Annotated in this window: 113 protein-coding genes, 4 tRNA genes, 2 pseudogenes and 1 riboswitch (1 of these 120 only partly in view); of the genes and pseudogenes, 95 read left to right on the top strand and 24 right to left on the bottom strand. The window is 69.7% G+C overall.

Annotated features, from left to right (window positions below; all coding sequences use genetic code 11):
- The 8 genes in view from ACIRFL_RS18035 to nuoN are tightly spaced (at most 15 nt apart) and all read left to right on the top strand, a layout consistent with a single transcriptional unit that may run on beyond the window.
- On the top strand, window positions 1–1,828 hold the 3' portion of the coding sequence (locus ACIRFL_RS18035; RefSeq protein WP_404029404.1) for an NADH-quinone oxidoreductase subunit G. It extends 677 nt beyond the left edge of the window; the window shows 1,828 of its 2,505 coding nt (coding positions 678–2,505); its start codon lies beyond the left edge, outside the window; it ends in the stop codon at window positions 1,826–1,828.
- Window positions 1,825–3,186: an NADH-quinone oxidoreductase subunit NuoH gene (nuoH, locus tag ACIRFL_RS18030; RefSeq protein ID WP_404029402.1), complete on the top strand. Its 1,362-nt coding sequence runs from the start codon at window positions 1,825–1,827 to the stop codon at window positions 3,184–3,186. The genes ACIRFL_RS18035 and nuoH overlap by 4 nt, the downstream gene beginning before the upstream one ends.
- Window positions 3,179–3,790: an NADH-quinone oxidoreductase subunit NuoI gene (gene nuoI / locus ACIRFL_RS18025; protein WP_404029400.1), complete on the top strand. Its 612-nt coding sequence runs from the start codon at window positions 3,179–3,181 to the stop codon at window positions 3,788–3,790. Before nuoH ends, nuoI begins: the two co-directional genes overlap by 8 nt.
- Entirely contained in the window at window positions 3,787–4,629 is an 843-nt protein-coding gene (locus ACIRFL_RS18020; protein WP_404029398.1) for an NADH-quinone oxidoreductase subunit J, read from the top strand. The genes nuoI and ACIRFL_RS18020 overlap by 4 nt, the downstream gene beginning before the upstream one ends.
- Window positions 4,626–4,925, top strand: coding sequence for an NADH-quinone oxidoreductase subunit NuoK (gene nuoK, locus ACIRFL_RS18015; RefSeq protein WP_351737198.1), 300 nt, complete (start codon window positions 4,626–4,628; stop codon window positions 4,923–4,925). The genes ACIRFL_RS18020 and nuoK (ACIRFL_RS18015) overlap by 4 nt, the downstream gene beginning before the upstream one ends.
- A 15-nt stretch (window positions 4,926–4,940) precedes the next feature.
- Window positions 4,941–6,911, top strand: coding sequence for an NADH-quinone oxidoreductase subunit L (gene nuoL, locus ACIRFL_RS18010; protein WP_404029395.1), 1,971 nt, complete (start codon window positions 4,941–4,943; stop codon window positions 6,909–6,911).
- A 5-nt stretch (window positions 6,912–6,916) separates the two neighbouring features.
- Window positions 6,917–8,488 carry an NADH-quinone oxidoreductase subunit M gene (locus tag ACIRFL_RS18005; protein ID WP_404029393.1) on the top strand — a complete coding sequence of 524 codons (1,572 nt, stop codon included), beginning with the start codon at window positions 6,917–6,919 and terminating at the stop codon, window positions 8,486–8,488.
- On the top strand, window positions 8,485–10,134 hold the full coding sequence (nuoN, locus tag ACIRFL_RS18000; RefSeq protein ID WP_404029391.1) for an NADH-quinone oxidoreductase subunit NuoN: 1,650 nt from the start codon (window positions 8,485–8,487) through the stop codon (window positions 10,132–10,134). Before ACIRFL_RS18005 ends, nuoN begins: the two co-directional genes overlap by 4 nt.
- A gap of 69 nt (window positions 10,135–10,203) precedes the next feature.
- Here nuoN and ACIRFL_RS17995 read toward each other — a convergent pair whose 3' ends face one another.
- Window positions 10,204–10,803, bottom strand: a complete 600-nt coding sequence (locus ACIRFL_RS17995; RefSeq protein ID WP_404029389.1) for a Uma2 family endonuclease — start codon at window positions 10,801–10,803, stop codon at window positions 10,204–10,206.
- A 187-nt stretch (window positions 10,804–10,990) separates the two neighbouring features.
- Here ACIRFL_RS17995 and recQ point away from each other — a divergent pair, with 187 nt between their 5' ends.
- On the top strand, window positions 10,991–12,976 hold the full coding sequence (gene recQ, locus ACIRFL_RS17990; protein ID WP_404029387.1) for a DNA helicase RecQ: 1,986 nt from the start codon (window positions 10,991–10,993) through the stop codon (window positions 12,974–12,976).
- Window positions 12,977–13,040: 64 nt separating this feature from the next.
- On the opposite strand, the gene ACIRFL_RS17985 is transcribed toward recQ, so the two are convergent.
- Complete coding sequence (locus tag ACIRFL_RS17985; protein ID WP_404029385.1) at window positions 13,041–13,979, bottom strand: M56 family metallopeptidase; 939 nt, start codon at window positions 13,977–13,979, stop codon at window positions 13,041–13,043.
- Between the two features lie 322 nt (window positions 13,980–14,301).
- Window positions 14,302–15,534 (bottom strand): fumarylacetoacetase, encoded by a 1,233-nt coding sequence (gene fahA, locus ACIRFL_RS17980; protein WP_404029383.1) that lies wholly within the window; start codon window positions 15,532–15,534, stop codon window positions 14,302–14,304.
- A 347-nt stretch (window positions 15,535–15,881) separates the two neighbouring features.
- Between fahA and ACIRFL_RS17975 the strand changes: the two genes are divergently transcribed.
- Entirely contained in the window at window positions 15,882–17,078 is a 1,197-nt protein-coding gene (locus tag ACIRFL_RS17975; RefSeq protein ID WP_404029381.1) for an FAD-dependent oxidoreductase, read from the top strand.
- 114 nt (window positions 17,079–17,192) lie between these two features.
- Window positions 17,193–17,999, top strand: coding sequence for an HAD family hydrolase (locus ACIRFL_RS17970; RefSeq protein ID WP_404029379.1), 807 nt, complete (start codon window positions 17,193–17,195; stop codon window positions 17,997–17,999).
- Between the two features lie 9 nt (window positions 18,000–18,008).
- Here ACIRFL_RS17970 and ACIRFL_RS17965 read toward each other — a convergent pair whose 3' ends face one another.
- Together ACIRFL_RS17965 and ACIRFL_RS17960 are read right to left on the bottom strand one after the other, a co-directional pair.
- Window positions 18,009–18,500: a transglycosylase SLT domain-containing protein gene (locus tag ACIRFL_RS17965; protein WP_404029377.1), complete on the bottom strand. Its 492-nt coding sequence runs from the start codon at window positions 18,498–18,500 to the stop codon at window positions 18,009–18,011.
- Between the two features lie 5 nt (window positions 18,501–18,505).
- Window positions 18,506–18,687, bottom strand: a riboswitch (cyclic di-AMP (ydaO/yuaA leader).
- Between the two features lie 1,255 nt (window positions 18,688–19,942).
- Complete coding sequence (locus ACIRFL_RS17960) at window positions 19,943–20,605, bottom strand: CocE/NonD family hydrolase (RefSeq protein WP_404029375.1); 663 nt, start codon at window positions 20,603–20,605, stop codon at window positions 19,943–19,945.
- Window positions 20,606–20,928: 323 nt separating this feature from the next.
- Between ACIRFL_RS17960 and ACIRFL_RS17955 the strand changes: the two genes are divergently transcribed.
- From ACIRFL_RS17955 to ACIRFL_RS17940, 4 genes are all read left to right on the top strand, one after another.
- A complete protein-coding gene (locus ACIRFL_RS17955; RefSeq protein ID WP_404029373.1) occupies window positions 20,929–21,939 on the top strand; it encodes a polyprenyl synthetase family protein in 1,011 nt (336 codons plus the stop codon).
- 699 nt (window positions 21,940–22,638) lie between these two features.
- Complete coding sequence (locus tag ACIRFL_RS17950) at window positions 22,639–23,835, top strand: outer membrane lipoprotein carrier protein LolA (RefSeq protein WP_404029371.1); 1,197 nt, start codon at window positions 22,639–22,641, stop codon at window positions 23,833–23,835.
- A gap of 33 nt (window positions 23,836–23,868) precedes the next feature.
- Complete coding sequence (locus ACIRFL_RS17945; RefSeq protein ID WP_404029369.1) at window positions 23,869–24,855, top strand: ABC transporter ATP-binding protein; 987 nt, start codon at window positions 23,869–23,871, stop codon at window positions 24,853–24,855.
- Window positions 24,842–25,759, top strand: coding sequence for an ABC transporter permease (locus tag ACIRFL_RS17940; protein ID WP_404029367.1), 918 nt, complete (start codon window positions 24,842–24,844; stop codon window positions 25,757–25,759). Before ACIRFL_RS17945 ends, ACIRFL_RS17940 begins: the two co-directional genes overlap by 14 nt.
- Here ACIRFL_RS17940 and ACIRFL_RS17935 read toward each other — a convergent pair.
- The gene (locus ACIRFL_RS17935; protein ID WP_404029365.1) at window positions 25,749–26,384 is read right to left on the bottom strand and encodes a flavodoxin family protein; all 636 of its coding nucleotides are present in this window, start codon (window positions 26,382–26,384) and stop codon (window positions 25,749–25,751) included. The two genes, ACIRFL_RS17940 and ACIRFL_RS17935, sit on opposite strands and share 11 nt — an antisense overlap.
- 287 nt (window positions 26,385–26,671) lie before the next feature.
- Here ACIRFL_RS17935 and ACIRFL_RS17930 point away from each other — a divergent pair, with 287 nt between their 5' ends.
- Window positions 26,672–28,249: a tetratricopeptide repeat protein gene (locus ACIRFL_RS17930; protein WP_404029363.1), complete on the top strand. Its 1,578-nt coding sequence runs from the start codon at window positions 26,672–26,674 to the stop codon at window positions 28,247–28,249.
- Between the two features lie 22 nt (window positions 28,250–28,271).
- Here ACIRFL_RS17930 and ACIRFL_RS17925 read toward each other — a convergent pair whose 3' ends face one another.
- Window positions 28,272–28,748 (bottom strand): VOC family protein, encoded by a 477-nt coding sequence (locus ACIRFL_RS17925; RefSeq protein WP_404029361.1) that lies wholly within the window; start codon window positions 28,746–28,748, stop codon window positions 28,272–28,274.
- Between the two features lie 58 nt (window positions 28,749–28,806).
- Window positions 28,807–29,433: a TetR/AcrR family transcriptional regulator gene (locus ACIRFL_RS17920; protein ID WP_404029359.1), complete on the bottom strand. Its 627-nt coding sequence runs from the start codon at window positions 29,431–29,433 to the stop codon at window positions 28,807–28,809.
- A 95-nt stretch (window positions 29,434–29,528) separates the two neighbouring features.
- Between ACIRFL_RS17920 and ACIRFL_RS17915 the strand changes: the two genes are divergently transcribed.
- Window positions 29,529–30,464: an SDR family oxidoreductase gene (locus ACIRFL_RS17915; RefSeq protein WP_404029357.1), complete on the top strand. Its 936-nt coding sequence runs from the start codon at window positions 29,529–29,531 to the stop codon at window positions 30,462–30,464.
- A gap of 100 nt (window positions 30,465–30,564) precedes the next feature.
- Here the strand turns inward: ACIRFL_RS17915 and ACIRFL_RS17910 are convergent, their stop codons facing one another.
- Entirely contained in the window at window positions 30,565–31,005 is a 441-nt protein-coding gene (locus tag ACIRFL_RS17910; protein ID WP_404029355.1) for a winged helix-turn-helix transcriptional regulator, read from the bottom strand.
- A gap of 8 nt (window positions 31,006–31,013) precedes the next feature.
- Between ACIRFL_RS17910 and ACIRFL_RS17905 the strand changes: the two are divergent.
- Window positions 31,014–32,279, top strand: a pseudogene (locus ACIRFL_RS17905) (MFS transporter); the annotation flags it as partial.
- Between the two features lie 80 nt (window positions 32,280–32,359).
- Here ACIRFL_RS17905 and rarD read toward each other — a convergent pair.
- Both rarD and ACIRFL_RS17895 read right to left on the bottom strand, forming a co-directional pair.
- Entirely contained in the window at window positions 32,360–33,376 is a 1,017-nt protein-coding gene (gene rarD / locus ACIRFL_RS17900) for an EamA family transporter RarD (protein ID WP_404029353.1), read from the bottom strand.
- Between the two features lie 152 nt (window positions 33,377–33,528).
- Entirely contained in the window at window positions 33,529–34,383 is an 855-nt protein-coding gene (locus tag ACIRFL_RS17895) for an SDR family oxidoreductase (protein WP_404029351.1), read from the bottom strand.
- 92 nt (window positions 34,384–34,475) lie between these two features.
- Here ACIRFL_RS17895 and ACIRFL_RS17890 point away from each other — a divergent pair, with 92 nt between their 5' ends.
- Window positions 34,476–34,898, top strand: coding sequence for a winged helix-turn-helix transcriptional regulator (locus tag ACIRFL_RS17890; protein WP_404029349.1), 423 nt, complete (start codon window positions 34,476–34,478; stop codon window positions 34,896–34,898).
- 186 nt (window positions 34,899–35,084) lie between these two features.
- On the opposite strand, the gene ACIRFL_RS17885 is transcribed toward ACIRFL_RS17890, so the two are convergent.
- From ACIRFL_RS17885 to ACIRFL_RS17865, 5 genes are all read right to left on the bottom strand, one after another.
- A complete protein-coding gene (locus ACIRFL_RS17885; RefSeq protein ID WP_404029347.1) occupies window positions 35,085–36,164 on the bottom strand; it encodes a 2-oxoacid:ferredoxin oxidoreductase subunit beta in 1,080 nt (359 codons plus the stop codon).
- Entirely contained in the window at window positions 36,157–38,085 is a 1,929-nt protein-coding gene (locus ACIRFL_RS17880) for a 2-oxoacid:acceptor oxidoreductase subunit alpha (protein WP_404029345.1), read from the bottom strand. Before ACIRFL_RS17880 ends, ACIRFL_RS17885 begins: the two co-directional genes overlap by 8 nt.
- 303 nt (window positions 38,086–38,388) lie before the next feature.
- Window positions 38,389–39,048, bottom strand: a complete 660-nt coding sequence (locus ACIRFL_RS17875; RefSeq protein WP_404029473.1) for a LuxR C-terminal-related transcriptional regulator — start codon at window positions 39,046–39,048, stop codon at window positions 38,389–38,391.
- Window positions 39,049–39,516: 468 nt separating this feature from the next.
- Window positions 39,517–40,854 (bottom strand): sensor histidine kinase, encoded by a 1,338-nt coding sequence (locus ACIRFL_RS17870; RefSeq protein ID WP_404029471.1) that lies wholly within the window; start codon window positions 40,852–40,854, stop codon window positions 39,517–39,519.
- Window positions 40,855–41,086: 232 nt separating this feature from the next.
- The gene (locus tag ACIRFL_RS17865; protein ID WP_404029343.1) at window positions 41,087–42,280 is read right to left on the bottom strand and encodes a sensor histidine kinase; all 1,194 of its coding nucleotides are present in this window, start codon (window positions 42,278–42,280) and stop codon (window positions 41,087–41,089) included.
- A gap of 240 nt (window positions 42,281–42,520) precedes the next feature.
- Here ACIRFL_RS17865 and ACIRFL_RS17860 point away from each other — a divergent pair, with 240 nt between their 5' ends.
- The 12 genes from ACIRFL_RS17860 to ACIRFL_RS17805 all read left to right on the top strand — a co-directional run bounded on the left by ACIRFL_RS17860 (window position 42,521) and on the right by ACIRFL_RS17805 (window position 54,906).
- Entirely contained in the window at window positions 42,521–42,928 is a 408-nt protein-coding gene (locus ACIRFL_RS17860) for an NADH-quinone oxidoreductase subunit A (RefSeq protein ID WP_404029342.1), read from the top strand.
- Entirely contained in the window at window positions 42,919–43,542 is a 624-nt protein-coding gene (locus ACIRFL_RS17855; RefSeq protein WP_404029340.1) for an NADH-quinone oxidoreductase subunit B, read from the top strand. Before ACIRFL_RS17860 ends, ACIRFL_RS17855 begins: the two co-directional genes overlap by 10 nt.
- A complete protein-coding gene (locus ACIRFL_RS17850; RefSeq protein ID WP_404029338.1) occupies window positions 43,539–45,515 on the top strand; it encodes an NADH-quinone oxidoreductase subunit C in 1,977 nt (658 codons plus the stop codon). The genes ACIRFL_RS17855 and ACIRFL_RS17850 overlap by 4 nt, the downstream gene beginning before the upstream one ends.
- A complete protein-coding gene (locus ACIRFL_RS17845) occupies window positions 45,512–46,480 on the top strand; it encodes an NADH-quinone oxidoreductase subunit H (protein WP_404029336.1) in 969 nt (322 codons plus the stop codon). Before ACIRFL_RS17850 ends, ACIRFL_RS17845 begins: the two co-directional genes overlap by 4 nt.
- 2 nt (window positions 46,481–46,482) lie before the next feature.
- Window positions 46,483–47,034, top strand: coding sequence for an NADH-quinone oxidoreductase subunit I (locus ACIRFL_RS17840; protein ID WP_351735809.1), 552 nt, complete (start codon window positions 46,483–46,485; stop codon window positions 47,032–47,034).
- Window positions 47,031–47,642 (top strand): NADH-quinone oxidoreductase subunit J, encoded by a 612-nt coding sequence (locus ACIRFL_RS17835; RefSeq protein ID WP_404029334.1) that lies wholly within the window; start codon window positions 47,031–47,033, stop codon window positions 47,640–47,642. Before ACIRFL_RS17840 ends, ACIRFL_RS17835 begins: the two co-directional genes overlap by 4 nt.
- Window positions 47,642–48,022, top strand: coding sequence for an NADH-quinone oxidoreductase subunit NuoK (gene nuoK, locus ACIRFL_RS17830; RefSeq protein ID WP_404029332.1), 381 nt, complete (start codon window positions 47,642–47,644; stop codon window positions 48,020–48,022). Before ACIRFL_RS17835 ends, nuoK (ACIRFL_RS17830) begins: the two co-directional genes overlap by 1 nt.
- Window positions 48,019–50,013 (top strand): NADH-quinone oxidoreductase subunit L, encoded by a 1,995-nt coding sequence (locus ACIRFL_RS17825; protein ID WP_404029330.1) that lies wholly within the window; start codon window positions 48,019–48,021, stop codon window positions 50,011–50,013. The genes nuoK (ACIRFL_RS17830) and ACIRFL_RS17825 overlap by 4 nt, the downstream gene beginning before the upstream one ends.
- A 6-nt stretch (window positions 50,014–50,019) precedes the next feature.
- Window positions 50,020–51,645 (top strand): NuoM family protein, encoded by a 1,626-nt coding sequence (locus tag ACIRFL_RS17820; protein WP_404029328.1) that lies wholly within the window; start codon window positions 50,020–50,022, stop codon window positions 51,643–51,645.
- Window positions 51,642–53,165 carry an NADH-quinone oxidoreductase subunit N gene (locus ACIRFL_RS17815; protein WP_404029326.1) on the top strand — a complete coding sequence of 508 codons (1,524 nt, stop codon included), beginning with the start codon at window positions 51,642–51,644 and terminating at the stop codon, window positions 53,163–53,165. Before ACIRFL_RS17820 ends, ACIRFL_RS17815 begins: the two co-directional genes overlap by 4 nt.
- Window positions 53,166–53,406: 241 nt before the next feature.
- Window positions 53,407–54,270, top strand: a complete 864-nt coding sequence (gene htpX / locus ACIRFL_RS17810; protein ID WP_404029324.1) for a zinc metalloprotease HtpX — start codon at window positions 53,407–53,409, stop codon at window positions 54,268–54,270.
- A 123-nt stretch (window positions 54,271–54,393) separates the two neighbouring features.
- On the top strand, window positions 54,394–54,906 hold the full coding sequence (locus tag ACIRFL_RS17805) for a DUF2231 domain-containing protein (protein WP_404029322.1): 513 nt from the start codon (window positions 54,394–54,396) through the stop codon (window positions 54,904–54,906).
- A gap of 63 nt (window positions 54,907–54,969) precedes the next feature.
- Here the strand turns inward: ACIRFL_RS17805 and ACIRFL_RS17800 are convergent, their stop codons facing one another.
- Window positions 54,970–55,371: a YccF domain-containing protein gene (locus tag ACIRFL_RS17800; protein ID WP_388716420.1), complete on the bottom strand. Its 402-nt coding sequence runs from the start codon at window positions 55,369–55,371 to the stop codon at window positions 54,970–54,972.
- A gap of 381 nt (window positions 55,372–55,752) precedes the next feature.
- Between ACIRFL_RS17800 and ACIRFL_RS17795 the strand changes: the two genes are divergently transcribed.
- Entirely contained in the window at window positions 55,753–56,319 is a 567-nt protein-coding gene (locus ACIRFL_RS17795; RefSeq protein ID WP_404029320.1) for an SMI1/KNR4 family protein, read from the top strand.
- A gap of 173 nt (window positions 56,320–56,492) precedes the next feature.
- Here ACIRFL_RS17795 and ACIRFL_RS17790 read toward each other — a convergent pair whose 3' ends face one another.
- Entirely contained in the window at window positions 56,493–57,377 is an 885-nt protein-coding gene (locus ACIRFL_RS17790; RefSeq protein ID WP_404029318.1) for a sigma-70 family RNA polymerase sigma factor, read from the bottom strand.
- Between the two features lie 71 nt (window positions 57,378–57,448).
- Between ACIRFL_RS17790 and ACIRFL_RS17785 the strand changes: the two genes are divergently transcribed.
- Window positions 57,449–57,925, top strand: coding sequence for a carboxymuconolactone decarboxylase family protein (locus tag ACIRFL_RS17785; RefSeq protein ID WP_404029316.1), 477 nt, complete (start codon window positions 57,449–57,451; stop codon window positions 57,923–57,925).
- A 199-nt stretch (window positions 57,926–58,124) separates the two neighbouring features.
- Window positions 58,125–58,391 carry a GlsB/YeaQ/YmgE family stress response membrane protein gene (locus ACIRFL_RS17780; protein WP_404029314.1) on the top strand — a complete coding sequence of 89 codons (267 nt, stop codon included), beginning with the start codon at window positions 58,125–58,127 and terminating at the stop codon, window positions 58,389–58,391.
- A gap of 110 nt (window positions 58,392–58,501) precedes the next feature.
- Here the strand turns inward: ACIRFL_RS17780 and ACIRFL_RS17775 are convergent, their stop codons facing one another.
- Window positions 58,502–58,990 (bottom strand): YajQ family cyclic di-GMP-binding protein, encoded by a 489-nt coding sequence (locus ACIRFL_RS17775; RefSeq protein ID WP_404029312.1) that lies wholly within the window; start codon window positions 58,988–58,990, stop codon window positions 58,502–58,504.
- 227 nt (window positions 58,991–59,217) lie between these two features.
- Between ACIRFL_RS17775 and ACIRFL_RS17770 the strand changes: the two genes are divergently transcribed.
- From ACIRFL_RS17770 to ACIRFL_RS17760, 3 genes are all read left to right on the top strand, one after another.
- Window positions 59,218–59,299 (top strand) — tRNA-Tyr (locus ACIRFL_RS17770).
- Between the two features lie 352 nt (window positions 59,300–59,651).
- Window positions 59,652–60,152 carry a Dps family protein gene (locus ACIRFL_RS17765; protein WP_404029310.1) on the top strand — a complete coding sequence of 167 codons (501 nt, stop codon included), beginning with the start codon at window positions 59,652–59,654 and terminating at the stop codon, window positions 60,150–60,152.
- Between the two features lie 86 nt (window positions 60,153–60,238).
- Window positions 60,239–60,451, top strand: a complete 213-nt coding sequence (locus ACIRFL_RS17760) for a hypothetical protein (RefSeq protein WP_404029308.1) — start codon at window positions 60,239–60,241, stop codon at window positions 60,449–60,451.
- Window positions 60,452–60,535: 84 nt separating this feature from the next.
- Here the strand turns inward: ACIRFL_RS17760 and ACIRFL_RS17755 are convergent, their stop codons facing one another.
- Together ACIRFL_RS17755 and ACIRFL_RS17750 are read right to left on the bottom strand one after the other, a co-directional pair.
- Window positions 60,536–61,192 carry an SDR family oxidoreductase gene (locus tag ACIRFL_RS17755; protein WP_404029307.1) on the bottom strand — a complete coding sequence of 219 codons (657 nt, stop codon included), beginning with the start codon at window positions 61,190–61,192 and terminating at the stop codon, window positions 60,536–60,538.
- Window positions 61,193–61,545: 353 nt separating this feature from the next.
- Entirely contained in the window at window positions 61,546–62,808 is a 1,263-nt protein-coding gene (locus ACIRFL_RS17750; protein ID WP_404029305.1) for an amidohydrolase family protein, read from the bottom strand.
- Window positions 62,809–62,960: 152 nt separating this feature from the next.
- On the opposite strand from ACIRFL_RS17750, the gene ACIRFL_RS17745 reads away from it, so the two are divergent.
- The 9 genes from ACIRFL_RS17745 to ACIRFL_RS17705 all read left to right on the top strand — a co-directional run bounded on the left by ACIRFL_RS17745 (window position 62,961) and on the right by ACIRFL_RS17705 (window position 68,354).
- Window positions 62,961–63,449 (top strand): hypothetical protein, encoded by a 489-nt coding sequence (locus ACIRFL_RS17745; RefSeq protein ID WP_404029304.1) that lies wholly within the window; start codon window positions 62,961–62,963, stop codon window positions 63,447–63,449.
- A 14-nt stretch (window positions 63,450–63,463) separates the two neighbouring features.
- Window positions 63,464–63,536: transfer RNA gene (locus ACIRFL_RS17740), tRNA-Thr, on the top strand.
- 46 nt (window positions 63,537–63,582) lie between these two features.
- Window positions 63,583–63,655: transfer RNA gene (locus ACIRFL_RS17735), tRNA-Met, on the top strand.
- A 90-nt stretch (window positions 63,656–63,745) separates the two neighbouring features.
- Window positions 63,746–63,910 carry a 50S ribosomal protein L33 gene (rpmG, locus tag ACIRFL_RS17730; protein ID WP_003948671.1) on the top strand — a complete coding sequence of 55 codons (165 nt, stop codon included), beginning with the start codon at window positions 63,746–63,748 and terminating at the stop codon, window positions 63,908–63,910.
- 121 nt (window positions 63,911–64,031) lie between these two features.
- Window positions 64,032–64,484, top strand: coding sequence for a MaoC family dehydratase N-terminal domain-containing protein (locus ACIRFL_RS17725; RefSeq protein WP_404029302.1), 453 nt, complete (start codon window positions 64,032–64,034; stop codon window positions 64,482–64,484).
- A 3-nt stretch (window positions 64,485–64,487) separates the two neighbouring features.
- Window positions 64,488–64,916, top strand: a complete 429-nt coding sequence (locus ACIRFL_RS17720; protein ID WP_404029300.1) for a MaoC family dehydratase — start codon at window positions 64,488–64,490, stop codon at window positions 64,914–64,916.
- A gap of 163 nt (window positions 64,917–65,079) precedes the next feature.
- On the top strand, window positions 65,080–65,658 hold the full coding sequence (locus tag ACIRFL_RS17715) for a TetR/AcrR family transcriptional regulator (RefSeq protein ID WP_404029299.1): 579 nt from the start codon (window positions 65,080–65,082) through the stop codon (window positions 65,656–65,658).
- An 81-nt stretch (window positions 65,659–65,739) separates the two neighbouring features.
- On the top strand, window positions 65,740–67,188 hold the full coding sequence (locus tag ACIRFL_RS17710; protein WP_404029297.1) for a DHA2 family efflux MFS transporter permease subunit: 1,449 nt from the start codon (window positions 65,740–65,742) through the stop codon (window positions 67,186–67,188).
- A 110-nt stretch (window positions 67,189–67,298) separates the two neighbouring features.
- On the top strand, window positions 67,299–68,354 hold the full coding sequence (locus ACIRFL_RS17705; protein WP_404029295.1) for a UDP-N-acetylmuramate dehydrogenase: 1,056 nt from the start codon (window positions 67,299–67,301) through the stop codon (window positions 68,352–68,354).
- A gap of 340 nt (window positions 68,355–68,694) precedes the next feature.
- Here ACIRFL_RS17705 and ACIRFL_RS17700 read toward each other — a convergent pair whose 3' ends face one another.
- Together ACIRFL_RS17700 and ACIRFL_RS17695 are read right to left on the bottom strand one after the other, a co-directional pair.
- Window positions 68,695–69,735, bottom strand: a complete 1,041-nt coding sequence (locus tag ACIRFL_RS17700; protein WP_404029293.1) for an adenosine deaminase — start codon at window positions 69,733–69,735, stop codon at window positions 68,695–68,697.
- Window positions 69,736–69,861: 126 nt separating this feature from the next.
- Window positions 69,862–71,088, bottom strand: coding sequence for a pyridoxal phosphate-dependent aminotransferase (locus ACIRFL_RS17695; protein WP_404029291.1), 1,227 nt, complete (start codon window positions 71,086–71,088; stop codon window positions 69,862–69,864).
- A 259-nt stretch (window positions 71,089–71,347) separates the two neighbouring features.
- On the opposite strand from ACIRFL_RS17695, the gene ACIRFL_RS17690 reads away from it, so the two are divergent.
- From ACIRFL_RS17690 to tuf, 15 genes are all read left to right on the top strand, one after another.
- Window positions 71,348–71,420 (top strand) — tRNA-Trp (locus ACIRFL_RS17690).
- Between the two features lie 106 nt (window positions 71,421–71,526).
- Window positions 71,527–71,814, top strand: coding sequence for a preprotein translocase subunit SecE (secE, locus tag ACIRFL_RS17685; RefSeq protein WP_351735887.1), 288 nt, complete (start codon window positions 71,527–71,529; stop codon window positions 71,812–71,814).
- Window positions 71,815–71,894: 80 nt separating this feature from the next.
- Window positions 71,895–72,749, top strand: a complete 855-nt coding sequence (gene nusG / locus ACIRFL_RS17680) for a transcription termination/antitermination protein NusG (protein WP_404029289.1) — start codon at window positions 71,895–71,897, stop codon at window positions 72,747–72,749.
- Between the two features lie 173 nt (window positions 72,750–72,922).
- Window positions 72,923–73,357: a 50S ribosomal protein L11 gene (gene rplK, locus ACIRFL_RS17675; RefSeq protein WP_030747472.1), complete on the top strand. Its 435-nt coding sequence runs from the start codon at window positions 72,923–72,925 to the stop codon at window positions 73,355–73,357.
- 100 nt (window positions 73,358–73,457) lie between these two features.
- Window positions 73,458–74,183, top strand: a complete 726-nt coding sequence (gene rplA, locus ACIRFL_RS17670; protein WP_404029287.1) for a 50S ribosomal protein L1 — start codon at window positions 73,458–73,460, stop codon at window positions 74,181–74,183.
- 165 nt (window positions 74,184–74,348) lie between these two features.
- On the top strand, window positions 74,349–75,275 hold the full coding sequence (locus ACIRFL_RS17665; protein ID WP_404029285.1) for a hypothetical protein: 927 nt from the start codon (window positions 74,349–74,351) through the stop codon (window positions 75,273–75,275).
- A 154-nt stretch (window positions 75,276–75,429) separates the two neighbouring features.
- Window positions 75,430–76,284, top strand: coding sequence for a DUF1396 domain-containing protein (locus ACIRFL_RS17660; RefSeq protein ID WP_404029283.1), 855 nt, complete (start codon window positions 75,430–75,432; stop codon window positions 76,282–76,284).
- 303 nt (window positions 76,285–76,587) lie between these two features.
- Window positions 76,588–77,118 carry a 50S ribosomal protein L10 gene (gene rplJ, locus ACIRFL_RS17655; protein WP_388702719.1) on the top strand — a complete coding sequence of 177 codons (531 nt, stop codon included), beginning with the start codon at window positions 76,588–76,590 and terminating at the stop codon, window positions 77,116–77,118.
- A gap of 113 nt (window positions 77,119–77,231) precedes the next feature.
- The gene (gene rplL, locus ACIRFL_RS17650) at window positions 77,232–77,612 is read left to right on the top strand and encodes a 50S ribosomal protein L7/L12 (protein WP_404029281.1); all 381 of its coding nucleotides are present in this window, start codon (window positions 77,232–77,234) and stop codon (window positions 77,610–77,612) included.
- Window positions 77,613–78,172: 560 nt separating this feature from the next.
- A complete protein-coding gene (rpoB, locus tag ACIRFL_RS17645) occupies window positions 78,173–81,658 on the top strand; it encodes a DNA-directed RNA polymerase subunit beta (protein WP_404029279.1) in 3,486 nt (1,161 codons plus the stop codon).
- 96 nt (window positions 81,659–81,754) lie between these two features.
- Window positions 81,755–85,669, top strand: coding sequence for a DNA-directed RNA polymerase subunit beta' (locus ACIRFL_RS17640; protein WP_404029278.1), 3,915 nt, complete (start codon window positions 81,755–81,757; stop codon window positions 85,667–85,669).
- Between the two features lie 703 nt (window positions 85,670–86,372).
- Window positions 86,373–86,744: a 30S ribosomal protein S12 gene (gene rpsL, locus ACIRFL_RS17635; protein ID WP_003948652.1), complete on the top strand. Its 372-nt coding sequence runs from the start codon at window positions 86,373–86,375 to the stop codon at window positions 86,742–86,744.
- 2 nt (window positions 86,745–86,746) lie between these two features.
- On the top strand, window positions 86,747–87,217 hold the full coding sequence (gene rpsG, locus ACIRFL_RS17630; RefSeq protein WP_003992340.1) for a 30S ribosomal protein S7: 471 nt from the start codon (window positions 86,747–86,749) through the stop codon (window positions 87,215–87,217).
- A 39-nt stretch (window positions 87,218–87,256) separates the two neighbouring features.
- Entirely contained in the window at window positions 87,257–89,383 is a 2,127-nt protein-coding gene (fusA, locus tag ACIRFL_RS17625) for an elongation factor G (protein ID WP_404029276.1), read from the top strand.
- Window positions 89,384–89,541: 158 nt separating this feature from the next.
- Window positions 89,542–90,735 carry an elongation factor Tu gene (tuf, locus tag ACIRFL_RS17620; RefSeq protein WP_351735953.1) on the top strand — a complete coding sequence of 398 codons (1,194 nt, stop codon included), beginning with the start codon at window positions 89,542–89,544 and terminating at the stop codon, window positions 90,733–90,735.
- Window positions 90,736–90,850: 115 nt separating this feature from the next.
- Here tuf and ACIRFL_RS17615 read toward each other — a convergent pair whose 3' ends face one another.
- Complete coding sequence (locus ACIRFL_RS17615; RefSeq protein ID WP_404029274.1) at window positions 90,851–91,192, bottom strand: hypothetical protein; 342 nt, start codon at window positions 91,190–91,192, stop codon at window positions 90,851–90,853.
- A gap of 90 nt (window positions 91,193–91,282) precedes the next feature.
- On the opposite strand from ACIRFL_RS17615, the gene ACIRFL_RS17610 reads away from it, so the two are divergent.
- From ACIRFL_RS17610 to ACIRFL_RS17445, 34 genes and pseudogenes are all read left to right on the top strand, one after another.
- A complete protein-coding gene (locus ACIRFL_RS17610) occupies window positions 91,283–91,930 on the top strand; it encodes a hypothetical protein (RefSeq protein WP_404029272.1) in 648 nt (215 codons plus the stop codon).
- Between the two features lie 245 nt (window positions 91,931–92,175).
- The gene (gene gdhA, locus ACIRFL_RS17605; RefSeq protein ID WP_404029469.1) at window positions 92,176–93,522 is read left to right on the top strand and encodes an NADP-specific glutamate dehydrogenase; all 1,347 of its coding nucleotides are present in this window, start codon (window positions 92,176–92,178) and stop codon (window positions 93,520–93,522) included.
- A gap of 197 nt (window positions 93,523–93,719) precedes the next feature.
- Window positions 93,720–94,817 (top strand): RHS repeat-associated core domain-containing protein, encoded by a 1,098-nt coding sequence (locus ACIRFL_RS17600; protein WP_404029270.1) that lies wholly within the window; start codon window positions 93,720–93,722, stop codon window positions 94,815–94,817.
- A 16-nt stretch (window positions 94,818–94,833) separates the two neighbouring features.
- Window positions 94,834–95,301 carry a hypothetical protein gene (locus ACIRFL_RS17595; RefSeq protein WP_404029268.1) on the top strand — a complete coding sequence of 156 codons (468 nt, stop codon included), beginning with the start codon at window positions 94,834–94,836 and terminating at the stop codon, window positions 95,299–95,301.
- Between the two features lie 7 nt (window positions 95,302–95,308).
- Complete coding sequence (locus ACIRFL_RS17590) at window positions 95,309–95,623, top strand: SUKH-3 domain-containing protein (protein ID WP_404029266.1); 315 nt, start codon at window positions 95,309–95,311, stop codon at window positions 95,621–95,623.
- A 415-nt stretch (window positions 95,624–96,038) separates the two neighbouring features.
- Window positions 96,039–96,347 carry a 30S ribosomal protein S10 gene (gene rpsJ / locus ACIRFL_RS17585; RefSeq protein ID WP_003948644.1) on the top strand — a complete coding sequence of 103 codons (309 nt, stop codon included), beginning with the start codon at window positions 96,039–96,041 and terminating at the stop codon, window positions 96,345–96,347.
- Between the two features lie 18 nt (window positions 96,348–96,365).
- On the top strand, window positions 96,366–97,010 hold the full coding sequence (gene rplC, locus ACIRFL_RS17580) for a 50S ribosomal protein L3 (protein ID WP_351735965.1): 645 nt from the start codon (window positions 96,366–96,368) through the stop codon (window positions 97,008–97,010).
- Between the two features lie 8 nt (window positions 97,011–97,018).
- Window positions 97,019–97,678 (top strand): 50S ribosomal protein L4, encoded by a 660-nt coding sequence (gene rplD, locus ACIRFL_RS17575; protein ID WP_404029264.1) that lies wholly within the window; start codon window positions 97,019–97,021, stop codon window positions 97,676–97,678.
- A complete protein-coding gene (gene rplW / locus ACIRFL_RS17570; protein WP_351735969.1) occupies window positions 97,678–98,097 on the top strand; it encodes a 50S ribosomal protein L23 in 420 nt (139 codons plus the stop codon). The genes rplD and rplW overlap by 1 nt, the downstream gene beginning before the upstream one ends.
- 52 nt (window positions 98,098–98,149) lie before the next feature.
- On the top strand, window positions 98,150–98,986 hold the full coding sequence (rplB, locus tag ACIRFL_RS17565; protein WP_404029262.1) for a 50S ribosomal protein L2: 837 nt from the start codon (window positions 98,150–98,152) through the stop codon (window positions 98,984–98,986).
- Between the two features lie 12 nt (window positions 98,987–98,998).
- Window positions 98,999–99,280: a 30S ribosomal protein S19 gene (gene rpsS / locus ACIRFL_RS17560; protein WP_392053705.1), complete on the top strand. Its 282-nt coding sequence runs from the start codon at window positions 98,999–99,001 to the stop codon at window positions 99,278–99,280.
- 44 nt (window positions 99,281–99,324) lie between these two features.
- The gene (gene rplV, locus ACIRFL_RS17555; RefSeq protein WP_037680403.1) at window positions 99,325–99,672 is read left to right on the top strand and encodes a 50S ribosomal protein L22; all 348 of its coding nucleotides are present in this window, start codon (window positions 99,325–99,327) and stop codon (window positions 99,670–99,672) included.
- Window positions 99,672–100,502 carry a 30S ribosomal protein S3 gene (gene rpsC, locus ACIRFL_RS17550; protein ID WP_351735974.1) on the top strand — a complete coding sequence of 277 codons (831 nt, stop codon included), beginning with the start codon at window positions 99,672–99,674 and terminating at the stop codon, window positions 100,500–100,502. The genes rplV and rpsC overlap by 1 nt, the downstream gene beginning before the upstream one ends.
- Before the next feature lie 5 nt (window positions 100,503–100,507).
- Window positions 100,508–100,927 (top strand): 50S ribosomal protein L16, encoded by a 420-nt coding sequence (rplP, locus tag ACIRFL_RS17545; RefSeq protein WP_404029259.1) that lies wholly within the window; start codon window positions 100,508–100,510, stop codon window positions 100,925–100,927.
- Window positions 100,927–101,151: a 50S ribosomal protein L29 gene (gene rpmC, locus ACIRFL_RS17540; RefSeq protein WP_030174543.1), complete on the top strand. Its 225-nt coding sequence runs from the start codon at window positions 100,927–100,929 to the stop codon at window positions 101,149–101,151. Before rplP ends, rpmC begins: the two co-directional genes overlap by 1 nt.
- Entirely contained in the window at window positions 101,151–101,432 is a 282-nt protein-coding gene (rpsQ, locus tag ACIRFL_RS17535) for a 30S ribosomal protein S17 (RefSeq protein ID WP_404029257.1), read from the top strand. The genes rpmC and rpsQ overlap by 1 nt, the downstream gene beginning before the upstream one ends.
- Before the next feature lie 108 nt (window positions 101,433–101,540).
- Window positions 101,541–101,909, top strand: a complete 369-nt coding sequence (gene rplN / locus ACIRFL_RS17530; protein ID WP_003998823.1) for a 50S ribosomal protein L14 — start codon at window positions 101,541–101,543, stop codon at window positions 101,907–101,909.
- A gap of 2 nt (window positions 101,910–101,911) precedes the next feature.
- Window positions 101,912–102,235 carry a 50S ribosomal protein L24 gene (gene rplX / locus ACIRFL_RS17525; protein ID WP_073940530.1) on the top strand — a complete coding sequence of 108 codons (324 nt, stop codon included), beginning with the start codon at window positions 101,912–101,914 and terminating at the stop codon, window positions 102,233–102,235.
- Window positions 102,235–102,792 carry a 50S ribosomal protein L5 gene (rplE, locus tag ACIRFL_RS17520; RefSeq protein ID WP_388702751.1) on the top strand — a complete coding sequence of 186 codons (558 nt, stop codon included), beginning with the start codon at window positions 102,235–102,237 and terminating at the stop codon, window positions 102,790–102,792. Before rplX ends, rplE begins: the two co-directional genes overlap by 1 nt.
- 5 nt (window positions 102,793–102,797) lie before the next feature.
- Window positions 102,798–102,983, top strand: a complete 186-nt coding sequence (locus tag ACIRFL_RS17515) for a type Z 30S ribosomal protein S14 (RefSeq protein WP_003956452.1) — start codon at window positions 102,798–102,800, stop codon at window positions 102,981–102,983.
- A gap of 213 nt (window positions 102,984–103,196) precedes the next feature.
- Window positions 103,197–103,595 carry a 30S ribosomal protein S8 gene (gene rpsH, locus ACIRFL_RS17510; RefSeq protein ID WP_351354146.1) on the top strand — a complete coding sequence of 133 codons (399 nt, stop codon included), beginning with the start codon at window positions 103,197–103,199 and terminating at the stop codon, window positions 103,593–103,595.
- A 24-nt stretch (window positions 103,596–103,619) separates the two neighbouring features.
- Window positions 103,620–104,159, top strand: a complete 540-nt coding sequence (gene rplF / locus ACIRFL_RS17505; protein ID WP_388702755.1) for a 50S ribosomal protein L6 — start codon at window positions 103,620–103,622, stop codon at window positions 104,157–104,159.
- A 3-nt stretch (window positions 104,160–104,162) separates the two neighbouring features.
- Window positions 104,163–104,546, top strand: a complete 384-nt coding sequence (gene rplR, locus ACIRFL_RS17500; RefSeq protein WP_189994126.1) for a 50S ribosomal protein L18 — start codon at window positions 104,163–104,165, stop codon at window positions 104,544–104,546.
- A gap of 36 nt (window positions 104,547–104,582) precedes the next feature.
- A complete protein-coding gene (gene rpsE / locus ACIRFL_RS17495) occupies window positions 104,583–105,188 on the top strand; it encodes a 30S ribosomal protein S5 (protein ID WP_324936594.1) in 606 nt (201 codons plus the stop codon).
- Window positions 105,188–105,370 (top strand): 50S ribosomal protein L30, encoded by a 183-nt coding sequence (rpmD, locus tag ACIRFL_RS17490; RefSeq protein WP_003998814.1) that lies wholly within the window; start codon window positions 105,188–105,190, stop codon window positions 105,368–105,370. Before rpsE ends, rpmD begins: the two co-directional genes overlap by 1 nt.
- Before the next feature lie 2 nt (window positions 105,371–105,372).
- Window positions 105,373–105,828 (top strand): 50S ribosomal protein L15, encoded by a 456-nt coding sequence (gene rplO / locus ACIRFL_RS17485; RefSeq protein WP_030745257.1) that lies wholly within the window; start codon window positions 105,373–105,375, stop codon window positions 105,826–105,828.
- Window positions 105,829–106,061: 233 nt separating this feature from the next.
- Entirely contained in the window at window positions 106,062–107,375 is a 1,314-nt protein-coding gene (gene secY / locus ACIRFL_RS17480) for a preprotein translocase subunit SecY (RefSeq protein WP_404029253.1), read from the top strand.
- Complete coding sequence (locus tag ACIRFL_RS17475) at window positions 107,375–108,037, top strand: adenylate kinase (protein ID WP_404029251.1); 663 nt, start codon at window positions 107,375–107,377, stop codon at window positions 108,035–108,037. Before secY ends, ACIRFL_RS17475 begins: the two co-directional genes overlap by 1 nt.
- Before the next feature lie 126 nt (window positions 108,038–108,163).
- Window positions 108,164–109,000 (top strand): type I methionyl aminopeptidase, encoded by an 837-nt coding sequence (map, locus tag ACIRFL_RS17470; protein ID WP_404029249.1) that lies wholly within the window; start codon window positions 108,164–108,166, stop codon window positions 108,998–109,000.
- Between the two features lie 151 nt (window positions 109,001–109,151).
- Window positions 109,152–109,373 carry a translation initiation factor IF-1 gene (gene infA / locus ACIRFL_RS17465; RefSeq protein WP_003948620.1) on the top strand — a complete coding sequence of 74 codons (222 nt, stop codon included), beginning with the start codon at window positions 109,152–109,154 and terminating at the stop codon, window positions 109,371–109,373.
- Between the two features lie 60 nt (window positions 109,374–109,433).
- Complete coding sequence (rpmJ, locus tag ACIRFL_RS17460) at window positions 109,434–109,547, top strand: 50S ribosomal protein L36 (protein ID WP_003998809.1); 114 nt, start codon at window positions 109,434–109,436, stop codon at window positions 109,545–109,547.
- Between the two features lie 186 nt (window positions 109,548–109,733).
- Window positions 109,734–110,114 (top strand): 30S ribosomal protein S13, encoded by a 381-nt coding sequence (gene rpsM, locus ACIRFL_RS17455; RefSeq protein WP_116148529.1) that lies wholly within the window; start codon window positions 109,734–109,736, stop codon window positions 110,112–110,114.
- Between the two features lie 65 nt (window positions 110,115–110,179).
- Window positions 110,180–110,584 (top strand): 30S ribosomal protein S11, encoded by a 405-nt coding sequence (rpsK, locus tag ACIRFL_RS17450; RefSeq protein ID WP_003956432.1) that lies wholly within the window; start codon window positions 110,180–110,182, stop codon window positions 110,582–110,584.
- A 143-nt stretch (window positions 110,585–110,727) separates the two neighbouring features.
- Window positions 110,728–110,847 (top strand): annotated as a pseudogene (locus tag ACIRFL_RS17445) (DNA-directed RNA polymerase subunit alpha); the annotation flags it as partial.

The following is a 110,847-nucleotide window of genomic DNA, read 5'->3' as shown; positions in this document are numbered from 1 at the left end:
GGCGGCCTACCGGTTCCGCTCCCGCCCGTTCGACCTGGTGTCCTCACCGTCCGTGTGCGAGCACTGCTCCGGCGGCTGCGCGACGCGCACGGACCACCGGCGCGGCAAGGTCATGCGGCGGCTCGCCGGACTCGACCCCGAGGTCAACGAGGAGTGGATCTGCGACAAGGGGCGGTTCGCCTTCCGGTACGCCCAGTTGAAGGACCGGCTCGACACCCCGCTGGTGCGCAACGCGGAGGGCGAGCTGGAGCCGGCGTCGTGGCCGGACGCCCTGCAGATCGCCGCCCAGGGGTTGCTGGCGTCGCGCGGCAGGACCGGCGTCCTCACCGGCGGCCGGCTGACCGTCGAGGACGCGTACGCCTACAGCAAGTTCGCGCGCGTGGCGCTCGACACCAACGACATCGACTTCCGCGCGCGCGTGCACAGCAGCGAGGAGGCCGACTTCCTGGCCTCCCGGGTCGCCGGCCGCGGCCGTGACCTGGACGGTACGGGTGTCACGTACACCTCCTTGGAGAAGGCGCCCGCCGTCCTGCTGGTCGGGTTCGAGTCGGAGGAGGAGGCGCCCGGCGTCTTCCTGCGGCTGCGCAAGGCGTGGCGCAAGCACAAGCAGCAGGTGTTCTCGGTGGCCACACACGCCACCCGGGGCCTGGAGAAGGCCGGCGGCACGCTGCTGGCCGCGGCTCCGGGCACCGAGACCGAATGGCTGGACGCGCTCGCCAGTGGCTTCGGCCTGGAAGGGGCCGGGACCAGTGCGGCCGAGGCGCTGCGTGCCGAGGGCGCGGTGATCGTCGTCGGAGAGCGGCTTGCCGGGGTGGCCGGCGGCCTCACCGCCGCCGTGCGGGCCGCGTCCGCGACCGGCGCCCGGCTGGTGTGGATTCCGCGCCGGGCCGGGGAGCGCGGGGCGATCGAGGCGGGCGCGCTGCCGTCGCTGCTGCCCGGCGGTCGTCCGGCGACCGACCCGCGCGCGCGTGAGGAAGTCGCGGCCGTCTGGGGCCTGTCCGAACTCCCGCACCGCTACGGCCGCGACACCGGCGAGATCGTGGCCGCCGCCGCGAACGGCGAACTGCAGGCGCTGCTCGTCGCGGGCGTGGAGATCGCCGACCTGCCCGATCCGGCACGCGCGCGTGCGGCGCTGTCCGAGGCCGGTTTCGTGGTGTCGCTGGAGCAACGGCCCAGCGAGGTCAGCGAGCACGCCGACGTCGTGCTCCCGGTCGCCGCGGTCGCCGAGAAGGCGGGCACCTTCCTCAACTGGGAGGGCCGGGTCCGCTTCTTCGAGGCGGCGCTCAAGCCCGACCAGATGACCCGGCGGCTGCCGCCGACCGATGCGCGCGTCCTGCAGATGCTGGCCGACGCCATGGACGTCCACCTGGGCCTGCCGGACCTGCGCACCACGCGCGCGGAACTGGACCGGCTCGGCGGCTGGGACGGACCGCGGGCCTCCGAGCCGCTGGAGACGGCCTTCGCGCCGCCGCGTCCGGCCGCGGGCGAGGCACTGCTCGCCGGGCACCGGCTGCTGCTCGACCAGGGTGTCCTGCAGCAGGGAGACGAGGCGCTGGCCGGAACCCGGCACGCGGCACGCGCGCGCGTGTCGGCCGCGACAGCTGCCGAGGCGGGCGTCGCGGACGGCGACATCCTCACCGTCACCGGCCCCGCCGGGTCGGTCGAACTCCCCCTGAAGATCACCGAGATGCCCGACCGGGTGGTGTGGCTCCCGCTGAACTCCGTGGGCGGCGGCGTCGCCTCCGACACCGGGTCCCGGCCCGGCTCCCTCGTCCGCATCGGCCCGGCGACGCCCGCCGACCAGGCCCCCAAGGAGGTGGAGGCATGAGCCCGTACGTCGCCGCTGAAGACCTCTCGATGTTCGGCACCGACCCCTGGTGGCTGGTCGTCGTCAAGGCGGTGTTCTGCTTCGCCTTCCTGATGGTGACCGTGCTGTTCTCCATCGTGTGGGAACGCAAGGTCGTCGCCTGGATGCAGCTGCGCATCGGCCCCAACCGGCACGGCCCCTGGGGCATGCTCCAGTCGCTCGCCGACGGCATCAAGCTGATGCTCAAGGAGGACGTCGTCGTCAAACGCGCGGACAAGGTGGTGTACGTCCTCGCGCCGATCGTCGCCGCCATCCCGGCGTTCATGGCGATCGCGGTGATCCCGTTCGGCCCGGCGGGCAACGAGGTCTCGATCTTCGGCCACCGCACCACGATGCAGCTCACTGACCTGCCGATCGCGATGCTGTACATCCTCGCGGTCGCCTCGGTCGGCATCTACGGCATCGTCCTCGCCGGCTGGAGCTCGGGATCGACCTACCCGCTCCTCGGCGGCCTGCGCTCCTGCGCGCAGATGATCTCCTACGAGATCGCCATGGGCGCCGCGTTCGCCTCGGTGTTCCTCTACTCGGGGTCGATGTCCACGTCGACGATCGTCGAACGGCAGCACGACCAGTGGTACATCCTGCTGCTGCCGGTCTCCTTCATCCTGTACATCGTCACGATGGTCGGCGAGACCAACCGCGCCCCGTTCGACATGCCGGAGTCCGAGGGCGACCTGGTGGGCGGCTTCAACACCGAGTACTCGTCGATCAAGTTCGCGATGTTCATGCTCGCCGAGTACGTGAACATGGTGACGGTCTCGGCCGTGGCGACCACGCTCTTCCTCGGCGGCTGGCGGGCTCCCTGGCCGATCAGCACGTTCTGGGAGGGCGCGAACCACGGCTGGTGGCCGCTGCTCTGGTTCGTCATCAAGGTCCAGTTGCTGCTGTTCTTCTTCATCTGGCTGCGCGGCACGCTCCCGCGCGTCCGCTACGACCAGCTGATGAAGCTCGGCTGGAAGGTCCTCATCCCGGTCTCCGTGGTGTGGCTGATGCTCGTCGCCTCCGTGCGGGCCCTGCGGAACGAGAACTACGACTTCGGCGACATCGTGCTCTACGTGGGCGGTGGCGTCCTCGCCCTGCTGCTTCTGTCCTTCGTCGTCGACATGTTCATGGAGAAGGCGAAGGCGGCCGAGCGGCCGGCCGGGGAGGCGGGATTCGACCCGATGGCGGGCGGATTCCCGGTGCCGCCGCTGCCCGGACAGGATCTGCCGCCGGTGCCGCGGCGCCGCCCGCGCCGCGACCGGGAGCTGATTGTCAGTGGTGGGTCGGACACTGTCAGTGACGGATCTTCGGATGGAAAGGAGGCGTCCGATGGCTGAGGAGCCCAAGGAGGCCGGGCACACGTCGCCTGGTTTCCAGAACCCCGTGGCCGGCTTCGGCGTGACCTTCAAGGCCATGTTCAAGAAGCGGCTGACCGAGCAGTACCCGGAACAGAAGAAGACCACGGCCCCGCGGTTCCACGGACGGCACCAGCTCAACCGCCATCCGGACGGCCTGGAGAAGTGCGTCGGCTGCGAGCTGTGCGCCTGGGCCTGCCCCGCCGACGCCATCTACGTGGAGGGCGCCGACAACACCGACGAGGAACGCTACTCGCCGGGCGAGCGGTACGGCCGCGTCTACCAGATCAACTACGCCCGCTGCATCCTGTGCGGCCTGTGCATCGAGGCGTGCCCCACACGCGCGCTCACGATGACCAACGAGTTCGAACTGGCCGACTCCAGCCGGGCCAACCTCATCTACACCAAGGAGCAACTGCTCGCCGGACTCGAAGAGGGCATGGTGGACACCCCGCACGCGATCTTCCCGGGCATGGACGAGCAGGACTACTACCGCGGGCTCGTCACGGAGGCCGCGCCGGGCACCGTACGCCAGGTCGCCGACTCCAAGGGTGAGAAGCCCGAGGAGGAGGGGGTGGAGGCATGACCGCGCCACTCGCCGCGTACACCACCTCCACCGGGGAGGCCTTCCAGTTCTGGGTGCTCGGCACCATCGCCGTGCTCGGCGCCCTGGGCACCGTCTTCATGAAGAAGGCCGTGCACAGCGCGCTCTGCCTCGCCGGAACCATGATCGTCCTGGCGGTGTTCTACCTCGCCAACGGCGCCTACTTCCTGGGCATCGTGCAGATCGTCGTCTACACCGGCGCGATCATGATGCTGTTCCTGTTCGTGGTGATGCTCGTCGGCGTGACCGCGGCGGACTCCCTGAAGGAGACCATCAAGGGGCAGCGCTGGCTGGCCCTCCTGTGCGGGCTCGGCTTCGGCGTCCTGTTGTTCGCGGGCATCGCGAACGCTTCCCTGAAGGAGTTCAACGGCACCGGCCGGGCGAACGCGAACGGCAATGTGGAGGGCCTCGCCTCCCTCATCTTCACCAAGTACGTCTTCGCCTTCGAGATCACTGGCGCCCTGCTCATCACAGCCGCCGTCGGCGCTATGGTGCTCACCCACCGGGAGCGCACCGAGCGTGCCAAGACCCAGCGGGAGCTGGCCGAGCAGCGGGTGCGTGAGGGAGCGCACCTGCCGCCGCTGCCGGCCCCCGGCGTGTACGCCCGGCACAACGCGGTGGACATCGCGGGTCTGCTGCCCGACGGCACCCCGTCCGAGCTGACGGTCAACAAGACGCTGCGTGAGCGCGGTCAGATCCGTGACGTGTCGGCGGAGGCGCTGAACGACCTGCGTGCCCTCGAACAGCGCGCGGAGGAGCGGCTGGAGCGCACCGAGATCGAGCCGTCGATCGCCAAGCGGCCCGAGGAGGCGTCGAAGTGAATCCCGTCAACTACCTCTATCTCGCCGCCCTCTTGTTCACGATCGGCGCCACGGGCGTGCTCATCAGGCGCAACGCGATCGTCGTGTTCATGTGTATCGAGCTGATGCTCAACGCGTGCAACCTGACGCTCGTCACCTTCTCCCGGATGCACGGCAATCTCGACGGCCAGATCATCGCCTTCTTCACGATGGTCGTCGCCGCCGCGGAGGTCGTGGTCGGGCTCGCGATCATCGTGTCGCTGTTCCGTACCCGCCATTCGGCCTCGGTCGACGACGCCAGCCTGATGAAGCTGTAAGGGGCGCTGGACCGTATGAACGCAGAGAACCTGATCGCGCTGCTGATCGCGGCGCCCCTGCTCGGAGCGGCCGTCCTGCTGGTCGGCGGCCGGCGTCTGGACGCCGTCGGCCACTGGGTCGGCACGGTCCTGTCGGCGGCCTCCTTCGTGATCGGCGTGATCCTCTTCACCGACCTGCTCGGCAAGGACGCCGAACACCGCACCCTCACCCAGCACCTGTTCAGCTGGATCCCGGTCGAGGGCTTCCAGGCCGACGTGGCCTTCCGCCTCGACCAGTTGTCGATGACGTTCGTCCTGCTGATCACCGGCGTCGGCTCGCTGATCCATCTGTACTCGGTCGGGTACATGGAGCACGACGAGCGGCGCCGCCGGTTCTTCGGCTATCTGAACCTGTTCCTCGCGGCGATGCTGCTGCTCGTCCTCGCCGACAACTACCTGCTGCTGTACGTCGGCTGGGAGGGCGTCGGTCTCGCCTCCTACCTGCTGATCGGCTTCTGGCAGCACAAGCCCAGCGCGGCGACCGCGGCGAAGAAGGCATTCCTGGTCAACCGCGTCGGCGACATGGGCCTGTCGATCGCGATCATGCTGATGTTCACCACCTTCGGCACCTTCGCCTTCGGCCCGCTGCTCGGCACCCACACCGAACCCGGTCTCGCGGGCGGCGCCACCGAGGGCAAGCTCACCGCGATCGCCCTGATGCTGCTGCTCGCCGCGTGCGGCAAGTCCGCGCAGGTGCCGCTGCAGTCCTGGCTCGGGGACGCGATGGAGGGCCCGACCCCGGTCTCGGCCCTCATCCACGCGGCGACCATGGTGACCGCCGGTGTGTACCTGATCGTCCGCTCGGCGGCGATCTTCAACGCCGCGCCGGACGCGCAGCTCGTGGTGACCATCGTGGGCGCGGTCACGCTGCTGTTCGGTGCGATCGTCGGTTGTGCGAAGGACGACATCAAGAAGGCCCTGGCCGGTTCGACGATGTCGCAGATCGGCTACATGGTGCTGGCGGCGGGCCTCGGCCCGATCGGCTACGTCTTCGCGATCATGCACCTGGTGACGCACGGCTTCTTCAAGGCCGGGCTGTTCCTCGGCGCCGGTTCGGTCATGCACGGCATGAACGACGAGGTCGACATGAGGAAGTACGGCGGCCTGCGGAAGTACATGCCGGTCACCTTCGTCACCTTCGGCCTCGGCTACCTCGCCATCATCGGCTTCCCGGGTCTGTCCGGCTTCTTCTCCAAGGACAAGATCATCGAGGCGGCCTTCGCCAAGGGCGGCACCGAGGGCTGGATCCTCGGCGGCGCGGCCCTGCTCGGCGCGGCCATCACCGCGTACTACATGACCCGCGTGATGCTGATGACGTTCTTCGGAGAAGAGCGCTGGCGGCACGCCAGGACCGCCTCCCCGGCGGAGCCCAGCGTGGAGCCGGCCGCCGAGCATCGCGGCGAACACGCCGAACCGCACCCGCACGAATCACCCAGGGTCATGACGATCCCGATGATCGTGCTGGCCGTCGGCTCGGTCTTCGGCGGTGCGCTCTTCAGCGTCGGCGACCGTTTCCTGCACTGGCTGGAGCCGGTCACCGGCCACTCGCACGGCGATTCACCGGTCAGCGCCCTCACCGTCACCCTCGCCACGATGGTGGTGCTGGTGATCGGTGTCGCGATCGCCTACGCGCAGTACGGCCGCCGCCCGGTCCCGGCCCTCGCCCCGCGCGGCTCGCTGCTCACCCGGGCCGCCCGGCGCGACCTGCTCCAGGACGACTTCAACCACGTCGTCCTGGTCCGCGGCGGAGAGCACCTGACGCGCTCCCTGGTGTACGTCGACCACACCCTGGTCGACGGGGTCGTCAACGGCACGGCGGCCGGATTCGGCGGTCTTTCCGGACGGCTGCGCCGCCTGCAGAACGGCTTCGCGCGCAGTTACGCGGTCTCGATGTTCGGCGGTGCGGCACTCCTGGTCGCCGCGACCCTGCTGATGAGGGCGGTCTGATACCGATGTCCTTTCCCCTGCTGACAGCGACGGCGGTGCTCCCGGCCGTCGGGGCGGTCGCCACGGCGGCCGTGCCGGCCGCGCGACGCACCGCCGCCAAGTGGCTGGCCCTGCTGGTCTCGCTCGCCACGCTCGCCCTGGCGATCGTCATCCTGGTCCGCTTCGACCCGGGCGGCGACCGCTACCAGCTCACCGAGTCCCGCACCTGGATCAAGGCCTTCGGGGTCAGATACGAGCTGGGCGTGGACGGCATCGCGGTCGCCCTCATCGCGCTGACCGCCCTGCTGATCCCGTTCATCATCCTCGCGGGCTGGCACGACGCCGACCCGCTGGAGACCGGCAGCCGCCGCTGGCGGCCGACCCAGGGCTTCTTCGCCCTGATCCTGGCCGTCGAGGCGATGGTGATCATCTCCTTCGAGGCGACCGACGTCTTCCTCTTCTACATCTTCTTCGAAGCCATGCTGATCCCGATGTACTTCCTCATCGGCGGCTTCGGGGACCGTGCTCACGAACACGGGGAGAAGGCGGCGGCGACACAGCGGTCGTACGCCGCGGTGAAGTTCCTGCTCTACAACCTGGTCGGCGGTCTGATCATGCTGGCCGCGGTGATCGGGCTCTACGTGGTCGCCGGGAACTTCAGCCTCCAGGAGATCGCGCAGGCGCGGGCCAACGGCTCACTGCACATGGCGACCAGCACCGAGCGCTGGCTGTTCCTGGGCTTCTTCTTCGCGTTCGCGGTGAAGGCGCCCCTGTGGCCGCTGCACACCTGGCTGCCCAACGCCATGGGTGAGGCAACCGCCCCGGTCGCCGTCCTCATCACCGCGGTCGTCGACAAGGTGGGCACCTTCGCGATGCTCCGCTTCTGCCTCCAACTGTTCCCGGAGGCGAGCAAGTGGGCGACACCGGTCATCCTCGTCCTGGCCCTGATCAGCATCATCTACGGGGCACTGCTCGCCGTGGGCCAGCGTGACATCAAGCGGCTGGTGGCCTACGCGTCGATCTCGCACTTCGGCTTCATCATCATGGGCATCTTCGCGATGACCAGCCAGGGCCAGTCCGGCGCCACGCTCTACATGGTCAACCACGGCATCTCCACGGCCGCGCTGATGCTGGTCGCGGGCTTCCTGATCTCCCGGCGCGGCTCGCGGCTCATCGCGGACTACGGTGGCGTGCAGAAGGTCGCCCCGGTGCTCGCGGGCACATTCCTGATCGGCGGCCTGGCGACCCTGTCCCTGCCGGGCCTCGCGCCCTTCGTGAGCGAGTTCCTGGTCCTGGTCGGCACGTTCACGCGCTACCCGGTGATCGGGATCATCGCCACCTTCGGCATCGTCCTCGCCGCGCTCTACACCCTCGTGCTGTACCAGCGGACGATGACGGGCCCGGTGAAGGCGGAGGTCGCCAAGATGCCCGACCTGCGGGTGCGTGAGCTGCTGGTGGTGGCCCCGCTGGTGGTGCTGCTGATCTTCCTGGGCGTCTACCCGAAGCCCGTCACGGACATCGTCAACCCGGCGGTCAAGCAGACCATGTCCGATGTACAGAAGACCGACCCCAAGCCCGAGGTGGAGGCGGCCAAGTGAGCGCAGCAGCCGTCCACAGCCTGTGGACAACCGCGGCCGACCCGATCTCGAAGATCGACGCGCCGAAGATCGAGTACGCACAGCTGTCGCCGACCCTGATCATCGTCGGCGCGGCGATCGTCGGGGTGCTGATCGAGGCGTTCGTGCCGCGCAGATCCCGTTACTACGCCCAGGTGTTCGTGTCCGTCGTGGCACTGTGCGCCGCCTTCGCCGCGGTGGTCGCGCTCGCGGCGGACGGGTACGGCACGACGAAGGCGCACATCGCGGCGATGGGCGCGATCGCCGTCGACGGGCCGTCGCTGTTCCTGCAGGGCACCATCCTGCTGGCCGGTCTGGTCGGCCTGTTCACCTTCGCCGAGCGTCGCCTGGACCCGGCGGCGCACGGCAACCGGGTCGACTCCTTCGCCGCGCAGGCCTCGTCCGTACCGGGCAGCGACAGCGAGCAGGCCGCCGTGAAGGCCGGGTTCACCACCACCGAGGTGTTCCCGCTGCTGATGTTCGCGGTCGCCGGCATGCTGGTCTTCCCCTCGGCGAACGACCTGCTGACCCTGTTCATCGCCCTGGAGGTCTTCTCCCTCCCGCTCTACCTGCTGTGCGCCCTGGCCCGCCGCAAGCGTCTGATGTCGCAGGAGGCCGCGGTCAAGTACTTCCTGCTCGGCGCGTTCGCCTCCGCCTTCACCCTGTTCGGCATCGCGCTGCTGTACGGCTACGCGGGCTCGGTGTCGTACGCGACGATCGCGCAGGTCGTCGACGGCACCGTCACCAGCGTCGACCCGGCCCTGGCCAACACGATGGGCAACGACGCGCTGCTGCTGATCGGCGGCGCGATGGTCGTCATGGGCCTGCTGTTCAAGGTGGGCGCGGTGCCCTTCCACATGTGGACGCCGGACGTCTACCAGGGCGCGCCGACCCCGGTGACCGGCTTCATGGCGGCGGCGACCAAGGTGGCGGCGTTCGGCGCGCTGCTGCGGCTGCTGTACGTCGTCCTGCCCGGTCTGCGCTGGGACTGGCGGCCGGTCATGTGGGCGGTCGCGATCGTCACCATGCTGGGCGGCGCGATCGTGGCGATCACCCAGACCGACATCAAGCGGCTGCTGGCGTACTCGTCGATCGCGCACGCGGGCTTCATCCTCGCCGGTGTCATCGCGACCTCGAAGGACGGCGTCTCCTCCGTCCTCTTCTACCTGGCGGCGTACTCCTTCGTGACGATCGGCGCGTTCGCCGTGGTCACCCTGGTGCGCGACGCGGGCGGCGAGGCGACGCACCTGTCCAGGTGGGCCGGGCTCGGCCGGCGTTCGCCGCTGGTCGCGGCCGTGTTCGCGGTGTTCCTGCTGGCCTTCGCCGGCATTCCGCTGACGTCCGGGTTCGCCGGGAAGTTCGCCGTGTTCAAGGCGGCGGCCGAGGGCGGCGCGGTCCCGCTGGTGGTCATCGGTGTGATCTCGTCGGCGATCGCGGCGTTCTTCTACATCCGGGTGATCGTGCTGATGTTCTTCAGCGAGCCCCGGCCGGAGGGACCGACCGTCGCCGTGCCCTCGCCGCTGACGATGGCGGCGATCGGCATCGGCGTCGCCGTCACGGTGGTGCTCGGTGTGGCGCCGCAGTACTTCCTGGACCTGGCGAACCAGGCGGGCGTCTTCGTGCGCTGACGCGTGCTGCGGACACACCGCGGCCCGGCACCGCTCGGGGGTGCCGGGCCTCCGCCGTCTCCTGCCGGACTACTGCGGCGCGCTACGACGCGTCCTGATCTGGGTGAGGTCCAGGTCCACGGAGAAGGGGACGTCCGCCTTCATCCGCTCGCGGAAGATCCCCACGCTGGTGTACGTGCCGGTCGTCGGCTCCAGCTCGAAGGCGTGCACGGCGGCGCGGCCCTTCGCGTTCTCGACCCGCCAGTAGTGGGGGATCTTCGCCCGGGCGTACTTCAGGGGCTTGGTCTCGCGGTCGCGGGAGACGGAGTCCTCCGAGACGACCTCGATGGCCAGGATGACGGCCTGCGCCGGGAAGCGGGTCTGTTCGGCGCCCTCCACGGCGTCCCCGCGCACGACGACCACGTCCGGTTCGGGCCGGTTCTGGCGGTCGATGTCGATGGTGAAGTCCCGCACCACCTCAAGATCCTCAGGCGCCACGGAATGAAGCCGCTCGTTGAAGAAGTCGACCGTGCGTGAGTGAAAGACGGTCTGCGGACTGACGACGACCAGGCTCCCGTCGATCAGCTCCGTGTGCGGAGGAAGATCCGGAATCCGGTCCAGGTCGTCGGCGGTCCAGCCGCCCTCAGGTGGGATCGGCCAGCTGGAGGCGGCCACCTGTGATGCTCCCATGGGACGGAGTCTCGCCGGTCCGATCAGACTATCGGCCGGAATCGGGGCAGGTCTCCCGCGAACGTGTGAACGATGGTCGTGTCCTTGACGCGGTGGGAAGCCGGAGCCTGTGGATAACTCCGGGGCTGTCGGTCCGGGCCCCTATCGTGGAGGCAGTGGTCGAGGGACGACGTACGGGGGCACGGTGATGGGCGGGACGGGCGGGATGTCAGGGGTGACCGAGAGCGAGGCGCTGGCCACGCTGCACCGGGTCTTCGGATACGAGGAATTCCGGGGCGAGCAGGAAGCGATCATCGAGCATGTGGTGGCGGGCGGCGACGCGGTCGTCCTCATGCCGACCGGCGGCGGAAAGTCGCTGTGCTACCAGATCCCGGCCCTGGTCAGACCCGGTACGGGCGTCGTGGTCTCGCCGCTCATCGCGCTGATGCAGGACCAGGTGGACGCGCTGCGTGCGCTCGGCGTACGCGCCGGGTTCGTCAACTCCACCCAGGACTTCGACGAGCGCCGCGTGGTCGAGGCGGAGTTTCTGGCGGGCGAGCTGGACCTGCTCTACCTCGCCCCGGAGCGGCTGCGCCTGGACTCCACCCTCGATCTGCTCTCCCGCGGCAAGGTCTCCGTCTTCGCGATCGACGAGGCGCACTGCGTGTCCCAGTGGGGCCACGACTTCCGGCCCGACTACCTCGCCCTGTCCCTGCTCGGCGAGCGCTGGCCGGAGGTCCCGCGGATCGCGCTGACCGCCACGGCCACCCGCGCCACCCACGAGGAGATCACCGGCCGGCTGAACATGCCGTCGGCCCGGCACTTCGTGGCCAGCTTCGACCGGCCCAACATCCAGTACCGGATCGTCCCGAAGGCGGACCCCAAGAAGCAGCTGCTCGCCTTCCTGCGCGAGGAGCACGCGGGGGACGCGGGCATCGTGTACTGCCTGTCGCGCAACTCGGTCGACAAGACGGCGGAGTTCCTGAGCCGCAACGGCATCGAGGCGGTGCCCTATCACGCGGGCCTGGACGCGGGCACGCGCGCGGCGCACCAGGCCCGGTTCCTGCGGGAGGACGGCCTGGTCGTGGTGGCGACCATCGCCTTCGGCATGGGCATCGACAAACCGGACGTGCGCTTCGTCGCCCATCTCGACCTGCCCAAGTCCATCGAGGGCTACTACCAGGAGACGGGCCGGGCGGGCCGCGACGGACTCCCCTCCACGGCCTGGATGGCCTACGGGCTCAACGACGTCATACAGCAGCGCAAGCTGATCCAGTCCGGCGAGGGCGACGAGGCGTTCCGCCGCCGGGCCGCCGCCCACCTGGACTCGATGCTCGCGCTGTGCGAGACGGCCACCTGCCGCCGCGGTCAACTGCTCGCCTACTTCGGGCAGGATCCCGATTTGGCGGGCTGCGGCAACTGCGACACCTGCCTCACCCCGCCCGAGACCTGGGACGGCACGATCGCCGCCCAGAAGGTGCTGTCGACGATCGTGCGGCTGCAGCGGGAGCGCGGGCAGAAGTTCGGCGCGGTGCAGATCGTGGACATCCTGCTCGGCAAGCGCACGGCGAAGGTGATCCAGTTCGACCATGACCAGCTGTCCGTCTTCGGCATCGGAGAGGAGCTGACCGAGGGCGAGTGGCGGGGCGTGGTACGGCAGTTGCTGGCCCAGGGGCTGCTCGCGGTCGAGGGGGAGTACGGCACGCTGGTGCTGTCCGAGGCGAGCGGCTCGGTGCTGCGCGGGGGCCGGGAGGTGCCGCTGCGCAAGGAGCCGAAGAAGCAGGCCGCCGCGCGCACGACGTCCTCCGCGTCCGGCCGGGGGGAGCGCAAGCCCAGGGCGGCCGCGGCCGAGCTGCCCGACGAACTGCTCCCCGCCTTCGAGGCGTTGCGTGCCTGGCGCGCCGAACAGGCCCGTGAGCAGGGCGTTCCGGCCTATGTCATCTTCCATGACGCGACCCTGCGGGAGATCGTCAGCAGATGGCCCGGCTCGGTGCGGGACCTCGGCACGGTGAGCGGTGTCGGCGAGAAGAAGCTGGCGACATACGGGGAGGGCGTGATCGAGGTGTTGTCCTCGCTCGGCGCTCCCCCCGCGGCCGACCCGACCGTCACCGCGCCCGCCGCGGGCGGTGCGGCTGCGGACGACGGCGGCGGGCCCGACCCGGACGCCGAGCCCGAGCCGGAGGACTGGTTCTAGGCGGGCACCGCAGGCACCGGGGACGCTTGCCCGGGGCTCGGTCCCGCCCTTGGCCCGGGGTGTGTCAGGACAGCGCCGTCAGCCCCGGGGCGAAGGTGATCAGCAGCGGCAGCAGGGGCACCAGCGCGGCCACCGTCGTCGTCAGGGCCCGGTGCCTGCGCAGCAGCCGGGGCGGAGGCTCCAGCAGGCGGTCCACGCGCTCGCCCAGCAGGCGTCGGCTGGAGGCGCAGGACAGCACCCCGCGGTGCTGGTTCAGCTCGATCAGGGCGAGGGCCGTGGTGAGGTGGCCGCAGCGGCGTGACGCCGTGTCGTCGGCGGCCAGCTCCACCAGCCGGTGGGTCTGGTCGCAGAAGTGGGCGAACAGCGGGACCCGGGGAAAGCCGGTGGCCAGCGCGGTGGACAGGTGCAGCAGCCAGTCGTGGTGGGCGCGGGCGTGGCCGCGCTCGTGGGTGAGGACGGCATCCAGCTGGTGGTCGGTGAGACGGTGCAGCGCCCCGGTGGTGACGACCAGCTGCGGCGGATGGCCCGGCATCCACCAGGCGTCGGGGTATTCGTCCTCCAGCACCAGCATGGGTCCGCGGGCCGTGGGCAGCCCCGCCGGCAGGTCGGGGGCGCGTTCGCGCAGGTGCGCGCGGGTCCGGCCGCGGCGTCGGCGCGCCTCGGTCAGCTCACGGGCGAGCATCGCCGTCGTCCACGCGGCACCGCACGCCAGCAGCAGGGTGAGGGCGACGGCCCAGACCGGGGCGGTGGACAGGTCGTAGGCGGCGGCGACGGCCGGCGGAGCGGGGGCGAAGACCTGGTCGCGCACGGTGTGGAAGACGGCCGCGGCACCCAGGGTCAGCGCGGCCAGGCAGCACAGCAGCACGGTGGCGACCAGGCACTGCCACACCCACAGGGCGACCACGGGTTCCCGCTCGGTCCAGGCCGCCCGGGTCAGCGCGCGGGGTGCCGGCACGGCGGACGTCACGGCTACGACGCTCAGCAGGAGCAGGCAGACGGTCATGCCAGGGGCTCCGGTTCCTGGTCGGAAGGAAGGGGCGGGTGCCGGTGGTGCACGGCAGTCGGTGCGTCGGGTGGTGCGGTGTCCCGCCCGCAAGTATGACGGCGATGGGCGGCCGGAGTCAGGGGTCAACGCCGAACAGACCCCTCACCTGTTCCGGCCTGCCCATCGCCCCGCCGCCGGCCCGAGCCCCGCTGTGGGCCCCCGCCCCGGTGTCGGCCGGGTCCCGTCTGTTGGCCGGGTCCCGTCGCCGGTCGCCGGGCTGGGGGCGGCTGCCGGTGGCGGGTGGGTGCGTATCAGGAGTTCGGTGTCTGGCGGGTGCGCGTCAGGAGTTCCGGTCAGGCTGTGCGGTCACGCGGCCGGTGACGTCGCCGAGTCCCACGCGGGCGCCGCCGGGGCCCGGTGCCCAGGCGGAGAGGGTCACGACGTCCCCGTCCTCCAGGAACGCCCGCTTGCCGTCGGGGAGTTCGAGGGGGTCCTGGCCGTTCCAGGTCAGTTCGAGGAGCGAGCCGCGCTGGTCCGGCTCGAGCCCGCTCACCGTTCCCGACCCGTACAGGTCGCCGGTGCGCAGCGAGGCACCGTTCACCGTCAGGTGGGCCAGCTGCTGTGCGGCGGTCCAGTACATGGCGGAGAACGGCGGCTCGGACACCACATGACCGTTGATCGCGACGGTGATCCGCAGGTCGTAGCCGCCGGGCTCGTCGCCGGAGCCGGAGTCGTCCAGATACGGCAGCAGGGGATGGGTGCGCGGCGGCGGTGCCACCCGGGCGTCCTCCAGGGCCTCCAGCGGGGTGATCCACGCCGACACGGACGTGGCGAAGGACTTGCCGAGGAACGGGCCGAGGGGGACGTACTCCCAGGCCTGGATGTCCCGCGCGGACCAGTCGTTGAGGAGGCACAGCCCGAAGACGTGCTCCCGGAAGTCGCCGAGCGCCACCGGCTCGCCGCGCGTGGACGGCACGCCGACCACGAAACCGACCTCGGCCTCGATGTCCAGCCGGACCGAGGGGCCGAAGACCGGTGCCGGGTCCGCGGGGGCCTTGCGCTGGCCCGACGGCCGCACGATGTCGGTGCCGGAGACCACGACCGTGCCGGCGCGGCCGTGGTAGCCGATCGGCAGGTGCTTCCAGTTCGGGGGCAGCGAGTCCGGGGCGTCGGGGCGGAAGATCCGGCCGACGTTCCGGGCGTGGTGTTCGGAGGAGTAGAAGTCGACGTAGTCGGCGACCTCGAAGGGGAGGTGCAGAGCCACCGACGACAGGGGGTGGAAGAGCGGTTCGATCGTCTCCCGGTGGGAGGGGACCGTCAGCCACGCAGTCAGGGCGCGCCGGACGTCCGACCACGTGGTGCGGCCCGCGGCGAGCAGCGGGCCGAGAGTGGGCCGCGCGAGCAGCGAGACGTACGGCGAGCCGAGCGCGGCCGCCGCGGCGCCCGCGTCGAGCACATGGTCGCCGAGCCGCACGCCGACCCGCCGCTCCTGGCTGCCGGTGGGCGAGAACACACCGTACGGAAGGTTGTGCGGTCCGAAGGGATCGCCCTCGGGGACGTCGAAGGGGGGCATGGGTGCTGCCTCACTCTCATCCGTGCCGTGCATGGTCATGTGTGCCGTGGATCGCGGACCACGTTACGGGTGGGTTGCCTCCCTGGGCAGTGTCTGAAGAGTGCGCAATGCCCGAATAGGCCCTGTTGTCGGAGGGGGCAATTCCGGCTTAGCGTCCTTTGAGGGGACACGGGCGGGGTGGGTCCGGTCCCTTGGGGAACAACAACCGGCCACACAAGCCACAGGCCGCAGGCGTGGACCCGCCGTGCGGGACGGGCCCGGCCACCTCTGTCAGATCCGGCGGGCCGGCCCGCCGCGGCAGTACGACCAGCGCCACGAAGTAGGCGTCACGTCCGGGGAGGGACCACGTGATCCAACCGGTAGCAGTCATCGGTGCCGGACCCTTCGGCCTGTCCACCGCTGCCCATCTCAAGGCGCGCGGGATCCCCGTGCGTGTCTTCGGCGACCCCATGGCGAGCTGGCGTGACCACATGCCCGCCGGGATGCTCCTGAAGTCGACCCCGGCGGCCTCCAGCATCGACGCCCCGCAGCCCGGCCACACCCTGGCCGACTACTGCGACGCGGCGGGCATACCCCGGCTGGTCGCCGACGAGGACATCGTCCCCGTCGAGACGTTCCTCTCCTACGGGGAGTGGTTCCAGCGGGAGCTGGTGCCCGACCTGGAGCGGGTCCGGGTCGTCTCGGTCGACCGGCGCCCAGGCGGCGGTTTCGACGTCAGGCCGGCCTCGGGCGAGTCGTTCCCGGCCCGCGCCGTCGTGATCGCCACCGGGCTGTCGGGCCTGTCCCATCTGCCCCCGGTGCTGGCCGCCGCCGCGGCGGACGGACCCGCCCCGACGGGCCCGGTCTCCCACAGCTCCCAGCACCATGACCTCACCCGGTTCGCCGGCAAGGAGCTGATCGTCGTGGGCGCCGGGCAGTCCGCGCTGGAGACCGCGGCGCTGGCGGCCGAGGCGGGCGCACGCGTGCGCGTGGTCGCGCGGCGCCGCGTCGGCTTCGATGCCCCGCCGTGGCAGCAGCCGCGGCTGCGTCCCGAGTCGCCGTTCGGCCGCGCCTGGTCGCTGTGGGCCCTCAGCCGCTACGCGCACTCCTATCGCCACCTCCCCGCGCACACCCGGCACTACCTGGTCCGCAGGGTGTGCGGCCCGCTCGGCGCCTGGTGGCTGCGGGACCGCTTCGAAGGCAAGGTGCGGGTCGCGGAGATCGACCGCGTCATGGGCGCGGAGGCCCCCGACGGCACGCCGGTCCTCACGGTCCGCACCCGCACCGGAGCCACCGGCCGGTTGCCGGCCGACCATCTCATCGCGGCGACCGGCTACCGCGTCGACATAGCCGCGATGGGCTTTTTGAGCCAGGGCATCCGAGCCGGGCTCGCCGCCAGCCGGGGCACTCCGGAACTCGGCCCCGGCCATGTCTCCTCGGTCCCCGGCCTCTACTTCACCGGTCTGCCCGCCGCGGCCTCCTACGGCCCGGTGATGCGCTTCGTGTGCGGCACCGAGTTCGCCTCGCCGCGCCTGGCGCAGCACCTGGTGGCGGCACACGCCTGAGGACGCGCCACACCGGACGAGCGTGTCGCCGCGGCCTCCGTCTCAAGCAGGAGGAACGCAAGGGGCCGCGAGGAGCGGTGAGTCGCGGCGGCCCGCTGTCCGTATTCTCTGGTCATGGCCGCTCCTCCCGCATATTCACTCGTCGCCACCGACCTTGACGGAACGCTCCTGCGTGGCGACGACACGCTCTCCGACCGGTCCCTCGCCGCGCTCGCGCGCGTGGCACGGGCCGGCGCCCGGCACCTGGTGGTCACGGGGCGCCCGGCGCCACGGGTGCGGCCGTTGCTCGACACGCTGGGCCGCGGGGGGCTCGCGGTGTGCGGACAGGGCGCGCAGGTGTACGACGCCGCCACGGACCGCCTGCTGTGGTCGGTCACCCTGGACCGGGAGTTGGCCGAGACCGCGCTCGGCAAGATCGAGGCCGAGGTGGGGCAGGTGTACGCGGCCGTCGACCAGGACGGGGTGAGCGGGCTCACGCTCATCGAGCCCGGTTATCTGATGCCGCATCCGACGCTGCCCGCCGTCCGCGTCGAGCGGCGCGACGATCTGTGGTGTGCGCCCATCAGCAAGGTGCTGCTGCGTCACCCCGCCCTGTCGGACGACGAGTTGGCGGCGACGGCGCGCGCGGTCGTGGGTTCCCTGGCGACCGTGACGATGTCGGGGCCCGGGACCGTCGAGCTGCAGCCCTGCGGCATCACCAAGGCCACGGGTCTGGCGCTGGCCGCCGAGCACCTTCGGCTGGCTCCTGAAGGGGCCGTCGCCTTCGGCGACATGCCGAACGACATCCCGATGTTCGACTGGGCCGCCCACGGGGTGGCGATGGCCGGCGCACACCCCGAGTTGAAGGCGGTGGCCGACGAGGTCACCCTGTCGAACGAGGACGACGGCGTGGCCGTCGTCCTCGAAAGACTGTTTCCGTGACGGGGTGCGTCAGTAGGCGCCGTTGACGTTGTCGATCGAGCCGTAGCGCTTGGCGGCGTAGTTGCAGGCGGCCGTGATGTTGGCGACCGGGTCGTAGATGTCGTACGACGTCCCGTCCACGTGGTAGGCGTTGAACGTCGGGTCGATCACCTGGAGCAGGCCCTTGGACGGGATGCCCTTGGCGGCGTTGGAGTCCCAGAGGTTGATGGCCCGCGGGTTGCCCGAGGACTCGCGCATGATGTTGCGGTGGATGCCGTTGTAGGTGCCGGGGATGTTCTTCTCCGCCATGATCGCGAGCGATTCGCGGATCCAGCCGTCGAGGTTGTCCGGGTACCCGGCAGGCGTCGTGCCGGCCGTCGTCACGGTCGCGGGGGTGGCCGCGTGGGCGCCGGTGGCGCCGAGGAGCGGCAGGGCGAGCACGGCGGCTCCGGTGCCGGCCACGGCGAGGGTGCGGACGAGGCGGTTGGTGCGGGGGCGGCGGTGCCGAGCGGCTGCAGACATGGCGTTGTTCCTCTCCGGCGCCTGCGAGGTGAGCTGTCGGGTTCGGGCTGGGGAGATGCCCGGCCGGCCGCCGAAAGGCGGCGCGACTTCACCCCTAGCCGTTCCGGTCGGCTGTGCCGTCCGGCCCGGCGGCCTACCTGGGTCCCCCGCTCCTGCCGTACGAAATGTGGTTCGTCGATGGGTCACGTCGGGTGGCGGCAGGATTCGGCGTCCATCCGACTGGCCCGGAAGCTATGCGACCGCACATGTCGGAAACAAGTGGTGGATTCCCTGCTCGTACCAATTGACATGCGATTGAGATGTATGGGTCGCTTGATCCTTTGCTATTGCCAAGGGTCAACTGGGCATTAGGGAAAGGGTGGTGGGGGGTGCGGGTGGGGTGTGGCGCTACGGTAAAGGGTGACCCAAGTCACTCCCCTTGAGGCTCAAGTGCATTCGGCATCAAGGGGAATTGAGGCGCCAATAGCGGCAAATCGGTCACTTCATCCCATGGGTCGCGGAATTCGCTTCCCCGGGTGGCCGACGTCACAGGAAATCTCCGAACGGACTTGGACCGTCGCCTCCCACGGCGGATCCGGGCGGTGCGGCCGCACCGGGCGCTGCGAACGGGCGCGGGCCGACGGCAGGTCGTTCCCGGCGGTCGAGTACGTCTCCGCCGCGTCCTCGGTCCACTCCAGACCGCCCGGGTACGCGCGCGTGCCCTCGCGGCACGGGGACACCTCCGGCCGCCACTCGTCCACGGCGACGTCCCGCACCACCGGCTCCGCCGATTCGGGCCATGGCCAGACCTGCGGCCAGTACTCGGAGGAGACCGTGCGGCGGATGCGGTGACCGGGCGGGAAGACGTATCCGGCGCCGCCCAGTTCGACGATCGCCTCCTTCGCTTCCTTCGCCTCCTGAGTGGCAACCGGGGCCGGGGCGCCGCCTCCTGGTGGTCAGGTGACGCCGGGTCCAGTACGCCCCTGGCGACCAGGGTCGACGCGCCGTCCGGGGCGACGTCGCAGCCCAGATGGCCAGTTGCGTCCGCGGCGCCCGGCGGATCAGACGCAGCCGCATCCTGGGCCGCCCGAGCGCCCAGCTCTCCTCGGTCACGCAGGCGGACCGTACGTCCTCGGCCCGCTGGTCGGGCGGCACGTCGGTCTCGTTGCCGACCGGGCGGAAGCGGCCTGCGTCCACGCCGGTGTGCACAGGGAGCGCGCCAGGACCGGGGTGCCCGATAGCTCGTGGGCGATGCTCGTCACGTTGGGGGACGGCCAGCCGGGTTCGCCGACCCGGCGGCGCGGGGCGCGCCCGGGCGGTGGACTCGACGACGTACGCGCGCAGGACCGGTTCGGACATCACCGGACGCGCGCCCACGGAGCCAGGGGGGCGGCGCCCGCGGGGCCACGGGAAGTGGCGGACACGGAGCCGTGGGGAGGGTCGGACGGCGGGCCGCCCTTCAGTCAGTGGTCCCACCAGCGCAGGGTCTGCTGGAGGAAGCCGATCGCCGGTCCGGGTGACAGGTCCCGGTCGGGGTAGGGGTGCGACCAGGGGCCGATCGACCCGCGGACGCGGTCGTGGGGAAGGCGTTCGACCAGACGGAGGACAGTGTCGTGGCAGGGGTCGTACCAGCCGCCGACCGCCGGCACCGCTGCCTTGACGGTACCGAGGGCCAAAGGCTGGCCGGTGGTGTGCGGGGCGGAGGTCAGCGCCTTCAGGTGGGCCTGCCGGACGGCCTGCCAGGAGTCGCCGGTGTACCGCGGGTCGGGCGGGAGGGCGGCGGCCGACAGCGCCGCGGCGGAACGGGCGTGCAGACGGGCCGCGACGGCGGAACCTCCGGGGCCCTGCCGTTCGTTCTCGTAGCGGCCGTCCGGGCAGCGGACGGCGACGACCGCCTTGAGCGGCTCGGGCGCGAGGGCCGCGATCCGGAGGGAGGCGGAGCCGCTCCGGGAGATGCCGAACACGCCCACGTTGCCGCCGTACCCATGCGCGTCCACGCGGACGGAGACGTAGCCGTGACCCGCGTACCAGGGGTGCCGCTGGGCGCCGCGCGGCGCGGTCCGGTCGGTGAGGCGGTCCGGTGCGTACTCCAGGAGGGTCGGTTCGTCCGTCAGGGGGCGCCACACGCGCGCGTACAGCCGTGTCCCGTCGGCGAGGGGGATCCGGAGGTCCGTGTGAACGGTTTCGTAGGGGAAGCACGTACGGATGTGCGGGGGCGGCGTTCCGGGGCATTAGCGGGGCAAAAGGTGTCGTATCCCCATGAGTCCATGAATATCGGATTGTATCGGCTGATAGGCGACATACCGGTCGTGATCCGATACCGCCCGGGCTGCACGGTGGGCGCTATCGGTGATCGAAACCTGACCGGATACGCTGACTTGAGTGATGGCAGCGACCTATCGACAAACCGTGTAATCGCCAGCAGACACCAGCAGACAGGAGACCCCTCGTGACCGTCGTCGGGCCGTTCGGGCTGAGCGTGCGGGACCAGGCTCTGGAAGCCGATGTCCAGGCCGGATTGGCGGCTGTCGAGGAAGGCTTGCTCGAAGCCACCAAGAGCGAGGTGCCGTTCATCACGGGGGCCGCGCAGCACCTGGTCCGGGCGGGTGGCAAGCGGTTCCGCCCGCTCCTCGTGATGCTTGCGGCGCAGTTCGGCGACCCGTACGCGCCCGGGGTGGTGCCGTCGGCCGTGGTGGTGGAGCTGACCCATCTGGCGACGCTGTACCACGACGATGTGATGGACGAGGCCGCGGTGCGGCGCGGGGTGGACAGCGCGAACACCCGCTGGGGCAATTCGGTCGCTGTCCTGACCGGCGACTTCCTGTTCGCGCGCGCCTCGCAGATCCTCGCCGACCTCGGTCCGGAGGCGGTGCGGGTGCAGGCCGTCGCGTTCGAGAGGCTGGTCACCGGGCAGATCCTGGAGACGGCCGGGCCCTCGGACGGCCGCGACCCGGTCGAGCACTACCTGGACGTGCTCGCCGGCAAGACGGGTTCGCTGGTCGCGGTGTCGTGCCGGTTCGGGGCGATGATGTCCGGCGCCGACGAGACGGTCGTGGACGTGCTCACGCAGTACGGCGAGCGGCTGGGCGTCGCCTTCCAGCTCGCCGACGACGTCCTGGACATCGCGTCGGACTCCCACGAATCCGGCAAGACCCCGGGTACGGACCTGCGGGAGGGCATCCCCACGCTCCCCGTACTGCGGCTGCGGGAGCGGGCGGCGCGGCTGGGGCTGCCCGAGGACCTCGCGCTGTGCGAGTTGCTGGACTCCGACCTGTCCGACGACGGCCGGCACGCGCAGGCGCTGGAGGCCCTGCGCGCACACCCCGCACTGGAGCAGGCCCGACGGGACACCGTGCGGTACGCGAAGGAGGCACGGGCCGCGCTGGCCCCGCTCCGGGAGTGCGACGCGAAGGCGGCCCTACTGGAACTGTGCGACGCGGTGGTCCACCGAGCGGGATAACCACCGGACCGTCCGCCCACCGGCCAGGACGGCCGACGAGCAACGACCATCCGGCGGAACGACCGGCGAGCGGCCGACCACCTGGCGGAAGAGCGATGCGTGCGTGGAACGACCGGTGAGCGACGACCAGCGGGCGGGGCGGCCGGCGGGCAGAACGGGCCCCCGGTCACCGATCCCGGCACCTGGACCGCGCACTGACCCGCCAGTCCGTCTGTCGCGCCCGTCCGTGCGCCCGAGCTGGTTGTGTGTCCCGGCGACCTGCTGGGGCGTCCGCCGGTCGCGACCGTCCCCCGCGCCCGCCCGTTCCGGCCGCCCGGTCCACCCGCCCGCCCCCGACGCCCCTCTGCCCTGCGCCCCTCTGTCCCGGCCGTCCGTATCGGTTGTCCCGGTCGTCCGTGCCCCCGGGCGTATGACTGGCTCAACCCCCGGCCGTCGCACAGTCTGACCGCGTTGACCTGGGAAAGGCCCGCCCGCACTCCCGTTACCCCTACGGGTCGGGGGAGGCGCATCCTCCGCGCGTCATACCGGAGGTGTACGTGGAGTTGCGTCCGCGGGGTGACGCATCCGCGCACCGGATTTGGTCAGATGGAAGCCACGGAAATCACCACTCCTCACCGATTCGGGTGAGAATGGCGGCTCAGGGTGGGAACAGTGCATTGGGCGTAGAAGGCCGCCGCCGACGACGGAGGTAAGCCACACATGGCACGGAACGAATCCGCTGACAACTCGGGCGCCGAGGAGACCGAGGAGCTGCGCTCCGGACGGCGCAAAGCCGCTCGGTACGTCGTCCCGGTCGCGGTCGTGGGGGTGACGGCGGCGACCATCGGACTGGTCCCGGCACTCGCCGACTCCGGCGACCCCAGTCTGCCGAAGATCACCGCACAGCAGCTCATAGAGAAGATCGCCAAGTCGGATGTCGAGCAGCTGTCCGGCACAGTGAAGATCAGCACCGACCTGGGCCTTCCGAACCTGGGCGGTCTGGAGAGCCGCCTGGCCTCGGGCATCGCCCCGTCCGGCGACGGATCCTCGGCCGACCCGACGTCCAAGCTCACCGAGCTGGTCTCCGGCACGCACACCCTGCGCGTCGCCGCCGACGGCCCGGACAAGCAGAAGCTGTCGCTGATCGAGAGCGCGGCCGAGTACAGCCTCATTCACAACGGCAAGGACGTCTGGGGCTACGACAGCAAGTCGAACGAGGTCTACCACGGCACCGCGGCCCAGGACGGCGCGGAGCACAGGAACGAGGCTCCGGCCACGCCCAAGGACTTCGCCGACGAGGCACTGAAGTCCGTCGACGACACCACGTCCGTGACGGTCGACGGCACCATGCAGGTCGCCGGCCGGGACGCCTACAAGCTGCTCGTCCAGCCTAAGCAGTCCGGCACCACGGTCGGCGCGATCAGCATCGCGGTGGACGCGAAGACCGGCCTGCCGCTGAAGTTCACGCTCACCCCGGCCAGCGGCGGCGCGGCGGTCGTCGACGCGGGCTTCACCCAGGTCAGCTTCGGCAAGCCGGCCGCCTCGACCTTCGACTTCACCCCGCCTAAGGGCGCCAAGGTGACCGAGGAGGACAGGTCCAAGTCCGCCGAGATCCCGGAGTCCAAGTCCGGCCACGACCTCGCCAAGGGTCCGCAGGGCCACGAGGTGCTGGGCGAGGGCTGGAACGCGATAGCCACCTTCGACACGGGTGAGAAGGGCGGCCTGCCGTCCGGTTCCGCCGGCGGTGACCTGGGCGGCTTCCTCGGCTCGCTCGGCGACCAGGTGAGCGGCAAGTTCGGCAAGGGCACGGTCTTCTCCACCCGCCTGGTCAACGCCCTGATCACGGACGACGGCAAGGTGTACGTCGGCGCCGTGACCAAGGACGCCCTGGTGAAGGCGGCGGACTCGGGGCAGTAAATACCCTGCGGGCACGATGAATCGAGGGAGCCGATGGACGAACCGTCCACCACGGGGCGAAGGACGACGCGGGAGCCGGAGGACGCGGGGCCGAGCGTCATCGACACCCGCGGCCTGACCAAGCGCTACCGCGGCGGACAGCTCGCCGTCGACGGTCTCGACCTGACGGTCCCGGCGGGCAGCGTCTTCGGCTTCCTCGGTCCGAACGGCTCGGGCAAGACCACCACCATCCGCATGCTGATGGGACTCATCGAGCCCACCTCCGGCACCGCGCGGGTACTCGGGCGGCCCATGCCCCGCTCGGCGCGCGCGGTGCTGCCGCAGGTGGGCGCGCTCATCGAGGGCCCCGCCCTGTACGGCTTCCTCTCCGGCCGGGACAACCTCATACGCTACGACGCCGCCGATCCGACCGCCGACCCGCGCACCCGCCGGGCCCGGGTCGCCGCCGCCCTTGACCGGGTGGGCCTGGCCGCCGCCGCGGGCAAGAAGGCCAGGGCGTACTCGCTGGGCATGAAGCAGCGGCTCGGGCTGGCCGCCGCGCTGCTCCAGCCGCGCAGGCTCCTGGTCCTGGACGAGCCGACCAACGGGCTCGACCCGCAGGGCATGCGCGAAATCCGTTCGCTGGTCCGGGAGCTGGCGTCCGACGGCACGACCGTCTTCCTCTCCTCCCATCTCCTCGACGAGATCGAGCAGGTGTGCACGCACGCGGCGGTGATGGCGCAGGGCCGGCTCATCACCCAGGGCGCGGTGGCGGACCTGGCCGCCGGGGCGCGCGGCCGGCTGGTCGTGACCACGCCGGACACCGGGGACGCGGCCCGGGTGCTCAAGGAGCGGGGCGTGGGCGATGTCGTGGTCGCCGAGGACCGGGTGACCGCGGAGCCCCCGGAGGGCGAACTCGCCGACCTGAACGCCGCGTTGGTGTCGGCCGGAGTCCGTGTCCGCGGCTTCGGGGTGGAACGGGCATCGCTGGAGGACGCGTTCGTGGCGCTGACCGGAGAGGGGTTCGATGTCACAGGTTGACGCCGGGGCGGACGAGTCCACGGTCGCCGTGCCGGCGGCCGGGCCCGGGGCGGGACGCGCCCCGAACCCGCTGTGGACCTTCGGGTTCCTGCGCAGCGAACTGCTCACCACCTTCCGGCGCTGGCGCACGCTCGCACTGCTGGGCGTGCTGGCCGCGGTGCCGATCCTGGTCGGTATCGCCGTCAAGATCGAGACGCGGGACGGTTCATCGGTCGGCGCAGGCGGCGGCGAGGGGCCGGCGTTCATCACGCAGATCACCAACAACGGCCTGTTCCTGGTGTTCACCGCGCTGGCCGCGACGCTCCCGTTCTTCCTTCCGATGGCGATCGGGGTCGTCGCGGGCGACGCGATCGCCGGCGAGGCCAACGCCGGAACCCTTCGCTATCTCCTGGTGGCCCCGGCGGGCCGCACCCGTCTGCTGCTCACCAAGTACGCGACGACGATGGCGTTCTGCCTGGTGGCCACGCTGGTGGTGGCGGTCTCGGCGCTGGCCGTCGGGGCGCTGCTGTTTCCGCTGGGCGATCTGACGACCATCTCCGGCACGCGGATAGGTTTCGCCGACGGCCTGGCGCGTGCGCTGCTGATCGCCCTGGTCGTGGCCGCGTCGTTGATCGGTCTTGCCGCCCTCGGGCTGTTCGTCTCCACCCTGACCAACAGCGGGATCGCGGCGATGGCCACCACGGTGGGGCTGCTGATCACCGTTCAGATCCTCGACCAGATACCGCAACTGCACGCGATCCAGCCGTACTTCTTCTCGCACTACTGGCTGTCCTTCGCCGACCTGATGCGCGACCCGGTCTACTGGGACGATCTGGTCAGGAACCTCGGGTTGCAGGGGCTGTACGCGGTGGTGTTCGGCTCGGCGGCCTGGGCGCGGTTCACGACGAAGGACATCACCGCGTAAGGGCGCCCTCCTTACGGGGCCGGGGCGCCTGGACGGCCGCCTCCGTCTCGTGCGGGAAGTGGGCGAGCGGCGCCTCCTGTGCGAAGAAGGTCTTCGCGCGGGTCAGCGCCTCCGCGTCCTTGAGGACGTCGCCCTGCGCGCTGCCGCAGCCGAGCAGGACGCCGCCGAAGCGCATCTTCATGTATGCGGCCGAGTTGTTGAGCGTGCCGATCAGCGGGGCGGCGACATCGGGTTCGCGGGCCGCGAGCACGGTGACGCCCCAGAGGGTGCGTCCGGCCAGGGTCGCCTTGAAGTCGATGCCGGGGGTGCGCAGCCAGCCGGACCAGTAGTCCAGGTAGCGCTTGGTCGGGCCGGACACCGAGTACCAGTACAGCGGCGAGGCGATCACGATGTCCGTGGCGGCGAGGGTGGCGTCCAGGAGCCGGCCGGTGGTGGTGTCGGAGGGCGGCCGCACATGGTCGCTGTCGTGGCGCAGGTCGGTGAACTCGGGCAGCGGGTGGTCGAGCAGGCGGATCCACTCCTGCTCGACGTCCACGGGCAACTGCTCGGCGGCCCTGTGGGTGAGCAGTTCGGTGTTGCCGTCGAGACGGCTGCTGCCCAGCACGAACAGAAAACGGCGGGTCATCGATCCCCCAGATGATCGGCACGCGAGGAATACAGGCTTGCGCATTATATGCACGCGCAAGGATGTTTCGTCGAGTGTGCGGGGAGCGTGCTGGGCGGGGGCTGCCGGGGCCGTGGGGAGGGCCCGCTGAAGCGGGTCGTCGGCCGGACCGTCGTGTTGCCGCGGCCGGGAGGGCTCCTGGTGCGAGTCTGTGACGTCGCGGTGACGCGGAATCGGTGGTGAGCGGCGACACTCGACAGTACGCATGGGTACGACCGGATCGTGACGCCGGGGGAGTGAGGGGGCAGATGTCTCGACTCAGCCGCGAGGAGAAGCGGGAAGAACGGCGCGGCGCGGGTCCGGCGGAACCGGTGGACGTCCGCGTCTCGGCCGCGGGCGAGGCGACCGTCGACGGCGTACCCCTTGCCGCAGCCCCCGGCCGGGAGATCCAGCATGCCGTCCTGGACCACCTCCACCGCCTGGCCCGCACGCTCGGCCACCCCGTACGGGCGGCGATCCACGACGCCCGCGTCGGCTACGTGGTCCCCCTCCAGGTCGACACCGACGGCGCCAGCCGCTTCACGGCCGACCCGGCCAAGATGACTCCGCAGACCAAGGCGGGGGCGCAGGCGCCGGGGAAGTCCGGGGCGGCTTCGGAGCCCGGGCTGCCGGAAGAGCCGGAAGAGCCGGAAGGGCAGGAGGAGCCGGCGGAGCCGGCCGACGGTTCGGGCGAGCCGGCCGACGGCTTCTCCTCGGGCTCCGGTCATGGCTCCGCCGCCGCCGAACGGCCGCCGTATCGCGACAGGCCCACCCACTTTCTGCGGCCCGTCGCCGAACCGGTACGGGAGGCCGCTCCGACGTACCCGCTGCGGGCGCTATCTGAGCCGACGCCGCCCGCGCAGCCCCCGCTACCGGAGTCGACGCCACACGCGCAGGCTGCGGTCACGTTCGCACCCGGGCTGGTGGCGGATGTCGCTCCCGGCACGGTCCGGCCCCCCACCGGCGTCTTCGGACCGCCCCCGGTCATGCCCGGCCACCCGTCCCGCCCGGCGGACCCGCCTCACCTCACGGACCCGCCTCACCTCGCGGAGCCGCCTCACCTCGCGGAGCCGCGGCCTACGGAGCCGCCGCGTCCCGCCGAGGTGTCCCCGCCTGCCGGACCGAGCACGGCCGCGGTGCTGAAGCAGCCGGGGGCACCCGGGGTGGACGGTGTGTCCGGTTCCGCGCCGGACTGGGTGGCCGACGCGGCCGTTTCGGGGGCGAGTTCCGCCTTCGTGCTCAGCGTTCCCGAGTCACCCCGCACCACCCCCCGGCCGCACGCCGCCGAGGTTCCCGCCGGGGCCGATCCCGATCCCAGGCCCACGCCGGCCCGCGGGTTCGATGCCGTGGCCGAGGCCGTGCTCGGAGACGGGGACGGAGAGGGCGTCGGGGCCGTGTTCGGGGAGGCGACCGCGCGGATCAACGAGGCCGTCAGGGCGGGGCGGATCGACACGGCGGCCGAGCTGGCGAAGCGCACCGTCGAGGAGGCCGCAGCCCACCTGGGGCCCGATCACCCCGAAGTGCTCCGGCTGCGCGAACTGACCGCCTACATCGCCTACTTGTCCGGCGATCCGCTGCACGCCTTCCGGTTGTCGCTGGACCTCGCCCGGCTCCGCCGCGGCAGCCGGGACCCCGAGGGGGCCTACGGCAACGTCCAGAGCGCGGTGGCGGCCTGGCGCGCCGTACGCGACCCCGAGCAGGGACTCAGTCTCGGCCGTGACCTGATCGCCCTGTGGACGGAACTCACCGCCGAGGACGGTCCGGCGGCCGACGACATCGAGCAACTGGAGTCCGCCCGCGCCCGCATGGTCCGCCTGACCGAACGCGCTGCCCGGGCGGCCGACTAGGCCGGCCGGGATCCGCCGCCCGTCACTGGACGCAGAACTCGTTGCCCTCCGGGTCCGTCATCACCACCCACTCCCCGCCGTTCTCCCGCACCCGCCGCAGCACCCGCGCGCCCAGCCGCTCCAGTCGCCCGACCTCGTCCTCGCGTCCGCCCGCGCCCGCGTGCACGTCGATGTGGAGCCGGTTCTTGCCGGACTTCGATTCCGGGACCCGCTGGAACAGCAGCCGCCGCCCCAGCCCGGTACCGCTGTCCTCGTCGTACGGATCGTCGGGATGCCGTACGGCGATCAGGTCCCGGAAGGCGGGGCGGCCGTGGTGCTCGACGGTCGCCGCGCCGGGCAGCGCGCCCAGCCCGAGCAGCCGTTCGACGAGCGCGCTGTTGTCCTCGACCTCGTAGTGCAGCGCGGCGGCCCAGAAGTCGGCTTGCGCGTGCGGGTCGGCCGCGTCGATGACCAGTTTCCAGTGGAGCGGGACGGGGACCGGTGCGGATGTCTGCGTCATACGGTCACTTATAGCCGACGCCACTGACAGTCCCACCGGACGCCGGCGGGCCCCCGGCTCAACGTGGTCGTGCGCGTGCGGCGGGCCGCGCTCCGGGTTCCAGCGTGGCGAGGAAGCTCTCGGCCGCGTCCTGGACCCGGTCACGGTCGCCGGTGGCGAGCAGGTCGAGCAGCAGCCCGCGGATCGTGGCGATCACCAGGGTGGCCGTGCGCGTCGCGGTCACCGGGTCGGTGTCCGGTCCCTGCGCGGCACACAGGGCGCTCATCCAGTCGGCCACCACGTGCTCAAGGAAGTCCGCGAACTGCTGCGGTGCTTGGAGGGCGCGTCCGTAGGCCGCGAAGAACAGCCGGAACTCCGCGCCCCGTCGCGGGTCGGAGGTCCGCGTCCACACCCAGCGCGCGGCCGTCGCCAGATCGGGCCTCGCGCCGAGCGCGTCGCTGGCCGCGAGGATGCGCTCCCGCAGGCGTGCGAGGACCGCCTGGAGCATCTGCTCCTTGGTGCCGAAGCGATGCACCAGTGTCGTGGTGGAGACTCCGACGGCGGCGGCGACGGGCCGCCACGACAGCTCGGAGAAGCCGTGCTCGACCGTGTAGTCGACCACCGCGTCGAGCAGTTCGGCACGTCTTTGGTGGTCGATGGGCCGCCCCGCCATCACTGCCTCCGGGTGCTGGTCGCGCCTTGACATTTCTAGAACGATCGTACAAAGAATAGTGCCTGGCTTCAAGGGTCGCCCGCCGCGGATCCGCCCGGCAGGCGCCGCCCGTCATCTGGAGGTTCCCCATGCACGTTTTCGTCACCGGAGCGTCGGGCTGGGTCGGCCGCGGGCTCGTCCCCGAACTGACCGCCGCCGGCCACACGGTCACCGCACTCGCCCGCTCCGACGCCGCGGCCCGGGCCCTGCGGGCCGCGGGAGCCGAGGTCCGTCCGGGATCGCTCGACGACCTCGACACCCTGCGCTCGGCCGCCGCCTCGTCCGACGGCGTCGTCCACCTGGCCTTCAAGCACGACATCGCCTTCGCCGGTGACTACGCCGGAGCCACCGACGCCGACCGTGCGGCGATCGACGCCTTCGGTGAGGCCCTTGCGGGCACCGGCAAGCCGTTCGTCATCGCGTCCGGCATCCTCGGTGTGCTCGGGCTCCCGCCGGGAGCCGTGGCCACCGAACGCGACGGGCTGGCGGCCGACACCGGCGAGCGCGAGGGGCCGATCAGCGGTGGGGGCGGGCGGATGGCCAACGCCCACCGCGCCCTCGCGCTCGCCGACCACGGGGTCCGGTCCTCCGTCGTGCGGCTTCCGCCGGCCACGCACGGCAACGGCGACAACGGGTTCATCCCGACCCTGGTCGGCTTCGCGCGCGACAAGGGCGCCGCGGCCTACGTCGGCGACGGCAGCAACCGCTGGCCCGCGGTCCACCGCGACGACGCCGCGCTCCTGTTCCGGCTCGCGCTGGAGTCCGCGCCGGCCGGTTCGGTGCTGCACGCGGTCGGCGACGAGGGCGTGCCGATCCGCGAGGTCGCCGAGGTCTTCGCCGCCCGTCTCGGTGTTCCCGCCGTCTCCGTCGCCCCCGAGCAGGTCGCGGAGTACGTGGGCTGGCTCAGCGGCTTCTGGGGAGTCGACGGTCCCGCCTCGGCGGCGATCACCCGCGACCTGCTCGGTTGGCGGCCGACCCGTCCAGGGCTGATCGCCGACCTGAAGGCGGGCCACTACTTCGCCTGAAGCACCCCGGGGCCGGAGAACGAGCCGGATACGACCTGCCCGTCGGCCGCGCGCCCGCCCAGCGGGGTCCGACCGGCGTGGCCGAGGACGCCGGGCGGGTTCAGTGGGTGGTGGTCTGCTGGACGCGGGTGTCGTAGGCCGTGCGGGCCGCCGCGATCTCCTCCTGGTGGTCCTCGGTCCAGGTCACCAGGGACCGGATGGTGGCGTGCAGGGTCCCGCCGAGCGGGGTCAGCTCGTACTCGACCCGCGGCGGCACCACCGGATGGACGGTGCGTTCGACCAGTCCGTCCCGTTCCAGCTGGCGCAGCGTCACCGTCAGCATGCGCTGGCTGACCCCGTCGATCTCCCGCCGCAGCTCGGTGAAGCGCAGCCGCCGGTTGTCCAGCAGCGCGATGACGAGGAGCGACCACTTGTCGGCGACCCGGTCGAGGATCTGCCGGACCTGGCAGTCCTCCCGGGTGTCCCACTGGAAGGGGTCGGCGTCGCCGTAGTCCACGGTGCTCGCGCAGTTACTCGGTGACTTAGAAGTGCCTTCTTCCATACCTGTCGATGCTGCCCCAGGCTGGATCCCGGTTACAAGAGGGAACCGACCCACAAGGGGGAACCGACCCTCGATCCGGTAACCGCACCCCCCTTGCTCCCCGTCCTAGGAGTGTTCTCATGGGCACCCGTGCCTGGGCCCTGCTGCTCGTGCTGTGCGGAACGATCTTCCTGGAGGGCATCGACATCGCCATGATGGCCGTGGCGATCCCCGCGATCCGCGCCGACCTCGGCCTCGCCACCGACACCGCGGCCTGGGTGATGAGCGCCTACGTCCTCGGCTACGCCGGTTTCACCCTGCTCGGCGGGCGCGCGGCCGACCTGCTCGGCCGCCGCCGGATGTTCCTGCTCTGGCTGATCGTGCTCGTCGCGTTCTCCGGCCTCGGCGGACTCGCGACGGCGGGCTGGATGCTGGTCGTGGCACGGTTCGCCACCGGTGTCTCGGCCGCGTTCATGACACCGGCCGCGCTCTCCCTCATCACCACCTCCTACGAGCAGGGCCCGCGGCGCGACAAGGCCCTGCTGGTCTTCGCCGGCACGGCCGCGGGCGGTTTCTCGCTCGGCCTGGTCATCGGCGGTCTGCTCACCCAACTCGGCTGGCGCTGGGTGTTCTTCGCCCCGGTGCTGCTGGCCGCCGCGCTGCTGCTCGCGGCCGTGCGGCTGATCCCGGCGCAGGCCGCCCCGCCGTTCCGGCTCCGCGGCTTCGACCTGCCCGGCGCGATCACGGCCGCCGCCGCGATGCTGCTCGCCGCCTACGCCGTCGTACGCCTCGAACACGGCCTCGACGGCTGGCCGTCGACCGCCTCGGCGGCCGTCGCCGCGATGCTGCTGGCCGCCGCCTTCCTCGCGATCGAGCGGCGTTCCGCGCAGCCGCTGGTGAGGCTCGGCATCCTGTGCAACGGCCCGGTCGTACGCGCCGACCTGGGGGCACTGCTGTTCGTCGGCGCCTTCTTCGGCTTCCAGTTCGTGCTCACGCTCTACCTACAGGAACTGCGCGGCTGGTCGTCCCTGCGGACGGCGCTCGCGCTCGTCGTCATGGGCTGCGACGCCGTCCTCGCCCCGACCCTCACCCCGAAACTGGTCGCCCGCTACGGCAACGCCCGCGTGATCGTCGGCGGCTTCCTGCTGGCCGTGCTCGCCTACGGGCTGTTTCTGCCGGTCGGCCCGGACTGGCCGTACCTGGCGATGTTCCCCACGTTGATCATCGCGGGTATGGCCTTCGCGCTGGCCTACGGGCCGCTGACGATCGCCGCGACGGACGGGGTCGCCGAGCAGGAGCAGGGCCTGGCGGGCGGGCTGCTGCACACCTCGACCCAGTTCGGTTCGGCGATCGGGATCTCGGCGGTGACCGCGGTCTACGGCCTGGCGGCCTCCGGATCCGGCCCGGGTCCCGAGGCGACGCTCTCCGCCTTCCGGGCGGCGCTCGCCGTACCGGTCGTCATGGTCCTGCTGGGCACGGCGCTCTCGCTGGCGACCGTGCGGGCCGTGCGGGCCGCGCGCAGGGCGTCCCAGGTCAGCAGTGACAGCGCCAGCCACACCAGCGCGAACCCGGCCCAGCGCTCGGGCGGCATGGCCTCGTCGAAGTAGAGGACGCCCAGCAGGAACTGGAAGACGGGCGCCAGGTACTGCAGCAGCCCCAGCGTCGACAGCGGCACCCGTATCGCCGCCGCGCCGAAGCAGACGAGGGGGAGCGCGGTGACCACGCCGGTGGCGGCGAGCAGGGCCGCGTGCCCGGCGCCGTCACCGGTGAAGGTGGAGCCGCCGTGCGCGGTCAGCCACAGCAGATAGCCGAGCGCGGGCAGGAACTGGACCGCGGTCTCGGCGGCCAGCGACTCGATGCCGCCGAGGTTGACCTTCTTCTTCACCAGCCCGTATGTGGCGAAGGAGAAGGCGAGGCTCAGGGAGATCCACGGCGGGCGGCCGTACCCGACGGTCAGCACCAGCACCGCGGCGAAGCCGACCCCGACCGCCACCCACTGCGCGGGCCGCAGCCGCTCCTTCAGGATCAGCACGCCCATCGCGATGGTCACCAGGGGATTGATGAAGTACCCGAGGGACGCCTCGACCACGTGTCCGGCGTTCACGGCCCAGATGTAGACACCCCAGTTGACCGTGATCACCGCTGCCGCGACCGCGATGAGTCCGAGTCGGCGCGGCTGGCGCAGCAGTTCCCCGGCCCAGGCCCAGCGCCGCACGACGAGCAGCAGTACGCCGACGAAGACCAGGGACCACACCATCCGGTGGGCAAGGATCTCCAGCGCTCCGGCCGGCTTCAGCAGGGGCCAGAACAGCGGCACGAGCCCCCACATCCCGTAGGCCGCGAAGCCGTTCAGCAGACCTGTCCGCCGCTCACCCCTCGACTCGCCGGCCACGGGCCCCTCCCTCTCACGTCCTCGCGCGCGTGTTCGCCTGGACGAAGGTAACGCCGAGCGCCCCCGCCTGTCATACCCGTATTGGCATACGGTCATGACAGGGCAGGGGTGCTGGACCAGGGCCCGGGGCCCGGGGCTCGCGGTGCGGCCGGTCAGTCCTTGAGCGCGGCGGTCACGGCCTCCGCGATCGGGCTGGTCGGCCGCCCGGCCAGGCGGGACAGATCGCCGGTGGAGACGACCAGCTCGCCCTTGGCGATCGACGCGTCGACGCCGACGAGGATCGCGGCCATCGGCTCGGGCACCCCGGCGCCGGTCAGGATGCCCAGCAAGGTCTCGCCCGGCACGGAGTTGTAGGCGATCTCCTTGCCGGTCTGCCGGCTCAGCTCGGCCGCGTACTCCTCCAGGCTCCACGCCTCGTCGCCGCCCAGCTCGTACGTCTTGTTCTCGTGCCCCTCACCGGTGAGCACGGCGACGGCGGCGGCCGCGTAATCGGCGCGCGAGGCCGAGGAGATCCGGCCCTCGCCCGCCGCCGCGACGACGGCGTCGTGCGCCAGCACCGGGGCCAGGTTCTCCGTGTAGTTCTCGTGGTACCAGCCGTTGCGCAGCAGCGTGTAGGGCAGGCCGGAGGCCAGCAGCACCTGCTCGGTGGCCCGGTGGTCGTCGGCGAGGGCGGCCGTCAGGCTGCCGGGGGCGCTGGTGTAGGCGAGCAGGGCGACGCCGGCCGCCCTGGCGGCGTCGATGACGACGGTGTGCTGTTGGACCCGGCCCTTGTCGAACTCGTTGCCGGAGATCAGCAGCACCCTGTCGCCTGCGGCGAAGAGGCCGTCGAAGGTCTCGGGCCTGTTGTAGTCGGCCACGGCGATCCGCACGCCGCGGGCCGCGAAGTCGGCGGCCTTCGCCGCGTCGCGTACGACGGCGGTGATCTGCTCGGCCGGAACCTTCTCCAGCAACTGGTTGACGACGTGGCGGCCGAGGTGGCCGGTGGCTCCGGTGACGACGATGCTCATGGTGGAGAACTCCTAGTGGGGGTGCCTGTGTCGCTAACCCTAGGAGCGGCGCTAACCCTGGGAAAGTACCCACTTTGAAGTAAGGTACGGGTATGGGAGTTAGTGCTGTGGAGAAGACGGCCCGGGACGCCGGCGAGGCGATGTGCCCCTACCGCCTGGTCCTCGAACACGTCACCAGCCGCTGGGGCGTCCTCGTCCTGATCGAACTGCTGGACCGCCCCCACCGGTTCAGCGAGCTGCGCCGTGCGGTCGGGCGCTTCGGCCGGGGCGTCAGCGAGAAGATGCTCGCCCAGACCCTCCAGGTCCTGGAACGCGACGGGTTCGTGCACCGGGACGCCAAGCCGGTGATCCCGCCCCGGGTCGACTACTCGCTCACCCCGCTCGGCCGTGAGGCGGCCCACCAGGTCCGGACGCTGGCCCGGTGGACCGAGACCCGGATGGACCAGGTACGGGAGGCCCGGGACCGGTACGACGAGACAAAGCGGCCGGCACAACCCACCACACGAGACGCCTGACCGGCCTGGGGCGAGCTGCCTGGTCCAGCCGCTCGTGGGGAGGAGGCGTCGGCTGCTTGGGTTGTTGGGTGGCGGTCCTGGGCGTGGTGCGGGCGAGGGCCCGGGCGCTGTGGTGCGTCCGGGCCCTCGTTCTGCCACCCTGCCGTGCGGTCGGTCGCCGGCACCGGATCGGTCTGCCCGCGGCGGTCAGCCGATGACGGTCCAGGTGTCGTTGCCGGCCAGCAGGGCCGCGAGGTCGCCCTTGCCGTGCTGCTCGACGGCCGCGTCCAGCTGCTCGGCCATCCGCGTCTCGTACACCGGGCGCTCGACGCTGCGCAGCACGCCGATGGGCGTGTGGTGCAGGGTGTCCGGGTCGGCCAGCCGGGACAGGGCGAAAGCAGTGGCCGACGAGGCCGCGTGGGCGTCGTGGACGAGGATGCGGTCCTCGTTGTCGGGCGTCACGGTGACGATCTCCAGATCGCCGGTGAGCGGGTCGCGCACCACACCCCGGCCGCTGTCGGGCCCGAACCGGACCGGCTGCCCGTGCTCCAGGCGGATCACCGCCTCCTGGGCGCCGTGCTGGTCCTTGAGCGCGTCGAAGGCACCGTCGTTGAAGATGTTGCAGTTCTGGTAGATCTCCACCAGCGCGGTGCCCGGGTGGGCCGCGGCCTCCCGCAGCACGCCGGTGAGGTGCTTGCGGTCGGAGTCGATGGTCCGCGCCACGAACGACGCCTCCGCGCCGAGCGCCAGCGAGACCGGGTTGAACGGCGCGTCCAGGGAGCCCATCGGGGTCGACTTGGTGATCTTGCCGACCTCGGAGGTGGGGGAGTACTGGCCCTTGGTCAGACCGTAGATCCGGTTGTTGAACAGGAGGATCTTCAGGTTGACGTTGCGGCGCAGCGCGTGGATGAGGTGGTTGCCGCCGATCGACAGCGCGTCGCCGTCGCCCGTGACGACCCAGACGGACAGATCGCGCCGGGTGGCGGCCAGACCGGTCGCGATCGCGGGAGCGCGGCCGTGGATGGAGTGCATCCCGTAGGTGTTCATGTAGTACGGGAAGCGGGAGGAGCACCCGATGCCCGACACGAACACGATGTTCTCCCGGGCCAGCCCGAGTTCCGGCATGAAGCCCTGCACCGCCGCCAGGATCGCGTAGTCACCGCACCCCGGGCACCAGCGCACCTCCTGGTCCGACTTGAAGTCCTTCATCGACTGCCGGGCCCCGGCCTTCGGCACGAGCGAAAGCGCCTCGATCGTGTCCGTGCCGCTCGTGGACGTCTCAGCCATCGATGGCCTCCTTCAGCGCCGCGGCGAGCTGTTCCGCCTTGAACGGCATTCCGCTGACCTGGTTGTAGGAGCGGGCGTCGACCAGATACTTCGCCCGGATCAGCAGGGCGAGCTGCCCCAGGTTCATCTCCGGGACCAACACCTTCTCGTAACGTCTCAGCACCTCCCCGAGATTCCCCGGGAACGGGTTGAGATGGCGCAGATGGGCCTGTGCCACCGGCACCCCCTGAACCCGCAGCCGCCGCACCGCCGCGGTGATCGGCCCGTAGGTGGAACCCCAGCCCAGGACGAGGAGGCGCGCGCCGTCCGGATCGTCGACCTCGATGTCGGGCACCTCGATGCCGTCGACCTTCGCCTGCCGGGTGCGGACCATGAAGTCGTGGTTGGCCGGGTCGTAGGAGATGTTCCCCGTGCCGTCCTGCTTCTCGATGCCGCCGATGCGGTGCTCCAGACCCGGTGTGCCCGGAACGGCCCACGGGCGCGCGAGCGTCTCGGGGTCGCGCTTGTACGGCCAGAACACCTCGGTGCCGTCGTCCAGGGTGTGGTTGGGGCCCTGCGCGAACCGCACGCGCAGATCGGGCAGCTCCTCCAGCGCGGGGATACGCCACGGCTCGGAGCCGTTGGCCAGGTAGCCGTCGGACAGCAGCAGCACCGGCGTACGGTACGTCAGCGCGATCCGCGCCGCCTCCAGGGCCGCGTCGAAGCAGTCGGCCGGCGTACGCGGCGCGACGATCGGCACCGGGGCCTCGCCGTTGCGGCCGAACATCGCCTGCAACAGGTCGGCCTGCTCGGTCTTGGTCGGCAGACCGGTCGAGGGCCCGCCGCGCTGGATGTCGATCACCAGCAGCGGCAGCTCCAGCGAGACGGCGAGCCCGATGGTCTCGGACTTCAGCGCCACACCGGGGCCGCTCGTCGTCGTCACCGCCAGGGAGCCGCCGAAGGCCGCCCCGAGCGCGGCGCCGATGCCGGCGATCTCGTCCTCGGCCTGGAAGGTCCGCACACCGAAGTTCTTGTGCTTGGACAGCTCGTGCAGGATGTCCGAGGCCGGGGTGATCGGATACGAGCCGAGGAACAGCGGCAGGTCCGCCTGGCGGGAGGCGCTGACCAGGCCGTAGGCCAGGGCCAGGTTCCCGGAGATGTTGCGGTAGGTGCCCACGGGGAAGGCCTTCGCGGCCGGGGCGACCTCGTAGGAGACGGCGAAGTCCTCCGTGGTCTCGCCGAAGTTCCAGCCCGCGCGGAAGGCCGTCAGGTTGGCCTCGGCGATCTCCGGCTTCTTCGCGAACTTGGTCCGCAGGAACCTCTCCGTGCCCTCGGTCGGCCGGTGGTACATCCACGACAGCAGGCCCAGCGCGAACATGTTCTTGCTGCGCTCGGCCTCCTTGCGGGTGAGGTCGAAGTCCTTCAGCGCCTCCACCGTCAGCGTGGTCAGCGGCACCGGGTGCAGCCCGTAGCCGTCCAGCGAGCCGTCCTCCAGCGGGCTGGTGGCGTAGCCGACCTTCTGCATCGCCCGTTTGGTGAACTCGTCCGTGTTGACGATGATCTCCGCGCCGCGCGGCAGGTCGCCGATGTTCGCCTTCAGCGCCGCCGGATTCATCGCCACGAGGACGTTCGGCGCGTCGCCGGGCGTGAGGATGTCGTGGTCGGCGAAGTGCAGCTGGAACGACGAGACACCCGGCAGGGTGCCGGCGGGGGCCCGGATCTCCGCCGGGAAGTTCGGCAGCGTCGACAGGTCGTTGCCGAACGACGCCGTCTCCGAAGTGAACCGGTCACCCGTGAGCTGCATACCGTCACCCGAGTCGCCCGCGAACCGGATGACCACCCGTTCCAGACGCCGGACGTCCTTCGTACCGCCCGGTTTGCGCTGCTCTCCTACGACGGCACCGTCGGCCTGCTCCGCTGGGCTGCTGACCTGGCTGGTCACTGAACTGGACCTCCTTCGAGGCTGCTGTCCGGGCATGGTCGTCCCAGGGACCTTCCCAGGATCAACCCTACGTCGCTTAGGGTCGCCTTCCCGCGGCCATTCGCATGATGGACGGCATTCCGAGACGGCCCGTCGTCCTGACGTGTCACGCTGTCCCGCCCCCCGGCTCTCACGAAGACGCTCCCGGCTCGTTCCCCCGTTCTCACTTCCCGTTCTGGCACACGGCCATCCCGCATCCCGGGAAACACGACCGGGCGGCCCGCCGCCGGCGCCCTGTCAGGCCGGCCCGGTCAGGACAGGCCCTCACGAGTTCAGATAGGTGAGAACGGCCAGAACCCGCCGGTGGTCCCCCTCGCTCTGCGACAGGCCCAGCTTCAGGAAGATGTTGCTGACGTGCTTCTCCACGGCCCCGTCGCTGACCACCAGCTGCTTGGCGATCGCCGAGTTCGTCCGCCCCTCCGCCATCAGCCCCAGAACCTCCCGCTCCCGCGGCGTGAGCCCCGCGAGCACGTCCTGCTTGCGGCTGCGGCCGAGCAGCTGCGCGACGACCTCCGGGTCCAGGGCCGTACCGCCCCGCGCCACCCGCACCACCGCGTCCACGAACTCCCGCACCTCGGCGACCCGGTCCTTGAGCAGATATCCGACGCCGCGGCTGGAACCGGCCAGCAGTTCGGTGGCGTAGCGCTCCTCCACGTACTGCGACAGCACCAGCACCCCGAGGTCCGGGTGCGCCTTGCGCAGCCGTACGGCGGCCCGCACCCCCTCGTCCGTGTGCGTCGGCGGCATCCGCACGTCCGCGACCACCACGTCCGGCAGCGCACCCTGCGCCGCCAGGTCCGCAATGGTCTTGATCAGCGCCTCGGCGTCGCCGACACCGGCCACCACCTCGTGCCCACGGTCGGTCAGCAACCGGGTCAGGCCCTCTCTGAGCAGCACCGAATCCTCGGCGATGACCACCCGCACCCTGTCCTCCACGTCCTGCACGATCTTTTGGCCCCCCACAGCCCGAATCTCCGACGGTGCCCGTCCGTACGGAGGTCCAGCATTCCAGCAATCCCACCGCACCGCGCCCGCGGCATCGGAACAACGGCACGAAATACCGGCGCCGCACGAGCGGCACCGGAAGAGGGGACCGCGTCATGCCGGATCCGGTTGCCTGCCGCCTCGTGCCGCACGCGCGTGTGGTGCGGAGCCATGTGCTGCCGGGCTGTGTGCCGTGGACCCATGTGCGGGGGACCCATGTGCCGCGCGCCTGTGTGCCGCGGACTGTGAGCTTGCGGTCTGTGTGGTGAGTTCCTGTGTGCTGTGCGCCTGTGTGTTGTCGGCCTGTGGGGCGGCGTGCCCGTGTGTCGCGCAGTCGGCACGGCATGTCCGCGCGGCCCGGTCGCCACCCATGTCGGGCGGTGGCCGGGCCGCGTACGACGGCCGTGGTCAGCCACGCCAGGGCAGTTCCGCCGTCACCCGGGTCGGGCCGCCCGGCGGGGAATCCACCACCAGGACCCCGTCCACCGCGTCCAGCCGCTCCGCCAGCCCGGCCAGACCCGAACCCCCGGACACATCGGCTCCGCCCACCCCGTCGTCCACGACCTGCAGCATCAGCCGGTCGTCCGACCGCCAGACATCCACCGACGCCCAACTCGCCCGGGAATGCTTGCTGATGTTCTGCAGCAGCTCCGACACCGTGAAGTAGGCGATCCCCTCGATCGCCGGCGCGGGACGCTGCGTCAGGTCCACCTCTACCTGCACCGGCACGGTGCAGCGGGAGGCGACCGCGGAGAGGGCCGCGTCCAGACCGCGGTCCGTCAGCACGGCGGGATGGATACCGCGGGCCAGGTCCCGCAGCTCCTGGAGCGCCGTCTTCACCTCGCCGTGCGCGTCCTCCACCATCTGCGCCGCCGACTGCGGATCCTCGGCCAGCTTCTCCTTCGCCAGCCCCAGGTCCATGGCCAGCGCCACCAGCCGGGCCTGCGCCCCGTCGTGCAGGTCCCGTTCGATCCGCCGGAGGTCCGCCGCCGCCGTGTCGACCACCACACCCCGGTCCGACTCCAGCTCCACCACCCGCGCCGACAGCCGCGACGGCCCGAGCAGCCCGTGCACCAGCAGCCGGTCCACCATCGTCAGCGCCCGCACGATCCACGGCGTGGCCAGTGTGAACAGCAGCCCGACCAGCGCGGTGACGGTGATCTCGAAGGGGTTGTCGAGGTAGATCCGGTGGTGTTCGTCGCCGTAGAGCTGGATGCCGCCCTGCCCGCCGTATACCGGGAAGACCCAGAACCACAGCGGATACGTCACCAGCGACCAGCCGATCGCCCAGAAGTTCACCGCGACGACGAAGGAGAACAGCGCCCAGGGGAAGTGCAGCAGCGCGTACAGCACGTGCCGCCACGACGTGCCGCTCTTCAGGACCGCGCCCATCCAGGCCATGACGCCCGGCTTGCGCATCCGCAGCGGCTCCGGTTCGGCGACCTCCAGGCCGAGCAGTCCCCGCGCCCGTGCCCGCTCCAGCACGCCCAGACCGCGGCACCCCGCCAGCGCCCCCGCCAGGACCGGAATCCCGAGGAAGGTCACCAGCAGCCCCGCCCCGAGCGACACCATGGTCACCGCGTACGTGAACATCAGGATGCTGATCGGCAGGCTCAGCAGCACATAGCCGAACTCGCGCCAGCTGCGCGCCGCGAACGGCGCGCGCAGTGCGGCCGGCAGCCGGTGCCGGCCCGCACCGTCGTATTCGTACCGGTGCCCGTACCCCTGTCCGTACTCCGTGGCCATCGGCGTCGTCCCGTTCTCCTCGTCAGCGGCCTTCTGCCGTACCCCCACCCTCCTGCGCCGCGGGTCCGCGGACCATGGAGGCCGTCGGCATCTTGGACGGGGGGTTTTCCCCACCCCGGGCGGGCAGGTCTGCGTCCGGGGCCGCGAGTCCCTGCGGCCAGGAGGTCTCCCGTCCGGGTCCGTAGCCCCTCGCGGTCAGGAGGTTCCCGTCCAGGTCCGTAGCCCCTCGCCGTCAGGAGGTCTCCGTCCGGTCCCGCCAGGGCAGCTCGGCGGTGACCGTGGTCGGCCCGCCGACCGGGGAGTCGACCACGAACAGCCCGTCGACCGCGCCGAGCCGTTCCGCGAGCCCGCGCATCCCGCTGCCCGCGTCGAGCCGCGCCCCGCCCCGGCCGTCGTCCCGCACCTGGATGAGCAGCCGGTCCTCGGACCGCCAGACGTCGACGGACGCGGTCCGCGCACCGCTGTGCTTGCTGATGTTCTGCAGCAGCTCCGAGACCGTGAAGTAGGCGATGCCCTCGATCGCGGCGGCCGGTCTCGCCTCCAGGTCGGCGGTCACCTTCACCGGCACCGTGCAGCGGGAGGCCACCGAGGACAGCGCGGCGTCCAGGCCGCGGTCGGTGAGGACGGCCGGATGGATGCCCCGGGCCAGGTCGCGCAGCTCCTGGAGGGCGAGCTTCACCTCGCCGTGCGCCTCCTCGACCATCGCCGCGGCCGAGTCGGGATCCTCCAGAAGCTTCTCCTTCGCCAGGCCGAGCCCCATCGCCAGACTGACCAGCCGGGCCTGCGCCCCGTCGTGCAGGTCCCGCTCGATCCGCCGCAGGTCCGCCGCCGCGGTGTCCACCACGATCCCGCGGTCGGATTCCAGTTCGGCGATACGGCGCTCCAGTTCGTCGGAGGGCGACAGCAGTCCGCGCACCATCAGCCGGTCCACGTTCGCCATGCCCCGCGCGAGGAACGGCAGCACCGGCCAGAGCACGAACAGCGAGGTGAACGTGATGACGAAGGTGAGGATCCCCCAGGGCAGCCGGATGAAGTCGTACAACAGGGTCCGCCAGCCCACCGGGTCCTTCAGCGCCATCCACATCCTTTGCAGCAGCCCGCCGCCCCGGCCGCGCGGCAGCGGACTCGGCTCGTCCACCCGCACCCCGAGCAGCGCCCGGGCCCGCGCCCGTTCCAGCCTGCCCAGGCCCCGTGCGCCGAGCAGGGTGGCGGCGAGCAGCGGAAAACCGATCACGGTGAGGGTCAGCGCGCCACTGGTGACGAGCGCCGTGGTCGCGTAGGTGAAGCCGAGCAGCGCCACCGGCAGGTTCGCCAGGAGATGCGCGATCTCCTTCCAGGTGTGCGCGTCGAAGGCGAAACGGGCCGGCGGCAGACGGTCGTCACCGTCGGTCGCGGCCGTCCCGGCGGATGGCATGCGAGCGGTCATACGGGCTAGCGTGCCGTGTGGCGCGCCCCCGCGCCATGAGGTCCGCCGCCGCGGGACCCGGGGGAAAACCCCACCTTTCCGTCCGGCCCGCGGACCGGGGCGAGCGGAGTCTGTGACGGGCTGCTTACCGTCTCTTTATCAGGGCCTAGACTCCCGTGCGTACAGGTCGTCGAATCGTGTCGCGTCACAGGATTCACCAAGGCACTCAGGTCAACCTGGTCAGGGAGCGAGGGACGGACGTTGCGGGAGACGTTGGGGGACTCGACCGCCGTCGTCGCGGCGGACTACTTCCGGTCCTATTCGGTCGTGGGACTGCTGGCACTGCTGGGCGTGCTCTTCGTCGGGGTCGCCTTCGGCGCCGGCCGGCTGCTGCGCCCCGTCGTCCCCACACCCGAGAAACTGCTCACGTACGAGTGCGGCGTCGACCCTGTCGGCGAGGGCTGGGCCCACACCCAGGTCCGCTACTACGTGTACGCCTTCCTCTACGTGATCTTCGCCGTCGACTCGGTCTTCCTGTTCCCCTGGGCGACCGTCTTCGCCGACCACGGATACGGCGGGACCACGCTCGTCGAGATGTTCGTCTTCCTCGGCTTCCTCGCCGTGGGCCTGCTGTACGCACACAAGAAGGGCGTCCTGACATGGACGTGACCCGCACCAACCCCGAGCCCGTGCTGCTCCCCGAGCCCGGGCGTCCCCCCGCCGAAGGCAGCGGGCGGCTCGGCGCACTCGCGCGCCTTGCCCCGGAACCGATGAAGATCGTCCTGAACTGGGGCCGCCGCTACTCGCTCTGGGTCTTCAACTTCGGCCTCGCCTGCTGCGCGATCGAGTTCATCGCCGCGTCGATGGCCCGCCACGACTTCATCCGCCTCGGCGTCATCCCGTTCGCGCCGGGCCCCCGCCAGGCCGACCTGATGGTCGTCTCCGGCACGGTCACGGACAAGATGGCACCCGCGGTGAAGCGGCTGTACGAGCAGATGCCCGAGCCGAAGTACGTCATCTCCTTCGGCGCCTGCTCCAACTGCGGCGGCCCCTACTGGGACTCCTACTCCGTCACCAAGGGCGTCGACCAGATCATCCCCGTGGACGTCTACGTACCCGGCTGCCCGCCCCGCCCCGAGGCGCTGCTCCAGGGCATCCTCAAGCTCCAGGAGAAGATCGCCGGGGAGTCGCTGGGGGAGCGCTACGAGGCCGGGCGGCCGTCCACCGCCGCCCTGCAGAGCGGCCTGGTCCGCCCGCCGTCCGCGGAGGGAGGCGCGCGATGACCGCCGTCGGCTGGCTCCCCGCCCCCGTCGAGGAGATCTTCGGCCCCGAGGCCACGGCGCAGGAGTCCTACGGAGTCCTCACCGTCGACGTGCCGCCCCAGTCCTGGATCCCCGCGCTTGAGACCGCCCGCACGACCCTGACCTGCACCTACTTCGACTGGCTGAGCGCGGTCGACGAGCCCGGCACGGGCTTCAGGGTGTCCGCGCACGTCGTCGCCCTGGCCCCGGTGCGGCGCCTGCTGCTCCGCACGACCGTTCCCCACGAGGCGCCGGCGCTGGCCTCCGCCGTCGGTGTCTACGCCGGCGCCGCCTGGCACGAGCGCGAGACGCACGAAATGTTCGGCGTCCGCTTCGAAGGCCACCCCGGCCTGCAGCACCTCCTGCTCCCCGAGACCTTCGAGGGCCATCCCCTGCGCAAGGATTTCGTCCTCGCCGCCCGTGTCGCCAAGGCGTGGCCGGGCGCGAAGGAACCGGGCGAGTCCGACCACGGCGGCCCCAAGCGCCGCCAGATGCTTCCCCCAGGCGTCCCCGACCCCAACGAATGGGGCCCCCTGAAGGGCCAACTCCCCCCGGCTCCGACCCGCCCGACCCGCCGCACCCGCACCACAACGCAAGCCTCCGCCACACCACCCCGCCGGGCCCGCACGGCAGCGGGGGGCTCCGCAAGCCAGACGGATACGGCTGGTCCCGGCGGGCCGGGCGCGGCGGAGGGTCCCGCGGGTCAGACAGGTGCGGCCGCCCCTCGCCGCTCGCGTACGGCGGCGGAGGGTTCCGCGAGCCAGACAGGGGTGGCTGCATCCGGCGGGTCGGGTGCGGCGGTGGAGGGTTCCGTCGGCCAGACCGCGGGCGCGGCGGCGGCCGAGGGGGCGGTGCCGCCGGAGGCAGCCGCACCCGGTGCGGTTAGCGCCGCCTCGGAAGGAGCAGCTGCTCGGGGAACCGAGCGCGCCACCCCGACCACCCCGCGCCGCGCACGCAGCGCGAGCCAGGGATCTGCCTCCCAACGGGCGGCGCAGGCACCGCAGTCAGAGCAGGCACCGCAGGCTGAGCAGGCCGAAGTAACAGAGCAGGCGGCGCAGGCGGCGCAGGCTGAGCGGGCCGAGGCGGTGGACCGGGCTGAACAGGCGGGGCAGGCGCCGGAGGCGTCGGGTACGGCCGGACCGGCCGACACCGCGGCAACGGCGAAGCCGTGGGCGCCCGCGGGTCCCCGCCGCTCGCGCAGCGCGTCGGAGGGGTCCGCCGCACAGCGCGCCGATGCGCAGGCCGAGGCGGGGCAGGAACCCACAGCACCCGACACGGCCACCCGGCGCCCCGCCCGACCCACAGCGCCCCGCAGCTCGGACGCGCCCTGGCACCACGCCCGCCCCGCCTTCGACGAACCGCAACAACCCGGGCCCCCGCAAGCGGAACCCCACCTCACCGAGGCCACCCCGCAAACCCCGCAGAAGGGCGAGGTCGCGGGACCGGACAAGAACGGCCCAGCCCCCGAAGCTGAGGAGAACGGCGGCGCTCGCGAGGCTGAGGAGACGACCCCGGGGACGGAAACGCGTCCGGTGTCCGAATCCGGCCGGGCGTCCCAGGCACCGCCGGACACCGACACCCATTCCAACGCCAACAGCGGCGCTCGCGAATCCGCGACCGACAAGGCGGCGGCCCAGGAGGCGGCGCCCGAAGGCCCCCGGTCCGAGCGGGCGGAGTCAGAGGGGCCGGCCTCCAAGGAGTCCGCGTCCGAGGCGCCCCGGCCCGGGGGAGCGGCGTCTGAGGAGCCCGGGTCCGACCAAGGTGCGCCTCAGACGCCCGGGGCCGCGGAACCCGGCCGCGAGGAGCCGGCCCCCGGGGAATCGGCCTCCGGGGAATCGGCCTCTTCGGACGAGCCGCCCACGGCCGGTCCGGCCACCGGCGCCGGCGCCCCTGCCCCCGACGTTCCCGATCCTGACGACCCCGCCCCCGACACCCCCATAGGAGGCCCGCAGTGAACGGCGTGCTGGACGTCGCCCTGCGACTCCTCGTCGTGTTCGTCGTCTTCCTCACCTTCCCCCTGATCGTCGGTCAGACCGAGCACAAGGTGATGGCGCACATGCAGGGCCGCCTCGGCCCGATGTACGCCGGCGGCTTCCACGGCTGGGCCCAACTCATCGCGGACGGCGTCAAGTTCGCGCAGAAGGAGGACGTCGTCCCGAACGGCGCCGACCGCCGTATCTTCCAGCTCGCCCCGGCCGTCGCCCTCCTCCCGTATCTGCTCGTCCTGCTCGCCATCCCGATCGGCCCCGGGGAGGGCGCGGTCGGCCAGGTCCTCGACGCGGGCGTCTTCTTCGTCCTCGCCGTGATGGGCGTCGGCGTCCTCGGCTCGCTCATGGCGGGCTGGGCCAGCGCCAACAAGTTCTCCCTTCTCGGCGGCCTGCGTACCGCCGCTCAACTCCTCGCCTACGAACTCCCGATGCTGCTCGCCGCCGCCTCCGTGGCGATGGCGGCCGGCACGGTCTCCCTCCCCGGCATCCTCGACGCCTTCGAGTGGTGGTGGCTGCCCTGGCAGATCGTCGGCGCGCTCGTCTTCTTCGTCGCCGGCCTCGCCGAACTGCAGCGCCCGCCCTTCGACATGCCCGTCGCCGACTCGGAGATCATCTTCGGCGCGTACACCGAGTACACCGGCCTGCGCTTCGCCCTGTTCCTGCTCGCCGAGTACGCCGGAATCATCGTCCTGTGCGGTCTGACCACCGTCCTGTTCCTGGGCGGCTGGCACGGCCCGTGGGGCGCCGACGGCCTCGGCTGGGTCTGGACCCTGCTGAAGACGGCGCTCCTCGCCTTCGTGGTCATCTGGCTCCGCGTCACCTACCCGCGGCTGCGCGAGGACCAGCTCCAGAAGTTCTCCTGGACCCTCCTCGTCCCCCTTTCCCTCGCCCAGATCGCCCTCACCGGCATCGTCAAGGTGGTGATCCAGTAGCCATGGCCCCCATCCCCGGCAGCGGCCTCGCCAAGGGCCTGGCCGTCACCCTGCGCACGATGACGAAGAAGACCGTCACCGAGCAGTACCCCGACGTCCAGCCCGATCTGCCGCCCCGCACCCGCGGTGTCATCGGCCTGTTCGAGGAGAACTGCACGGTCTGCATGCTGTGCGCCCGCGAGTGCCCCGACTGGTGCATCTACATCGACTCCCACAAGGAGACGATCCCGGCCGCCACCCCCGGCGGACGCGACCGCAGCCGCAACGTCCTCGACCGCTTCGCCATCGACTTCTCCCTGTGCATGTACTGCGGTATCTGCATCGAGGTCTGCCCCTTCGACGCGCTGTTCTGGTCCCCGGAGTTCGAGTACGCCGAGACCGACATCCGCGAACTCACCCACGAACGCGACAAGCTCCGCGAGTGGATGTGGACCGTCCCGGCCCCGCCCGCCCTCGACGCCGGCGCGGAGGAACCCAAGGAGATCGCCGCCGCCCGCAAGACCGCCGAGAAGCTGGCCGCCGCCCAGGCCGAGCCCCAGGAGGGGGACACATGAGCCTCGCCGCCCCGACCCATGGCTTCCTGTCCCCGACGGGTGTCGAGATCGCCTTCCTCCTCGTCGGCCTGGTCACCTTCGGCGCCGCGCTCGTGACCGTCACCACCCGGCAACTGGTGCACGCCGCCCTGTGGCTGGTGGTCACCCTCGGCGGCCTCGCCGTCGAATACCTCCTGCTCACCGCCGAGTTCATCGCCTGGGTGCAGGTCCTCATCTACGTCGGTTCCGTCGTCGTCCTCCTCCTGTTCGGTCTGATGCTCACCAAGGCCCCCATCGGCCGCTCCCCGGACGCGGACTCCGGCAACCGCTGGGCCGCCCTGACCGTGGCCGTCGCCGCCGCGGCCGCCCTGGTCTGGGTGGTCATCGATGCCTTCCGCTCCACCTGGATCGACCTGGACGGTGCCGCCGCCGGAACGACGAAGGTCACCGGCGAAAGCCTCTTCCGGCACTGGGTCCTCCCCTTCGAGGCCCTGTCCGTCCTCCTCCTCGCCGCCCTGGTCGGCGCGATCGTCCTGTCCCGCAAGGCGAAGGCGGACGCGGCCGGCCCGCAGGTCCCCGGCGCCCGCGGCGGCCGGGCCGCCGCCGAGGAAGCCGAAGGAGTCCGCTGATGCACCTCGCCTATCCCGTCGTGCTCTCCGCCCTCCTGTTCTGCACCGGCCTGTACGGCGTCCTCGCCCGCCGCAACGCGATCCTGGTCCTGATGTCGGTCGAGCTGATGCTCAACGCCGTCAACCTCAACCTGGTCGCCTTCGACGTCTGGCTCAGCAAGGCCGCCGCGGAGACCCTGCACTCCGGCCAGGCCCTGGCCCTGTTCACCATCGCCATCGCCGCCGCCGAGATCGGTATCGGCCTGGCGATCGTCCTCGCCGTCTACCGCAACCGCGGCACCTCCGACATCGACCGGCTCCGCGACACCGCCGAGGGCCACGAGAGCGACGGACCCGACCGCGGCGACCCCGCCGCCGAGAAGGCTGAGGCCACCGCGTGACCACGACCACCCTCGCCGTCCTCGTCCCCCTCCTGCCGTTCCTGGGCGCCGCGGCCGGGCTGCTGCTCGGCCGCACGGCCCCCGGCTTCGTCCGTCCGCTCGCCGTCCTGCCGACCCTCGCCTCCCTGCTGCTGGCGTTCCTGGTCGCCGTGCGGCAGGGCGGCGGCGACGCCATCGACTCCGCCACCGAGCTGACGCCCACCGGCTCGGTCCCGATCGAACTCGCCCTGCACATCGACGGCTTCGCCGCCCTCGTCGCCCTCCTGGTCGGCTTCGTCGCCACCTGCGTGCAGGTCTACTCGACCGGCTATCTGCGCGACGACCCGCGCTATCCCTCCTACGCCGCCCTCGTCTCCCTGTTCACCTCCGCGATGTTCCTGGTCGTCTACTCCGGCGACCTGATCGTGCTGCTGGTCGGCTGGGAAGTCATGGGCATCTGCTCCTACTTCCTGGTCGGCCACTACTGGGAGACCCCGGAGGCCCGCGCCGCCTCCCTCAAGGCATTCCTCGTCACCAAGCTCGGTGACGTGCCTTTCCTGATCGGCCTGTTCGCCCTCGCCACCGACGCCGGGTCCTTCCGCATCACCCGAGTCCTCGACGCCGTGGCGAGCGGCGGACTCGACCACCCGACCGTGATCGCCCTGCTGCTCCTCGCGGGCGTGGCCGGCAAGTCGGCGCAGTTCCCGCTGCACACCTGGCTCCCCGACGCGATGGCGGGCCCCACGCCCGTCTCCGCGCTGATCCACGCCGCGACGATGGTCGCCGCCGGTGTCTACTTCGTCGCACGTCTCCTCCCCGTCTTCCAGGCATCCACGGCCGCGATGATCGTCCTCGCCGTCATGGCCGCCGTCACCATGGCCGGCTCGGCGCTCGCCGCGCTCGCCCAGGACGACATCAAACGCGTCCTCGCCTACTCCACGATCGGCCAACTCGGCTATATGACCGGCGCCCTGGCCGTCGGCGACCGCGGTGCCGCCGTCTTCCACCTCCTGTCCCACGGCGCCTTCAAGGCGCTGCTGTTCCTCGCCGCCGGCGTGATCATCCACGCCGCCGGCACCAACTCACTGGCCGCCATGTCCCGCATGAGCCGGCTGCGTGACCGCGTCCCCGACGCGTACTGGACGACGACCGTGGCGCTCCTCGCGCTCGCCGCGATCCCGCCCTTCAGCGGCTTCTTCTCCAAGGAGTCCGTCCTCGGCGCGGCGGAGCACGTCGCCACCGGCCACACCGAGCACGCCCCCGGCGGCGCGGGCTGGATCGTCCTGCTCGCCGGACTGCTGACCGCCCTCCTCACCGCCGCGTACGCGACCCGTCTGTGGCTGCTCGCCTTCCGCGGCCGGGGAACCGAGGCCCCGGACCACGGCCGTCAGCCGCTCACCATGACCGTCGTGCTGTGGGTGCTCGCCATCCCGTCACTCGCCTTCGGCGGCTTCGTGTTCCGGCTGCTGCCCGACTGGTTCGGCGGTGGCAGCCTGGCCCCGACCCTCACCACCTCGGTGCTCGGCACGGGCCTCGCCCTGGTGGGCGGGCTGGTCACCTACGGTGCCTGGCAGCGCACCACCGCCTTGGCCGCGCGCACCCCGATGGGGGCGGTCGCCGCCCATCCCGAGGCTGACGCCGCACTGGTCGAGGCGGAGGCCATCGCCAGCCATCGGCCCGCCTACGGCGACGTGGCCTACGCCCCCGATCCGGCCGACCCCGGACGGCTGCTGCTCGGCCCGCTCCACCGGCCCGCCGCCACCGGCTTCCACCTGGATGCCGTGTACGCGGCGCTGTTCGTCCGACCGGTCCAGGCCGGAGCGAGTCTTGTCCGGTTCCTCGACCGCGAGGTCGTCGACACCTACGTACGCGGCGCGGCGGCGCTGCCCCGGCTGCTCGGGGCCGCCGTACGGCGCGCCCAGACCGGCAACGTACAGACCTATGTGAGCGCGCTGCTCGCCGGCACCGTCGTCCTGGCGGTCGCCGTCCTCCTCGTCGCCACGGGAGCGTGAGCAGGCGTGATCGATATCAACGAGTCCGTGATGCAGTTCCTTCTGGCGTTCGTCGTCGTCGGCCCGCTCCTCGGCGCCGCCGCGGCTCTGCTGCCCGCGCCGCCCGGGCTGAAGGGGAAGTCGCCCGAGCAGGCCGTGCTGCGCCACGGCGTGACCGTGACCGGCGCCATCCTCGCCGCCACGATCGTCCTCGCGCTCGGCTTCGACCACGACCATCCGTCGAAGATGCAGGCCACGACCGACATCAGCTGGATCCCCGCTCTCGACGTGCGGATCCACCTCGGCGTCGACGGCATCTCTCTCCCCCTTCTGGTCCTGACCGCGCTGCTGACCTTCCTCTGCGCGCTCTACTCCTACTTCAAGATGCCTGCGGGTCCGTCCCCGAAGGCGTTTGTCGCCCTGGTGCTCCTGCTGGAGTCCGGCACTCTCGCCACCTTCGCGGTCCTCGACCTGCTGCTCTTCTTCCTCGCCTTCGAGATGGTGCTCATCCCGATGTACTTCCTCATCGCCCGCTGGGGCGGCGAGGGGCGGACCCAGGCCGCCTGGAAGTTCATCCTGTTCACGCTGCTCGGGTCCGTCGTCATGCTGCTCGGCCTGCTCCTGATCGGAATCAAGGCGGGCACGTTCGACATGATGGCACTCGCCACTGACAACGGCCGGTCGCTGACCACATCCGTGCAGGTCATCGCCGTTTTGGCGGTGGGAGTCGGGCTCGCGGTCAAGACGCCGATGTGGCCGCTGCACAGCTGGCTGCCGGACGCCCACACCGCCGCGCCGACCGTCGGCTCGGTCCTGCTGGCCGGTGTCCTGCTGAAGATGGGTACGTATGGGTTCGTCCGGATTCTGCTGCCGGCGGCGCCCGACGGCTTCCGCACCTTCGCCCCCTACCTCGCCGCCTTCGCCGTCGTCGGGATCATCTACGGATCCTTGGCCTGCCTGGCCCTTGCCAAGCAGGGCGCGAAGGGAGACCTCAAGCGGCTCATCGCCTACTCCTCCGTCGGCCACATGGGCTTCGTCCTGCTCGGCATCGCCACGATGACCCCGACCGGCGTCAACGGCGCACTGTTCGCCAACATCGCCCACGGCCTGATCACCGGCCTCCTCTTCTTCCTGGTCGGCGCGGTCAAGGAGCGCACGGGCAGCACCGACCTCGACGCCCTTTCCCTCCCGTCGTCCGGCCGCCCCTCGTCGAACGGCTCCGCCGCCCCGCGTGAACTTCCGGCCGGCGCCGCGCTGTACGGCAAGGCACCGCGGCTCGGCGGCCTGCTGGCCTTCGCCGCGGTCGCCTCCCTCGGCCTGCCCGGACTGGCCGGGTTCTGGGGCGAGATGCTGGCCCTGTTCGGCGCGTTCCGTCCCGCGCCCGGCCTCAGCCGTCCCGCGTTCCTCACGTTCATGGCCATCGCCGCGTTCGGCACGCTGCTGACGGCCGCGTACCTGCTCATCGTGGTCCGCCGCGTCTGCATGGGCCCCGTACCGCAGCAGGCCCCGAAGCTCGCCGACGTCCACACATACGAGTTCGCGGCCTGGACGCCGCTCGTCGCCCTCACCGTCGTGGCCGGACTGTGGCCGAAGGCACTTCTCGGGCTGACCGACCCGGCCGTGCAGCAACTCCTCGCAGGAGGCACCCGATGAGCCACCCGGCCCAGCCCCTGGCCGAGTCGCTGGTCCAGTCCGTCGACTGGCTCGCGATCGCCCCGCCCACCGTCGCGGCGGTCGTCGGCCTCGGCGTTCTCGTCGCCGACCTGTTCGTGCCCGACGCGAAGAAGGCCGTACTCGGCTGGTGCGCGGTGGCCGGCCTCGCCGTCTCCGCCCTCCTGCTGCTGCCCCTCCTCGACGCCGACCGCAGCACCTTCTGCCAGACCGACGACCCGCGGCTGTGCAGCTACACGGCCGACCGGTTCACCCTCGTCATCCAGTTCCTCGTCCTCGGCGGCGCCCTCCTGGCCGCCCTGCTGTCGGTGACCGCACTCAAGGACGGACGCAGGAGACTCCCCGAAGGGGAGTTCTGGTTCCTGCTGCTCTCCTCCGCCGCGGGCGCCGCCCTGCTGCCCGCCTCCCGGGACCTCGCCACCCTCGTCGTGGCCCTGGAGGTCGCCTCGTTGCCCGCGTTCGCCCTCGTCGGCATCCGGCACGGCGACCGCAGGTCCTCGGAGGCCGCCCTGAAGTTCTTCCTGTCCTCGGTCACCGCCACCGCGGTCAGCCTGCTGGGCATCAGCTTCGTGTACGCCACCACGGGCACCCTCTACCTCACCGGGATCGCCGACCGCATCCAGCACGTCGACGGACAGCTCCACACGCTCGCCCAGACCGGCGTCGTCCTCACCCTGGTCGGCTTCGCCTTCAAGACCGCCGCCGTGCCCTTCCACTTCTGGGTGCCCGACACCTACGTGGGAGCGCCCCTGCCCGTCGCTGCCTATCTGTCGGTCGTCGGCAAGGCCGTCGGCTTCTCCGGCCTCATCCTCGTCACCGTCGTCGCCTTCCCCTCGTACGCCGACGCCTGGGGCCCCGCCCTCGCCGCGCTGGCCGCCCTCACCATGACCGTCGGCAACGTCGGTGCCCTGCGCCAGCAAGCCACGCGTGCGTACAGCGCGGTACGGCTGCTCGCCTGGTCCTCCGTCGGCCAGGCCGGTTACCTCCTGGTCCCCATCGCCGCCGCCGGATACTCCGCGGACGCCCGCAAATCGATCGGGTCCACGGTCGCCTACGCCCTCATGTACGCCGCCGTGAACCTCGGCGCCTTCGCCGTCGCCGCCCTGGTGGGCCGCACGAGGGCGCTCAACCGCGTCAGCGACTACCGCGGCCTGTACGCCTCGAACCCCATGACCGCCCTGCTCCTGGCCTTCTTCCTGCTGTGCCTCGCGGGGCTGCCGCCGGGCGTCATCGGCCTCTTCGCGAAGGTCACCGTCTTCTCGGCCGCCGTCGACGCGGGCCTCGGCTGGCTGGCCGTCGTCATGGCCGTCAACGTGGTCATCGCGCTCGTCTACTACCTCCAGTGGACGGCGCTGCTGTTCCGTGCCCCCGAGCAGGAGCCCGCGCGGCACCGGGTCCCCGCCCCCCTGACGGCAGCCATCGCCCTCACCGGAGCCCTCGGTATCGCCCTGTCCGGGGCGCCCCAACTCGTCCTCCGCTTCGCCGGCACCGGCCTGTTCTGAGCACCCCGCACCCGCGCGCGGACGAGCCGCACCGCGCACGCGTGCCCACCGCAGCGGGCGCCGTCACCCGGACGGCCTACCCGCGGCGCCGCCCTCACAAGGGAACTCGTGGCCCTCGCCTGGCGTTGACCATTACGGGAGGGTCCACTGGACGTGACACCACGGCACCAGTGGCTTCGCAGATCAGCAAGCACACCAGCAAGCAAAGGGTTCCCCTGCTGCACGATTTGGAGGGCGTACCGTGCACCGCCGGCACAACGGGCTCAGGACCGCAGTACTCCTCGGGGGACTGTCCGCACTCATCATCGTCATCGGCAGCTTCTTCGGCCGTACGGGCCTGATCGTCGCGGTGCTGATCGCTCTCGGCACGAACGCCTACGCGTACTGGAACAGCGACAAGCTGGCGCTACGCGCGATGCGTGCCCGCCCGGTGAGCGAGTTCGAAGCCCCGGCCCTCTACCGCATGGTCCGCGAGCTGTCCACGCAGGCCCGTCAGCCCATGCCCCGCCTCTACATCTCACCCACGGAGGCGCCGAACGCGTTCGCGACGGGCCGCAACCCCCGCAACGCCGCCGTGTGCTGCACCGAAGGCATCCTGCGCATCCTGGACGAGCGCGAGTTGCGCGGCGTCATCGGCCACGAGCTGAGCCACGTCTACAACCGGGACATCCTCATCTCGTCGGTCGCCGGCGCCCTCGCCTCGGTGATCATGTTCCTGGTCAACTTCGCCTGGCTGATCCCGATCGGCCGTTCCAACGACGACGAGGGCCCGGGCCTGCTGGGCATGCTGCTGATCATGATCCTGGGCCCGCTCGCCGCGAGCCTCATCCAACTGGCCATCAGCAGATCCAGGGAGTACGAGGCGGACGCCTCCGGAGCCCAGCTCACCGGCGACCCGGTCGCCCTCGCCAACGCCCTGCGCAAGCTCGACGCCGGCACCAAGCAACTGCCCCTGCCGCCCGAGCCGAGGATCGAGACCGCGAGCCACATGATGATCGCGAACCCGTTCCGCCCGGGTCAGGGACTGTCCAGGATGTTCTCGACGCACCCGCCCATGGCCGACCGTATCGCCCGACTCGAAAGGATGGCGGGCCGCAACCGCTGACGACCGTCCTGAACACCGTCTGACCCGTCCTGAGCGGCGTCCCTTCTCCTCGTCCCGCCTCAGAGGAAACTGAGAGACTGCTGTGCCAGGCTGGCGCGCCCCACCACGCTGAGGAGCGCCCCGATGGGTCTGATCAACGGCTTGCCCGCCCATGTCCTGCTGGTTCACATGGTCGTCGTGCTGGTACCGCTCACCGCGCTGGCTTTGGTGGCGGCCGCGCTGTGGCCGAGCGCGGCTCGGCGGCTGGGCCCGCTGCTGCCGCTTCTGGCCCTGGTCGCCCTGGTCAGCGTCCCATTGACCACACAGGCCGGCGAGTGGCTGGAACGGCACGTGAACAACGACGCGCTGGTACGGCGGCACACCGAGATGGGTGATGGGCTGCTGCCCTGGGTCCTGGGCCTGTTCGTGCTGGCCGCGGTCGTGTGGTGGGCGGCAAGGAGCGCCCCGGCCGAGCCTGGGCGAGCCGGCCGTATGCGCTGGTCGGCCCCGCCCGTCCGGATCGTCGTGGGAGTCCTTTCACTGGCCGTCGCGGTGGGAGCGGTGGTGGACGTCTACCGGATCGGCGACTCCGGAGCGAAGGCCGCCTGGCACGACGCGGTCTCCAAGACGGCGACGGCGCCGGACGACGGCTCCTGACCTGCGACGGGCCCACACACACTGGGCCCGGACCTCGCTCCTGTCCGCGGTGGCGCAGCGAGGTCAGCGTCCGCCGAAGGCCTGATCGGTCGGGACGACCTCCTGACCCAGGGGCATGAGGGAGATCGGAATCAGCTTGAGGTTCGCCCAGCCGAAGGGGATCCCGATGATCGACAGGAAGAGCGGGATGCTCGTGATCAGGTGACCGAGGGCGAGCCACCAGCCCGCGAAGACGATCCAGATCACGTTGCCGATGCACGAGGGCGCCCCGGCGTTCTGCTTCGGCACCGTAGTGCGACCGAAGGGCCAGAGCACGAAGCCGGCGATCCGGAGCGAGGCGATGCCGAAGGGGATGGTCACGATGAGGACGAAGCAGATCAGCGCGGCCACGGCGTAGGCGATGGCCATCCAGATCCCGCAGAAGATCAACCACAGGACGTTGAGGACGAGGTTGATCGGTTTCATGATCGCTGCCCCTTCAGGAGTGACGCTCGTACGCGGTCTCACCAGCCAGTATCCGGCGCTCACGTATGAAGCCGTAACCGCAGCGGCCTTGTGGGAGAGTTGTGAGCGCAGGGAAGCGATCCGGTTCGGCACCGCCGACTTCAAGCTGATGCCGGTGTCTCCGCTCCCACGGGCCGTGCGGGCGCCCCACGGACCAGCTGTTCGCGGCGTCGCGAACCGCGACGGCGGACGCGCCGCCCGCGCGGTTCCTGACCGGGAAAGGCATCGATGTCCGGCCGGTCTGACCGCCCCTCAACCGCCGCCGCAGGCGCTGGTTTTCCACAGGTTCGAGGTTGTCCACAGGCCCGCCCGCTTGTCAGAGGCGGCCTGCATCATGAAGCCATGACCGAGATCGAGCAGTTGCTGACACAGGTGGCCGCGCAGGCCCGCACCTCCCGTCCGTGGGGCTGGCCCTCGCTGCCCAAGCCCGTCGAGCCGGCCGCGCCGGCCCGTGCGGAGGCCGCCCTGGGCTTCGCCCTGCCGCCGCTGCTCGCCTCGCTCTACAGCCGTATAGCGGACGGCGGCTTCGGCCCGGAGTACGGCCTGCTGCCCCTGCTCGACAGCCCGCCCTCCGGCGAACCGGCCGCGGTCGCCCAGTACCTCACCAACCGAGAGGAGGGCCGCAAGGACCCGGACTGGCCCTGGCCCGAGGGCGTCCTGCCGATATCCCACTGGGGATGCGGGATGTACGCGTGCGTGGACTGCCGCACCCCCGAAGCGACCGTCCTGCTCTACGAGCCGAACGCCGACGAGGCCGACCACGCCTGGTACGTGGACGCGCCCAGCCTCACCGACTGGCTGCACGCCTGGCTCGAAGGCACCGGCTGGTACGAGGAGAGCAACGACGGCATGGACCTGGAACCATGGGCCGACTTCCGGAGCCGCACAACCCCCTCACCCACCCCCTGAAGTCCCGGCCACGGTGGACGCCGGCACCCCACCAGCACGAGCGACCTGATGGAGGCCGGCATCGGCCAGTAGGAGAGAGGCACGGAGGTCAGAGACCAGGAGGACAGGCGGCGAGGCCGGGAAGAACCGGAGGACTGGAGGTGTCAGGAGGCCGTGACCAGGCGGTCAGGCGGTCAGGCGGTCAGGCCCAGCGTGGTCAGTCGGTCAGGGTCGGTGAGGACGTCGAGCCCGGTGACGCGGCCGTCTCGGATGGTGAAGGACATGACGGACAGCGGTCGGCCTTCGGCGAACGAGACAACGCCGGGTGTTCCGTTGACCAGTACCAGACGCGCGTCCGCCGCGAAACGGGCGAAGGCGATGGCCTGGGACGCCACGTCGGTGGCGCCGCGCCGCAGGATGCCGGGGACGAGCGTGCCGCCGTCGGAACGCGCGACCACATCGGGGTCGAGGACGGTCAGTAGCGCCTCGAAGTCGCCGTTGCGGGAAGCGGTCAGAAAGGCGTTGACGACGTCGCTCTTGCGGGCGTTGTCCGTGTCGGCCGAGGGGACGGCGCCGTGGACACGGCGGCGGGCACGGCTGGCGAGCTGACGGGTGGAGACCGCGGTGCGGCCCAGCACGGGGGCGATGTCGTCGAAGGGCACGTCGAACAAGTCGTGCAGGACGAAGGCGAGTCGTTCGGCCGGGGAGAGGGTTTCCAGCACCACCATGAGGGCGATGCCCACCGCGTCCGCGACCAGGACCTCTCGCTCGGGATCGGCGCGGTCGAGTTGGGTGACCACCGGGTCCGGCAGCCGGACCTGCCCGTCCTGCTCGGGCAGCGGATCCTCGCGCCGGGAGGTACGCGAGCGCAGCATGTCCAGGCACACCCGGCCGGCGACCGTGGTGAGCCAGGCGCCCAGGTTCTTCACATCGCTGACATCGGTGCGGCTGAGCTTGAGCCAGGTCTCCTGGACGGCGTCCTCCGCCTCGGCGAGCGACCCCAGCATCCGATAGGCCACCGCCCGCAGCCCGGGCCGCTCCGCCTCGAAACGGTCGGCCAGAGAAAAGTTGCCGCTCATCCCGTCACACCCCCGCGCCGCGATCCGTCGGTTCAGTGACAGACGCTAACGGATCACCAGGAGAGCATCGGATGAACACCGCAGCCGCGAGCACCGCCCGGATGAAGAACCCCGCCCAGGTCCTGCCGGAGGCCATGAAGGGCATCCAGAACATCTACAAGGCCATGTACCAGGGCGGTGTGGACCCGCGGCTCCTGGAACTGGTCCACCTGCGGGCCAGCCAGATCAACGGCTGCAGCGCCTGCGTGTTCGCCGGCGTGGCGGGCGCGAAGAAGCACGGCGAGAGTGACGAACGCCTTCACTCCGTGGCCGCTTGGCGCGAGGCTCCGTTCTTCACCGCGGAGGAGCGTGCCGCCCTGGCCCTGACCGAGGCCGCCACCCGGATCGCCGACCGCTCCGGCAAGGCCGTACCCGACGAGGTGTGGGACGAGGCCGCGGACCACTTCAACGAGGAGCAGCTTTCCGCGATCATCCTGATGATCAGCCTCACCAACTTCTTCAACCGCATCAACACCACCATCGAAGAGCCGGCCGGCACCACCTGGTGACCGACGCCGCCGAACCGCCGCCACGGCCGGCTGCAACCGACCAGGGCAGTCGTGGCGTCTTCCGGAGCGACAGGGCACGAACACGCGCGGGTCGTACGGCACCGGTCACGGGCCGTCCGGCCTGCGCGGCACAGCCGGCGTTGACGGAGATCACAGCGCTGGACAGTGCGAGCACAGCGCGGGAGGGCAGGTTCACGGCATGAGCATCATCGGTTGGATCATCCTGGGACTGTTGGCCGGCGCCATCGCCAAAATCCTGCTGCCGGGGCGCGACCCCGGCGGCTTCATCGGCACGACCCTGATCGGCATCGCGGGCGCGTTCATCGGCGGCTGGATCTCGGCCCGCTGGCTGGATCACCCCATCACCAAGGACTTCTACGACGGGGCGACCTGGGCGGCCGCGATCGGCGGCTCGCTGGTGCTCCTGGTCCTCTACCGCATCCTGTTCGGCAACTCGCGCGACTGATCGATGCCGGCATCGACGCCGGCGGACGAGAAGGGTGGGCCGCCTCGGATGCCCACCCTTCCTCGGGGTTGCGCCGTTCCCGTACCCGCGCGGGGCGCGGACCGGCGGGACTACCGGTAGTTCACGAACTGCAGCGCGAAGTCGAAGTCCTGGCCCTTCAGGAGGGCGATCACGGCCTGGAGGTCGTCACGGCTCTTCGAGCTGACGCGCAGCTCGTCGCCCTGCACCTGGGCCTTCACGCCCCTCGGGCCCTCGTCGCGGATGATCTTCGCAACCTTCTTCGCGTTCTCCTGGGAGATGCCCTCCTGGACCGACGTGAAGATCTTGTACTCCTTGCCGGAGAGCTGGGGCTCGCCCGTCTCCAGCGCCTTCAGTGAGATGCCGCGCTTGATCAGCTTGGACTGGAAGACGTCGAGGACAGCCTTGACCCGCTCCTCGGAGTTCGCCTGCATCAGGATCTTCTCGCCGGACCAGGCGATCGAGGCGCCCACGCCCTTGAAGTCGTAGCGCTGCGAGACTTCCTTGGCGGCCTGGTTGAGGGCGTTGTCGACCTCCTGCCGCTCGACCTTCGAGACGATGTCGAAACTGGAGTCGGCCATGTCCTGTGGCTCCTTGTATCGGGGTGCGTATCTGGTGCGTGCCGGCGTGCGCGAAGGCAGCCGCCGAGCCCGGTGCGAGACCGGGCCGCATCCGCACCAGCCTAGCCATCCGACGTGGGCCGGGTGCCGATCAAACGGGTGGCGGAGCACCCCTCGGCATCGGGTATTGTTTACGTCGTTGCCAGGGGGCACCGCCGAAAAGCGGACCCCATCCGGCAGCAAAACCCGGCGGTGTGCCCGAGCGGCCAAAGGGAGCAGACTGTAAATCTGCCGGCTCAGCCTTCCCAGGTTCGAATCCTGGCGCCGCCACACGGAACGAAGGGCCCGTGACCTGTCAGTCGACAGGTCACGGGCCCTTCGTCGTGTGGTCGCGGAACGCGTCCGGACCGGTCGGGCGGAGGGCCCGGCGCTCGTGCGCGTTCCCGTCGCGGAGGGAGTGGGCTCGGTGTCGTGACGAAGATCATAAAGGGCTCGGCCGTGCCGGCGGGCCCGGTGTTCCGCCGGGGGTTGTCGTTGCGGATCGACAACCGGGTTCGGACGTCGCCCGAGCGGATCAGGCGCGGTGGCGGTGGTGGGGGACCTACGTAGCCTTGATCACGTAGGGAGACGGGCCATCCGTTCCTGGGCGTTGCTGTGCACTGCTGCCAAAAGGAGACATGCCATGACCGCTTCCTCTGTGGGCTCCCGGCGTTCGGAGGCCGATGTCAGCGGCTTCACGGCCTCACCGCAGATGGCCCGGGCGTTGCAACAGATCCTGGCGGATCTCGTCGAACTGCATATCCAGGGGAAGCAGGCCCATTGGAACGTCGTCGGCCACAACTTCCGTGACCTGCACCTGCAACTCGACCAAATCGTCGACGACGCCCGGGAGTCGGCCGACGTCATCGCCGAACGCATGCGTGCTCTCGACCACTGGCCGGACGGCCGCTCCGACACCGTGGCGGCGAACACCACCCTCCCCGCGTTCCCGGAGGGGCAGGTGAGCGTGAGCGCCGTCGTGGACCTTGTCACCGCGCGCCTGCGGGCCACCGTCGAGACGGTGCGCACCTATCACGACCAGGTCGACAACGAGGACCCCTCCACCGCCGACCTGCTGCACGCGATCATCGACTCCCTGGAGAAGCACGCCTGGATGGTCAGCGCGGAGAACCGCACCGGCTGACCCCGACCCCTGGGGTGCCCGTGCTCGCCACGGCGGTGCCCGCGCGCGGCGGCCGGGTTCGCGTGGGCATGGAGGACACTGGCTCCATGGCCTCCCGTCGTAGAACCTGCCCGGTGTGCCGTCGTGACATCGCCGTTGTCGCGGGACGCTTCGCGCGGCACGACCCGCCCGGCGCACGCGAGAGCGGCGAACTCGTCTCGTGCGCCGGCTCCCGGCTACAGGCACAACTGGACGCGAGCCAGCCGGCGTTGGACGGGTACGCCGTACCGGACTTCCCCGGGCAGTTGCCCCTCTTCTGATGGATTCCGCTGGAGGACGCCGACCGGTCCCTGCGAGGCCTGCGGGTCCTGCCGGTCAAAGGGTCCAACGGGCCGCGGGCGGCCTCAGTTCCCCGCCACCGACTTCACCGCGACCGACACCGGCGTCGACCCGCTGATCAGCTCCAGCGTCAGACCGGCCGTCGCCGGGCTCTCCACCAGCTCCGCGAGTACGGCGGCCACGTCGGCGCGCGGGACAGAGCCGCGCCCGGTGTGCGCCTCCAGACGTACCACGCCGGTGCCCCGGTCGTCCGTCAGTCTGCCGGGGCGCAGGATCGTCCAGTCCAGTGCGTCCAGGCCGGCCACGTACGCGTCGGCCGCGCCCTTGGCGCGCAGGTACGCGTCGAAGACCTCGTCCCCCTCGTGCGCCGGGTCCGCGCCCATCGAGGAGACGATCAGGAAGCGACGCACGCCCGCCTGCACGGCCGCGCTCGCGAACAGCACCGCCGCTCCCTTGTCCACCGTCTCCTTGCGGGCCGTGCCGCTGCCCGGTCCTGCGCCCGCCGCGAAAACGGCGGCGTCCGCGCCCCGCAACCGCTCCGCGACCTCCTCGACCGAGGCCGACTCCAGGTCGAGGACGATCGGTTCGGCACCGGCTTCCCGCAGATCGCCTTCCTGCTCGGCCTTGCGGATGATCCCCGCGACCTCGTCCCCGCGGGCCGAGAGGAGCCGCTCCAGCCGCAGCGCGATCTGACCATGACCACCTGCAATGACAATGCGCATGTTTCCGACCGTACGCCCGAAGGGCCGCATCCGCCGCATGAGTTCGGCCCGTTCCCGCGCCACGCACACCGGCCGCTCCCGGCCCGGCGCGCACCCCCTTGTCGGCCGCCGGTCTCCTCACAGCGAGCGCCCCGCGCGCGACCCCGTATCGCGCGCTCCCCTTCACCTCACTCCACCCGATTCCCCGAGCAGCTACCGGCCGGCTTCCCCGACCAGCTACCAGCCGGCGCCGCCCCGGCCCGCCCTCTCCCGGCCCACACCCCCTGGCCCAGCCCCTCCGTCCTCAACCCCTTCCGTCCCCACCCCTTCCGCCCTCCAGTCCCCGGGGCCCGCTTTCCGGCCCCGAGGCCCCCTCACGACACCTCGCCCCGGCCCTGGCGCGGCAGCCCCAGTTCCGCGGCGACCGCCGAGTCGCAGTACTCGCGAACCGCGCTGGTGCGGGCCACGACGCGCCCCCGGTGCACCACGATCCGGCTGTACGCGAGGGAGAGCGCGCCGGCCAGATGCTGACCGCGTACGGCGAGCAGTTCGGCGGGGAAGCCGGCCTCCACACGGACCTCGGGAAGGCCGAGGACGGCGCGGGCCGTGACGCTCACGGCGCCGTACGCCTCCTCCGGGCGCAGCCCGTGGCCCGAGGCCAGCAGATAGGCGGCCTCCAGGGGGTCGCCGCGGCCGACCGGGTTGGACGTGTCCCGCAGGGCACCGCTCCCCGCCGCCACCCGCACTCCGGCGGCACGCAGCAGCCGTACCGGAGCCGTACCCCGCCGCTCGACGCCGCCGCAGCCGCCCTGCGGCAGGCACACCACGGCCACCCCGGCCGCCGCCAGCCGGTCCGCGACGCGGGCGGCCGACTCGGCCGGCAGCCGGGACAGGCCACCGCACGGACCGAGGGTCACGCCGGGCCGCAGCCCGCCCGCCATCGCCGCGAGCCGGGCGAGCCGGGCCGGGTCGGCGGCGTCCGTGTGCAGGTCGACGGGGCAGCCGTGCTCGGAGGCCACCTCCAGGACCGCCTCGACATAGCCCGTCGGATCGGGGTCCAGGTCGGGGCAGCCGCCCACCACGGAGGCGCCCATTTTCAGCGCGTCGCGCAGTATCGCCAGCCCGTCGGCGCCGGCCGCCCCGGTCAGCAGCCGCGGCACGGCCACCGTGGTCAGTTCCGCGAGCCCGCGCAGTGAACGCCGCGCCTGGAGGACGGCGTCGAGAGGGCCGAGCCCCTGGACGTCGCCCACGCGCACGTGCGCGCGCAGTGCCGTCGCCCCGTGTGCGAGGTGCAGCAGGGCGGCCTCCGTCGCCCGGCGCTGGACGTCCTCCGCGTCGTACGGGACGGGTCCGCCGCGGTCGGCGGAGAGCGCGGTGTCGGCGTGGGCGTGCGCTTCCACCGGGGCCGGAAGGAGCAGGTAGCCGCTGAGGTCGACGCGGGAGCCGGAGCGGGCCGGTCCCGGTGCCAGGCTGCCGGCCGTGCCGACCGCCTCGATGCGCCCGCCGTCCAGCCGCACGTCCACGGTGCGGCCGTCGGTGAGCCGCGCCCCGCACAGCACGAGGGTCCCGTCGGACCGGCCCGGGGAGCCTTGGGGGTTCGACGACGGTGGGGGTGGCTGCGGCCGGCTGTCGGGCATCGGGGTCCAAGGGATGGGGGCTTGCGGCTCTTCGGGGCGTGGGGCTTCCGGGATGGGTGCGAGACCGAGGGGAACTCATGATCACGCAGAGTGAGTCGAGCCTAGGGTGACGGGCCGCACAGGGCGGGGAGGAGGGCAATAGTCGTACCGGCGTGGCCCGTCCGGAGCGCTACGCGCGCGTGGTCCCGAGCGCCCTGCTCGCCGCGCTGATCACCGCCGCCGTGGTGGTCCCGCTCTCCGCCGCCGCCCGACCGGAGGTCCCCGCACCGGCCCCCGTCTCGCTCGCCCCGCCCACGGCACGGACGCTGTCCGAGGCGTACGCGGCGAACCGGGCCAACGCCGCGCAGGCCGCCCGCATGGCCGCCGCTCACGGCGACCACCGCCGCGCCGCCGCGGACCGCGCGACAGCCGCTCCCACCCGCCGGTTCCTCGCCTTCGACGGCCGCGGCTCCGGCCGGGCCACGGAGGTCTTCGGGGATCTCGCCCACGCCGACCGCGTGGCATGGAGGGGCGTCACCGCAACCGCCACGCGCGCGTGCACAGCCCTTCAAAGGGGCTCGCGAGGCCGCCTGGACACGGGCGATCGACGCCTGGGCATGGGGTACGAAACGGATTTGGGTGAACGGCTGCCGAGCGTGTAATGTCTTCATCGCTCGCCCCAATAGCTCAGTCGGCAGAGCGTCTCCATGGTAAGGAGAAGGTCAACGGTTCGATTCCGTTTTGGGGCTCTGGTGTGAGAGGTTCCCGTCGTAAGGCGGGTCCTGATCTCATCAAAGCGGTGTAGCTCAGTCGGTAGAGCAAGCGGCTCATAATCGCTGTGTCACCGGTTCAAGTCCGGTCACCGCTACTGACAGTAGCCGATTGCGGGGTCGGTCCTTCGATCGGCTACTCTTTCTTGCGTTGAACCAGTCCATCCGTTCGTCTTAGGAGCACTCACGTGGCTGCCACCGACGTCCGCCCGAAGATCACGCTGGCCTGCGTGGAGTGCAAGGAGCGGAACTACATCACCAAGAAGAACCGGCGTAACAACCCGGACCGACTTGAGATGAAGAAGCACTGCCCGCGTTGCAACGCGCACACCGCGCACCGCGAGACGCGCTGATCATCAAGGCTCGTACGCGAGGCCGTCCCCGCAGTCAGGGGGGCGGCCTCGCGTCGTTTCCACCGGCTGGAATCCAGCTACCTTGTGGACCATCACAGCTGACATCAGGAGGTGCCGGGCCATGCCGCTCGACCAGTCCTTCGTGGGACGGAGCTACCCGCCCACCGAGCCCTACGAGGTGGGCCGGGAGAAGATCCGCGAGTTCGCCGAGGCGGTCGGGGACACCCATCCGGCGTACCGGGACCAGGAGGCCGCCAAGGCGCTCGGTCACCCCGATGTGATCGCGCCCCCGACCTTCGTCTTCTCGATCACCTTCCGGGCAGCGGGGCAGGTCATCGAGGACCCGCAGCTCGGCCTCGACTACAGCAGGGTGGTGCACGGCGACCAGAGGTTCGTCTACACGCGCCCGGTGCGCGCGGGCGACCGGCTCCAGGTCACCTCGACCATCGAGGCCATCAAGTCGCTGGCCGGGAACGACATCCTGGACATCCGGGGTGAGGTCCACGACGAGGCGGGCGAACACGTCGTGACGGCCTGGACCAAGCTGGTGGCGCGCGCGGCCGAGGAGGGCTGAGGGATGACGGCGAAGATCACGTACGACGACGTGGAGGTCGGCACCGAACTGCCGGCGCAGACCTTTCCGGTGACCCGCGCCACGCTCGTGCGCTATGCGGGCGCCTCCGGCGACTTCAATCCGATCCACTGGAACGAGAAGTTCGCCAAGGAAGTGGGGCTGCCGGACGTCATCGCGCACGGCATGTTCACCATGGCCGAGGCGATCCGGGTGGTCACCGACTGGACCGGAGACCCGGGCGCGGTCGTCGAGTACGGCGTCCGCTTCACCAAGCCCGTCGTCGTCCCGAACGACGACGAGGGCGCCGTGATCGAGGTCGGCGGCAAGGTCGCGGCCAAGCTCGACGACAACACGGTGCGGGTGGACCTGACGGCCACGAGCGGCGGCCAGAAGGTGCTGGGCATGTCCCGGGCGCTCGTACGGCTGGCCTGAGCCCCGCACGGCCGGCCTCGGCGCCAACGGCGAGGCAAGGGGTGTCCTGCCGGGTCCCGTCGGATCCCGGCAGGCAGGGCGCCCCTCAGCCGTCGGTGCGCGCCTGGTCCATGGCGCGGGGCACCGCTTGACCTAGTTAGTGATTGAGTACTAACTTAGCCGCATGGTCAGGATGAGCGCGGACGAGCGCCGCGAGGGCGTCATTCGTGCGGCGATCGCGGAGTTTTCACAGAGGGGCTACTACGGCACCTCGACCGAGGCGATCGCCAAGCGGGTGGGGGTCTCGCAGCCGTATCTCTTCCGGCTCTTCCCGGGCAAGAAGGCGATCTTCGTCGCGGCCTCGCTGCGCTGCGTCGACGACGTGTGCCGGGTCCTGGGGGAGGCGGGTGAGGGCTTTCAGGGCGAGGAGGCCGTGCACGCCATGGCCCGGGCGTATGCGCGGCTGATCCAGGAGCAGCCCGAGCGGCTTCTGATGCAGATGCAGACGTACATCGCGGTCGCCGCCGCCGAGGCGGAAGGTGACCACCGGTTCGGTGAGGCCGTGCGAGCCGGCTGGATGCGGCTGTGGGAGACCGTGCATCTGCCGCTCGGGGCCGACGACAACGAGACGACGGTCTTCCTGGCCTACGGAATGCTCATCAACACCCTTGCGGCCATGGGCTTTCCACCCGGTCACCGGGTCTGGCAGGGGATGTACCCGTCCGCCCGGATCGGGGAGCCGGCGGACGAACAGGGAAGCTGAGGCGGACCCGCACCGCCGCCTTCCCATGCCCGCGAAAGTTAGTAATCCATAACTAATCATCGATCATGCTCTGGGGGAGCGATGCCACAGCAGACCGCGCCGGGCACGGCACATCGCGGGGGAGTCATATGGGCCCTCGTCATCACCAGCGTCGCCGGATTCATGGCGTCCCTGGACAACCTCGTAGTGACCACCGCCCTGCCCTCCATCCGCGAGGACCTGGGAGGGGCGCTGGACGACCTGGAATGGACCGTCAGCGCCTACACGCTCACCTTCGCCGTCCTGCTGATGTTCGGCGCCGCGCTCGGCGACCGCTTCGGCCGGCGCCGGCTCTTCCTCGCCGGGCTCACGGTCTTCACCGGCGCCTCCGCCGCCGCGGCCATGGCGCCCGGCATCGACTCGCTGATCGCGGCCCGCGCGGTGCAGGGCCTCGGCGCGGCGGTGATGATGCCCCTGACGCTCACCCTGCTGACGGCGGCCGTGCCCGCCGCCAAGCGCGGCATGGCATACGGGATCTGGGGTGCCGTCAACGGACTCGCGGTGGCCTCCGGGCCGCTCATCGGCGGCAGCCTCACCGAACACGTCTCCTGGCACTGGATCTTCTGGCTGAACGTCCCGCTCGGCCTCGCCCTGCTGCCGCTCGCCCGGCTCCGCCTCGCCGAGTCCCACGGCACCGGCGCACCGCTCGACATCCCCGGCACCCTGCTCGCCAGCGGCGGACTCTTCGGGATCGTCTACGGGCTGGTCCGCGGCCCCGCCGACGGCTGGACCGACTCCGTCGTCCTCACCGGCCTGCTCGCCGGCGGCGCGCTGCTGATCGCCTTCGTCGTCCACGGCTCCCGCGCCCGCAACCCCATGCTCCCGATGCGGCTCTTCCGCTCCCGCGCCTTCGCCGGGATCAACGCCGCCAGCCTTCTCATGTTCCTCGGGATGTTCGGCTCGATCTTCCTGCTCAGCCAGTACATGCAGGGCGTGCTCGGCTACTCGCCGACCGAGGCGGGCGTCAGGATGCTGCCCTGGACCGGCATGCCGATGCTGGTCGCGCCGGTCGCCGGGATGCTCTCCGACCGCATCGGCGGCCGTCCGGTCGTCGCGGCCGGCCTGTTCCTCCAGGCCGCCGGACTCGGCTATCTGGCCTCCGTGGTCACCGCCGACGTCTCGTACGCCGCGCAACTGCCCGGCCTGATCGTCAGCGGCATCGGCATGGCCCTGTACTTCGCCCCGGCCGCCAACCTGGTCATGTCCAGCGTCCGGGTGTCCGAGCAGGGCATCGCGTCCGGCGCCAACAACGCCCTGCGCGAGGTGGGCGGCGCGCTCGGCATCGCGGTCATGTCGTCGATCTTCGCGGCGCAGGGCGGCTACGAGTCCGCGCGGTCCTTCGTCGACGGCCTGCGGCCCGCCCTGGTGACCGGCGCCGCGACGGTGGCGCTCGCCGGGATCGCCGCCCTGCTGATCCCGGCCCGCCGCACCCCCGGCCCGCTCGTGACCCGGGCCGAACCGGAGCCGGCACTGGAGACCGCCGCCCACTGAACCCCCGACCGGCACGCGCGCGTACGGCCCCGCCCTCCCCGGCTGGGCCGTACACGCGCGTGCCCACCGGCCGACCGGGGATGTCGGTGCCGTCTCGTAGTCTTGGGCGCGTGCAGGAACTCCACGACGCCCCGCTCGCCCCGCTGACCACGTTCCGGCTGGGCGGACCCGCCGCCCGGCTGGTCACCGCCGCCACCGACGCCGAGGTCGTCGCCGCCGTCCGGGAGGCCGACGACAGCGGAACCCCCCTGCTGCTGATCGGCGGTGGGTCGAACCTGGTCATCGGAGACAAGGGCTTCGACGGCACCGCGCTGCGCATCGCCACCCGCGGGGTCGAACTGGACGGCACGCGCCTGGAACTGGCGGCCGGCGAGGTGTGGACCGACGCCGTCGCCCGCACCGTCGAGGCCGGGCTCGCGGGCGTCGAGTGCCTTGCCGGCATCCCCGGCTCCGCGGGCGCGACACCCATCCAGAACGTCGGGGCGTACGGCCAGGAGGTCTCCTCCACCATCACCGAGGTCATCGCCTACGACCGCAGGGCCCGGGAGACGGTCACGCTCACCAACGCCGAGTGCGCGTTCTCGTACCGGAACAGCCGCTTCAAGGCCGCCCCGGAGCGGTACGTCGTGCTGCGGGTCCGCTTCGCACTGGAGGACGCGGACGGGCTGTCGGCGCCGCTCCGATACGCCGAGACGGCCCGGGCGCTCGGCGTGCAGCCCGGCGACCGGGTGCCGCTGGCCGACGCGCGCGAAGCCGTTCTGAAGCTGCGTGCGGGTAAGGGCATGGTGCTCGACCCCGAGGACCACGACACCTGGTCGGCGGGGTCCTTCTTCACCAACCCGGTCCTCACGGACGCGGAGTTCGCCGCGTTCCACGCGCGCGTGCGGGAACGGCTCGGGGACGGCGCCGAGCCGCCCGCGTACCCCGCGGGCGAGGGCCGTACCAAGACCTCCGCGGCCTGGCTGATCGACAAGGCGGGCTTCACCAAGGGGTACGGCAGCGGGCCCGCGCGCATCTCCACCAAGCACACCCTTGCCCTCACCAACCGGGGTGGGGCCACCACGGAGGATCTGCTCGCGCTGGCCCGTGAGGTCGTGGCCGGGGTCCGCGCGGCCTTCGGGATCACGCTGGTCAATGAGCCGGTCACGGTTGGCGTGAGCCTGTAGCTCCGCCCGTAGCTCTGCTGGTTTGGCCGGTTTGGTGTGCGGCCGGTGTTGGGGGTGGTCGCGCAGTTCCCCGCGCCCCTGTGGGTGGGTTGGGGTTGTGGGTTGGGTGCTGGTGGGGTGGGGCTGGGCGCGCAGTTCCCCGCGCCCCTGTGGGTGGGTTGGGGTTGTGGGTCGGGTGCGGCCGGTGTTGGGGGTGGTTGCGCAGTTCCCCGCGCCCCTGTGGGTGGGTTGGGGTTGTGGGTCGGGTGCGGCTGGGTTGGGGTTGTTCGCGCAGTTCCCCGCGCCCCTGATGGGTGCGGGTGGGGTGGGGCTGGGCGTGCAGTTCCCCGGGCCCCCAGCCTTAGGGGGTCGGGTGGGTGAGCCAGTCGTTGATGCCGGACAGCAGCTTTGCCCGTAGCTCCGCTGGCGCGGCCGATGCCCTGACCGACTGCCGGGCCAGCTCAGCCAGTTCCGCGTCCGTGAAGCCGTGGTGCTCCCGGGCCAGCCCGTACTGGGCGGCCAGACGCGAGCCGAACAGCAGCGGATCGTCCGCTCCCAGCGCCATCGGCACCCCCGCCTCGAAGAGCGTGCGCAGCGGGACGTCCTCCGGCTTCTCGTACACGCCCAGCGCCACGTTCGAGGCGGGGCACACCTCGCAGGTCACCTCACGGTCCGCGAGCCGCTTGAGCAGGCGCGGGTCCTCCGCCGCGCGCACCCCGTGGCCGACCCGGTTCGCGTGCAGGTCGTCCAGGCAGTCGCGGACCGAGGACGGGCCGGTCAGCTCGCCGCCGTGCGGGGCCGACAGCAGGCCACCCTCGCGCGCGATGTGGAACGCGCGGTCGAAGTCCCGTGCCATGCCACGGCGTTCGTCGTTCGACAGGCCGAAGCCGACCACGCCACGGTCCGCGTAGCGCACCGCGAGCCGGGCCAGGGTGCGGGCGTCCAGCGGGTGCTTCATGCGGTTGGCGGCCACCAGTACGCGCATGCCCAGACCGGTGTCCCGCGAGGCCGTGTCCACCGCGTCCAGGATGATCTCCAGGGCCGGGATGAGGCCGCCGAGGCGCGGTGCGTACGACGTCGGGTCGACCTGGATCTCCAGCCAGCCGGAGCCGTCCTTCAGGTCCTCCTCCGCGGCCTCGCGGACCAGGCGCTGGATGTCCTCCGGTTCCCTCAGGCAGGAGCGTGCCGCGTCGTACAGCCGCTGGAAGCGGAACCAGCCCCGCTCGTCCGTGGCCCGCAGCCGCGGCGGTTCCCCGCTGGTCAGTGCGTCGGTCAGCGCCTCCGGCAGGCGCACGCCGTGCTTGTCGGCCAGCTCCAGCAGGGTGCTGGGCCGCATCGAGCCGGTGAAGTGCAGGTGGAGATGGGCCTTCGGCAGGTCAGAGACATCACGTACACGCTCCATTCCAGGATCCTGCCGCACCTCGCCCGTGTCCCGGTAGCCGTTTCCCCGTTCGTGGTCTTGCCCGCACACAGAAGCGGGCCGCCTCCCGAAGGAGACGGCCCGCCGGCCCGCTCGCCGTGAGCGGGTTCAGTCCCTGGCCTCCGCCAGCAGCTTCTGGATCCGGCTCACGCCCTCGACCAGGTCCTCGTCACCGAGGGCGTAGGACAGCCGCAGATAGCCCGGGGTGCCGAACGCCTCGCCCGGGACGACCGCGACCTCGGCCTCCTCCAGGATCAGCGCGGCCAGCTCCACGGAGCTCTGCGGGCGCCTGCCCCGGATCTCCTTGCCGATCAGCGCCTTCACCGACGGGTACGCGTAGAACGCGCCCTCCGGCTCCGGGCAGACCACGCCGTCGATCTCGTCCAGCATCCGCACGATCGTCCGGCGCCGCCGGTCGAACGCCTCGCGCATCTCCGCGACGGCCTTCAGGTCGCCGGAGACCGCGGCGAGGGCCGCGGCCTGCGCGACGTTCGACACGTTCGACGTGGCGTGCGACTGGAGGTTCGTGGCGGCCTTGACCACGTCCTTCGGGCCGATGAGCCAGCCCACGCGCCAGCCGGTCATCGCGTACGTCTTCGCGACGCCGTTGACGACGATGCACTTGTCACGCAGCTCCGGCAGGATCGCGGGCAGCGAGGTGAACGTCGCGTCGCCGTACACCAGGTGCTCGTAGATCTCGTCCGTCAGCACCCACAGGCCGTGCTCGACGGCCCAGCGGCCGATCGCCTCGGCCTCCGGCTCGCTGTAGACCGCGCCGGTCGGGTTGGAGGGCGAGACGAAGAGGACGACCTTCGTCCTGTCCGTGCGCGCCGCCTCCAACTGCTCCACGCTCACCCGGTAGCCGGTGGTCTCGTCCGCCACGACCTCCACCGGGACACCGCCGGCGAGACGGATCGACTCCGGGTACGTCGTCCAGTACGGCGCCGGGACGATGACCTCGTCGCCCGGGTCGAGGATCGCGGCGAACGCCTCGTAGATGGCCTGCTTGCCGCCGTTGGTGACGAGGATCTGCGACGGGTCGACCTCGTAGTTCGAGTCGCGCAGCGTCTTCGCGGCGATCGCGGCCTTCAGTTCGGGCAGGCCGCCCGCCGGGGTGTACCGGTGGTACTTCGGGTTCTTGCAGGCCTCGATCGCGGCCTCGACGATGTAGCCGGGCGTCGGGAAGTCGGGTTCGCCGGCGCCGAAGCCGATCACCGGACGCCCGGCGGCCTTGAGGGCCTTGGCCTTGGCGTCCACGGCGAGGGTGGCGGACTCGGAGATCGCGCCGACTCGGGCGGAGACCCGGCGCTCGGTGGGAGGGGTTGCAGCGCTCATGGAGCCATCGTTTCAGACCGGAAATGTCCCCGGCACGCGGGTTTCACAGACTGAACGGCAAGGGGCCGACCCGTGAACACGCGTCCGGATTCGGCCCCCGGCCAGGACGATCTTGCATCTTGCGGGCGCCGACGGGTACTTACTGTTCGACGCCGGGCCCGGGACCACGTACACTCTCACCTCGTTGGCCTTCGGGGGCCGCCTTCGAGCCGGTGCACACCGAGCACTCGGTCGGATGCGGTACGTTGGGGGACATCAAAGGGTCGTAGCTCAATTGGTAGAGCACTGGTCTCCAAAACCAGCGGTTGGGGGTTCAAGTCCCTCCGGCCCTGCTACACACACCGCCAGGATGTGTGCGCATGTACGTACAGCATTGCACCGCCGTGCGGCTCAGAACCGGGCGCGGCACGGCCACGACCCGGGATCAGGTGAGGACGAATGACGGACGCCGTGGGCTCCATCGACACTCCTGATGCCCAGGACGAGGTACCGGAGTCCAAGAAGAAGACCCGTAAGGGTGGCAAGCGTGCCAAGAAGGGCCCGCTGAAGCGGCTGGCGATCTTCTACCGCCAGATCGTCGCGGAACTCCGTAAGGTCGTCTGGCCGTCGCGTAACCAGCTGACGTCGTACACCACCGTGGTGATCTTCTTCGTCGCCATCATGATCGCGTTGGTGACCGTGATTGACTATGGGCTCAACCACGCGGCCAAGTACGTCTTCGGCTGAGCCGAGAGCGAAGGGCGCCGTGGTACCGGCGCCCCTTTTCGCATGTTCCACCTCTATGTATCCAGGAAGAAGCAGCCATCGTGTCTGACCCGAACCTGAACGACGCCATTGAGCCTCGCGGGAATGCCGCCGAGGCGGTGGACGACGAGCTCGACATCGTCGAGGGCGCGGACGAGCAGGACGAGTTCGAGGCTGCCGAGGCCGAGGCGGGGGAGCCGGCCGAGGAGGCCGCCCTGCAGGTCGTGAACGAAGACGAGGACGGCGAGGCCGCCGAGGACGCCGAGGACGAGGTCGCCGAGGAGGAGCCCGCGGAGCCCGTCGACCCCGTCGCGGCGCTGCGCGAGGAACTGCGGACCCTGCCCGGCGAGTGGTACGTCATCCACACCTACGCCGGTTACGAGAACCGCGTGAAGACCAACCTGGAGCAGCGCGCCGTCTCGCTGAACGTCGAGGACTACATCTTCCAGGCCGAGGTGCCGCAGGAGGAGGTCGTCCAGATCAAGAACGGCGACCGCAAGACGATCAAGCAGAACAAGCTGCCGGGTTATGTCCTGGTCCGCATGGACCTGACCAACGAGTCCTGGGGCGTCGTCCGCAACACGCCGGGCGTCACCGGCTTCGTCGGCAACGCCTACGACCCGTACCCGCTGACCCTGGACGAGATCGTCAAGATGCTCGCACCGGAGGCCGAGGAGAAGGCCGCCCGTGAGGCCGCCGAGGCCGAGGGCAAGCCCGCTCCGCAGCGCAAGGTCGAGGTCCAGGTGCTGGACTTCGAGGTCGGCGACTCGGTCACCGTCACCGACGGCCCGTTCGCCACGCTCCAGGCCACCATCAACGAGATCAACCCGGACTCGAAGAAGGTCAAGGGCCTGGTGGAGATCTTCGGCCGCGAGACGCCGGTCGAGCTGTCCTTCGACCAGATCCAGAAGAACTGACGTCCTTACGGACGTAACGCCTCCGACCAGGTCGGGCGGACGCTCGGGCGGCCGTCTGACCTGCTCGGTTTTTGGCCGCGCCCGTGTACCCGCTACCGTGGTGCGGTATGCCTCCGTCCGGATGATCCGGATCGGATGGCGGAACACTCTCACTAAGGACCCGGAGAGAGCACATGCCTCCCAAGAAGAAGAAGGTCACGGGGCTGATCAAGCTCCAGATCCAGGCCGGCGCCGCCAACCCGGCCCCGCCGGTCGGCCCCGCGCTGGGCCAGCACGGCGTCAACATCATGGAGTTCTGCAAGGCCTACAACGCCGCGACCGAGTCGCAGCGTGGCTGGGTCATCCCGGTGGAGATCACGGTCTACGAGGACCGCTCCTTCACCTTCGTGACCAAGACTCCGCCGGCCGCGAAGATGATCCTCAAGGCCGCGGGCGTCGAGAAGGGCTCCGGCGAGCCGCACAAGACCAAGGTCGCCAAGATCACCGAGGCGCAGGTCCGCGAGATCGCCCAGACCAAGATGCCCGACCTCAACGCCAACGACCTGGACGCCGCCGCGAAGATCATCGCCGGCACCGCCCGTTCCATGGGCGTCACGGTCGAGGGCTGAGTCCCACCTCGCAGAACCCATGCGGCGGTGCGACGCCGCACGTGGCAGGGCCTGCTCGGCCCGTACCACGACTCCTTTCCAGCACACCTCAGGAGCAGTTGTGAGCAAGCGCAGCAAGGCTCTCCGCGCTGCGGACGCCAAGGTCGACCGGGAGAAGCTGTACGCCCCGCTCGAAGCCGTCCGTCTCGCCAAGGAGACCTCCACGACCAAGTTCGACGGCACCGTCGAGGTCGCCTTCCGTCTGGGTGTCGACCCGCGCAAGGCCGACCAGATGGTCCGTGGCACCGTGAACCTTCCGCACGGCACCGGCAAGACCGCCCGGGTCCTGGTCTTCGCGACCGGTGACCGTGCCGAGGCCGCGCGTGCCGCGGGCGCCGACATCGTCGGCGCCGACGAACTGATCGACGAGGTGTCGAAGGGCCGTCTGGACTTCGACGCCGTCGTCGCCACCCCGGACCTCATGGGCAAGGTCGGCCGTCTCGGCCGCGTCCTCGGCCCGCGCGGTCTGATGCCGAACCCGAAGACCGGCACGGTCACCCCCGACGTGACCAAGGCCGTGGGCGACATCAAGGGCGGCAAGATCGAGTTCCGTGTCGACAAGCACTCGAACCTGCACTTCATCATCGGCAAGACGTCGTTCGACGACAGCAAGCTGGTGGAGAACTACGGCGCGGCGCTGGAGGAGATCCTGCGTCTGAAGCCGTCCGCCGCCAAGGGCCGCTACATCAAGAAGGCCGCCATCACCACCACGATGGGCCCCGGCATCCCGGTCGACCCGAACCGCACCCGCAACCTCCTCGTCCAGGAGGACCCGGCCGCCGTCTGAGCCCGCGCTCATCCCCGGCCGCCGCGTCAGGTACGCGTCGCACAGGGCGGGCCCCGCACCCATTCGAGGTGCGGGGCCCGCTCTTTTCTTTTGCGCGCTTCGCGTACGGCTGTCGGTGTGCTGCGTTAGCGTGCGCACACCGGACTCGCACAGGGGTGGGACGACATGAAGAGCACGAGCGTGCGCCGCATGACCCTCTCGACGGCGGTGGCGGCCGCGCTGGCGGCGGTGGCCGCCTGCGGCTCCCCGGGCCCCGCCGCCGGTGGTTCCTCCGGTGAGGGGTTATCGGGCGGCGACGCGGGGGAGCGGCAGACGACGCGGGTCAGTCCCGTCGCGGCCCTGCGCTCCGCCGAGAAGTCCACGGCCGGGGCCGAGTCGGCCAGGGTCCGCTCCACGACCACCGTGGGCTCCGTGATGTCCATGACGGCCGAAGGCTCCCTCGGCTGGGCCGACGGCATCACCGGCACGCTCACCCTCACCTACACCGGCGGCACGGCGGCCGACACGATGCGGCGGCTCGGCTTGGCCTCGATGCAGGCCCGCTATCTCCCCGACGCCTACTACGCCAGGATGAGCGACGCCTTCGCCGAGCAGGCGGGCGGCAAGCACTGGATCAAGTACGCCTACGACGACCTGGCCGACCTCCGCGGCAGCTCGGGCGTGTACCTCAAGGACCAGATGCGCAACTCCACGCCGGAGCAGTCCGTGAAGCTCCTGCTGGCCTCCGGGGACGTGCGGAAGGTCGGCGAGGAGAAGGTGTCCGGCCAGAACACCGCGCACTACGCCGGGACGGTGGAGGTCGCCGACCTCGTCACCCGCGGCTCCCGCCTCGACGCGAGCAGGCTGGCCGACCTGAAGAAGCAGCTCGACCAGGCCGGCATCACCACCGAGACCGTCGACATCTGGGTCAACGACCGGGACCTGCTGGTCAAAAAGGTGGAGAAGGGCGACACGGCCAACGGCACGATGACCAGCACCGCGTACTACAGCGACTACGGCGTACGGGTCTCGGTCGAGGAGCCTCCCGCGGCCGACACCGAGGACTTCAAGGCCCTCATCGCGCAGCAGAGCGGAAGCAGACCTACCTCCTGAGCCGGTGTCCGGTAAACCGCTCGCCAGGTGAGCACCGGCAAACCGGGAAGACCCCGTGCGTACCCGCCGGATACGATCGAGCCCGTACCTGTGTATCAGACATGTGTTCCATGTGTTCCACGTGTGACGTGGGGGGAGAGGGTTTGCTGTGTCCATGAGGTCTTCGGTGGGGGTCACCGGTATCGCTGTCCTGCTGCTCGCGGGAGGGGCGGTCGGCTGCGGCGCGAAGGACGGCGCGGCGAAGTCGCCCGAGATGGAGCCGGCCGCGGCCGTCGCCGAGGCCGCGAAGAACGCGGACGACATCACGTCGTTCCGCTACCGGCTGACCGGCAGCGTCCCGGGCGAGGGCAAGATCGACGGCGAGGCGGCGATGAGCGTCAAGCCGCTGGCCATGAGCATGAAGATGTCGGTCCAGGACAAGACCACCGACGGACAGGTCGAGATCCGGCTCATCGACAAGGCGATGTACCTCGGCGGCAACGCCGAGATGACCAAGGAGATGGACGGCAAGAGCTGGATCAAGTTCGACATGTCCGCACTCGGCGAGGACAGCGGGCTCTCCATGGACCAGCTCGGCGCCGGCGAGGCCGGCAAGAACCCGGCCGCTGACTCCACCTTCCTCACCGGCTCCAAGGACGTGAAGAAGGTCGGCACCGAGACCGTCGACGGTGTGGAGACCACCCACTACAAGGGCACGGTCAGCCTCGACGACCTGCGGACCACGCTCAAGGACAACAACCTCAAGGACAAGAACAAGGAGTCCCGCGAGCAGCGCGAGAAGAGCATCGAGCAGTACGAGAAGATGGGCCTCGACTCGATGACCATGGACATGTGGATCGACGGCGAGCACCACACGAAGCAGTTCCGCATGCGCGGCGACGCCCAGAAGGGCCCGCTCGACATGACGATCACCTTCCTCGACTACAACAAGCCGGTGAAGGTCACCGCCCCGCCCGCCAAGGACACCGCCGACCTGGCCGAGATGATGAAGGGCGCCGAGCAGGGCTGAACCCGTACGGAAGCCCCCGTAGGGACGGATTTGCCTGACGGCGATCCGTTCCCTTACTCTCCTACAGAAGCCAAAGACCGCTGGTCGTTGCCGCGCGCTCGGACGAGTGCGCGGTGGCCGAAGGATCCGCTGGAAAGTGGGCGACCCGCGCAGGTGACAGAGGAAGAACTCCCGGAGTGCGCGCCTGTCGCGCGTGTACGACCGGTCGAGTCCGCCCCGTGCGCCTGCGCCGGGGCGTTTCGTTTCCCCAGTCCTCCTTCGGGTCCGCGCGGTCAGAATCACCCGGAAGGAGGCCGAGGCTCTATGGCGAGGCCCGACAAGGCTGCCGCGGTGGCCGAGTTGACGGAGCAGTTCCGCAACTCCAGCGCCGCCGTGCTGACCGAGTACCGCGGTCTCACCGTGGCGCAGCTCAAGACGCTGCGCCGGTCGCTCGGTGAGAACGCCCAGTACGCCGTGGTGAAGAACACGCTGACCAAGATTGCGGCCAACGAGGCCGGGATCACGACGCTGGACGACCTGTTCAACGGTCCGACGGCTGTCGCCTTCGTCACCGGTGACCCGGTGGAGTCGGCGAAGGGTCTGCGTGACTTCGCCAAGGACAACCCGAATCTCGTCATCAAGGGCGGTGTCCTTGACGGCAAGGCGCTGTCCGCCGACGAGATCAAGAAGCTCGCGGACCTTGAGTCCCGCGAGGTTCTGCTCGCCAAGCTGGCGGGCGCTCTGAAGGGCAAGCAGACCCAGGCTGCTCAGGTCTTCCAGGCGCTCCCGTCGAAGCTCGTCCGCACCGTGGACGCGCTGCGCGCCAAGCAGGCCGAGCAGGGCGGTGCCGAGTAATTCGGCTCGCGACATGACCGCCGCCGCCCGAGGCGGAGGTCGTAGCGGGCCGTACGTACGCCCGCCAGACATGTACATCCGGCACCAGCCGAATTAGTGGAAGGAAAGCCACCATGGCTCTCACCCAGGACGAACTGCTCGCCGAGTTCGAGTCGATGACCCTCATCCAGCTCTCCGAGTTCGTGAAGGCGTTCGAGGAGAAGTTCGACGTCACCGCCGCCGCCGCGGTTGCCGTCGCGGGCCCGGCCGGTCCGGCCGCCCCGGTCGAGGCCGCCGAGGAGAAGGACGAGTTCGACGTCATCCTCACCGGCGCCGGCGACAAGAAGATCCAGGTCATCAAGGTCGTGCGCGAGCTGACCTCGCTGGGTCTGAAGGAGGCCAAGGACCTGGTCGACGGTGCGCCGAAGCCGGTTCTGGAGAAGGTCAACAAGGAGGCCGCGGACAAGGCCAAGGAGTCCCTCGAGGGCGCCGGCGCCTCCGTCGAGGTCAAGTAAGACCTTCCGGGGTTCCGCGAACCCCGTCGCACGCCCCCTGCGGCCCCTGAGCGGGCTGTAACGCGAGCGCACCGAGGAGCGATCATCCATCCGGGTGGTCGCTCTTCGGCTTTCCCGGAGGTCCGACCGCGGCTGCCTTGCACCCGCGTGAGCGGGGGGTATGGTGATCTTCGTCGTGTCCCCGGAAGCCCGGGTTGGACTGGGGGGCCTTGACGAACCGCACGCAGCGCGCAATTCTCAGGACGCGTCGTCACAACGATCCAGGTTCCGAGGCATGGATCGACGGCGAAGAGGGCAGTATGAACGTGCGTTGAGGGCAGGCATGGCGCAGGCGTTGAGGACAACGAGGGTCTCAGAAAAGCGGGACTGGACATCAGTGTGCCAAGTGGCTACACTGACCCTTTGCGCTGCCTGTTAGCTGTCCCCTGCCCGTCACCAGGGGTCTGTCCTCACCCGAGCATTGATGACCGAACCCCCCTCGACCTGGGGTTTCTGTCTTCGTGTATGGGAGAGGGGCCGGTACGCGCGTAGTGAGTCCGAGCCCTCGGAAGGACCCCCTCTTGGCCGCCTCGCGCAACGCCTCGACCGCGAATACGAACAACGGCGCCAGCACCGCCCCGCTGCGCATCTCCTTTGCAAAGATCAAGGAGCCTCTTGAGGTTCCGAACCTGCTCGCGCTGCAGACCGAGAGCTTCGACTGGCTGCTCGGCAACACCGCTTGGCAGAGTCGGGTCGAGGAGGCTCTTGAGAACGGTCAGGACGTCCCCACCAAGTCCGGTCTGGAGGAGATCTTCGAGGAGATCTCCCCGATCGAGGACTTCTCCGGGTCGATGTCGCTGACCTTCCGGGACCACCGCTTCGAGCCGCCGAAGAACTCGATCGACGAGTGCAAGGAGCGCGACTTCACGTACGCCGCCCCGCTCTTCGTCACGGCCGAGTTCACCAACAACGAGACCGGCGAGATCAAGTCGCAGACCGTCTTCATGGGCGACTTCCCGCTCATGACGAACAAGGGCACCTTCGTCATCAACGGCACCGAGCGTGTCGTGGTGTCCCAGCTGGTCCGTTCCCCCGGTGTCTACTTCGACTCCACCATCGACAAGACATCCGACAAGGACATCTTCTCCGCCAAGATCATCCCGTCCCGGGGTGCCTGGCTGGAGATGGAGATCGACAAGCGCGACATGGTCGGTGTCCGCATCGACCGCAAGCGCAAGCAGTCCGTCACCGTCCTCCTGAAGGCGCTCGGCTGGACGACCGAGCAGATCCTGGAGGAGTTCGGCGACTACGAGTCGATGCGCGCCACCCTGGAGAAGGACCACACCCAGGGCCAGGACGACGCGCTGCTCGACATCTACCGCAAGCTGCGCCCGGGCGAGCCCCCCACGCGCGAGGCCGCGCAGACGCTCCTCGAGAACCTCTACTTCAACCCGAAGCGCTACGACCTGGCGAAGGTCGGCCGCTACAAGGTCAACAAGAAGCTCGGCGCGGACGAGCCGCTGGACGCCGGCGTGCTCACCACCGACGACGTCATCGCCACCATCAAGTACCTGGTGAAGCTGCACGCCGGCGAGACCGAGACTCTCGGCGAGTCCGGTCGCTCGATCATGGTCGAGACCGACGACATCGACCACTTCGGCAACCGTCGTATCCGCAGCGTCGGCGAGCTGATCCAGAACCAGGTCCGTACGGGTCTCGCCCGTATGGAGCGCGTCGTGCGCGAGCGCATGACCACCCAGGACGTCGAGGCGATCACGCCGCAGACCCTGATCAACATCCGGCCGGTCGTCGCCTCCATCAAGGAGTTCTTCGGCACCAGCCAGCTGTCCCAGTTCATGGACCAGAACAACCCGCTGTCGGGGCTGACGCACAAGCGGCGTCTGAACGCCCTCGGCCCGGGTGGTCTCTCCCGTGAGCGGGCCGGCTTCGAGGTCCGTGACGTGCACCCGTCGCACTACGGCCGCATGTGTCCGATCGAGACGCCGGAAGGCCCGAACATCGGTCTGATCGGCTCGCTCGCCTCGTACGGCCGGGTCAACGCGTTCGGTTTCATCGAGACGCCCTACCGCAAGGTCGTCGAGGGCCAGGTCACCGACGAGGTCGACTACCTGACCGCCGACGAGGAGGACCGCTTCGTCATCGCGCAGGCCAACGCGCCGCTGAACGAGGAGATGCGGTTCGCCGAGGCCCGCGTGCTGGTCCGCCGCCGTGGCGGCGAGGTCGACTACGTCGGCCCCGAGGACGTGGACTACATGGACGTCTCGCCGCGCCAGATGGTGTCGGTCGCGACCGCCATGATCCCCTTCCTGGAGCACGACGACGCCAACCGTGCCCTGATGGGCGCGAACATGATGCGCCAGGCTGTGCCGCTCATCAAGTCCGAGGCTCCGCTCGTCGGCACCGGCATGGAGTACCGCTCCGCCGTCGACGCCGGCGACGTCGTCAAGGCCGAGAAGGCCGGTGTGGTCCAGGAGGTCTCCGCCGACTACATCACCACCGCCAACGACGACGGCACATACATCACCTACCGCCTCGCCAAGTTCGCCCGTTCCAACCAGGGCACCTCCGTCAACCAGAAGGTCATCGTCAACGAGGGCGACCGGGTCGTCGAGGGCCAGGTCCTCGCCGACGGTCCGGCCACCCAGAACGGCGAGATGGCGCTCGGCAAGAACCTGCTCGTGGCGTTCATGCCGTGGGAGGGTCACAACTACGAGGACGCGATCATCCTGTCGCAGCGCCTCGTGCAGGACGACGTCCTCTCCTCGATCCACATCGAGGAGCACGAGGTCGACGCCCGTGACACCAAGCTCGGCCCCGAGGAGATCACCCGGGACATCCCGAACGTCTCCGAGGAGGTCCTGGCCGACCTCGACGAGCGCGGCATCATCCGCATCGGCGCCGAGGTCATCGCCGGTGACATCCTCGTCGGCAAGGTGACCCCCAAGGGCGAGACCGAGCTGACCCCCGAGGAGCGCCTGCTGCGCGCGATCTTCGGCGAGAAGGCCCGTGAGGTCCGTGACACCTCGCTGAAGGTGCCGCACGGCGAGACCGGCAAGGTCATCGGCGTACGCGTCTTCGACCGCGAGGAGGGCGACGAGCTGCCGCCGGGCGTGAACCAGCTGGTCCGCGTCTACGTCGCGCAGAAGCGCAAGATCACCGACGGTGACAAGCTCGCCGGCCGGCACGGCAACAAGGGCGTCATCTCCAAGATCCTGCCGATCGAGGACATGCCGTTCCTGGAGGACGGCACCCCCGTCGACATCATCCTGAACCCGCTCGGTGTGCCGTCCCGGATGAACCCGGGACAGGTCCTGGAGATCCACCTCGGCTGGCTCGCCAGCCAGGGCTGGGACGTCTCCGGACTCGCCGACGAGTGGGCGCAGCGCCTGCAGAACATCGGCGCCGACCAGGTCGACCCGCGCACCAACGTCGCCACCCCGGTGTTCGACGGTGCCCGCGAGGACGAGCTGGCGGGTCTGCTGGAGCACACCATCCCCAACCGCGACGGTGACCGCATGGTCCTCCCGTCCGGCAAGGCGCGGCTGTTCGACGGCCGCTCCGGTGAGCCCTTCCCGGACCCGATCTCGGTCGGCTACATGTACATCCTGAAGCTGCACCACCTGGTCGACGACAAGCTGCACGCCCGCTCGACCGGTCCGTACTCGATGATCACCCAGCAGCCGCTGGGTGGTAAGGCGCAGTTCGGTGGTCAGCGCTTCGGCGAGATGGAGGTGTGGGCGCTGGAGGCGTACGGCGCCGCCTACGCCCTCCAGGAGCTGCTGACCATCAAGTCCGACGACGTCACCGGCCGCGTGAAGGTGTACGAGGCCATCGTCAAGGGCGAGAACATCCCCGAGCCCGGCATCCCCGAGTCCTTCAAGGTGCTCATCAAGGAGATGCAGTCGCTCTGCCTGAATGTGGAGGTGCTGTCCAGCGACGGTATGTCCATCGAGATGCGTGACACCGACGAGGACGTCTTCCGCGCTGCGGAGGAGCTCGGCATCGACCTGTCCCGGCGCGAGCCGAGCAGCGTCGAAGAGGTCTGACGGGAGTCCGGCGGGCCCTCTGATCAGGAGGCCCGCCGACCCCCAGGCCCCCGTTTCAGACCACAGACTTACAACCCTGAGAGGGATTGACGCATAGTGCTCGACGTCAACTTCTTCGACGAGCTCCGGATCGGCCTGGCCACCGCTGACGACATTCGTCAGTGGAGCCACGGCGAGGTGAAGAAGCCCGAGACCATCAACTACCGCACCCTCAAGCCCGAGAAGGACGGACTCTTCTGCGAGAAGATCTTCGGCCCCACCCGGGACTGGGAGTGCTACTGCGGCAAGTACAAGCGCGTCCGCTTCAAGGGCATCATCTGCGAGCGCTGTGGCGTCGAGGTCACGCGCGCCAAGGTGCGCCGTGAGCGGATGGGCCACATCGAGCTGGCCGCGCCCGTCACGCACATCTGGTACTTCAAGGGCGTTCCGTCGCGCCTCGGCTACCTGCTCGACCTCGCCCCGAAGGACCTGGAGAAGGTCATCTACTTCGCGGCGTACATGATCACGTACGTCGACGAGGAGCGCCGCACCCGCGACCTGCCCTCCCTGGAGGCGCATGTCTCCGTGGAGCGGCAGCAGGTCGAGAACCGCCGCGACGCCGACCTGGAAGCCCGTGCCAAGAAGCTGGAGGCGGACCTCGCCGAGCTGGAGGCCGAGGGCGCCAAGGCCGATGTGCGCCGCAAGGTGCGCGAGGGCGCCGAGCGCGAGATGAAGCAGCTGCGCGACCGTGCGCAGCGCGAGATCGACCGCCTCGACGAGGTGTGGACGCGGTTCAAGAACCTCAAGGTCCAGGACCTGGAGGGCGACGAGCTGCTCTACCGCGAGCTGCGTGACCGCTTCGGCACGTACTTCGACGGCTCGATGGGTGCCGCGGCGCTGCAGAAGCGCCTGGAGTCCTTCGACCTCGACGAGGAGGCCGAGAGGCTCCGCGAGATCATCCGCACCGGCAAGGGCCAGAAGAAGACCCGCGCCCTCAAGCGGCTGAAGGTCGTCTCCGCGTTCCTGCAGACGTCCAACAGCCCCAAGGGCATGGTTCTGGACTGTGTGCCGGTCATCCCGCCGGACCTGCGTCCGATGGTGCAGCTGGACGGTGGCCGCTTCGCGACCTCCGACCTGAACGACCTGTACCGCCGTGTCATCAACCGCAACAACCGACTGAAGCGGCTTCTCGACCTCGGCGCGCCCGAGATCATCGTGAACAACGAGAAGCGCATGCTCCAGGAGGCCGTCGACGCGCTCTTCGACAACGGCCGCCGCGGTCGCCCCGTCACGGGCCCCGGCAACCGTCCGCTGAAGTCGCTGTCCGACATGCTCAAGGGCAAGCAGGGCCGCTTCCGTCAGAACCTGCTCGGCAAGCGAGTCGACTACTCGGCGCGTTCCGTCATCGTCGTCGGCCCGCAGCTCAAGCTGCACCAGTGCGGTCTGCCGAAGGCCATGGCGCTGGAGCTGTTCAAGCCGTTCGTGATGAAGCGCCTGGTCGACCTGAACCACGCGCAGAACATCAAGAGCGCCAAGCGCATGGTGGAGCGCGGCCGCACCGTCGTGTACGACGTCCTCGAAGAGGTCATCGCCGAGCACCCGGTGCTGCTGAACCGTGCGCCCACCCTGCACCGCCTCGGCATCCAGGCCTTCGAGCCGCAGCTGGTCGAGGGCAAGGCCATCCAGATCCACCCGCTCGTGTGCACCGCGTTCAACGCGGACTTCGACGGTGACCAGATGGCCGTGCACCTGCCGCTGTCCGCGGAGGCGCAGGCCGAGGCCCGCATCCTGATGCTGTCCTCGAACAACATCCTCAAGCCCGCCGACGGCCGTCCGGTGACGATGCCGACCCAGGACATGGTCCTCGGTCTGTTCTTCCTCACCACCGACTCCGAGATGCGGGACGTCAAGGGCGAGGGCCGGTCCTTCGGCTCGGCGGCCGAGGCGATCATGGCGTTCGACGCGGGCGAGCTGTCGCTCCAGGCGAAGGTCGACATCCGCTTCCCGGTGGGCACCATCCCGCCGCGCGGCTGGACCCCGCCGGCGCAGGAGGAGGGCGACGAGCTCGTCGGAGCGGCGGCGTGGCAGCAGGGCGACAGCTTCCGGCTGAAGACCACGCTGGGGCGTGCGCTCTTCAACGAGCTGCTGCCCGAGGACTACCCCTTCGTCGACTACGAGGTCGGCAAGAAGCAGCTCTCCGAGATCGTCAACGACCTCGCCGAGCGCTACCCGAAGGTCATCGTGGCGGCGACGCTCGACAACCTGAAGGCGGCCGGCTTCTACTGGGCGACCCGTTCCGGTGTCACCGTGGCCATCTCCGACGTCGTCGTCCCCGAGGCGAAGAAGGAGATCGTCCGCGGCTACGAGGCGCAGGACGAGAAGGTCCAGAAGCAGTACGAGCGCGGTCTGATCACCAAGGACGAGCGCACGCAGGAACTCATCGCAATCTGGACCAAGGCGACCAACGAGGTCGCCGAGGCGATGAACGACAACTTCCCGAAGACCAACCCGATCTTCATGATGGTGAACTCGGGTGCGCGCGGCAACATGATGCAGATGCGTCAGATCGCCGGTATGCGTGGTCTGGTGTCGAACGCGAAGAACGAGACGATCCCGCGGCCCATCAAGGCGTCCTTCCGTGAGGGCCTGTCCGTCCTCGAGTACTTCATCTCCACGCACGGCGCCCGTAAGGGTCTCGCGGACACCGCCCTGCGGACCGCCGACTCGGGTTACCTGACCCGTCGTCTGGTGGACGTCTCGCAGGACGTCATCATCCGCGAGGAGGACTGCGGCACCGACCGTGGCCTCAAGCTGCAGATCGCCGAGCGTGGCGCCGACGGTGTGCTGCGCAAGGCGGAGAACGTCGAGACGTCCGTGTACGCGCGCTGCCTCGCCGAGGACATCGTGGTCGACGGCAAGGTGCTGGCCCCGGCCGGCACCGACCTGGGCGACGTGCTCATGGACGAGCTGATCCTCCAGGGCGTCGAGGAGGTCAAGACCCGTTCGGTCCTGACCTGCGAGTCCGCGGTCGGCACCTGCGCCATGTGCTACGGCCGCTCGCTCGCCACCGGCAAGCTGGTCGACATCGGTGAGGCGGTCGGCATCATCGCCGCCCAGTCCATCGGTGAGCCCGGTACCCAGCTGACGATGCGTACCTTCCACACCGGTGGTGTGGCCGGTGACGACATCACCCAGGGTCTGCCGCGTGTCGTCGAGCTGTTCGAGGCTCGTACCCCGAAGGGTGTCGCCCCGATCTCCGAGGCCACCGGCCGCGTCCGGATCGAGGAGACCGAGAAGACCAAGAAGATCGTCGTCACCCCGGACGACGGCAGCGACGAGACGGCCTACCCGATCTCGAAGCGCGCCCGACTCCTGGTCAGCGAGGGCGAGCACGTCGAGGTGGGCCAGAAGCTCACCGTGGGTGCCACCAACCCGCACGACGTGCTGCGCATCCTGGGCCAGCGTGCCGTCCAGGTCCACCTGGTCGGCGAGGTCCAGAAGGTGTACAACTCGCAGGGTGTGTCGATCCACGACAAGCACATCGAGATCATCATCCGGCAGATGCTGCGCCGTGTGACGATCATCGAGTCCGGCGACGCCGAGCTGCTGCCCGGCGAGCTGGTCGAGCGCTCGAAGTTCGAGCACGAGAACCGTCGGGTGGTCCAGGAGGGCGGTCACCCGGCCTCCGGTCGTCCGCAGCTCATGGGTATCACCAAGGCGTCGCTGGCGACCGAGTCGTGGCTGTCGGCCGCGTCCTTCCAGGAGACGACCAGGGTCCTCACGGACGCGGCGATCAACGCCAAGTCCGACTCCCTGATCGGCCTCAAGGAGAACGTCATCATCGGTAAACTCATCCCGGCCGGTACGGGTCTGTCCCGCTACCGCAACATCCGGGTCGAGCCGACCGAGGAGGCCAAGGCCGCGATGTACTCGGCCGTCGGCTACGACGACATCGACTACTCGCCGTTCGGCACGGGCTCCGGCCAGGCCGTACCGCTGGAGGACTACGACTACGGTCCGTACAACCAGTAAGCGAGCAGCCTGAACCGAAGGGCGGCCACCCCCGACGCCGGGGTGGCCGCCCCTCGGCGTCCGAGCGACCGCGCACCGGGCCGGCCCGCAGGCGATGCCGACGGGTGTGGACAGCGCAATCGTCAAGGCGGCGACCAGGGCCACGACGGCCCCCAGTACGCGCAGAGCGAGGACGGTCGCGCCCGTCGGCACCCGTCCGAGCCGTGCTGCCGTCCGGAGCAGCAGCCGCCAGGCGGGCCGCCGAGCAGGATCCGCCACGGCGGGCCGCCGAGGGGCGAGGTGATGTCGGTGCCGCGCCGGTGTGCAGCGAGGTGGACAGGGCCGGTACGGGGCGGCAACGCTGGAGTCCGGGTGCATGAACAGGCGCCGATCGGGCACCCGGTCCTGTGCCGCGGGACGGCTTGATCGGGGATTTGAAGATCACATAGCGGGGCCGGGCTTGACATCGCTCGCGGGGCCAGGCGGCTGCGTCCCATTTGTTTTGACCGCAGCGTATGAGGTAGGTACGCTCAGACCTTGTGCCTGGGGTGTGCCCTGGCTCTCGTGCGTGCCTTCAACCGCACGGCGAGCCGACATCGGCCACCGTAATCTGCGACCTTTTCGCCACTCGGCGGGAGTCTGCGGGATTCGACACACCCGACCGCGTGGGTCGGAGGCGTTCCAGGTTAGCTGTACACATCGGCACACAGAAACCGGAGAAGTAGTGCCTACGATCCAGCAGCTGGTCCGCAAGGGCCGGCAGGACAAGGTCGAGAAGAACAAGACGCCCGCACTTGAGGGTTCCCCTCAGCGTCGGGGCGTCTGCACGCGCGTGTTCACGACCACCCCGAAGAAGCCGAACTCGGCCCTGCGTAAGGTCGCGCGTGTGCGTCTGACCAGCGGCATCGAGGTCACCGCTTACATTCCGGGTGAGGGACACAATCTGCAGGAGCACTCCATCGTGCTCGTGCGCGGCGGCCGTGTGAAGGACCTGCCGGGTGTTCGCTACAAGATCATCCGTGGCTCCCTCGACACCCAGGGTGTCAAGAACCGCAAGCAGGCCCGCAGCCGTTACGGCGCCAAGAAGGAGAAGTAAGAATGCCTCGTAAGGGCCCCGCCCCGAAGCGCCCGGTCATCATCGACCCGGTTTACGGCTCCCCTCTGGTGACCTCCCTGATCAACAAGGTGCTGCTGAACGGCAAGCGCTCCACCGCCGAGCGCATCGTCTACGGCGCCATGGAGGGTCTGCGTGAGAAGACGGGCAACGACCCGATCATCACGCTGAAGCGCGCGCTGGAGAACATCAAGCCGACCCTTGAGGTCAAGTCCCGCCGTGTCGGTGGTGCGACGTACCAGGTTCCGATCGAGGTCAAGCCCGGTCGCGCCAACACCCTCGCGCTGCGCTGGCTCGTCGGCTACTCCCGCGCCCGTCGCGAGAAGACCATGACCGAGCGTCTGCTCAACGAACTTCTCGACGCTTCGAACGGCCTCGGTGCGGCCGTCAAGAAGCGCGAGGACACGCACAAGATGGCCGAGTCCAACAAGGCCTTCGCGCACTACCGCTGGTAGTCGCTACCCACATCGAGACCGAGAGAAGACTGAAGCCTTATGGCTACCACTTCACTTGACCTGGCCAAGGTCCGCAACATCGGGATCATGGCCCACATCGACGCGGGCAAGACGACGACCACCGAGCGGATCCTGTTCTACACCGGCGTTTCGTACAAGATCGGTGAGGTCCACGACGGCGCTGCCACCATGGACTGGATGGAGCAGGAGCAGGAGCGTGGCATCACGATCACCTCTGCTGCCACCACCTGTCACTGGGCGCTGGAAGACGTCGACCACACCATCAACATCATCGACACCCCGGGCCACGTCGACTTCACGGTCGAGGTGGAGCGCTCCCTGCGCGTCCTCGACGGTGCCGTGACGGTGTTCGACGGCGTCGCCGGCGTTGAGCCGCAGTCCGAGACGGTGTGGCGTCAGGCGGACCGCTACGGCGTTCCGCGCATCTGCTTCGTCAACAAGCTCGACCGCACCGGTGCCGAGTTCCACCGCTGTGTCGACATGATCTCCGACCGACTGGGCGCCCAGCCGCTGGTCATGCAGCTGCCGATCGGTGCCGAGGCGGACTTCAAGGGCGTCGTCGACCTGGTGAAGATGAAGGCCCTGGTGTGGTCCGCCGAGGCCACCAAGGGCGAGATGTACGACACCGTCGACATCCCGGCCACCCACACCGAGGCCGCCGACGAGTGGCGCGGCAAGCTGCTCGAGGCCGTCGCCGAGAACGACGAAGAGCTGATGGAGCTGTACCTGGAGGGCGAGGAGCCCACCGAGGAGCAGCTGTACGCGGCCATCCGTCGTATCACCATCGCGTCCGGCAAGGGCACCGGCACCACTGTCACCCCGGTGTTCTGTGGTACCGCGTTCAAGAACAAGGGCGTCCAGCCCCTGCTCGACGCGGTCGTGCGCTACCTCCCCTCGCCCCTGGACGTCGAGGCCATCGAGGGCCACGACGTCAAGGACCCCGAGGTCGTCGTCAAGCGCAAGCCGTCCGAGGACGAGCCGCTGTCCGCGCTGGCGTTCAAGATCATGAGCGACCCGCACCTGGGCAAGCTCACCTTCGTCCGGGTGTACTCCGGCCGCATGGTGTCCGGCACCGCCGTGCTGAACTCCGTCAAGGGCCGCAAGGAGCGCATCGGCAAGATCTACCGCATGCACGCCAACAAGCGTGAGGAGATCGAGTCGGTGGGCGCCGGCGACATCGTCGCCGTCATGGGCCTGAAGCAGACCACCACCGGTGAGACGCTGAGCGACGAGAAGAACCCGGTGATCCTGGAGTCCATGGACTTCCCGGCGCCGGTCATCGAGGTCGCGATCGAGCCCAAGTCGAAGGGCGACCAGGAGAAGCTCGGCGTCGCGATCCAGCGTCTGGCCGAGGAGGACCCCTCCTTCCAGGTCCACTCGGACGAGGAGACCGGCCAGACCATCATCGGCGGTATGGGCGAGCTGCACCTTGAGGTGTTCGTCGACCGGATGAAGCGAGAGTTCAAGGTCGAGGCCAACGTCGGCAAGCCGCAGGTCGCGTACCGCGAGACCATTCGCAAGAAGGTCGACAAGGTCGAGTACACCCACAAGAAGCAGACGGGTGGTACCGGTCAGTTCGGTCGCGTCATCATCTCGATCGAGCCGATCGAGAGCGGCGACATGGCGTACGAGTTCGTGAACAAGGTGACCGGTGGCCGTATCCCGAAGGAGTACATCCCTTCGGTCGACGCCGGTGCGCAGGAGGCCATGCAGTTCGGCATCCTCGCGGGCTACGAGATGACCGGTGTCCGGGTCACCCTGCTCGACGGTGCCTACCACGAGGTCGACTCCTCCGAACTCGCGTTCAAGATCGCCGGCTCGCAGGCCTTCAAGGAGGCCGCGCGCAAGGCCGGCCCCGTACTGCTCGAACCGATGATGGCCGTCGAGGTCACCACGCCCGAGGACTACATGGGTGAGGTCATCGGCGACATCAACTCCCGCCGTGGTCAGATCCAGGCCATGGAGGAGCGGGCCGGTGCCCGCGTCGTCAAGGGCCTCGTGCCCCTGTCGGAGATGTTCGGCTACGTCGGCGACCTCCGCAGCAAGACGTCGGGTCGCGCAAGCTACTCGATGCAGTTCGACTCCTACGCCGAGGTTCCGCGGAACGTCGCCGAGGAGATCATCGCGAAGGCCAAGGGCGAGTAACGCACCCCGTTCACACGCCGTAGGCTTGACTCCGGAGCCTCCAGGGGCATTCCCCCGCGAACGCGGACGGAACGCCCCCGGGTTCCGGGCCTTTACAGCAAAGATCACCTGGCGCCGATGAAGTAAGGCGTACAGAACCACTCCACAGGAGGACCCCAGTGGCGAAGGCGAAGTTCGAGCGGACTAAGCCGCACGTCAACATCGGCACCATCGGTCACATCGACCACGGTAAGACGACCCTCACGGCCGCCATTACCAAGGTGCTGCACGACAAGTACCCGGACCTGAACGAGGCCTCGGCCTTCGACCAGATCGACAAGGCTCCTGAGGAGCGTCAGCGCGGTATCACCATCTCCATCGCGCACGTCGAGTACCAGACGGAGGCGCGCCACTACGCCCACGTCGACTGCCCGGGTCACGCGGACTACATCAAGAACATGATCACCGGTGCCGCGCAGATGGACGGCGCCATCCTGGTGGTCGCCGCCACCGACGGCCCGATGCCGCAGACCAAGGAGCATGTGCTCCTGGCCCGCCAGGTCGGCGTTCCGTACATCGTCGTCGCCCTGAACAAGGCCGACATGGTGGACGACGAGGAGATCCTTGAGCTCGTCGAGCTTGAGGTCCGTGAGCTCCTCTCCGAGTACGAGTTCCCGGGCGACGACGTTCCGGTCGTCAAGGTCTCGGCGCTCAAGGCCCTTGAGGGCGACAAGGAGTGGGGCCAGTCGGTCCTGGACCTGATGGACGCCGTCGACAGCGCGATCCCGGAGCCGGAGCGCGACATCGACAAGCCGTTCCTGATGCCGATCGAGGACGTCTTCACCATCACCGGTCGCGGTACGGTCGTCACCGGCCGTATCGAGCGTGGTGTCCTCAAGGTCAACGAGACCGTCGACATCATCGGCATCAAGACCGAGAAGACCACCACCACGGTCACCGGCATCGAGATGTTCCGCAAGCTGCTCGACGAGGGTCAGGCCGGTGAGAACGTCGGTCTGCTCCTCCGCGGCATCAAGCGCGAGGACGTCGAGCGCGGCCAGGTCATCATCAAGCCGGGCTCGGTCACCCCGCACACCGAGTTCGAGGCGCAGGCCTACATCCTCTCCAAGGACGAGGGTGGCCGCCACACGCCGTTCTTCAACAACTACCGTCCGCAGTTCTACTTCCGTACGACGGACGTGACCGGCGTCGTGACCCTCCCCGAGGGCACCGAGATGGTCATGCCGGGTGACAACACCGAGATGAAGGTGGAGCTCATCCAGCCCATCGCCATGGAAGAGGGCCTGAAGTTCGCCATCCGTGAGGGTGGCCGGACGGTGGGCGCCGGCCAGGTCACCAAGATCAACAAGTGATCTCGGTCTGACCCGGCAGGTCTCTGAGAGGCCCGTACGACTCCGGTCGTACGGGCCTCTCGGCATTCGGCGCGGGCGGCTCGGGGCACGTCGGGGCACGTGAAGCGGAGTGCCGTTACTGCGGTTTTCGTTGGTTTGGGGGGCGGGCGTCCTGTGTTTTCACCGCTTCGTTGACCTTTTTTGCCAGTTCGTCGTCGAGCTTCTTGAACTCGCGTACCACCGTGTCGGACATGTCGGCGAGGGCGTCCAGTTGCTGTGTGATGTCCTCGCGCCCGTCCTCCCAGTTCGACTCGAAGTCGTCGAGGGCGTCGTTGACCTTGCCGTCGCCGATGTCGTCCCGGTAGCTCTCGAAGAGCTTCTTGGTGTGGTTCAGGCGGGTCTTGATCGAGCGCAGACGCCGGCCGTAGTCCTCCAACTCGGTCAGCGGCAGCGAGAGATCGCTCTTGCCCTTGCCCATACGTCCGTCCCCCGTTCTCGTAGGCTGAGCCGCACCGTACAACAGCATGCTGCCTGGACAAGCGATCGACGAAACGGGGACACGACAGCCATGGCCCGCTACATGGAGGCGCTCACCATCGAGCGCGGCGGCTTCCGCATAAAGGTGCCGGAGTCGTGGTGGGAGTTCGACGTACGCCCCGAGTCGCGTGACGACTCGATCCGGCGCATGGTGAACGAACGGGTCGAGCAGCACCCGGAGTTGGCCCCGTACCGCGACACGTACACCGGCTTCCTGCAGAAGGCCGCGGCCGACGCCTGGAAGTCCGGCGCGCTGTACTGCGGCTGCATGGCGGAGAGCTTCGGCGGTGACACCCCGATCACCGGCTCGGTCACCGTCTCCCTCGTCGGCGGACGTACCAGCGAGGGCGCGCCCCTGCCCAACGACCCCGCCACGATCGCCTCCCAACTCGCCGTCAAGGAAGCGAGGAAGCCCGGCGACTCCTGGCGCAAGGTGACGACCGTCGACATACCCGGGGTCGGCCCGGCCGCCCGCACCCACGGCATCGAGGACATCCCCGTCCCGGGCGACAGCCTCAACCGCACCGTACGGGCCGTGCTGATGCAGACGTACATCCCGGTCCCCGGGCAGGAGGGCAAGGTGGCCCTCGTCGCCGGCAGCAGTCAGGTCCTCGACCTGGCCGACTCGTTCTTCGACATCTTCGACGCGATCACCTCGACGTTCCGCTTCGCGGACTGAGCCGCGGCGGCGCGGGTCTCAGAGTGCGGACAGCCGCCGCAGGGAGACTGGCCTCCGGGTTTACACAGAGGTAACACTGAGGTGCAGGCCGCCCCTGGTCGTTCACTCCGGGGCGGTCCCAGTCCTGCGCGCGGCAACGGCGCCGAGCGCTCACCACCGGTGCGTACCGGTAGCAGCCGTGCCCCGAAGGGAACCACGTGACGACCCGATCCGAAGCGAGAATTTCTCCGACTTCGCCGACCGCACTGTCCACGCTGTCCGCACTCGACCTCCTGCGGGCCGAGATCGAACACCGCAACCCGGCCCAATCCGAGTTCCACCAGGCCGTCCGAGAGGTACTGGAGACGCTTGCGCCGGTGCTCGCGGCCCGTCCGGAGTACGCGGAGCCAGGGCTCGTCGAGCGGCTGTGCGAGCCGGAGCGGCAGATCATCTTCCGGGTGCCGTGGCAGGACGATCACGGCCGGGTCCACGTCAATCGGGGCTTCCGCGTCGAGTTCAACAGCGCGCTCGGCCCGTACAAGGGTGGCCTGCGCTTCCACCCGACGGTGAATCTCGGCATCGTGAAGTTCCTCGGTTTCGAGCAGGTCTTCAAGAACGCGCTCACCGGGCTGGGTATCGGCGGCGGCAAGGGCGGCAGCGACTTCGACCCGCACGGGCGCAGCGACACGGAGGTCATGCGGTTCTGCCAGTCGTTCATGACGGAGTTGCACCGGCACATCGGTGAGCACACCGACGTTCCGGCGGGTGACATCGGCGTGGGCACCCGTGAGATCGGTTACCTGTTCGGCCAGTACCGGCGGATCACCAACCGCTGGGAGTCCGGCGTACTCACCGGCAAGGGCCCGCACTGGGGCGGGTCCCTGATCCGGCCGGAGGCGACCGGGTACGGGAACGTGCTGTTCGCGGCGGAGATGCTGCGCGAGCGCGGCGAGGACCTTCAGGGCCTGTCGGCGGTCGTCTCCGGCTCGGGAAACGTCGCGATCTACACCATAGAAAAGCTCCTCGCCCTCGGCGCGAACCCGCTGACCTGCTCGGACTCCAGCGGATACGTGGTCGACGACAAGGGCGTCGACCTGGATCTGCTCAAGCAGGTCAAGGAGGTAGAACGCGGCCGGATCAGTACCTACGCCGAGCGCCGGGGCGCGTCCGCGCGGTTTGTGCCCGGCGGACGGGTCTGGGAGGTCCCGGCCGATGTCGCGCTGCCGTCGGCGACGCAGAACGAGCTGGACGAGCACGACGCGGCCACCCTCGTACGCAACGGTGTGAAGGTGGTGTCGGAGGGCGCGAACATGCCGACGACACCGGAGGCCGTGCACCTGCTTCAGCGCGCGGGGGTGGCCTTCGGCCCAGGCAAGGCGGCGAACGCGGGCGGGGTCGCGGTCAGCGCCCTGGAGATGGCGCAGAACGCGTCGCGCACCGCGTGGACGGCCGCCCGTGTCGAGGAGGAACTGGCCCGCATCATGCGGGACATCCACACCACGTGTCATGAGACCGCCGAACGCTACGGTGTCCCAGGCGACTACGTGACCGGCGCGAACATCGCCGGCTTCGAGAGGGTCGCCGACGCGATGCTGGCCCAGGGCGTCATCTGACCCGTCCACCACGACGCTCGCCCGCCCCGCCGCTGCGGGCGGGCGGGTGGCCTGACCGTCCCGGAGAACCCGCTGCGGCGGGGCGAGCGCGGGCGGCGGCTGCCTCGGTGTCGCCGGGGAGGGTGCGCTCTACCTCACCGGGATCGCCGCGTGGCGCGGCCGGCGGGAGTCGTTGGTGAGGGGCTGGACCGAGTGGTGTGTGTCGACGCCGGCGGGCGTCGGGCTCTGCGCGCACTGCTTCTCTCGTCCATCCGTTGCCGATAAGTTCGCCTGTGCTGCGGCGGATCTGGAGGTACGCCTGGGACGCCGACGACCGACTCACGGAGGGGGTGACGCCCGACCGTGGGGTGTGGCGGTACGGCTACGACGTGCTGGGCCGGCGCATCGCCAAGTGGCGTGTGCACGAGGACGGTTCGACCACGGACGAGACCCTCTTCACCTGGGACGGTGCCAACCTCGCGGAGCAGCAGACAGTCCGCGACGACCGGGTGGAGACTGACACCTGGGACTGGGAGCCGGGCACCCACCGTGCGGCGGCCCAGGTACGGACGCGTTGGCGAGCCGACGACCCGGAGACGATCGACAGGCAGTTCTACGCCATCGTCACCGACCTGGTCGGCACGCCCAGCGAACTCGTCAGTGAGGACGGCACGATCGCCTGGCGGTCCGCGACGAGCTTGTGGGGCCGCCCCCTCGCCGCCGACGACGGCGACCTGTGCCCGCTGGCCTTCCCGGGCCAGTACCGCGACGCCGAGACGGGCCTGCACTACAACCTGGCGCGCTACTACGACCCGGACACGGCGAGCTTCCTCACCCCCGATCCACTCGGTCTGGTCCCCGGCCCGAACCCGCACGCATACGTCGACAACCCCTTCCGCTGGACCGACCCGCTCGGTCTGGAGGGAGACAGCACTCAGCCAGTCCGCGTTTATGACGACTCGGAGTACAGCAAGCACGGTTCGGCCAGCGGCTCGTCGGCCAAGGGCGAAGTCAGTCGTGCGCCCACCAACGGGCAGGCGGCGCTTGACCGGTCCATCGACTTGGACCCGAACAACCCGAACGTCACCAGGCGCCTCGGAGTGGATCATGTGAACAACGAGATCGTGGTGCTGGACCGGCACCGCGCGATCACGGACAAGGACGGCAATATCGTCAAGGAGCTCTACCACGGCCATGTGCAGTCCTCGTATCCGTCGAAGAGCGTCACGCAGGGCGACCTGACCAAGCTGAAGAAGGCAGGCATGATCGACAACATCAAGAAGCAGCGGGTGCTCCCGCCCAAGTGCAACGGGTGAAGCGGGGAAGTCGGTTATGGCGTCAGGGTGGGACTGGGAGAACGGCGAGGGGCTGCTGCGCCTCGACGACCCCGAGGAGTGGGATGCCGCGTTCGAGCGCGGCGAGCACCACCTGGGTACGGCTGTGATCGGGTTGGCGTTTCAGTGTTCGTTGGAGGAGGCGTCGCCGCGGATCGTCAGGGCGATGCGGCTTGCGGACCGCGATCAACGGGGATATGCGTTCACCGCGGCGGGACATGCGGCGCGGCTCAACGGGGACTTGACGCCCGAACTGTTCACGGCGCTGAGGGACGAGGGTCCTGGCGGGGTCGCCGAGCACCCCATCAGGGACGCGTTGACGTATGTACCGTTTCGAAAGCTGCCGCCGTGGTTCAAGCGCCGGTGGGTGTTGGTGACGGTGCGAGACAAGCTGGAAGGCTGGTGGCTGCGTTCCACTGAGGCGATCGGGGATGTCTGGCGCTCTCTGCGCGGACGCCGTTCGTAAATGCGCCATGGCCGCGCACGAGGCCGCGCGCCGGTTCCTCGTGGAGTTCGGATACGTCGGCGTCCCCTACCCCGCGACGGGGCGGACGCCGTCGGGCCCGGAGTTGCCGGCGGCGATGTGGGACGCGGGGATCATCGACGACCTCGCCGAGCAGGCGGGCGCCGACCTGTACCCCGTCGGCACGATGGACCGCCGCAACCAGTACCTCGCGGTGGCGGAGGACGGCTCGCTCCACGCCGGCATGGACTCCGTCCGGCTCCCGGACCACACCACGGAGGAGGCGCTTGTGAAAATCACGGGGGAGACGGGACCGGGGGCATGACGGGACACGGTTTGATCTCCGTCACCTTGGGGGTATTCTCTCCGGCTCGATTGGCCAGCCCGCCACCCCCTGTGGCAGACTGTCCGAGTTGCTCGGCCGAGTGTTGATGCTGCGCGCCTCCCGCCGGGAGGACCGGAAGCGAGTCCCACAGTACTCGTCAACCCCGTGTGGGTTGGACGTACGGGAATCTTCCGGGAAGCGTCGGCGCGGCACCGGCCAGGCACCCGGTGGGCCTTCCGTCCCCGGTCTGCGGTTCCGGAAGGGCCGTGCGCATTCCCCGGAGGGATGTTCGAACAAGGGACATCTGTGTCAGCGGGAGCGCGACACGCCCGACCGCGTGGGTCGGAGAAGGTGAAGAGCACGAAGGGAACACCGGGTTCCAGAGCGTGAGAAGAGACAGGACTACTGAGTAGCCATGGCGGGACAGAAGATCCGCATTCGGCTCAAGGCCTACGACCACGAGGTCATCGACTCCTCGGCGAAGAAGATCGTCGAGACGGTGACCCGCACGGGTGCGTCGGTCGCGGGCCCGGTGCCGCTGCCCACTGAGAAGAACGTGTACTGCGTCATCAAGTCGCCGCACAAGTACAAGGACTCGCGCGAGCACTTCGAGATGCGCACGCACAAGCGCCTGATCGACATCCTCGACCCGACCCCCAAGACCGTTGACTCTCTGATGCGACTCGACCTCCCGGCCGGTGTCGACATCGAGATCAAGCTCTGAGGCGCGGTGATCTGAGAGATGACCAAGCAGATCAAGGGCATCCTGGGCGAGAAGCTCGGCATGACGCAGGTGTGGGACGAGAACAACCGCGTTGTTCCGGTCACCGTCGTCAAGGCCGGCCCCAACGTCGTCACCCAGGTGCGTACGAACGACGCCGACGGCTACGAGTCCGTCCAGATCGCCTTCGGCGAGATCGACCCGCGCAAGGTGAACAAGCCCCTCAAGGGTCACTTCGCCAAGGCCGACGTCACCCCGCGTCGTCACCTCGTTGAGATCCGCACGTCGGACGCCTCCGAGTACACGCTGGGCCAGGAGGTCACCGCCGAGGTGTTCGAGGCCGGCGTCAAGGTCGACGTCACCGGCAAGAGCAAGGGCAAGGGCTTCGCCGGTGTCATGAAGCGCCACAACTTCCGTGGCCTCGGCGCCGGGCACGGCACCCAGCGCAAGCACCGCTCTCCCGGCTCCATCGGTGGCTGCGCCACCCCGGGCCGTGTGTTCAAGGGCCTGCGCATGGCGGGCCGCATGGGCAACGAGCGGGTCACCACCCAGAACCTGACCGTCCACGCCGTTGACGCGGAGAAGGGTCTGCTGCTCATCAAGGGCGCGGTTCCCGGTCCGAACGGCGGCCTCGTCCTGGTCCGCACCGCGGCCAAGGGGGCCTGAGGTAACCGATGAGCACTGTTGAGATCCTTTCGCCGGCGGGCGAGAAGGCCGGTTCCGTCGAGCTCCCCGCGGAGATCTTCGGCGTGGAGAAGGTCAGCATTCCGCTGATCCACCAGGTCGTCGTCGCACAGCTGGCAGCCGCCCGCCAGGGCACGCACAAGACCAAGACCCGCGGTGAGGTCCGTGGTGGCGGCAAGAAGCCGTACCGCCAGAAGGGCACCGGCCGCGCCCGCCAGGGCTCGACCCGCGCGCCGCAGTTCGCCGGCGGTGGCGTCGTGCACGGCCCGCAGCCGCGCGACTACTCGCAGCGGACCCCGAAGAAGATGAAGGCCGCGGCCCTGCGCCACGCCCTCACCGACCGGGCCCGCCACAACCGCATCCACGTCGTCTCCGGCGTGGTCGAGGGCGAGACCCCCAGCACGAAGGCCGCCAAGAGCCTGTTCGGCAAGATCAGCGAGCGCAAGAACCTGCTCCTGGTCGTCGACCGCGCCGACGAGGCCGCGTGGCTGTCCGCCCGCAACCTGCCCCAGGTCCACATCCTGGAGCCGGGCCAGCTGAACACGTACGACGTTCTCGTCTCGGACGACGTGGTCTTCACCCAGGCCGCTTTCGAGTCCTTCGTCGCCGGCCCGAACAAGGCCAACGACACCGAAGGGAGCGAGGCCTGATGGCTACGCGTCACCCCTCCATCGCCTCGAAGGCCGCCAAGGCCGCCAAGGCCGCGCGCGTCGCCAAGGCGAAGCGCCACGCCACCGAGGGCAAGAACACCGTCGTCACCCCGGCGAGCAAGGCCTACACGGACCCCCGTGACGTCCTGCTCAAGCCGGTCGTGTCCGAGAAGAGCTACGCGCTCCTCGACGAGAACAAGTACACGTTCGTCGTCGACCCGCGTGCCAACAAGACCCAGATCAAGGAGGCCGTCCAGGCGGTCTTCTCGGTCAAGGTCACCGGGGTCAACACGATCAACCGCCAGGGCAAGCGCAAGCGGACCCGGACGGGCTTCGGGCAGCGTGCCGCGACCAAGCGCGCGATCGTGACCCTCGCCGAGGGCGACCGTATCGACATCTTCGGCGGTCCGACCGCCTGACGGCGGTCCGGAACGTCCAGATTTCGGAATCACTTCCGAGGACTGAGAGACAATGGGTATCCGCAAGTACAAGCCGACGACTCCTGGCCGTCGTGGCGCCAGCGTCGCCGACTTCGTCGAGGTCACGCGGTCCACGCCGGAGAAGTCGCTGGTCCGTCCCCTGCACAGCAAGGGCGGCCGTAACAATTCCGGTCGTGTGACCGTCCGCCACCAGGGCGGCGGCCACAAGCGCGCCTACCGCGTGATCGACTTCCGTCGTCACGACAAGGACGGCGTGCCGGCGAAGGTCGCGCACATCGAGTACGACCCCAACCGCACCGCGCGCATCGCGCTGCTGCACTACGCGGACGGCGAGAAGCGCTACATCCTCGCGCCGCGTGGCCTGTCGCAGGGCGACCGCGTCGAGAACGGTCCCGGGGCCGACATCAAGCCGGGCAACAACCTCGCCCTGCGCAACATCCCGGTCGGTACCACGCTGCACGCCATCGAGCTGCGTCCGGGCGGCGGCGCCAAGTTCGCCCGCTCGGCCGGTGCCTCCGTGCAGCTGCTCGCGAAGGAGGGCACCATGGCCCACCTGCGCATGCCGTCCGGTGAGATCCGCCTGGTCGACCAGCGCTGCCGCGCCACGGTCGGCGAGGTCGGCAACGCCGAGCAGAGCAACATCAACTGGGGCAAGGCCGGCCGTAAGCGGTGGCTGGGCGTCCGCCCGACCGTCCGTGGTGTGGTCATGAACCCGGTCGACCACCCGCACGGTGGTGGTGAGGGCCGGACCTCCGGTGGTCGTCACCCCGTGTCCCCGTGGGGCAAGAAGGAAGGCCGTACTCGTTCGCCCAAGAAGGCGTCGAACAAGTACATCGTCCGCCGCCGCAAGACGAACAAGAAGCGCTAAGGACGGGTTGAGATGCCTCGTAGCTTGAAGAAGGGGCCCTTCGTCGACGACCACCTGATGAAGAAGGTGGACACGCAGAACGAAGCCGGCACCAAGAACGTCATCAAGACCTGGTCCCGCCGCTCGATGATCGTCCCGGCCATGCTCGGCCACACGATCGCGGTGCACAACGGCAAGACCCACATCCCGGTGTTCGTCACCGAGTCGATGGTCGGCCACAAGCTCGGCGAGTTCTCGCCGACCCGCACCTTCCGGGGCCACGTCAAGGACGACCGTAAGTCGAAGCGCCGCTAGGCGCGGATCGCAACAGACAAGTAAGTAACTCTGAAGGGACAACCATGGAAGCCAGGGCCCAGGCGCGGTACATCCGCGTCACGCCCATGAAGGCCCGCCGTGTGGTGGACCTCATCCGTGGCTTGGACGCCACGGAGGCCCAGGCTGTTCTGCGATTCGCTCCGCAGGCAGCCTCGGTTCCGGTGGGCAAGGTGCTCGACAGCGCCATCGCCAACGCCGCGCACAACTACGACCACACCGACGCCGACAGCCTCTTCATTTCCGAGGCGTACGTCGACGAGGGCCCGACCCTGAAGCGGTTCCGTCCGCGTGCCCAGGGCCGTGCCTACCGGATCCGCAAGCGGACCAGCCACATCACCGTGGTCGTCAGCAGCAAGGAAGGAACCCGGTAATGGGCCAGAAGGTAAACCCGCACGGGTTCCGGCTCGGTGTCACCACCGACTTCAAGTCGCGCTGGTACGCCGACAAGCTCTACAAGGACTACGTCAAGGAAGACGTCGCCATCCGCCGGATGATGACGTCCGGCATGGAACGCGCCGGTATCTCCAAGGTGGAGATCGAGCGCACCCGTGACCGCGTCCGCGTCGACATCCACACCGCGCGTCCGGGCATCGTCATCGGCCGCCGCGGCGCCGAGGCCGACCGCATCCGCGGTGACCTGGAGAAGCTGACCGGCAAGCAGGTCCAGCTGAACATCCTTGAGGTCAAGAACCCGGAGACGGACGCTCAGCTGGTGGCCCAGGCCGTCGCCGAGCAGCTGTCCTCCCGCGTCTCCTTCCGCCGCGCCATGCGCAAGAGCATGCAGTCGGCGATGAAGGCGGGCGCCAAGGGCATCAAGATCCAGTGCGGTGGCCGCCTCGGCGGCGCCGAGATGTCCCGCTCGGAGTTCTACCGCGAGGGCCGGGTGCCCCTGCACACGCTCCGGGCGAACGTGGACTACGGCTTCTTCGAGGCCAAGACGACCTTCGGCCGCATCGGCGTGAAGGTCTGGATCTACAAGGGCGACGTCAAGAACATCGCCGAGGTCCGCGCCGAGAACGCCGCCGCCCGTGCGGGCAACCGCCCGGCGCGCGGCGGTGCCGACCGCCCGGCCCGTGGTGGCCGCGGTGGCGAGCGGCGCGGTCGTAAGCCGCAGCAGGCTGCCGGCGCCGAGGCCCCCAAGGCTGAGTCCTCGGCGGCCCCCGCAGCTGCTCCGGCTGAGAGCACCGGAACGGAGGCCTGACCGACATGCTGATCCCCCGTAGGGTCAAGCACCGCAAGCAGCACCACCCGAAGCGCAGCGGCGCTGCCAAGGGCGGCACGCAGATTGCGTTCGGCGAGTACGGCATCCAGGCGCTGACCCCGGCGTACGTCACGAACCGCCAGATCGAGGCGGCTCGTATCGCCATGACCCGTCACATCAAGCGTGGCGGCAAGGTCTGGATCAACATCTACCCGGACCGTCCGCTGACGAAGAAGCCGGCCGAGACCCGCATGGGTTCCGGTAAGGGTTCTCCGGAGTGGTGGGTCGCCAACGTCAAGCCCGGACGCGTGATGTTCGAGCTGTCGTACCCCAACGAGAAGATCGCCCGTGAGGCGCTGACCCGTGCGGCCCACAAGCTGCCGATGAAGTGCCGGATCGTCAAGCGCGAGGCAGGTGAAGCGTGATGTCGGCCGGTACCAAGGCGTCCGAGCTGCGCGAGCTGGGCAACGAGGAGCTGCTGGGCAAGCTCCGCGAGGCCAAGGAAGAGCTGTTCAACCTCCGCTTCCAGGCGGCGACGGGTCAGCTTGAGAACCATGGCCGTCTCAAGGCGGTCCGCAAGGACATCGCGCGGATCTACACCCTGATGCGCGAGCGTGAGCTGGGCATCGAAACGGTGGAGAGCGCCTGATGAGCGAGAACAACGTGACTGCAAAGAACGAGCGCAACGCCCGCAAGACCCGTGAGGGTCTGGTCGTCAGCGACAAGATGGACAAGACCGTCGTCGTCGCCGTCGAGGACCGTGTGAAGCACGCGCTGTACGGCAAGGTCATCCGCCGTACGAACAAGCTCAAGGCGCACGACGAGCAGAACGCTGCCGGCATCGGCGACCGCGTCCTCCTGATGGAGACCCGGAAGCTGTCCGCCACCAAGCACTGGCGCATCGTCGAGATCCTCGAAAAGGCCAAGTAGTAATTCCTGCGGGGCAGTTGCCTCGCAGGTCAGTTCCGCCAGGCTCGGCGAGAAGCGTGCGCCACGCGCGCTTCTCGCCGGGAACCGGCAGACAAACAGGAGATAGACGTGATCCAGCAGGAGTCGCGGCTGCGTGTCGCCGACAACACGGGCGCGAAGGAAATCCTTTGCATCCGTGTGCTCGGTGGCTCCGGTCGCCGCTACGCGGGCATCGGTGACGTCATCGTCGCCACCGTCAAGGACGCGATCCCCGGTGGCAACGTGAAGAAGGGTGACGTCGTCAAGGCGGTCATCGTTCGCACCGTCAAGGAGCGCCGCCGTCCGGACGGCTCGTACATCCGCTTCGACGAGAACGCCGCCGTCATTCTGAAGAACGACGGCGACCCTCGCGGCACCCGCATCTTCGGCCCGGTCGGCCGTGAGCTGCGCGAGAAGAAGTTCATGAAGATCATCTCGCTCGCGCCGGAGGTGCTGTAAGCATGAAGATCAAGAAGGGCGACCTGGTACAGGTCATCACCGGCAAGGACAAGGGCAAGCAGGGCAAGGTCATCGCCGCCTACCCGCGCGAGGACCGCGTCCTGGTCGAGGGTGTCAACCGGGTCAAGAAGCACACCAAGGCCGGTCCGACGGCGCGCGGTTCCCAGGCCGGCGGCATCGTGACCACCGAGGCGCCGATCCACGTCTCCAACGTCCAGCTGGTCGTGGAGAAGGACGGCAAGAAGGTCGTCACGCGTGTCGGCTACCGCTTCGACGACGAGGGCAACAAGATCCGCGTTGCCAAGCGGACGGGTGAGGACATCTGATGGCTACCACCACCACTCCGCGTCTGAAGACGAAGTACCGCGACGAGATCGCCCCGAAGCTGCGTGACGAGTTCAAGTACGAGAACGTCATGCAGATCCCGGGCCTCGTCAAGATCGTGGTCAACATGGGTGTGGGCGACGCCGCCCGCGACTCCAAGCTGATCGAGGGCGCCATCCGCGACCTCACCACGATCACCGGTCAGAAGCCGGCCGTCACCAAGGCCCGCAAGTCCATCGCGCAGTTCAAGCTGCGCGAGGGGCAGCCGATCGGCGCCCACGTCACGCTCCGTGGCGACCGCATGTGGGAGTTCCTGGACCGCACCCTGTCGCTCGCGCTGCCGCGCATCCGCGACTTCCGCGGTCTGTCCCCCAAGCAGTTCGACGGCCGTGGCAACTACACCTTCGGTCTCACCGAGCAGGTCATGTTCCACGAGATCGACCAGGACAAGATCGACCGCGTCCGGGGTATGGACATCACCGTGGTCACCACGGCGACCAACGACGCTGAGGGCCGCGCGCTCCTTCGTCACCTCGGCTTCCCGTTCAAGGAGGCGTGAGCGAGATGGCGAAGAAGGCTCTGATTGCCAAGGCTGCTCGCAAGCCCAAGTTCGGTGTGCGCGCGTACACCCGCTGCCAGCGCTGCGGCCGTCCGCACTCCGTCTACCGCAAGTTCGGCCTGTGCCGCGTGTGCCTTCGTGAGATGGCTCACCGCGGCGAGCTGCCGGGCGTGACCAAGAGCTCCTGGTAATCCCTCTTTTAGGGATTCCTGGACCTCTCGGTAAGCAACTGGGTCGGCGAAGGCCCGCCCCCTCCATGGCTTAGGCTGGGAGGGTTGGGCCTTCGCCGCCCTGGATCACTTACTACGCCGTAGGTCCCCGCGCCGCACCCGTCCCGTCTCGTAGTACGGGGAGAGGGATGGCGCATATAGGAAACCCCGGCGAGAAAGGCCACAGGCCAATTCATGACCATGACTGATCCGATCGCAGACATGCTGACGCGTCTGCGGAACGCGAACTCGGCGTACCACGACTCCGTGGCGATGCCGCACTCGAAGATCAAGTCGCACATCGCGGAGATCCTCCAGCAGGAGGGCTTCATCACGGGCTGGAAGGTCGAGGACGCCGAGGTCGGCAAGTCCCTCGTCCTGGAGCTGAAGTTCGGCCCCAACCGTGAGCGCTCCATCGCGGGCATCAAGCGGATCTCCAAGCCCGGTCTCCGGGTGTACGCGAAGTCCACCAACCTGCCGAAGGTGCTCGGCGGCCTGGGCGTGGCGATCATCTCCACGTCGCACGGGCTCCTCACCGACAAGCAGGCCGGCAAGAAGGGCGTGGGTGGGGAAGTCCTCGCCTACGTCTGGTAGCAGAAGGGAACGGAGGAAACAGCTATGTCGCGCATCGGCAAGCTCCCCATCGCGGTTCCCGCCGGCGTGGACGTCACCATCGACGGCCGTACGGTCTCGGTCAAGGGCCCCAAGGGCTCGCTGACCCACACCGTCGCGGCGCCGATCGAGGTCGCCAAGGGCGAGGACGGCACCCTGCAGGTGACCCGCCCGAACGACGAGCGTCAGAACAAGGCCCTGCACGGCCTGTCCCGCACGCTGGTGGCGAACATGATCACCGGCGTGACCCAGGGTTACGTGAAGAAGCTCGAAATCAGCGGCGTCGGTTACCGCGTGACCGCCAAGGGCTCGAACCTTGAGTTCGCCCTCGGTTACAGCCACCCGATCCTGGTCGAGGCCCCCGAGGGCATCACCTTCAAGGTGGAGGCCCCGACCCGTTTCTCGGTCGAGGGCATCGACAAGCAGAAGGTCGGCGAGGTCGCGGCCAACATCCGCAAGCTGCGCAAGCCGGACCCGTACAAGGCCAAGGGCGTCAAGTACGAGGGCGAAGTCATCCGCCGCAAGGTCGGAAAGGCGGGTAAGTAAGCCATGGCATACGGGCAGAAGATCCTCAAGGGCGACGCCTACAAGCGCGCCGCGATCAAGCGCCGTCACATCCGGATCCGCAAGCGGATCTCGGGCACGGCGGAGCGCCCCCGTCTGGTCGTGACCCGCTCCAACCGTCACATCGTGGCGCAGGTGATCGACGACCTCAAGGGCCACACCCTGGCGTCGGCGTCCACCCTGGACGCGTCGATCCGTGGTGCCGAGGGCGACAAGTCGGCGCAGGCCAAGCAGGTCGGCGCGCTCGTCGCCGAGCGTGCCAAGGCCGCCGGTGTCGAGGCCGTCGTGTTCGACCGTGGTGGCAACCAGTACGCCGGGCGCATCGCCGCCCTGGCGGACGCCGCCCGCGAAGCCGGGCTCAAGTTCTGAGCCGCTTGTAGCTAGCGGAAAGAGAGAGGTAATCCAATGGCTGGACCCCAGCGCCGCGGAAGCGGTGCCGGTGGCGGCGAGCGGCGGGACCGGAAGGGCCGTGACGGCGGCGCTGCTGCCGCCGAGAAGACCGCGTACGTCGAGCGCGTCGTCGCGATCAACCGCGTCGCCAAGGTTGTGAAGGGTGGTCGTCGCTTCAGCTTCACCGCGCTGGTCGTGGTGGGCGACGGTGACGGCACCGTCGGTGTCGGATACGGCAAGGCCAAGGAGGTGCCGGCCGCCATCGCCAAGGGTGTCGAGGAGGCCAAGAAGCACTTCTTCAAGGTCCCCCGGATCCAGGGCACCATCCCGCACCCCATCCAGGGTGAGAAGGCCGCCGGTGTCGTGCTCCTCAAGCCGGCCTCGCCGGGTACCGGTGTGATCGCCGGTGGTCCCGTGCGTGCCGTCCTGGAGTGCGCCGGCATCCACGACGTGCTGTCGAAGTCGCTCGGCTCCGACAACGCGATCAACATCGTGCACGCGACCGTGGCGGCCCTGAAGGGCCTGCAGCGTCCCGAGGAGATCGCGGCCCGCCGCGGTCTGCCCCTGGAGGACGTGGCCCCCGCGGCCCTGCTGCGTGCGCGTGCCGGGGCGGGTGCGTGATGGCTCAGCTGAAGATCACGCAGGTCAAGTCCTACATCGGCAGCAAGCAGAACCACCGTGACACCCTGCGGTCGCTTGGTCTCAAGGGGATCAACACCGTGGTCGTCAAGGAGGACCGTCCCGAGTTCCGCGGCATGGTGCACACCGTCCGCCACCTCGTGACGGTCGAGGAGGTCGACTGATCATGGCGGAGCAGAACCCGCTCAAGATCCACAACCTCCGTCCCGCCCCGGGCGCCAAGACCGCCAAGACCCGTGTCGGTCGTGGTGAGGCGTCGAAGGGTAAGACGGCCGGTCGTGGTACCAAGGGCACCAAGGCCCGCTACCAGGTTCCGGAGCGCTTCGAGGGCGGCCAGATGCCGCTGCACATGCGCCTCCCGAAGCTGAAGGGCTTCAAGAACCCGTTCAAGACCGAGTACCAGGTCGTGAACCTCGACAAGCTGGCCGCGCTCTACCCCGAGGGTGGCGAGGTCACGGTCGAGGGCCTGGTGGCCAAGGGCGCCGTTCGCAAGAACAGCCTCGTCAAGGTGCTCGGCCAGGGTGAGGTCTCCGTGGCGCTGCAGGTGACGGTCGATGCCGTCTCCGGCTCCGCCAAGGAGAAGATCACCGCCGCCGGCGGCACCGTCACCGAGCTCGTCTGACCCAATCGGACGTCTCGATGACCTGAACGACCCGACCGGGGATGCTCCACAAATGGGGTATCCCCGGTTGGTCGTTCCAAGGGGGGCGGTGTCGCCGGTAAGGTTGCCTGCACTGCCCACTTTCACTGGGTGCTTCCCATGGGGCACTCTGATCGGCAGTTGACCGTTACGTATTCGTCGAACCTCAAGACCGTCACCCTTGACGCAGTTGCGCGGGGGTCGCAGGAGGCACCGTGCTCACCGCGTTCGCCCGGGCGTTCAAGACGCCCGACCTGCGCAAGAAGCTGCTCTTCACGCTGGGCATCATCGTGGTCTACCGGGTCGGTACCCACATCCCGATCCCCGGCGTCAACTACCAAGCCGTCCAGCAGTGCGTGAACGAGGCATCCGGCAACCAGGGCCTCTTCGGTCTCGTCAACATGTTCAGCGGCGGCGCGCTGCTGCAGATCACCGTCTTCGCCCTCGGCATCATGCCGTACATCACGGCGAGCATCATCCTGCAGCTGCTGACCGTGGTCATCCCGCGCCTGGAAGCCCTCAAGAAGGAGGGCCAGGCCGGCACGGCCAAGATCACCCAGTACACCCGGTACCTGACGGTGGCGCTCGCCATCCTGCAGGGCACCGGCCTGGTGGCCACCGCCCGCAGCGGCGCCCTGTTCTCTGGCTGCACCGTCGCGTCGAGCATCGTCCCCGACCAGGCGATCTTCACCACCATCACGATGGTCATCTGCATGACCGCGGGTACGGCCGTCGTCATGTGGCTGGGCGAGCTGGTCACCGACCGCGGCATCGGCAACGGCATGTCGATCCTGATGTTCATCTCGATCGCCGCGACCTTCCCGTCCGCGCTGTGGGCGATCAAGAAGCAGGGCACCCTCGCCGACGGCTGGATCGAGTTCGGCACCGTCATCGCGGTCGGCCTGGTCATGGTCGCGCTCGTCGTCTTCGTCGAGCAGGCCCAGCGCCGCATCCCCGTGCAGTACGCGAAGCGCATGATCGGACGTCGCTCCTACGGCGGTACGTCCACGTACATTCCGCTGAAGGTCAACCAGGCGGGTGTGATCCCCGTCATCTTCGCGTCCTCGCTGCTCTACATCCCGGCCCTGATCGCCCAGTTCGCCGGCGGCAACTCCGGCTGGAAACAGTGGGTCACCGCGAACCTGACCAAGGGCGACCACCCGATCTACATCACCCTCTACTTCTTGCTGATCGTTTTCTTCGCGTTCTTCTACGTGGCGATCTCCTTCAACCCCGAAGAAGTCGCCGACAACATGAAGAAGTATGGTGGCTTCATCCCGGGCATCCGGGCTGGCCGACCGACCGCTGAGTACCTGTCGTACGTGCTCAACCGGATCACCTGGCCGGGTTCGCTGTATCTGGGCCTGATCGCTCTCGTACCGACGATGGCGTTGGTTGGCTTCGGGGCAAGCCAGAACTTCCCCTTCGGTGGCACCAGCATCCTGATCATCGTGGGTGTCGGTCTCGAAACGGTGAAGCAGATCGAGAGCCAGCTCCAGCAGCGCAATTACGAAGGGTTCCTCCGCTGATGCGAATCGTCCTCGTCGGGCCGCCGGGTGCCGGTAAGGGAACGCAGGCCGTGCGTCTTTCCGAAGAACTGCGCATCCCGCACATCTCCACGGGCGACCTGTTCCGGGCCAACATCAGCCAGCAGACGGAGCTGGGGAAACTCGCGAAGTCCTACATGGACGCCGGCAACCTCGTCCCCGACGAGGTCACCATCGCGATGGCCAAGGACCGCATGGAGCAGCAGGACGCCGAGAACGGCTTCCTGCTCGACGGCTTCCCGCGGAACGTCTCCCAGGCCGAGGCGCTGGACGAACTGCTGGAGAACGAGAACGTCACGCTGGACGCGGTACTCGACCTCGAAGTCCCCGAGGACGAGGTGGTCAAGCGGATCGCCGGCCGGCGTACCTGCCGCAACAAGTCGGAGCACGTCTTCCACGTCACCTACAGCCCGCCGAAGAAGGAAGGCGTCTGCGACGTCTGCGGCGGCGAGCTGTACCAGCGTGACGACGACTCGGAGGGCACCGTCCGCAAGCGGCTGGAGGTCTACCACACGCAGACCGAGCCGATCATCGACTACTACAAGGCGCAGGGCCTGGTCGTGACGATCTCCGCCCTGGGCCCGGTGGACGAGATCACCCGCCGGGCGCTGGAAGCGCTCAAGCGGGACGAGGCCGCCAAGTAGCCCCCTCGTACCGTTCCGGCCGCGGTGCCCTCCCCCGGACCCGATCCGGGGGGACCCCCAGGGCGCCGCGGCCGTAGTGTTGTGCAGTAACCGTTTGTCGCGAGTGACGGAGAGCGCAGGCCCCCCATGGTGCAGATCAAGACCCCCGAGCAGATCGCCAGGATGCGTGCGGCGGGGCTGGTCGTCGCCGCGATCCACGCGGCCACCCGGGAGGCCGCCGTGCCCGGCGCCAGCACCAAGGACCTGGACGAGGTGGCGCGCAAGGTGCTCGCCGAGCACAACGCCACGCCGAACTTCCTCGGGTACGGCGGCTTCCCGGCCACCATCTGCACCTCGGTCAACGAGGTCGTCGTCCATGGCATCCCCTCCGACGAGGTCGTCCTCAAGGACGGCGACATCATCTCGATCGACTGCGGCGCGATCGTGGACGGCTGGCACGGCGACGCCGCCTACACGGCCTTCGTGGGCTCCGGTCACGCCCCGGAACTGGTCGAGTTGTCCCGGGTGACCGAGGAGTCGATGTGGGCCGGGATCGCGGCGATGCGGCAGGGCAACCGGCTCGTCGATGTCTCCCGGGCCATCGAGACGTACATCCGCCGCCAGCCCAAGCCCGGCGGCGGCCGCTACGGGATCATCGAGGACTACGGCGGCCATGGCATCGGCACCGAGATGCACATGGACCCGCACCTGCTGAACTACGTCGACCGCAAGCGCGGCAAGGGCCCCAAGCTGGTCCCCGGCTTCTGCCTGGCCATCGAGCCGATGGTCTCCCTCGGCACCGCGAAGACCGAGGTGCTCCAGGACAACTGGACGGTCATCACCACCGACGGCACCTGGTCCTCCCACTGGGAGCACTCCGTCGCGCTGACCGAGCAGGGGCCGCTGGTGCTGACCGCCCCGGACGGCGGCCGGGCCAAGCTGGCGGAGTACGGCATCACCGCCGCCCCCGACCCGCTCGCTTAACGATCTCCGGTGCGGGGCAGACTTCCCCGATTCGTCTTTCCGGGGGCGCTGACGTAGACTGACTCGTCGGCTCTCGTGCATCCGCATGTCCGCATGTGCCCGCAAGGGACGCGAGGGAGTCGATCAAGGTAGTCGATTCGAAGGGCGAAGCGTGGCCAAGAAGCAAGGTGCCATCGAGATCGAGGGCACTGTCGTCGAGTCTCTTCCGAACGCCATGTTCAAGGTCGAGCTCCAGAACGGCCACCAGGTCCTGGCACACATCAGCGGCAAGATGCGTATGCACTACATCCGCATCCTCCCTGACGACCGGGTCGTGGTGGAGCTGTCTCCGTACGACCTGACGCGTGGCCGGATCGTCTACCGCTACAAGTAGATCTTGCCCGCGCCCCGGCCCGCCGGGGCGATGGCACTGACCCGGAGAACCTCACATCCCATGAAGGTCAAGCCGAGCGTCAAGAAGATCTGCGACAAGTGCAGGGTGATCCGCCGTCACGGCCGGGTCATGGTCATCTGCGAGAACCCGCGCCACAAGCAGCGCCAGGGCTGACACAGGACCGCACCTCTGCATCACGCAGGACTTCGCGCGACGCAAGCTGAATTGTTCATACGCAGGGCCCGGAGCCGTTCGGTTCCGACACCCCCGGCTCGGAGGCCGGGGACCCAGTTCGTACCTGGTACGGCGGCTGGGATCCGGTCCTGTGGAAGACCTCCGACAAGTAACTGGAGCCATTGAATGGCACGCGTTTCCGGTGTTGACATCCCGCGCGAAAAGCGCGTGGAGGTCGCCCTCACCTACGTGTTCGGCATCGGCCGGACGCTCTCGCAGGAGACGCTGGCAGCGACCGGCGTCGACCCGAACACCCGCGTTCGCGACCTGACCGAGGAGCAGCTGGTCGCGATCCGCGAGTACGTCGATAACAACATCAAGACCGAGGGTGACCTCCGTCGTGAGATTCAGGCCGACATCCGCCGCAAGGTGGAGATCGGCTGCTACCAGGGTCTCCGTCACCGTCGCGGTCTGCCCGTCCGCGGTCAGCGCACCAGCACCAACGCCCGCACCCGCAAGGGCCCGCGTCGCGCCATCGCCGGCAAGAAGAAGCCGGGCAAGAAGTAGTCCGCAGCGGACACCTGTCCACGGTCTTCGCTGTAGGACCGACCACCTCCCGTAGGAGTTAGAGGATGCCCCCCAAGGGACGTCAGGGCGCTGCCAAGAAGGTGCGCCGCAAGGAAAAGAAGAACGTCGCTCACGGCCACGCGCACATCAAGAGCACGTTCAACAACACGATCGTTTCGATCACGGACCCGTCCGGCAATGTGATCTCCTGGGCCTCCGCCGGCCACGTCGGCTTCAAGGGCTCCCGGAAGTCCACGCCGTTCGCCGCGCAGATGGCCGCCGAGTCGGCCGCCCGCCGCGCCCAGGAGCACGGCATGCGCAAGGTCGACGTGTTCGTGAAGGGCCCGGGTTCCGGTCGCGAGACCGCGATCCGCTCCCTGCAGGCCACGGGCCTTGAGGTCGGCTCCATCCAGGACGTCACGCCGACCCCGCACAACGGCTGCCGCCCGCCGAAGCGTCGCCGCGTCTGAGGCACTGAGGCTCTGGGCTCCGGGCGGTTCGGCTCCATACGGTCGTGCCGCCCGTACCCTTGCAGTACCCGCACTTTCCACGGGTGCGGTTTCCGTCGGACGTCAAATAGCGGGCGTCCACGAAAGAAGGATCTGATCCACACATGCTGATCGCTCAGCGTCCCTCGTTGACCGAAGAGGTCGTCGACGAGTTCCGTTCCCGGTTCGTGATCGAGCCGCTGGAGCCGGGCTTCGGCTACACCCTCGGCAACTCGCTCCGTCGT

The organism is Streptomyces sp. NPDC102462 (assembly GCF_044765425.1).
Classification (GTDB): Bacteria; Actinomycetota; Actinomycetes; order Streptomycetales; family Streptomycetaceae; genus Streptomyces.
The sequence above is the reverse complement of the archived record's forward strand: the minus strand, read 5'-3'. Positions and strand labels throughout refer to the sequence as shown.

Bases quoted from the DNA above. Each gene is read 5' to 3' on its own strand.
- nuoH (WP_404029402.1), top strand. From the start codon at position 1,825: ATGAGCCCGTACGTCGCCGCTGAAGACCTCTCGATGTTCGGCACCGAC.
- nuoI (WP_404029400.1), top strand. From the start codon at position 3,179: ATGGCTGAGGAGCCCAAGGAGGCCGGGCACACGTCGCCTGGTTTCCAG.
- ACIRFL_RS18020 (WP_404029398.1), top strand. From the start codon at position 3,787: ATGACCGCGCCACTCGCCGCGTACACCACCTCCACCGGGGAGGCCTTC.
- nuoL (WP_404029395.1), top strand. From the start codon at position 4,941: ATGAACGCAGAGAACCTGATCGCGCTGCTGATCGCGGCGCCCCTGCTC.
- ACIRFL_RS18005 (WP_404029393.1), top strand. From the start codon at position 6,917: ATGTCCTTTCCCCTGCTGACAGCGACGGCGGTGCTCCCGGCCGTCGGG.
- ACIRFL_RS17995 (WP_404029389.1), bottom strand. From the start codon at position 10,803: ATGGGAGCATCACAGGTGGCCGCCTCCAGCTGGCCGATCCCACCTGAG.
- recQ (WP_404029387.1), top strand. From the start codon at position 10,991: ATGGGCGGGACGGGCGGGATGTCAGGGGTGACCGAGAGCGAGGCGCTG.
- ACIRFL_RS17985 (WP_404029385.1), bottom strand. From the start codon at position 13,979: ATGACCGTCTGCCTGCTCCTGCTGAGCGTCGTAGCCGTGACGTCCGCC.
- fahA (WP_404029383.1), bottom strand. From the start codon at position 15,534: ATGCCCCCCTTCGACGTCCCCGAGGGCGATCCCTTCGGACCGCACAAC.
- ACIRFL_RS17970 (WP_404029379.1), top strand. From the start codon at position 17,193: ATGGCCGCTCCTCCCGCATATTCACTCGTCGCCACCGACCTTGACGGA.
- ACIRFL_RS17965 (WP_404029377.1), bottom strand. From the start codon at position 18,500: ATGTCTGCAGCCGCTCGGCACCGCCGCCCCCGCACCAACCGCCTCGTC.
- ACIRFL_RS17950 (WP_404029371.1), top strand. From the start codon at position 22,639: ATGGCACGGAACGAATCCGCTGACAACTCGGGCGCCGAGGAGACCGAG.
- ACIRFL_RS17945 (WP_404029369.1), top strand. From the start codon at position 23,869: ATGGACGAACCGTCCACCACGGGGCGAAGGACGACGCGGGAGCCGGAG.
- ACIRFL_RS17940 (WP_404029367.1), top strand. From the start codon at position 24,842: ATGTCACAGGTTGACGCCGGGGCGGACGAGTCCACGGTCGCCGTGCCG.
- ACIRFL_RS17935 (WP_404029365.1), bottom strand. From the start codon at position 26,384: ATGACCCGCCGTTTTCTGTTCGTGCTGGGCAGCAGCCGTCTCGACGGC.
- ACIRFL_RS17930 (WP_404029363.1), top strand. From the start codon at position 26,672: ATGTCTCGACTCAGCCGCGAGGAGAAGCGGGAAGAACGGCGCGGCGCG.
- ACIRFL_RS17925 (WP_404029361.1), bottom strand. From the start codon at position 28,748: ATGACGCAGACATCCGCACCGGTCCCCGTCCCGCTCCACTGGAAACTG.
- ACIRFL_RS17920 (WP_404029359.1), bottom strand. From the start codon at position 29,433: ATGTCAAGGCGCGACCAGCACCCGGAGGCAGTGATGGCGGGGCGGCCC.
- ACIRFL_RS17915 (WP_404029357.1), top strand. From the start codon at position 29,529: ATGCACGTTTTCGTCACCGGAGCGTCGGGCTGGGTCGGCCGCGGGCTC.
- ACIRFL_RS17910 (WP_404029355.1), bottom strand. From the start codon at position 31,005: ATGGAAGAAGGCACTTCTAAGTCACCGAGTAACTGCGCGAGCACCGTG.
- ACIRFL_RS17895 (WP_404029351.1), bottom strand. From the start codon at position 34,383: ATGAGCATCGTCGTCACCGGAGCCACCGGCCACCTCGGCCGCCACGTC.
- ACIRFL_RS17890 (WP_404029349.1), top strand. From the start codon at position 34,476: ATGGGAGTTAGTGCTGTGGAGAAGACGGCCCGGGACGCCGGCGAGGCG.
- ACIRFL_RS17885 (WP_404029347.1), bottom strand. From the start codon at position 36,164: ATGGCTGAGACGTCCACGAGCGGCACGGACACGATCGAGGCGCTTTCG.
- ACIRFL_RS17870 (WP_404029471.1), bottom strand. From the start codon at position 40,854: ATGGCCACGGAGTACGGACAGGGGTACGGGCACCGGTACGAATACGAC.
- ACIRFL_RS17865 (WP_404029343.1), bottom strand. From the start codon at position 42,280: ATGACCGCTCGCATGCCATCCGCCGGGACGGCCGCGACCGACGGTGAC.
- ACIRFL_RS17855 (WP_404029340.1), top strand. From the start codon at position 42,919: ATGGACGTGACCCGCACCAACCCCGAGCCCGTGCTGCTCCCCGAGCCC.
- ACIRFL_RS17850 (WP_404029338.1), top strand. From the start codon at position 43,539: ATGACCGCCGTCGGCTGGCTCCCCGCCCCCGTCGAGGAGATCTTCGGC.
- ACIRFL_RS17840 (WP_351735809.1), top strand. From the start codon at position 46,483: ATGGCCCCCATCCCCGGCAGCGGCCTCGCCAAGGGCCTGGCCGTCACC.
- ACIRFL_RS17835 (WP_404029334.1), top strand. From the start codon at position 47,031: ATGAGCCTCGCCGCCCCGACCCATGGCTTCCTGTCCCCGACGGGTGTC.
- nuoK (WP_404029332.1), top strand. From the start codon at position 47,642: ATGCACCTCGCCTATCCCGTCGTGCTCTCCGCCCTCCTGTTCTGCACC.
- ACIRFL_RS17815 (WP_404029326.1), top strand. From the start codon at position 51,642: ATGAGCCACCCGGCCCAGCCCCTGGCCGAGTCGCTGGTCCAGTCCGTC.
- ACIRFL_RS17805 (WP_404029322.1), top strand. From the start codon at position 54,394: ATGGGTCTGATCAACGGCTTGCCCGCCCATGTCCTGCTGGTTCACATG.
- ACIRFL_RS17800 (WP_388716420.1), bottom strand. From the start codon at position 55,371: ATGAAACCGATCAACCTCGTCCTCAACGTCCTGTGGTTGATCTTCTGC.
- ACIRFL_RS17795 (WP_404029320.1), top strand. From the start codon at position 55,753: ATGACCGAGATCGAGCAGTTGCTGACACAGGTGGCCGCGCAGGCCCGC.
- ACIRFL_RS17790 (WP_404029318.1), bottom strand. From the start codon at position 57,377: ATGAGCGGCAACTTTTCTCTGGCCGACCGTTTCGAGGCGGAGCGGCCC.
- ACIRFL_RS17785 (WP_404029316.1), top strand. From the start codon at position 57,449: ATGAACACCGCAGCCGCGAGCACCGCCCGGATGAAGAACCCCGCCCAG.
- ACIRFL_RS17780 (WP_404029314.1), top strand. From the start codon at position 58,125: ATGAGCATCATCGGTTGGATCATCCTGGGACTGTTGGCCGGCGCCATC.
- ACIRFL_RS17775 (WP_404029312.1), bottom strand. From the start codon at position 58,990: ATGGCCGACTCCAGTTTCGACATCGTCTCGAAGGTCGAGCGGCAGGAG.
- ACIRFL_RS17765 (WP_404029310.1), top strand. From the start codon at position 59,652: ATGACCGCTTCCTCTGTGGGCTCCCGGCGTTCGGAGGCCGATGTCAGC.
- ACIRFL_RS17760 (WP_404029308.1), top strand. From the start codon at position 60,239: ATGGCCTCCCGTCGTAGAACCTGCCCGGTGTGCCGTCGTGACATCGCC.
- ACIRFL_RS17755 (WP_404029307.1), bottom strand. From the start codon at position 61,192: ATGCGCATTGTCATTGCAGGTGGTCATGGTCAGATCGCGCTGCGGCTG.
- ACIRFL_RS17750 (WP_404029305.1), bottom strand. From the start codon at position 62,808: ATGCCCGACAGCCGGCCGCAGCCACCCCCACCGTCGTCGAACCCCCAA.
- ACIRFL_RS17725 (WP_404029302.1), top strand. From the start codon at position 64,032: ATGCCGCTCGACCAGTCCTTCGTGGGACGGAGCTACCCGCCCACCGAG.
- ACIRFL_RS17720 (WP_404029300.1), top strand. From the start codon at position 64,488: ATGACGGCGAAGATCACGTACGACGACGTGGAGGTCGGCACCGAACTG.
- ACIRFL_RS17715 (WP_404029299.1), top strand. From the start codon at position 65,080: ATGGTCAGGATGAGCGCGGACGAGCGCCGCGAGGGCGTCATTCGTGCG.
- ACIRFL_RS17710 (WP_404029297.1), top strand. From the start codon at position 65,740: ATGCCACAGCAGACCGCGCCGGGCACGGCACATCGCGGGGGAGTCATA.
- ACIRFL_RS17700 (WP_404029293.1), bottom strand. From the start codon at position 69,735: ATGGAGCGTGTACGTGATGTCTCTGACCTGCCGAAGGCCCATCTCCAC.
- ACIRFL_RS17695 (WP_404029291.1), bottom strand. From the start codon at position 71,088: ATGAGCGCTGCAACCCCTCCCACCGAGCGCCGGGTCTCCGCCCGAGTC.
- secE (WP_351735887.1), top strand. From the start codon at position 71,527: ATGACGGACGCCGTGGGCTCCATCGACACTCCTGATGCCCAGGACGAG.
- rplK (WP_030747472.1), top strand. From the start codon at position 72,923: ATGCCTCCCAAGAAGAAGAAGGTCACGGGGCTGATCAAGCTCCAGATC.
- ACIRFL_RS17665 (WP_404029285.1), top strand. From the start codon at position 74,349: ATGAAGAGCACGAGCGTGCGCCGCATGACCCTCTCGACGGCGGTGGCG.
- ACIRFL_RS17660 (WP_404029283.1), top strand. From the start codon at position 75,430: ATGAGGTCTTCGGTGGGGGTCACCGGTATCGCTGTCCTGCTGCTCGCG.
- rplJ (WP_388702719.1), top strand. From the start codon at position 76,588: ATGGCGAGGCCCGACAAGGCTGCCGCGGTGGCCGAGTTGACGGAGCAG.
- rplL (WP_404029281.1), top strand. From the start codon at position 77,232: ATGGCTCTCACCCAGGACGAACTGCTCGCCGAGTTCGAGTCGATGACC.
- rpsG (WP_003992340.1), top strand. From the start codon at position 86,747: ATGCCTCGTAAGGGCCCCGCCCCGAAGCGCCCGGTCATCATCGACCCG.
- fusA (WP_404029276.1), top strand. From the start codon at position 87,257: ATGGCTACCACTTCACTTGACCTGGCCAAGGTCCGCAACATCGGGATC.
- ACIRFL_RS17615 (WP_404029274.1), bottom strand. From the start codon at position 91,192: ATGGGCAAGGGCAAGAGCGATCTCTCGCTGCCGCTGACCGAGTTGGAG.
- ACIRFL_RS17610 (WP_404029272.1), top strand. From the start codon at position 91,283: ATGGCCCGCTACATGGAGGCGCTCACCATCGAGCGCGGCGGCTTCCGC.
- ACIRFL_RS17595 (WP_404029268.1), top strand. From the start codon at position 94,834: ATGGCGTCAGGGTGGGACTGGGAGAACGGCGAGGGGCTGCTGCGCCTC.
- ACIRFL_RS17590 (WP_404029266.1), top strand. From the start codon at position 95,309: ATGGCCGCGCACGAGGCCGCGCGCCGGTTCCTCGTGGAGTTCGGATAC.
- rpsJ (WP_003948644.1), top strand. From the start codon at position 96,039: ATGGCGGGACAGAAGATCCGCATTCGGCTCAAGGCCTACGACCACGAG.
- rplC (WP_351735965.1), top strand. From the start codon at position 96,366: ATGACCAAGCAGATCAAGGGCATCCTGGGCGAGAAGCTCGGCATGACG.
- rplD (WP_404029264.1), top strand. From the start codon at position 97,019: ATGAGCACTGTTGAGATCCTTTCGCCGGCGGGCGAGAAGGCCGGTTCC.
- rplW (WP_351735969.1), top strand. From the start codon at position 97,678: ATGGCTACGCGTCACCCCTCCATCGCCTCGAAGGCCGCCAAGGCCGCC.
- rplB (WP_404029262.1), top strand. From the start codon at position 98,150: ATGGGTATCCGCAAGTACAAGCCGACGACTCCTGGCCGTCGTGGCGCC.
- rpsS (WP_392053705.1), top strand. From the start codon at position 98,999: ATGCCTCGTAGCTTGAAGAAGGGGCCCTTCGTCGACGACCACCTGATG.
- rplV (WP_037680403.1), top strand. From the start codon at position 99,325: ATGGAAGCCAGGGCCCAGGCGCGGTACATCCGCGTCACGCCCATGAAG.
- rpsC (WP_351735974.1), top strand. From the start codon at position 99,672: ATGGGCCAGAAGGTAAACCCGCACGGGTTCCGGCTCGGTGTCACCACC.
- rplP (WP_404029259.1), top strand. From the start codon at position 100,508: ATGCTGATCCCCCGTAGGGTCAAGCACCGCAAGCAGCACCACCCGAAG.
- rpmC (WP_030174543.1), top strand. From the start codon at position 100,927: ATGTCGGCCGGTACCAAGGCGTCCGAGCTGCGCGAGCTGGGCAACGAG.
- rpsQ (WP_404029257.1), top strand. From the start codon at position 101,151: ATGAGCGAGAACAACGTGACTGCAAAGAACGAGCGCAACGCCCGCAAG.
- rplX (WP_073940530.1), top strand. From the start codon at position 101,912: ATGAAGATCAAGAAGGGCGACCTGGTACAGGTCATCACCGGCAAGGAC.
- rplE (WP_388702751.1), top strand. From the start codon at position 102,235: ATGGCTACCACCACCACTCCGCGTCTGAAGACGAAGTACCGCGACGAG.
- ACIRFL_RS17515 (WP_003956452.1), top strand. From the start codon at position 102,798: ATGGCGAAGAAGGCTCTGATTGCCAAGGCTGCTCGCAAGCCCAAGTTC.
- rpsH (WP_351354146.1), top strand. From the start codon at position 103,197: ATGACCATGACTGATCCGATCGCAGACATGCTGACGCGTCTGCGGAAC.
- rplF (WP_388702755.1), top strand. From the start codon at position 103,620: ATGTCGCGCATCGGCAAGCTCCCCATCGCGGTTCCCGCCGGCGTGGAC.
- rplR (WP_189994126.1), top strand. From the start codon at position 104,163: ATGGCATACGGGCAGAAGATCCTCAAGGGCGACGCCTACAAGCGCGCC.
- rpsE (WP_324936594.1), top strand. From the start codon at position 104,583: ATGGCTGGACCCCAGCGCCGCGGAAGCGGTGCCGGTGGCGGCGAGCGG.
- rpmD (WP_003998814.1), top strand. From the start codon at position 105,188: ATGGCTCAGCTGAAGATCACGCAGGTCAAGTCCTACATCGGCAGCAAG.
- rplO (WP_030745257.1), top strand. From the start codon at position 105,373: ATGGCGGAGCAGAACCCGCTCAAGATCCACAACCTCCGTCCCGCCCCG.
- ACIRFL_RS17475 (WP_404029251.1), top strand. From the start codon at position 107,375: ATGCGAATCGTCCTCGTCGGGCCGCCGGGTGCCGGTAAGGGAACGCAG.
- map (WP_404029249.1), top strand. From the start codon at position 108,164: ATGGTGCAGATCAAGACCCCCGAGCAGATCGCCAGGATGCGTGCGGCG.
- rpmJ (WP_003998809.1), top strand. From the start codon at position 109,434: ATGAAGGTCAAGCCGAGCGTCAAGAAGATCTGCGACAAGTGCAGGGTG.
- rpsM (WP_116148529.1), top strand. From the start codon at position 109,734: ATGGCACGCGTTTCCGGTGTTGACATCCCGCGCGAAAAGCGCGTGGAG.
- rpsK (WP_003956432.1), top strand. From the start codon at position 110,180: ATGCCCCCCAAGGGACGTCAGGGCGCTGCCAAGAAGGTGCGCCGCAAG.